Origin of the sequence: Corallococcus sp. RDP092CA (assembly GCF_041903675.1) — a bacterium.
Classification (GTDB): Bacteria; Myxococcota; Myxococcia; order Myxococcales; family Myxococcaceae; genus Corallococcus.
Map to the genome: position 1 here is coordinate 226,604 of NZ_JAYESI010000005.1, position 108,905 is coordinate 335,508.

General features: G+C 72.2%; 83 protein-coding genes, 1 pseudogene and 2 riboswitches. Of the genes and pseudogenes, 43 read left to right on the top strand and 41 right to left on the bottom strand.

Features of this window, described 5'->3' with window-relative positions; genetic code table 11:
* Positions 1 to 60 precede the first annotated feature (60 nt).
* The 3 genes from U8525_RS08470 to U8525_RS08480 all read left to right on the top strand — a co-directional run bounded on the left by U8525_RS08470 (position 61) and on the right by U8525_RS08480 (position 2,643).
* Positions 61 to 954, top strand: a complete 894-nt coding sequence (locus U8525_RS08470; protein WP_374263530.1) for an undecaprenyl-diphosphate phosphatase — start codon at positions 61 to 63, stop codon at positions 952 to 954.
* Between the two features lie 14 nt (positions 955 to 968).
* The gene (locus tag U8525_RS08475) at positions 969 to 1,592 is read left to right on the top strand and encodes a CoA pyrophosphatase (RefSeq protein WP_374263532.1); all 624 of its coding nucleotides are present in this window, start codon (positions 969 to 971) and stop codon (positions 1,590 to 1,592) included.
* 130 nt (positions 1,593 to 1,722) lie between these two features.
* On the top strand, positions 1,723 to 2,643 hold the full coding sequence (locus U8525_RS08480) for a methyltransferase (RefSeq protein WP_374263534.1): 921 nt from the start codon (positions 1,723 to 1,725) through the stop codon (positions 2,641 to 2,643).
* Positions 2,644 to 2,689: 46 nt separating this feature from the next.
* Here U8525_RS08480 and U8525_RS08485 read toward each other — a convergent pair whose 3' ends face one another.
* The 7 genes from U8525_RS08485 to U8525_RS08515 form a co-directional block, all read right to left on the bottom strand.
* A complete protein-coding gene (locus U8525_RS08485) occupies positions 2,690 to 3,934 on the bottom strand; it encodes a YhcG family protein (RefSeq protein ID WP_374263536.1) in 1,245 nt (414 codons plus the stop codon).
* 147 nt (positions 3,935 to 4,081) lie between these two features.
* Positions 4,082 to 4,636 carry a hypothetical protein gene (locus U8525_RS08490; RefSeq protein WP_374263538.1) on the bottom strand — a complete coding sequence of 185 codons (555 nt, stop codon included), beginning with the start codon at positions 4,634 to 4,636 and terminating at the stop codon, positions 4,082 to 4,084.
* Between the two features lie 42 nt (positions 4,637 to 4,678).
* Complete coding sequence (locus tag U8525_RS08495) at positions 4,679 to 7,123, bottom strand: hypothetical protein (protein ID WP_374263540.1); 2,445 nt, start codon at positions 7,121 to 7,123, stop codon at positions 4,679 to 4,681.
* Between the two features lie 151 nt (positions 7,124 to 7,274).
* Positions 7,275 to 8,630 (bottom strand): sigma-54-dependent transcriptional regulator, encoded by a 1,356-nt coding sequence (locus tag U8525_RS08500; RefSeq protein ID WP_374263542.1) that lies wholly within the window; start codon positions 8,628 to 8,630, stop codon positions 7,275 to 7,277.
* Positions 8,627 to 9,847: an ATP-binding protein gene (locus U8525_RS08505; RefSeq protein ID WP_374263544.1), complete on the bottom strand. Its 1,221-nt coding sequence runs from the start codon at positions 9,845 to 9,847 to the stop codon at positions 8,627 to 8,629. The genes U8525_RS08500 and U8525_RS08505 overlap by 4 nt, the downstream gene beginning before the upstream one ends.
* Positions 9,848 to 10,048: 201 nt before the next feature.
* Positions 10,049 to 11,521 (bottom strand): MBOAT family protein, encoded by a 1,473-nt coding sequence (locus tag U8525_RS08510; protein WP_374263546.1) that lies wholly within the window; start codon positions 11,519 to 11,521, stop codon positions 10,049 to 10,051.
* A gap of 3 nt (positions 11,522 to 11,524) precedes the next feature.
* Entirely contained in the window at positions 11,525 to 14,260 is a 2,736-nt protein-coding gene (locus tag U8525_RS08515; protein WP_374263548.1) for a GDSL-type esterase/lipase family protein, read from the bottom strand.
* 181 nt (positions 14,261 to 14,441) lie between these two features.
* On the opposite strand from U8525_RS08515, the gene U8525_RS08520 reads away from it, so the two are divergent.
* The 4 genes from U8525_RS08520 (at position 14,442) to U8525_RS08535 (ending at position 20,691) form a co-directional block, all read left to right on the top strand.
* Positions 14,442 to 15,503, top strand: a complete 1,062-nt coding sequence (locus U8525_RS08520; protein ID WP_374263550.1) for a mannose-1-phosphate guanylyltransferase — start codon at positions 14,442 to 14,444, stop codon at positions 15,501 to 15,503.
* A 220-nt stretch (positions 15,504 to 15,723) separates the two neighbouring features.
* Complete coding sequence (locus U8525_RS08525; protein ID WP_374263552.1) at positions 15,724 to 18,174, top strand: protein kinase; 2,451 nt, start codon at positions 15,724 to 15,726, stop codon at positions 18,172 to 18,174.
* A 168-nt stretch (positions 18,175 to 18,342) separates the two neighbouring features.
* Positions 18,343 to 19,713: a phosphomannomutase/phosphoglucomutase gene (locus tag U8525_RS08530; RefSeq protein ID WP_374263554.1), complete on the top strand. Its 1,371-nt coding sequence runs from the start codon at positions 18,343 to 18,345 to the stop codon at positions 19,711 to 19,713.
* Positions 19,714 to 19,758: 45 nt separating this feature from the next.
* Positions 19,759 to 20,691: an ROK family protein gene (locus U8525_RS08535; RefSeq protein WP_374263556.1), complete on the top strand. Its 933-nt coding sequence runs from the start codon at positions 19,759 to 19,761 to the stop codon at positions 20,689 to 20,691.
* Positions 20,692 to 20,732: 41 nt separating this feature from the next.
* Here the strand turns inward: U8525_RS08535 and U8525_RS08540 are convergent, their stop codons facing one another.
* Together U8525_RS08540 and U8525_RS08545 are read right to left on the bottom strand one after the other, a co-directional pair.
* On the bottom strand, positions 20,733 to 21,797 hold the full coding sequence (locus U8525_RS08540; RefSeq protein ID WP_374263558.1) for a WD40/YVTN/BNR-like repeat-containing protein: 1,065 nt from the start codon (positions 21,795 to 21,797) through the stop codon (positions 20,733 to 20,735).
* 61 nt (positions 21,798 to 21,858) lie between these two features.
* A complete protein-coding gene (locus U8525_RS08545) occupies positions 21,859 to 22,752 on the bottom strand; it encodes a DUF547 domain-containing protein (RefSeq protein WP_374263560.1) in 894 nt (297 codons plus the stop codon).
* Between the two features lie 155 nt (positions 22,753 to 22,907).
* On the opposite strand from U8525_RS08545, the gene U8525_RS08550 reads away from it, so the two are divergent.
* Entirely contained in the window at positions 22,908 to 23,909 is a 1,002-nt protein-coding gene (locus U8525_RS08550; RefSeq protein WP_374263562.1) for a Rieske 2Fe-2S domain-containing protein, read from the top strand.
* 49 nt (positions 23,910 to 23,958) lie between these two features.
* On the opposite strand, the gene U8525_RS08555 is transcribed toward U8525_RS08550, so the two are convergent.
* Positions 23,959 to 24,171, bottom strand: coding sequence for a hypothetical protein (locus U8525_RS08555; RefSeq protein WP_374263564.1), 213 nt, complete (start codon positions 24,169 to 24,171; stop codon positions 23,959 to 23,961).
* Between the two features lie 142 nt (positions 24,172 to 24,313).
* A complete protein-coding gene (locus tag U8525_RS08560; protein ID WP_374263566.1) occupies positions 24,314 to 25,711 on the bottom strand; it encodes a TolC family protein in 1,398 nt (465 codons plus the stop codon).
* Positions 25,712 to 25,913: 202 nt separating this feature from the next.
* On the opposite strand from U8525_RS08560, the gene U8525_RS08565 reads away from it, so the two are divergent.
* Entirely contained in the window at positions 25,914 to 26,402 is a 489-nt protein-coding gene (locus U8525_RS08565; RefSeq protein WP_374263568.1) for a MarR family winged helix-turn-helix transcriptional regulator, read from the top strand.
* Positions 26,403 to 26,442: 40 nt separating this feature from the next.
* On the opposite strand, the gene U8525_RS08570 is transcribed toward U8525_RS08565, so the two are convergent.
* The 4 genes from U8525_RS08570 to U8525_RS08585 form a co-directional block, all read right to left on the bottom strand.
* On the bottom strand, positions 26,443 to 27,243 hold the full coding sequence (locus U8525_RS08570) for an energy transducer TonB (RefSeq protein ID WP_374263570.1): 801 nt from the start codon (positions 27,241 to 27,243) through the stop codon (positions 26,443 to 26,445).
* Positions 27,244 to 27,258: 15 nt separating this feature from the next.
* Entirely contained in the window at positions 27,259 to 27,696 is a 438-nt protein-coding gene (locus tag U8525_RS08575; RefSeq protein WP_120589507.1) for a biopolymer transporter ExbD, read from the bottom strand.
* Between the two features lie 3 nt (positions 27,697 to 27,699).
* The gene (locus U8525_RS08580) at positions 27,700 to 28,392 is read right to left on the bottom strand and encodes a MotA/TolQ/ExbB proton channel family protein (protein WP_374263573.1); all 693 of its coding nucleotides are present in this window, start codon (positions 28,390 to 28,392) and stop codon (positions 27,700 to 27,702) included.
* 219 nt (positions 28,393 to 28,611) lie between these two features.
* Positions 28,612 to 29,604, bottom strand: a complete 993-nt coding sequence (locus tag U8525_RS08585) for an aldo/keto reductase family protein (RefSeq protein WP_374263576.1) — start codon at positions 29,602 to 29,604, stop codon at positions 28,612 to 28,614.
* A 158-nt stretch (positions 29,605 to 29,762) separates the two neighbouring features.
* Between U8525_RS08585 and U8525_RS08590 the strand changes: the two genes are divergently transcribed.
* The 9 genes from U8525_RS08590 (at position 29,763) to U8525_RS08630 (ending at position 43,713) form a co-directional block, all read left to right on the top strand.
* On the top strand, positions 29,763 to 31,289 hold the full coding sequence (locus tag U8525_RS08590; protein ID WP_374263578.1) for a hypothetical protein: 1,527 nt from the start codon (positions 29,763 to 29,765) through the stop codon (positions 31,287 to 31,289).
* An 18-nt stretch (positions 31,290 to 31,307) separates the two neighbouring features.
* On the top strand, positions 31,308 to 32,306 hold the full coding sequence (locus U8525_RS08595; RefSeq protein WP_374263580.1) for an AAA family ATPase: 999 nt from the start codon (positions 31,308 to 31,310) through the stop codon (positions 32,304 to 32,306).
* Entirely contained in the window at positions 32,299 to 34,059 is a 1,761-nt protein-coding gene (locus U8525_RS08600) for a hypothetical protein (protein WP_374263582.1), read from the top strand. Before U8525_RS08595 ends, U8525_RS08600 begins: the two co-directional genes overlap by 8 nt.
* Positions 34,056 to 35,042 (top strand): ABC transporter ATP-binding protein, encoded by a 987-nt coding sequence (locus tag U8525_RS08605; RefSeq protein ID WP_374263584.1) that lies wholly within the window; start codon positions 34,056 to 34,058, stop codon positions 35,040 to 35,042. Before U8525_RS08600 ends, U8525_RS08605 begins: the two co-directional genes overlap by 4 nt.
* Positions 35,039 to 36,562, top strand: coding sequence for an ABC transporter permease (locus U8525_RS08610; protein ID WP_374263586.1), 1,524 nt, complete (start codon positions 35,039 to 35,041; stop codon positions 36,560 to 36,562). The genes U8525_RS08605 and U8525_RS08610 overlap by 4 nt, the downstream gene beginning before the upstream one ends.
* A complete protein-coding gene (locus U8525_RS08615) occupies positions 36,559 to 37,419 on the top strand; it encodes a DUF58 domain-containing protein (RefSeq protein WP_374263588.1) in 861 nt (286 codons plus the stop codon). Before U8525_RS08610 ends, U8525_RS08615 begins: the two co-directional genes overlap by 4 nt.
* 82 nt (positions 37,420 to 37,501) lie before the next feature.
* Complete coding sequence (locus U8525_RS08620; RefSeq protein ID WP_374263590.1) at positions 37,502 to 39,235, top strand: BatA and WFA domain-containing protein; 1,734 nt, start codon at positions 37,502 to 37,504, stop codon at positions 39,233 to 39,235.
* Positions 39,232 to 41,982: a VWA domain-containing protein gene (locus tag U8525_RS08625; RefSeq protein ID WP_374263592.1), complete on the top strand. Its 2,751-nt coding sequence runs from the start codon at positions 39,232 to 39,234 to the stop codon at positions 41,980 to 41,982. Before U8525_RS08620 ends, U8525_RS08625 begins: the two co-directional genes overlap by 4 nt.
* A 48-nt stretch (positions 41,983 to 42,030) precedes the next feature.
* Positions 42,031 to 43,713 carry a hypothetical protein gene (locus U8525_RS08630; RefSeq protein ID WP_374263594.1) on the top strand — a complete coding sequence of 561 codons (1,683 nt, stop codon included), beginning with the start codon at positions 42,031 to 42,033 and terminating at the stop codon, positions 43,711 to 43,713.
* A gap of 144 nt (positions 43,714 to 43,857) precedes the next feature.
* Here U8525_RS08630 and U8525_RS08635 read toward each other — a convergent pair whose 3' ends face one another.
* The gene (locus tag U8525_RS08635) at positions 43,858 to 45,171 is read right to left on the bottom strand and encodes a hypothetical protein (protein ID WP_374263596.1); all 1,314 of its coding nucleotides are present in this window, start codon (positions 45,169 to 45,171) and stop codon (positions 43,858 to 43,860) included.
* A 128-nt stretch (positions 45,172 to 45,299) separates the two neighbouring features.
* Here U8525_RS08635 and U8525_RS08640 point away from each other — a divergent pair, with 128 nt between their 5' ends.
* A complete protein-coding gene (locus U8525_RS08640; RefSeq protein ID WP_374263598.1) occupies positions 45,300 to 46,349 on the top strand; it encodes a hypothetical protein in 1,050 nt (349 codons plus the stop codon).
* Between the two features lie 43 nt (positions 46,350 to 46,392).
* Here the strand turns inward: U8525_RS08640 and U8525_RS08645 are convergent, their stop codons facing one another.
* The gene (locus tag U8525_RS08645) at positions 46,393 to 51,132 is read right to left on the bottom strand and encodes a translocation/assembly module TamB domain-containing protein (protein ID WP_374263600.1); all 4,740 of its coding nucleotides are present in this window, start codon (positions 51,130 to 51,132) and stop codon (positions 46,393 to 46,395) included.
* Entirely contained in the window at positions 51,129 to 53,300 is a 2,172-nt protein-coding gene (locus U8525_RS08650; RefSeq protein WP_374263602.1) for an outer membrane protein assembly factor, read from the bottom strand. Before U8525_RS08650 ends, U8525_RS08645 begins: the two co-directional genes overlap by 4 nt.
* 166 nt (positions 53,301 to 53,466) lie before the next feature.
* Here U8525_RS08650 and U8525_RS08655 point away from each other — a divergent pair, with 166 nt between their 5' ends.
* On the top strand, positions 53,467 to 53,769 hold the full coding sequence (locus U8525_RS08655) for a hypothetical protein (protein WP_374263604.1): 303 nt from the start codon (positions 53,467 to 53,469) through the stop codon (positions 53,767 to 53,769).
* A gap of 72 nt (positions 53,770 to 53,841) precedes the next feature.
* Here U8525_RS08655 and U8525_RS08660 read toward each other — a convergent pair whose 3' ends face one another.
* Entirely contained in the window at positions 53,842 to 55,395 is a 1,554-nt protein-coding gene (locus U8525_RS08660) for a 4-alpha-glucanotransferase (RefSeq protein ID WP_374263606.1), read from the bottom strand.
* Positions 55,396 to 55,806: 411 nt separating this feature from the next.
* On the opposite strand from U8525_RS08660, the gene U8525_RS08665 reads away from it, so the two are divergent.
* Positions 55,807 to 56,658 carry a hypothetical protein gene (locus tag U8525_RS08665; RefSeq protein ID WP_374263608.1) on the top strand — a complete coding sequence of 284 codons (852 nt, stop codon included), beginning with the start codon at positions 55,807 to 55,809 and terminating at the stop codon, positions 56,656 to 56,658.
* A gap of 284 nt (positions 56,659 to 56,942) precedes the next feature.
* On the opposite strand, the gene U8525_RS08670 is transcribed toward U8525_RS08665, so the two are convergent.
* On the bottom strand, positions 56,943 to 57,722 hold the full coding sequence (locus U8525_RS08670; RefSeq protein ID WP_374263610.1) for an immunity 52 family protein: 780 nt from the start codon (positions 57,720 to 57,722) through the stop codon (positions 56,943 to 56,945).
* Entirely contained in the window at positions 57,670 to 59,289 is a 1,620-nt protein-coding gene (locus U8525_RS08675; protein WP_374263612.1) for a Tox-REase-5 domain-containing protein, read from the bottom strand. The genes U8525_RS08670 and U8525_RS08675 overlap by 53 nt, the downstream gene beginning before the upstream one ends.
* Before the next feature lie 161 nt (positions 59,290 to 59,450).
* On the opposite strand from U8525_RS08675, the gene U8525_RS08680 reads away from it, so the two are divergent.
* From U8525_RS08680 to U8525_RS08715, 8 genes and pseudogenes are all read left to right on the top strand, one after another.
* The gene (locus tag U8525_RS08680) at positions 59,451 to 59,804 is read left to right on the top strand and encodes a calmodulin (protein WP_374263614.1); all 354 of its coding nucleotides are present in this window, start codon (positions 59,451 to 59,453) and stop codon (positions 59,802 to 59,804) included.
* A 192-nt stretch (positions 59,805 to 59,996) separates the two neighbouring features.
* On the top strand, positions 59,997 to 60,581 hold the full coding sequence (locus U8525_RS08685) for a DNA-3-methyladenine glycosylase (RefSeq protein WP_374263616.1): 585 nt from the start codon (positions 59,997 to 59,999) through the stop codon (positions 60,579 to 60,581).
* 35 nt (positions 60,582 to 60,616) lie between these two features.
* A complete protein-coding gene (locus U8525_RS08690; protein WP_374263618.1) occupies positions 60,617 to 61,246 on the top strand; it encodes an RNA polymerase sigma factor in 630 nt (209 codons plus the stop codon).
* Positions 61,247 to 61,311: 65 nt separating this feature from the next.
* Positions 61,312 to 61,551: an anti-sigma factor gene (locus tag U8525_RS08695; protein WP_374263620.1), complete on the top strand. Its 240-nt coding sequence runs from the start codon at positions 61,312 to 61,314 to the stop codon at positions 61,549 to 61,551.
* Positions 61,548 to 62,618 (top strand): radical SAM protein, encoded by a 1,071-nt coding sequence (locus U8525_RS08700; protein ID WP_374263622.1) that lies wholly within the window; start codon positions 61,548 to 61,550, stop codon positions 62,616 to 62,618. The genes U8525_RS08695 and U8525_RS08700 overlap by 4 nt, the downstream gene beginning before the upstream one ends.
* Positions 62,619 to 62,844: 226 nt before the next feature.
* Positions 62,845 to 62,985, top strand: a pseudogene (locus tag U8525_RS08705) (SDR family oxidoreductase); the annotation flags it as partial.
* 121 nt (positions 62,986 to 63,106) lie between these two features.
* A complete protein-coding gene (locus U8525_RS08710; protein ID WP_374263624.1) occupies positions 63,107 to 63,730 on the top strand; it encodes a DedA family protein in 624 nt (207 codons plus the stop codon).
* A 93-nt stretch (positions 63,731 to 63,823) separates the two neighbouring features.
* Entirely contained in the window at positions 63,824 to 66,016 is a 2,193-nt protein-coding gene (locus U8525_RS08715) for a hypothetical protein (protein ID WP_374263626.1), read from the top strand.
* On the opposite strand, the gene U8525_RS08720 is transcribed toward U8525_RS08715, so the two are convergent.
* A complete protein-coding gene (locus U8525_RS08720; RefSeq protein ID WP_374263628.1) occupies positions 66,013 to 69,162 on the bottom strand; it encodes an ABC transporter substrate-binding protein in 3,150 nt (1,049 codons plus the stop codon). The two genes, U8525_RS08715 and U8525_RS08720, sit on opposite strands and share 4 nt — an antisense overlap.
* 64 nt (positions 69,163 to 69,226) lie before the next feature.
* On the opposite strand from U8525_RS08720, the gene U8525_RS08725 reads away from it, so the two are divergent.
* On the top strand, positions 69,227 to 70,270 hold the full coding sequence (locus tag U8525_RS08725; protein ID WP_374263630.1) for a lasso peptide biosynthesis protein: 1,044 nt from the start codon (positions 69,227 to 69,229) through the stop codon (positions 70,268 to 70,270).
* Here U8525_RS08725 and U8525_RS08730 read toward each other — a convergent pair.
* The gene (locus tag U8525_RS08730) at positions 70,254 to 71,279 is read right to left on the bottom strand and encodes an arginine N-succinyltransferase (protein ID WP_374263632.1); all 1,026 of its coding nucleotides are present in this window, start codon (positions 71,277 to 71,279) and stop codon (positions 70,254 to 70,256) included. The genes U8525_RS08725 and U8525_RS08730 overlap by 17 nt on opposite strands.
* Before the next feature lie 340 nt (positions 71,280 to 71,619).
* On the opposite strand from U8525_RS08730, the gene U8525_RS08735 reads away from it, so the two are divergent.
* On the top strand, positions 71,620 to 72,648 hold the full coding sequence (locus U8525_RS08735; RefSeq protein ID WP_374263634.1) for a heparin lyase I family protein: 1,029 nt from the start codon (positions 71,620 to 71,622) through the stop codon (positions 72,646 to 72,648).
* A 67-nt stretch (positions 72,649 to 72,715) separates the two neighbouring features.
* Here the strand turns inward: U8525_RS08735 and U8525_RS08740 are convergent, their stop codons facing one another.
* From U8525_RS08740 to U8525_RS08775, 8 genes are all read right to left on the bottom strand, one after another.
* Positions 72,716 to 73,045, bottom strand: coding sequence for a hypothetical protein (locus U8525_RS08740; RefSeq protein ID WP_374263636.1), 330 nt, complete (start codon positions 73,043 to 73,045; stop codon positions 72,716 to 72,718).
* Positions 73,042 to 74,241, bottom strand: a complete 1,200-nt coding sequence (locus tag U8525_RS08745; RefSeq protein ID WP_374263638.1) for an acetyl-CoA C-acyltransferase — start codon at positions 74,239 to 74,241, stop codon at positions 73,042 to 73,044. Before U8525_RS08745 ends, U8525_RS08740 begins: the two co-directional genes overlap by 4 nt.
* A gap of 30 nt (positions 74,242 to 74,271) precedes the next feature.
* Complete coding sequence (locus U8525_RS08750; protein WP_374263640.1) at positions 74,272 to 75,045, bottom strand: CoA-transferase subunit beta; 774 nt, start codon at positions 75,043 to 75,045, stop codon at positions 74,272 to 74,274.
* Positions 75,035 to 75,943: a CoA transferase subunit A gene (locus U8525_RS08755; RefSeq protein WP_374263642.1), complete on the bottom strand. Its 909-nt coding sequence runs from the start codon at positions 75,941 to 75,943 to the stop codon at positions 75,035 to 75,037. Before U8525_RS08755 ends, U8525_RS08750 begins: the two co-directional genes overlap by 11 nt.
* A gap of 1 nt (position 75,944) precedes the next feature.
* Entirely contained in the window at positions 75,945 to 77,297 is a 1,353-nt protein-coding gene (locus U8525_RS08760) for an acetyl ornithine aminotransferase family protein (RefSeq protein WP_374263644.1), read from the bottom strand.
* 13 nt (positions 77,298 to 77,310) lie between these two features.
* Positions 77,311 to 78,870, bottom strand: a complete 1,560-nt coding sequence (locus U8525_RS08765; protein ID WP_374263646.1) for an aldehyde dehydrogenase family protein — start codon at positions 78,868 to 78,870, stop codon at positions 77,311 to 77,313.
* Positions 78,867 to 80,213 (bottom strand): aspartate aminotransferase family protein, encoded by a 1,347-nt coding sequence (locus U8525_RS08770; protein ID WP_374263648.1) that lies wholly within the window; start codon positions 80,211 to 80,213, stop codon positions 78,867 to 78,869. The genes U8525_RS08765 and U8525_RS08770 overlap by 4 nt, the downstream gene beginning before the upstream one ends.
* Before the next feature lie 425 nt (positions 80,214 to 80,638).
* A riboswitch (cobalamin riboswitch) is annotated at positions 80,639 to 80,855 on the bottom strand.
* Positions 80,856 to 80,890: 35 nt separating this feature from the next.
* On the bottom strand, positions 80,891 to 81,301 hold the full coding sequence (locus U8525_RS08775; RefSeq protein WP_374263650.1) for an acyl-CoA thioesterase: 411 nt from the start codon (positions 81,299 to 81,301) through the stop codon (positions 80,891 to 80,893).
* Positions 81,302 to 81,464: 163 nt separating this feature from the next.
* Positions 81,465 to 81,705: riboswitch (cobalamin riboswitch) on the bottom strand.
* Between the two features lie 183 nt (positions 81,706 to 81,888).
* Between U8525_RS08775 and U8525_RS08780 the strand changes: the two genes are divergently transcribed.
* From U8525_RS08780 to U8525_RS08790, 3 genes are all read left to right on the top strand, one after another.
* Positions 81,889 to 83,175 (top strand): TIGR04013 family B12-binding domain/radical SAM domain-containing protein, encoded by a 1,287-nt coding sequence (locus U8525_RS08780; RefSeq protein ID WP_374263652.1) that lies wholly within the window; start codon positions 81,889 to 81,891, stop codon positions 83,173 to 83,175.
* Between the two features lie 26 nt (positions 83,176 to 83,201).
* Positions 83,202 to 83,537, top strand: a complete 336-nt coding sequence (locus U8525_RS08785; RefSeq protein ID WP_374263654.1) for a hypothetical protein — start codon at positions 83,202 to 83,204, stop codon at positions 83,535 to 83,537.
* A gap of 81 nt (positions 83,538 to 83,618) precedes the next feature.
* A complete protein-coding gene (locus U8525_RS08790) occupies positions 83,619 to 83,864 on the top strand; it encodes a hypothetical protein (RefSeq protein WP_374263656.1) in 246 nt (81 codons plus the stop codon).
* 57 nt (positions 83,865 to 83,921) lie between these two features.
* Here the strand turns inward: U8525_RS08790 and U8525_RS08795 are convergent, their stop codons facing one another.
* The 3 genes from U8525_RS08795 to aceB form a co-directional block, all read right to left on the bottom strand.
* Positions 83,922 to 84,335 carry a hypothetical protein gene (locus tag U8525_RS08795; RefSeq protein ID WP_374263658.1) on the bottom strand — a complete coding sequence of 138 codons (414 nt, stop codon included), beginning with the start codon at positions 84,333 to 84,335 and terminating at the stop codon, positions 83,922 to 83,924.
* 216 nt (positions 84,336 to 84,551) lie between these two features.
* Entirely contained in the window at positions 84,552 to 85,838 is a 1,287-nt protein-coding gene (gene aceA / locus U8525_RS08800; protein ID WP_374263660.1) for an isocitrate lyase, read from the bottom strand.
* Positions 85,839 to 85,902: 64 nt separating this feature from the next.
* Positions 85,903 to 87,525 carry a malate synthase A gene (aceB, locus tag U8525_RS08805; RefSeq protein ID WP_374263662.1) on the bottom strand — a complete coding sequence of 541 codons (1,623 nt, stop codon included), beginning with the start codon at positions 87,523 to 87,525 and terminating at the stop codon, positions 85,903 to 85,905.
* Between the two features lie 273 nt (positions 87,526 to 87,798).
* On the opposite strand from aceB, the gene U8525_RS08810 reads away from it, so the two are divergent.
* The 4 genes from U8525_RS08810 to U8525_RS08825 all read left to right on the top strand — a co-directional run bounded on the left by U8525_RS08810 (position 87,799) and on the right by U8525_RS08825 (position 90,981).
* Entirely contained in the window at positions 87,799 to 88,158 is a 360-nt protein-coding gene (locus tag U8525_RS08810; RefSeq protein ID WP_374263664.1) for a PspC domain-containing protein, read from the top strand.
* 162 nt (positions 88,159 to 88,320) lie between these two features.
* The gene (gene fumC / locus U8525_RS08815) at positions 88,321 to 89,718 is read left to right on the top strand and encodes a class II fumarate hydratase (RefSeq protein WP_374263666.1); all 1,398 of its coding nucleotides are present in this window, start codon (positions 88,321 to 88,323) and stop codon (positions 89,716 to 89,718) included.
* A 126-nt stretch (positions 89,719 to 89,844) separates the two neighbouring features.
* The gene (clpP, locus tag U8525_RS08820; RefSeq protein WP_374263668.1) at positions 89,845 to 90,444 is read left to right on the top strand and encodes an ATP-dependent Clp endopeptidase proteolytic subunit ClpP; all 600 of its coding nucleotides are present in this window, start codon (positions 89,845 to 89,847) and stop codon (positions 90,442 to 90,444) included.
* Positions 90,445 to 90,570: 126 nt separating this feature from the next.
* Positions 90,571 to 90,981: a hypothetical protein gene (locus tag U8525_RS08825; RefSeq protein ID WP_374263670.1), complete on the top strand. Its 411-nt coding sequence runs from the start codon at positions 90,571 to 90,573 to the stop codon at positions 90,979 to 90,981.
* Positions 90,982 to 90,984: 3 nt separating this feature from the next.
* On the opposite strand, the gene U8525_RS08830 is transcribed toward U8525_RS08825, so the two are convergent.
* The 5 genes from U8525_RS08830 to U8525_RS08850 all read right to left on the bottom strand — a co-directional run bounded on the left by U8525_RS08830 (position 90,985) and on the right by U8525_RS08850 (position 98,028).
* Positions 90,985 to 92,919: a bifunctional UDP-sugar hydrolase/5'-nucleotidase gene (locus tag U8525_RS08830; RefSeq protein ID WP_374263672.1), complete on the bottom strand. Its 1,935-nt coding sequence runs from the start codon at positions 92,917 to 92,919 to the stop codon at positions 90,985 to 90,987.
* 141 nt (positions 92,920 to 93,060) lie between these two features.
* Positions 93,061 to 93,510: a DUF3293 domain-containing protein gene (locus U8525_RS08835; protein ID WP_374263674.1), complete on the bottom strand. Its 450-nt coding sequence runs from the start codon at positions 93,508 to 93,510 to the stop codon at positions 93,061 to 93,063.
* Entirely contained in the window at positions 93,503 to 94,981 is a 1,479-nt protein-coding gene (locus U8525_RS08840; RefSeq protein ID WP_374263676.1) for an MBL fold metallo-hydrolase, read from the bottom strand. The genes U8525_RS08835 and U8525_RS08840 overlap by 8 nt, the downstream gene beginning before the upstream one ends.
* Positions 94,982 to 95,101: 120 nt before the next feature.
* Entirely contained in the window at positions 95,102 to 95,617 is a 516-nt protein-coding gene (locus U8525_RS08845) for an ester cyclase (RefSeq protein ID WP_374263678.1), read from the bottom strand.
* Positions 95,614 to 98,028 carry an acyl-CoA dehydrogenase gene (locus tag U8525_RS08850; RefSeq protein ID WP_374263680.1) on the bottom strand — a complete coding sequence of 805 codons (2,415 nt, stop codon included), beginning with the start codon at positions 98,026 to 98,028 and terminating at the stop codon, positions 95,614 to 95,616. The genes U8525_RS08845 and U8525_RS08850 overlap by 4 nt, the downstream gene beginning before the upstream one ends.
* 252 nt (positions 98,029 to 98,280) lie before the next feature.
* On the opposite strand from U8525_RS08850, the gene U8525_RS08855 reads away from it, so the two are divergent.
* On the top strand, positions 98,281 to 99,549 hold the full coding sequence (locus U8525_RS08855; RefSeq protein WP_374263683.1) for a phosphatidylserine/phosphatidylglycerophosphate/cardiolipin synthase family protein: 1,269 nt from the start codon (positions 98,281 to 98,283) through the stop codon (positions 99,547 to 99,549).
* Positions 99,550 to 99,552: 3 nt separating this feature from the next.
* Here U8525_RS08855 and nth read toward each other — a convergent pair whose 3' ends face one another.
* A complete protein-coding gene (gene nth / locus U8525_RS08860) occupies positions 99,553 to 100,323 on the bottom strand; it encodes an endonuclease III (RefSeq protein ID WP_374263685.1) in 771 nt (256 codons plus the stop codon).
* 469 nt (positions 100,324 to 100,792) lie between these two features.
* Here nth and U8525_RS08865 point away from each other — a divergent pair, with 469 nt between their 5' ends.
* Positions 100,793 to 100,978, top strand: a complete 186-nt coding sequence (locus U8525_RS08865; protein WP_374263687.1) for a hypothetical protein — start codon at positions 100,793 to 100,795, stop codon at positions 100,976 to 100,978.
* A 3-nt stretch (positions 100,979 to 100,981) separates the two neighbouring features.
* On the opposite strand, the gene U8525_RS08870 is transcribed toward U8525_RS08865, so the two are convergent.
* Positions 100,982 to 101,482, bottom strand: coding sequence for a GNAT family N-acetyltransferase (locus tag U8525_RS08870; RefSeq protein ID WP_374263689.1), 501 nt, complete (start codon positions 101,480 to 101,482; stop codon positions 100,982 to 100,984).
* 166 nt (positions 101,483 to 101,648) lie between these two features.
* Between U8525_RS08870 and U8525_RS08875 the strand changes: the two genes are divergently transcribed.
* The 3 genes from U8525_RS08875 (at position 101,649) to U8525_RS08885 (ending at position 108,782) form a co-directional block, all read left to right on the top strand.
* The gene (locus U8525_RS08875) at positions 101,649 to 107,381 is read left to right on the top strand and encodes a hypothetical protein (protein WP_374263691.1); all 5,733 of its coding nucleotides are present in this window, start codon (positions 101,649 to 101,651) and stop codon (positions 107,379 to 107,381) included.
* Positions 107,382 to 107,415: 34 nt separating this feature from the next.
* Positions 107,416 to 108,342: a CHAP domain-containing protein gene (locus tag U8525_RS08880; protein WP_374263693.1), complete on the top strand. Its 927-nt coding sequence runs from the start codon at positions 107,416 to 107,418 to the stop codon at positions 108,340 to 108,342.
* Positions 108,343 to 108,413: 71 nt separating this feature from the next.
* A complete protein-coding gene (locus U8525_RS08885; protein ID WP_374263695.1) occupies positions 108,414 to 108,782 on the top strand; it encodes a hypothetical protein in 369 nt (122 codons plus the stop codon).
* The last annotated feature ends 123 nt before the right edge of the window (positions 108,783 to 108,905 follow it).

A 108,905-nucleotide genomic window follows, 5' to 3' on the forward strand; every position in this document is an offset into this window, starting at 1 on the left:
GGAACCTTCGCCCTTGCGGGGCAGGGGGGCAGGGCATATCCCTGGCGGCCACGCCCCCTTATGAGCCTGCTCGAAGCCATCGTCCTGGGTCTGGTCCAGGGTCTCACGGAGTTCCTGCCCATCAGCTCCACCGCGCACCTGCGCATCGCGCCGGAGCTGTTCGGCTGGCCGGACCCGGGCGCGGCGTACTCGGCCATCATCCAACTGGGCACGGTGGCCGCGGTGCTCATCTACTTCCGCAAGGACATCGTCGCGCTGGTGAAGGCGTTCGTCGTGGGCCTGGTGAAGCGGGACCCGTTCGGCACGCTGGAGGCGCGGCTCGCGTGGTTCGTGGGCGTGGGCACGCTGCCCATCGGCATCTGCGGGCTGGCGTTCAAGAAGCTCATCGAGACGCAGTTCCGGTCGCTCTACATCATCGCGGGCAGCCTCATCGTGCTGGCGGTGGTGCTGTTCGTCGTGGAGAGGCGCGCGTCGCACCAGCGCACCGTGGCGGACATGACGTGGAAGGACGGCATCCTCATCGGCCTGTGGCAGGCGCTGGCGCTGGTGCCGGGCTCGTCGCGCTCCGGCACGACGCTCACGGGCGGCCTGTCGCTGGGGCTCAAGCGCGAGGACGCGGCGCGCTACTCGTTCCTGCTGTCCATCCCGGCGACGACGCTGGCGGGCATCTTCGAGCTGAAGCACCTGCTGGAGGCCACGGAGCGTCCGTCGACAATGGCGCTGGTGGTGGGGACGCTGGTGGCCTTCCTGTCGGGCATGGCGGCCATCGCGTGGCTGTTGAGCTTCTTGAAGCGGCGCACCACCTTGGTGTTCGTGGTGTACCGCATCGCGCTGGGGTTGCTGCTCCTGGGGCTGTTGCAGGCGAACATCCTCAAGCCGATGTCCGGCGTGGAGAACCTGGCGACGCCGGAGGCCCCGACGAAGCCGCCGGTGGAGAAGCAGATCACGGATTGAGGGAGGGAGAGGTCGTGCGTGTGCAGGCCCTGTTCGATGCGCTGGAGACGCGGCTGACGGCCAGGCCCGCGCAGACCTTCGAGTGGAAGGGCCGGGCGCTGCGGGAGGCCGCGGTGCTGGTGCCCCTGTTCGAGCGGGACGGCGTGCCCCACATGGTCTTCACCCGGCGGCCCGCCACCCTGCGCACGCACGCGGGGCAGTATGCGTACCCGGGCGGCGGCCAGGAGGCGCGGGACGTCACGCCGCTGGAGACGGCGCTGCGCGAGACGGAGGAGGAGCTGGGCATCTCGCGCGCCCACGTGCGCGTGCTGGGCCTGCTGGATGAGACGCCCACCACGTCCGCGTACCGCATCCGCCCCTACGTGGGGGTCATCCCGGGAGATGGGAGGTACGTGCCCAACCCGATGGAGGTGGACCTGGTGTTGGAGGTGCCGCTGGCGCGCCTGCTGGACCCCTCCATCCTCCGCGTGGAGCGGCACCTGTGGGAGGGGATCGAGCACGACGTGCACTTCTACACGCACGGGGAGCACGTCATCTGGGGGGCCACGGGGCGCATCCTGCGCAACTTCCTGCAGTTCGTGGTGGAGGTGCCGGGCGTCCAGGGGCTCCTGGACGCTCCCTCGCCTGCCGGGCGCTGAGCCTCGGGGGCCCGGGCAGTCGGACGGGCCGGGCGGGAGGATGCCTTGTCGCCTCCGAGGGGAGGTCCCACGTTGAGGGGCAGACCCTACGAAGGGACGCGACGTGGATGGTGGTGATGGGCACGGAGCCATGGAGGTGAGGGAGGCCGCGCTGGTGGCGCTGGGCGAGCTCCTGCGTGCCTCGGGGTATGCCTTCACGACGGTGACGCCGGAGACGCACCGGCGGGTGAACGCGCGGCCGGAGGCGAAGGTGGCGCATTCGGTCCGGGACGTGTTCGGGTGGAGTCGCCCCTTCGGGCCGGGCGTGCTGGAGCCCCGGATGGTGGAGTTGCTGGAGGCGTCGGGCGCGCTGGTGGATTGCGGGGACGGGACGCACCGGAGCCGGGTGCGGTTCTCCAGCCTGGGGCCGGGGCTGTATGTGCATTCGGCGTGGCCCACGTCGGACAGGGACGCGGTGTTCTTCGGGCCGGACACCTACCGGTTCTGCGCGTTGCTCCAGCGGGTGCCGGGCAGTTTCCAGCGCGCGGTGGACCTGGGGTGTGGCTCGGGGGCAGGCGGCCTTTCGGTGGCGGCGAGGAGCACGGAGGTCGTGCTCGCGGACTTGAATCCGGAGGCGCTGGTGTTCTCGCGGGTGAACGCGAGGCTGAACGGCGCGCAGGGCGTCCAGGTGGTGCACTCGGACCTGCTGCGGGACGTGTCCGGCCGGTTCGATTTGATCATGGCGAATCCGCCGTACCTGGCGGACGCGGACGGGCGCACGTACCGCGATGGTGGCGGCACGCACGGCACGGAGCTGTCGGTGCGCATCGTGCGTGAGGCCGTGGAGCGCCTGGAGCCGGGCGGCACGCTGGTGCTCTACACGGGCGCGCCGGTGGTGGAGGGTGAGGACCTCCTGCGCAGCGCGCTGGAGCCCGTGTGGCGGGGCGCGCCGTTCATGGAGGTGCGCTACGAGGAGCTGGACCCGGACGTGTTCGGCGAGGAGTTGGAGAAGCCGCCGTACGCGGGCGTGGAGCGCATCGCGCTGGTGGCGCTGATGGCGCTGCGGGGGTGAGGCGGGAACGCGAGCTTTCACGGAGCTGTCGCGGCCCCTGGGCTCATCAGCTCCTCCGCTTCAAGCGGCGCGACGGCTTCCCTGGCGGAACCTTCTTGGGATGACGTGGCCCCGTGATGGCCCTGGCGAGGCGGCGACGCGGAGATTCATCACGCACGTCGTGGTGGATTCCAGGTCCGGATGGCTCACCCAGTTCGGATTCGAGCTGTTCGATACTCGGGAGGCTGCTTTCGAGACGCACCGGCAAGGCTTGCACGAGCTGATATTCGGCCACCCCCATCGGCTTGTTCGTGTCGCGCAGGGCGTACTCGGCGATGACGCGGCTCTTGGTCTTGCAGAGGAGGATGCCGATGCTCGGTCCGTCGTGCTCGCCGCGCATCTTCGCGTCGACCGCGCTCAGGTAGAAGTTGAGCTTGCCCGCATGCTCAGGTTCGAACTCACGCGCTTTGAGTTCGACGACGACGTAGCAGCGGAGTCGCAGGTGGTAGAAGAGCAGGTCGAGGTAGAAATCCCGACCATCGACTTCCAGATGGACCTGGCGACCGACATACGCGAAGCCTGCGCCAAGCTCGAGCAGGAAGCGCGAGATGTGGGTGACGAGGGCGTCCTCAAGCTCCCGTTCACTTGCCTCAGCGCTGAGCGTGAGGAAATCGAAGCGGTATGGATCCTTCAGGCTCTCGCGCGCCAGATCCGACCGCGGTTCGGGCAATCGCTCCGCGAAATTGGTGACGGCCTTGCCTTCGCGCTCAAGCGTGCGTTGTTCGATGTGCAGTGCAAGGGCTGCACGTGACCAGCCATGCTCAATGGAGCGCGCGGCATACGCGAGGCGCTCCTGGGCGGACCTGAGCCGGGTGAGCAGGACCAGGTTGTGCCCCCAAGGCAATTGTCCAACAGGCTGTTGGACAATTGCAGCCTCGTCCGGCCAGGCCTCCGCGAAAGCCCGCATGTACATCAGGTTCGCGCGGGAAAAGCCCTTCATCTCCGGGAATGCGGCGCGCAAGTCCGTGGAGACGCGCCCCACGATGCCTGCCCCCCAACCGGCTCGCCGCTGACGGACGAGGATGTCACGGCCAATCCGCCAGTAGAGCGCGAGAAGCTCGCGGTTCACAGCCAGGGTCGCACGTTGCCGCGCGGTGTGGATGCGAGCCTTCACGTCGGCGAGCCATGCCGCGTAACCCGAGGGGGTGCGGTTGAGCGCGGCAGGTGCTGATGACAGTGCCTTCTCTGAACCCGTCTGCGTGCGAGGCGTGCTCGTGCGCTGGTGGCGACCGGACTTCGTCCGTGAGGTCATGGTCCTCCCTGGGGCTCGCCTATCGGGGCGAGGGCCTCGGCCATGGGTTTCAGGAGAACGCCGTCCGCGCCGGGCATTTCATGGGAGCACGTCAATCCATGGGACGGTACTGCATGACGGACGTGCCGGAAATGATGGCGTGCCCGCTCAGGGCTGACGGCCCACGTCGCAGCGGGCGGAGGCCTGGCGTGCGAGGTCTTCCGCCACGGAGCGCAGCAGGCTTCCCAGGACCGGCGTGCCGGAGGAGGACGCCTCTCCCTGGGTGAGCCAGCGCGCCATGCGCCCCAGGCTGGCGGCGGTCACCACCTGGAGCCGCACCTCCACCTGCACCACGAAGTGCTCATCCGCTTCGGGCTTCGCCTCCAGCGTCCACGCCACGCGCTCCAGCTCCAGCGTGTCCACGCCCCCGGGCAGCTCGCGCCCGTCCAGCAGGTAGCCGTCGCGGGTGAACGCGAGCACCTGCGTCACCCGCGCGCTGTCCAGGTGCGCGTCGAACCAGAAGGCCCGTCGCCTCCAGAGCGTCAGCTCCACCTCCAGCTTCCCCGCGAGCCCCAGCCGCACCAGCCTGTCCAGCTCCGGCGAGATGAAGGCGCGCGCCTCCGGCCGGACCATCACGCGCCTCCCCGAGAGCGTCGCGGTGCAGGCGGCGGAGGACTCCTCCGCCCTCGCTGTCGACGCGAGCAGGCACGCCGCGACGACCATCGCCGCGCCACGCCTGCCCTGTGTGCCGTGCCTTCCCATGGCTCAGAAGGTCCGGTTGAACAGCAGGCGCGCTTCGGGCGTGAGCCGGATCCGGTCGTCGATGCGCCACGCCGCGTCGAGGCGCACGCTGTCACCGAAGTGGAAGCTGGCGCCCATGCCCAGCCGCGGATCCGCCCACGCGGACGCGGCGTGCACGGAGCCCAGGTCCGCGAAGATGCCCAGGCCGTGCCAGCGGTACTCGGCGCTCGCGAGCACCGAGCTGTCACCGCCCCGCAGCTCCTTGAAGCCAAAGCCTCGCAGCGCGGTCCAGCCGCCCAGCGCCTCCTGCTTCTGGAGCGGCAGGTCGTGGCCCGTCGCGGCCCGCAGGCGCAGGCTCAGGCCCGTGTGCCAGTTCATCGGCAGGTCCATGGCGACGTCGCCCACCAGCTTCCAGAAGCGGGTCTCCGCTCCGTCCGCTCCGGGGCCCTCGCCGACCTCCATCGTCACGAAGCCGCGCAGCGCGGGCTCGCGCTTCTTGTTCGTGTGGCGCTCGAAGAGGGTCGTCTCCGGCGTGCGGAAGAGCGAGCCCACGCGCGTGCCGCGCTCCGCCGCCGCGCTGTACTCCAGCCGCACCACCGCCGAGCGGAAGCGCCCCTCGTTCACCGGCGCGTTCGGGAACGGCGGGTCGTCGTCGCGGAAGAGGCTGAGCGGCGGCGTGAACGACTGGAGCGAGCGCATCGTGTCGCCGCGCACCTCCACGCCCGCGAGCCACGACCGGGCCCAGCGCCAGGTGGCGAAGGCCGTGAAGCCCTGGCGGCGGAAGTAGTCCCGGTCCGGCCGGTTGATGAGGAACGAGTAGAGGTACGAGTCGAAGTCCCCCATCCGCCAGCGGTCCAGCGTGTCGATGAAGTCGTGCACCTGCGCGCCGAGCTCCTCGATGCCCAGCGCGGGCAGCTGCACCTTGGCGCCGCCCAGCAGGTTGACGCGGCGCTGGCGGCGCGTGCCTTCCGGGTCGTCCGGCAGGCGCTGTCCCCCCAGCCGCAGGGGAATGAAGAAGGCGCCCTCCAGCGTCGTGTGCACCCGGTCCCGGGAGTCGAAGAAGCGCAGGCTCGCCGAGAGCCCCGGGGCGAAGCCCGTCACCTGCGTGTGCACGGGCAACAGGTCCACGTCCAGGTCCGGAGGACGCGGGCGCACGTGCACGATCAGCCGGTTCCCCTCCAGCGTGAAGCCGTCGCTCCCGAGGTCGCCCCACCCGTGGAACATCCGGCTCCAGCCCAGCTCGAACTCCACGCGCTCGTGGCGCCGCGACCCGCGCTTCGCTTCCTCCTGCGTGCGGTAGCGCCGGGTGCCGTCAGGCTCGCGCTCCTCGACGATGCGCACGCGCGTGCGCTCGTCCTGGAGGTCCTCGCTGTCCACGGTCCGCAGGAAGGGCAGCCGTGACTCCAGCCGCTCCAGGGCGCGGCGGGCATCGCTGCGGAGGAAGACGTCACCGGGCTCCAGGCCCAGGGCGTCTCGCACGCGCACCGCCATCGCGTCGTCGACGCCTCGCACCTCCACGGACTCCAGCCGGCCCTCGTCCACCGTCACGACCAGGCGGCCATCGGGCGACAGCGTGGCGGACACCGTGGCCAGCAGATAGCCGTCGTCCTCGCGGAGGGCCTTGAGGACGCGCCCGAGCGCGGCGTCCAGGCCACCCAGCAGGATGCCGGGGCGGAAGGCCCCAGCCTCCCGTCGCGCCAGCCACCGCTTGGGAGGGCGAGGTGGCGGGCATGGGCTGACGACCCGCCACGTCCCGCGGCGCTTGTGGATGCGCAGGGTGGTGACGTCCTCGTCATCGTCCGCGTCGAGGTGATGCGAGGGGCGCTCGAACAGCGGGCCCCACAGCTCCTCGGGCCGGAGGTCCTGGAGGCCTGCGATCTCCAGCGACGTGATCGTGGGGTTCTCCTCCAGCGTCACTTCGAGCAGCGCCGGGCCGGAGTCGGTGACGCGGACGCGGGGCTCCACGCGGGCGAAGAGGCCGGTGCGCGCCAGGCGGTGCAGCAGGGTCTGGATGGCCGTGGCCGTCAGGGGGCGCGAGTCCTCCGCGGAAGGTGCGCCCACGAGCTTGCGGACCCGCGCGTCCGTGAGCCGCTGGAGCCCGCGAAGCTCCAGGCCCGTGGGGGTGAGCCCCTGGCCGTCGACCTCGACCTGCAAGGCCCCAAGCACCGTGGAGTCCGAGAGGTCGCCCTCGTCCTCGGTGAAGGGGTCCGGGCACGTCGAGTCGCTGGAGTCCTCCGAAGCGGCTTCGCCTTCCGCTGGAGGAGGCCGCGTGTCGGCGGCGGACGACGCGTTGGAAGCGCTCCCTTCTTGCGGGGTGCGAGGCGCGTCACCGACCGCGGGCGTGGAGGAGCGGCTGTCATCCGGTGCGGGATGAGCGGGAGTGTCCACGGCGGAGGTGCCGGCATCCGGTGCCGGTTGGCCCAGGGCCGCGAGCGAAACGAAGCAGAGCGCCAGTGCGAGACGGTTCATGAAGGGCGGCGGGAGCATGGTCCGTTCCAGGTGGGGCCTCACGGCAAGTGCCCGGAACGACGAAGGGTGAGCTGGCGGGTCGATGTCATGGACACATCCGGATGTGTCGGGCGGTTGTGGCCGTGACATCACCGGGCCTCGCTTCCGCGGCTCACGAGGCGACGGGCAGGCCCAGGGCCTTGATGCGCCGGTAGAGGTTGCCGCGATCCACCTGCAGGAGGCGCGCGGCCCCGGCGATGCTCTCGCCTTCCCGGAGCGCCGCGCGGATGAGGTCTCGCTCGAAGTCCTCCACGTGCTCGCGGTAGCTCTTGTCCCCCAGCGCCTTGCGCGGCGCGGGCACCGCGCCCGTGGGGGCCGCCACCGCGTCCGGTCCCAGCTCCAACGGACCGTCGCCTCGCAGCAGGTTCAGCCGTTCGATGACGTTGCGCAGCTCGCGCACGTTCCCGGGCCATGGATAGGCGCGGAGCGCGGCCTCCGCTCCCGGCGCGAGCACGAGCGGCGTCCGGGGTCCCGCGAGCTCCGCGGCGAAGACGCGCGCGAGGGGCAGCAAGTCCTCGGGGCGCTCGCGCAGCGGCGGCAGGTGCAGCGGCAGCACGTTGAGCCGGAAGAAGAGGTCCTGGCGGAAGCGGCCCTCCTTCACCGCCCGGCCCAGGTCCTGGTGCGTGGCCGCCAGGATGCGGACGTCCACGGGCACTGGCAGCGTGCCGCCCAGGCGCTCGACCTGACGTGTCTCCAGGACGCGCAGCAGCTTGGCCTGGAGCTCCAGCGGCATGTCTCCCAGCTCGTCCAGGAACAGCGTGCCCCCCTGCGCCTGCTCGAAGCGGCCCGCGCGCCGGGCCACCGCGCCGGAGAACGCGCCTCGCTCGTGGCCGAACAGCTCGCTCTCCAGCAGCGTCGCGGGGATGGCCGCGCAGTTGACCGCCACCAGGCGGCCCTTGCGCCCCGAGGCCTTGTGCAGCGCCTGCGCCACGCGCTCCTTGCCGGTGCCCGTCTCGCCGGTGATCAGCACCGCCGTCTCGCTGGGGCCCACGCGCGCGATGAGCTGGCGCAGGGACTCCATGGCCGGGCTGTCGCCCACCAGGTGCCCTGGCTGGGCCAGCGCGTCCAGCAGCCGCTCGCGCTCCTCGCGCAGGGCGCCCAGCGCCAGCGCGTTGTGGAGCGCCGTGAGGAGCCGCTCGGGGGAGGGCGGCTTCTCCACGAAGTCCGTGGCGCCCAGCTTCAGGGCCTGCACCGCTTCGGAAGGGGACGCCTCACCGGACAGCACCACCACCGGCACGGGCAGCGGCTTCGGCAGGCGCGCGAGCAGCTCCAGCCCGGTCTCTCCCGGCATGCGCAGGTCCAGCAGCATCAGCGCGGGCGGCGCGTCCGGCGCTTCGAGCAGGCGCGCGGCCTCCGCCGTGGAGCGGGCTTCGACAGTCGAGAAGCCTCCGTCTTGCAGCAGTCCCCGCACGGCCCTCAGCACACCGGGGTCGTCGTCGACGAGGAGGATGCGGGCTCCGGTCTTCATGCGGCCACCTGGGAAGCGTCGGAGGAGGGGGTTCGCGGCAGCACCACCTGCGCCCGGGTGCCCCCCTGCGCGCCCGGTTCCAGTCGCAAGGTCCCGCCGTGCTCGTGGGCGATCTTCTGCGCGATGGGCAGGCCCAGCCCGCTGCCGCCGGGCTTGGTGCTGAACAGGCCTCGGGTGAGGACGGGGCCCTCCAGCACGCCAGGGACCCCGCTGCCGCCGTCGCTCACGGTGACGTGCACGCGGCCATCTTCCGTGGCGTGCAGCGCCACGTGGACGGGTGGGGCGTGGGGGGGAGAGGCCTCGGTGGCGTTCTTCACCAGGTTGCCGAAGAGTCGGCGCAGGCCGTCGGGGTCCGCGCGCAGTGACACCTCCTCGCCGGGGTCCAGCACCACGGGGACGGGGGACGTGCCCGCGTACAGCGCGCACACCTCCGCGAGCAGTGGGCGCAGCGCGACATCCTGGAAGCGGGGAGCGGGCAGGCGCGCGAAGGTGGAGAAGCTCTGGGTCATGCGCATGAGCAGGTCCACCTCCTCCTGGAGGAGCGCCACGGCTTCGGCGAGGCGTGTGGGGTCGGGTGGGGCGCCGGCATCCTGCGGAGACAGACGCGCGAGCGACAGCCTCATTGCGGTCAGGGGGTTCTTCAGCTCGTGGGCGAGCGCCCGCGCCACGTCCTGCCACGCGGCGATCTGCTCGGCGGCCTTGAGGTGTTCGCGCTGCTCCTGCAGCTCCTGGCCCATGCGGTTGAACTGGCCCAGGAGGAACTGGAGCTCATCGCGAGCGGGCTCGGGGACGGGGAGGCGGACGGACAGGTCGCCTCGGGAGTAGGCCCGCATGCCGTCCAGCAGCGTGGCCATGGGGCGCGTGAGGACGCGGCCCAGGAGCACGGCGGACACCGCCAGCACGACGGCGGCGATCGCGCCCACCCCGGCGATGAACACGGGCACGCGGCGCACCAGGGCTCGCCGCGCCAGCTCCGCCTGCGCCAGGTTCAGCCGCGCCTCGTCGAGCGCGTCCGGAGGCAGGCCCCGGCGGGTCAGCTCATCGGAGACATTGTCGAGCACGGCCTCCACCGGAGTGATGGAGATGGAGAGCACGCGCTCCAGCACGCCCTGCGCGAGGGCGCCCAGCAACGCCAGCGGGATGAGACCCGCGAGCAGCATGACCGCCAGCAGTCGCCGGCGGAAGCGGAACGGAGGCGGGGGTGAAGCACGGCGCATGGTGTGCCGTTCATATACCCACCGCGGCTGGAGTTCCTGGGGAGGCCGAGGTGGTGGATGGTTCAAGGCGCCACGTTGAGGAGACGCCCCTGCTGAGACCCCACGCCGTGCTCGGGTTCGGCGTGTTCGAGCTGTACGCCGTCTCACCCGAGGGCAAGGTGTTGGCGCGGTATCCGCACATGCCCTGACGGAAGCACGTCCTCAGAACTGTAGATACACGTACGGCCGGGTCTCCAGCGTGGACAGCTGGCGGATGCCCAGGCCCAGCAGCACCAGCACCACGGCCCTCGCGGGCGCGGGCATCTTGAGGAACGCCAGCGCCGCCGTGTCGTAGAGCTTCATCGGCAGCGCGTGCGCAAGCACGGCGATGGCCAGCATGCTCCACACCAGCGGCCCCACGTTCGCCAGGCCCGGGATGCCCGACAGCATCCGCGCGTAGAACTCACCCGCGTGCGCCATGTCCGGCGCGCGGAACACCACGCGCGTCAACACCACCACCGTGAACGTGGCCAGCATCCCGAACGCCACGCGCACCGGGCCCGGCTCCTTCTCCTTGCCCTTGAACCACCACCAGCACCGCACCGCGCACAGCGCCACGCCGTGCACGCCGCCCCACACCGCGAAGCGCCAGTCCGCCCCGTGCCACAGGCCGCCCAGCACCATCACCATCATCAGGTTGAAGCACACCCGCGGCTTCGACCGCCGGTTGCCGCCCAGCGGGATGTACAGGTAGTCCCGCAGCCACGACGACAGGCTCATGTGCCAGCGGTTCCAGAACTCGAACAGGTTCTTCGCCAGGTACGGCCGCGCGAAGTTCTCCGGGAACTTGAACCCGAACAGCGACGCCACGCCGATCGCGATGTCCGAGTACCCCGAGAAGTCGTAGTACAGCTCCAGCGTGTACGCGACCGCCGCCACCGCGCACTCCGCCGACGAGTACGCGTGCGGAGTGCCGAACACCGGATCCACGATGCCGCTGCCCAGCACGTCCGCGATGACCAGCTTCTTCACCAGCCCCACCGCGATGCGGAACAGCGCCTTGTTCCCATCCTCCGACGACAGCGCGGGCACCTCGCGGAAGTGCGCCATCAGCTCCGACGCGCGGACAATCGGACCGCTCACCACGCGCGGGAAGAACAGCATGTAGAGCAGGTGCTCCACGAACGAGTGCTCGGCGCTCGCCTTCCCCTTGTAGACGTCCACCGTGTAGCTGATGGCCTGGAAGACGAAGAACGACAGGCCCACCGGCAACAGCAGGTGGAAGGGCTCCGGCCGCACCTCCACGCCCCACGGCCCCAGCAGCGACGCCGCCGTCTTGCGCAGCAGCTCCAGGTACTTGAAGCCCGCCAGCAGCCCCAGGTTGGAGACGATGGACAGCACCACCAGCAGCTTGCGCACGCCGGGCCGCTCCGTGCGGCCCATCCCCTTCACCAGCAGGTGGTCCACCGTCACGCCGGCCAGGAAGATGAACAGCGGCACCAGCTTCACGACCAGCTCGCCCGGCGGCATCCCGCCCACGAACGCGCTCAGCGGCACCTGGAGGAACGACACGTAGACCAGCAGGCTGCCCAACAGCAGCACCGCCATCCGAGGCCAGTAGTACCGGTGCACCGCCCAGTAGAGCGCGAACACCGCGATGACGAAGACGACGTACTGGAGGCTGTGGGACAGCACGGCTCAGGGCGCTCCCGCGGCGGAGGCCGTCGGCTCGCCGCCCTTCTTCGTGGACTCGTACGCCGCCATCAGGTCCTTCACGAACGCGTTCGCCAGCACCGCGTACCCCTGCGGCGTCAGGTGCACGCCGTCCGCGTGGCCCAGCGGCACCGGCTGCCGCTGCCAGCGCTGCATGGAGCGCTCTCCGCCCATCGCCGCGCGCGCGGACCAGTACGCACACCCGGCATCCCGCGCCACCTGCGGCAGCGTGTTCAGCACCTTCCCCAGCGAAGGCGCCTCGTCCCACCGCCCGCTCGCGTCCCGCTGGAGCCGGTCCGTGGACCCGATGACCAGGCACTCCGCGCCCGTCGCCTTGCGCATGCGCGCGATCAGCGCCGCGTAGTCCTGGCGCAGCCCGTTCGCGTCCAGCCCCGGCAGCTCCGCCTCGTTGGTGCCGTACCAGAACACCAGCAGGTCCGGCCGGCGCGCGGTGAGCTGCGCGTCCATCGCGGGCGCATCCATGTCCCGCGCCGTGAAGGCCGTGGCCCCGGGCAGCCCCAGCGCATCGTACACCAGCCCCGGCGTGTCGTACTCCAGCGACGCGCCCAGCACCGTCGCGCTCCCGCCCCCCTCCGGCACCTTCACCTGGACCGAGTGCGCCACGCCCGTCACCGGGAACGAGCGGATGCGCACCGTGGGCCGCGTCAGCGGCTCGGGCGGCGGCGCTTCCGGCGGGACCTCCTCGCCGTCCACCGTGATTTCAGGCGCCGCGGCCCCGGGCGCGTCCAGCGCGTACAGGTCCAGCCGGCCCTCGCGGTCCTTGTCCTCGGCGCAGCCTTCGCAGAAGGAGATGCCCAGGCTCGCGCCGGGCGCTCCCACCGCGCGGATGCCCGTGAGCCCCCAGATGCCGCCGGGCGTGGTCTTCGCGTCCTCCACCGTCCACGGGCCGTCCAGCGTGCGCGTCACGTGCGCCGCCTCCAGCCGGGGGGACGGCCTGCCCGCCGCGATGAAGCCCCGGCCCGCGTCGCCGAAGCGCTTCGTCAGCGCGTCGCGGACCGTATCGGAGAAGAAGTGCGCCGCCGTGTGGGACGCGCCCAGCTGCGCGATGCCCACGCGCAGCCTCGCGCCGGCCGCGCGGCGGGCCAGCGCCTCGAACGTGCGTCGCAGCGCCGGGGCCGCGTTCTGCAGCCCGGTGGGGTCCGCGCCCGGCACGCGCGGCGGGTGCGTGCGCGCGAAGGCGCGCTGCAGCGCCAGGTCGAACAGGTGGCCCAGCAGGTTGGAGCCGCGCACGCGCGGGTGCACCAGGTCCTCCAGCATCAGGCCGGACTCCAGCCACTTGAGCGCGGAGCCCTCGCCGCCCATCGCCGCCAGCGTGTCGTAGAAGGCGCAGCCGCCCGCGCGCGCCTCCTCGCGGAACACCTCCGCCACCTCCGCCGAGTGCCGGCGGGTGATCAGCTCGCCGCTCAGCGTGCGCACGCCCGCGTCGATGGGCGACATCACCAGGCACGCCGCGTCCGGCACCGCCGTGCGCACGCGCGACACCAGCTCCTTCATCTGCGAGCGGACCTCGCCCAGCGTGGTGCGCTCGCGCGAGAGGAAGAACGCCTCGTTGCCGCCCACCATCAGCACCACCAGCGACGGCTTGCGGTGCTTGAGCTGCGCGCGGAACGCCTGGGGCTGCGCGCGCAGGTACACCTCCGCCATGCCGCCCAGCAGGCCCACCGTGTCGTAGACGATGCCCGGCGTGCCCGACTCCACCGCCACGCCGTGCAGCTCCGTCTTGCCGCTCGCGGTGAGCGTCAGCGTCTTCGCGCCCTCCGGCAGCCTCAGCCGCGCGAAGGCGGCCTCCGCCTTGGAGCCGAACGCGCGCGTCTGGATGCGCTGCGTGTTCTTGCCGTCCACCGCCACCTGCACGGAGCCGTTGGCCGGCTGGGCCAGGAAGAACAGCTCCGCCTCGCGCGCGCCCTCCACCGAGTAGCGCGTGGTCTGCGCCGGGCCGCTCGTGGAGAAGGCCACGCCCGTCCAGCCCACGCGGTCCCTGGGCCAGTGCGTGTCCACCAGCCGCTCCATCTTCCAGCCGTCCGTGCTCGCCGTGCCCGCGCGCGTGGCGCGGCCGGCGCTCGCCAGCCGGTGGACGTAGAGGAAGCCCGGACCGCCCGAGCCGAAGCGCTCCTGGAGCCGGTCGCGCACCACGTCCGTGATGTAGTCGGAGGCGATCAGCGAGTCGCCCAGGTGCACCACCCGCACCGGCGCGCGCCGCGCGTCCGAGCGCAGGTCCCCCAGCGCCTTTATGAACGGCGCCAGGCCGTCCTCTTCGCACGAGCCGTCCGCGCGCGCCTTGCGGCAGTTGAGCTCGATGTCTACGTGCTTCGCGCCCATGCGCTCGCGCAGCGCCTCCAGCTCCAGCGCGGTCGTCAGCGTGGGGGCGCTCAGCTCCTCCAGGCCGATGCCGGGCACGGCCGGGGCCTCGCCCACCTGCGGGCCCGCCCGCGGATCCGTGTCGTTGGCGGCGGCGTCCGCCTCCGCGAGCGCCGCGGGGGGCGCGTCCGGCGCCAGGGTGTCCGAGGGCGGGCGCGGCGCCTTCACGCCGCGCAGGGACGCGGGCAGCACGAGCGCCGCCAGCTTGGGCCCGAGCGAACCTTCCTGACGGAGGCTGGGGAGGGGGCGAAACTTCTCCGGCAATGGCGCCAGGGACAACCCCACCGCCAGCAGCACGGTGAAGGCCAGCGTCCATCCGGTGGATGTGGGCTTGAGGCTCAACGCCGGGGCATGAGACTGGCTTTTCGAGGGCGGGTCAAAACTCTGCCCACATTGTCGCGCCCTGTCCCTCGGAGGGCAGGCGGCCGGGCCCCCTTCCGCCGCTGGCGCGACGCGCTATGGTGCGCCGCCGTGCGCGCCGGGGCCCCAGGCCAGGCGCGTCCCTAGGAGCTCGCACCCGCATATGGCCCTCTACCCCGTCATCATGGCCGGAGGCTCCGGCACCCGCTTCTGGCCGCTGTCGCGCCAGGCCCGTCCGAAGCAGTTCCTCCCGCTGGCCTCCAAGCAGCCGCTGCTCACCGACACCGCCCAGCGCCTCAAGGGCCTGGCCCCGGTGAAGAACACCTTCATCGTGTGCGGCCCCGTGCACGCGAAGACGGCCGCGAAGCTGGTGAAGGGGCTGCCCAAGGGCAACCTCCTGGTGGAGCCCGTGGCGCGCAACACCGCGCCCGCCATCGCGCTCGCCGCGCTCCAGGTGGCCGCGCGCGACCCCCAGGGCGTGCTCGCGGTGCTGCCGTCGGATCACCACGTGGCGGACGTGAAGGGCTTCCAGCGCGCGCTCGCGGAGGCCGCGCGCATCGCGGAGGGCGGCCACATCGTCACGCTGGGCATCAAGCCCGCGCGCCCGGAGACGGGCTACGGCTACATCCAGGTCGGCGACGCGCTGGAGGGCGGCGGCCGCCGCGTGAAGGCGTTCAAGGAGAAGCCCGACCTGAAGACGGCGCAGGCGTACCTGGCCGGCGGCGACTACCTGTGGAACGGCGGCATCTTCGTCTTCCGCGCGGACGTGATGCTGGAGGCCTTCCAGAAGCACATGCCGGAGATGCAGAAGGGCCTGGAGGCGCTCCAGAAGGCCGCGGGCAAGCGCACCTTCCCCGCCGTGCTCAAGCGCGTGTTCCCCAAGCTGCCCGCCATCTCCATCGACTACGGCGTGATGGAGAAGGCGGAGAACATCGCGGTGCTGGACGGCGACTTCGGCTGGTCCGACGTGGGCTCCTTCGCCGCCATCCCGGAGGTGCGCCCCGCGGACGCGCAGGGCAACGTCGTCTCCGGCGACGCGGTGCTGGTGGACTGCACGAACTGCGTGGTGCTGGCCGACAAGCGCACGCTGTCCGTCGTGGGCATGCACGACGTGGTGGTGGTGGACTCCGGTGACGCCGTGCTCGTGGTCCCCAAGGACAAGAGCCAGGACGTCCGCAAGGTCGTCGAGGCCCTCAAGGCCCGGAAGCGCACCCGGCTGCTGTAGGCCCGGAGGCGACCCCGGCGCCTGTTTCACCCCACACATTTCTTCCTGGGGCGCCCTGTCGTTTCTACAGGGCGCCCTGGTTTGTTTTGCGGGGTTTTCTGGCACTCGCGGGTATTGGAGCGTCGCGGGCCGGACGGAAGGGGGCCCCGGGCATGAGGCGCGCGGGTTGCAAGCCCGCCCCGGGTCCGCCCCATTTCCGGGGCGACAGGCGGGGATGGCGATGGGCTGCAAGCGCTGCGCGGGCGAACACCGGGATGGGGAGGCGTGCCCCATCGCCGCCCGGCCTCGGGTTCCGGGGGACTCGCTGGAGGGACAGCGGCACGGGCCGCTGCTCCTGAAGCGCCGGCTGGAAGTGGGGGCGGTGGCGTCGCTGTACCTGGCGGAGTACGTGCCCACGGGGCACCGCTTCGCGGTGAAGGTGCTGCACGCGCACCTGGCGGCCCGGCCCGCCGTGCGCGCGCGGTTCATCGCGGAGGCGCTGGCGCAGCGCAACGTCGTGCACCGCCACGTGGCGCGCGTGCTGGACGTGCGCCCCGGCCCCCAGGGCCTGCCCTGCGTGCTGATGGAGGCGCCGGAGGGCGAGTCGCTGAGCGCGCTGCCCCTGCCGCTGTCGCCAGCCGAGGTGGGCGAGGTGCTGGACCAGGCGCTCGCGGGGCTGGAGGCGGCGCACGCGCGGGGGCTGGTGCACGGGGACCTCACGCTGGATTCGATGTTCGTCACGCGCGACGCGAGGGGGGAGCGGCGCGTGCGGGTGTGCGACTTCGGCGCGGGCGCGGTGCGAGAGGCTGCGCTGTCGCCGGAGGAGCGCGCGCAGGGCGTGACGGTGGGCTCGCCCACGTTCATGTCGCCCGAGCAGTGCGCGGGGATGGACCGGAGCCCGCGCGCGGATGTCCACGCGATGGGCGTGGCGGGCTACCTGCTGGTGACGGGCCGGCTGCCGTTCGGGCTGGGGCGCTCCGCGGACGCGACGCTGTTCCCGCCGCATGCGCTCGACGCGAACGTGCCGCCCGCGCTGTCCACCGTGTTGCTGCGCGCGCTGGCCGCGAAGCCCGAGGACCGGTTCGAGAGCGCGTGGGCCTTCCGGGCCGCGCTCGCGGAGGCGCGGGGCCTGAAGGCGCCGGTGCGGAACGCGTCCGCGGACGCGCCCGAGGACGTCTCCGACGCGTTCGTGGAGGAGCAGCCCGTGACGGCTCGCGGCGACGGCGCCGGAGCTTCAACGGCGCGCGGCGCGGACGACTTCGACATCGTGGAGGACGTGCCGGAGTGGGGCATGGCCTCCACGTCCGTGGAGGACGCGGCGCTGCGCGCGACGGAGGGCGTGCCTTCCGGTGAGGGGGCCATGCGCGCGGACGTCGCCGCGTTCTGGGCCTCCGCCGTGGCGCTGCTGGGGACCGCCGAGCCGCTCGCGACCGGCGCGTCCCAGGCCGGCTCCTCGGGCTCCGCCGCCTCCGGTGCCATGCCGGGCGCGGGGGTGCCCATCCTCCTGGTGCAGCCCGCCGTGGGCCCCGCGTCCAGCGCGCCAGCCAGGACGATGAAGCTGGGCGTCGTCGACGTGAACGCGGTGGACGCCGCGGCGCCCGTCCTGCGGGTGGAGCTGGCCTCGCCCCTGGACGTCTCGCCGCGCCCGGCGGTGAGCCCCACGTCCACGCTGGGCGCCGCGGCCATCCCGTTCATGACCCTGGCGCCCGCGCTGGAGCCCGCGCCCCTTCCGCTGGTGGACGTGGCCGAGGACTCCGCGCCCGCCCCGCTGGTGAACGCCGGGGCGCCGCTGGAGGCCTCCGCGCCTCGCACGGACGCGCCCACGGACCTGCGCGTGCGCCTGGGCCTCACGCCGGGGGAGGCGCTCCAGCGCGTCGCCGTGAGCGACGTCGCCCCCGAGGGCCTCTTCGCCGAGTGCCACGGCGCGCTGCCCCCGCTCGCCGCGCGGCTGACGGTGGAGGTGTCCTTCCGGGGCGAGACGGCCCTGGGCGCCTGCGACGTCGTCCGCCACGTCACCTTCGACGAGGCGCGCGCCTGGAACGTGCCCGCCGGCGTCTTCGTCCACTTCTCCGACGAGTTCCCCGCCCTGGGCCGGCTCCTCTCCCGAGCCCTCCTGGAGGACGCGGAGCCCGCGCCCGACGCGGAGCTCGCCCGCATGCTGGCCCGCGCGGAGGCCGTCGCCCGGGACCCCTACCGCCTGCTGGGCGCGAAGTACGACGCGGACTTCAGCGACCTCCACCGCCGCGCCCAGGCCGCCCTGCGCCGCCTGCTCGCCTTCCAGCGCCGCCCGCTGCCCACCTCGCAGCGCCAGGCCCTGGAGGCCCTGCGCGTGCGCGTGCTGGCCGCGCGGCGGATGCTCGGCGAGCCGCTCTCCCGCGTGGGCTACGACGCCACCCGGGGCAACCTGGGGGGCCTGTCCCGCTGCGTGGCCGCGGGCGTCCCGGAGCCCACCCTGGAGGCCCTGCGCAGCGCCTTCCTGGCCGCCCGGCCGGAGGTGGAGAAGCAGGCGCGCGCCCTGTTCACCCAGGGACAGGCGTTGGAGGTCCAACGGGCCGTCCCCGCCGCGCTGGAGCGCTACGCGGAGGCCCTCAAGCTGGACCCGCTGAACACGTCCTGGCTGAAGCACTACCAGGCGCTGCTGCGGCGGGCGCCGGTGGGCGCCGGGGCCCAGGCGCCCGGGGCCATGGCCTGATGGGCGCCATCAGGTGCCCCCGGGGGTAGGTCCCGCCCCCTTCGGGGACCGTGCGTTCAACAGTCAGCCGGGTGCGTTCGGACGTGTGCAGCCCCCGGCTCCCCTCGTGTAGTGTCCGACGCCTTCCGCTACGCCCTCCCGGTTCTTGTCGAGGGTGGGGACACTGCCATGAACGCGCACATCTTCCGCGAGTACGACATTCGAGGTCTGGTGGACAAGGACCTCACCACCGAGGTGGTGGAGCTGCTGGGCCTGGGTCTGGGCACCATGATCCGCCGCAAGGGCGGCACCTCCATCGTGGTGGGCCGCGACTGCCGCGAGTCCTCCACGCGCTTCCGCGACGCGCTCGCGAAGGGCCTCACCACCACCGGCCTGGACGTCTACGACGTGGGCGTGGTGCCGACGCCGCTGACCTACTTCGCGGCGAACACGCTGCCCGTGGACGGCCTGGCGATGATCACCGGCAGCCACAACCCGAAGGAGTTCAACGGCTTCAAGATCGGCGCGGGCAAGACGACCTTCCACGGCCCGGAAATCAAGGAGCTGCGCCGGCTCATCGAGGCCCGGGACTTCGCGTCCTCCAACAAGCCCGGCAAGGTGACGCCCTTCGACATCATCACGCCCTACAACCACTTCATCCGCCAGACGGTGAAGGTGGGCCGCAAGGGGATGAAGATCGTCATCGACGCGGGCAACGGCACGGGCGGCGCCATCGCGGTGCCCCTGTTCGAGAGCATGGGCTTCGACGTGGTGCCCCTGTACTGCGAGATGGACGCGGACTTCCCCAACCACCACCCGGACCCCACGGTGGTGGAGAACCTCCAGGACCTCATCAAGAAGGTGAAGGAGGTCAAGGCGGAGGTGGGCATCGCGTACGACGGCGACAGCGACCGCATCGGCGTCATCGACGACCAGGGCAACGTGCTCTGGGGTGACCAGCTGATGGTGCTCTTCAGCCGCTACGTGCTGAAGGAGGCCCCGGGCGCGGCCATCATCGGCGAGGTGAAGTGCAGCTACACGATGTACGACGACATCGCGAAGCACGGCGGCAAGCCGGTGATGTGGAAGGCGGGCCACTCGCTCATCAAGTCGAAGATGAAGGAGGAGCACGCGGAGCTGGCCGGCGAGATGAGCGGCCACATCTTCTTCAAGCACCGCTACTTCGGCTTCGACGACGCGGTGTACGCGTCCGCGCGCCTGCTGGAGATCCTGACGCACGAGAAGCAGGCCATGTCGCAGCTGCTCTCCGACGTGCCGAAGACCTTCGCCAGCCCCGAGCTGCGCTTCGACACGACGGAGGAGAAGAAGTTCTCCATGGTGAAGCGCGCCACGGAGCTCTTGCGCGACGCGGGCCACAAGGTGGTGGACGTGGACGGCGTGCGCGTGACGTTCCCGGACGGCTGGGGGCTCATCCGCGCGTCGAACACGCAGCCCATCCTGGTGCTGCGCTACGAGGCCAGCACGGAGGCCCGCGTGAAGGAGATCCAGGCGCTCATCGAGAAGACGGTCGCCCAGGCGCAGAAGGACGTCGGCGCCTGAGCCGCCGGCGGTCCACGCGAAGCAGACGCACGTAAGGGAGGGAGCATGCCGACGCTGGGAATCGACCTGGGCGGGACGTTCGCCCGGGCCGCGGTGGTGGATGGGAAGGGTGTCATCCTCGCGAGCGCCAAGGTCGCGGTGCAGGACCGCAAGCCGCAGGGCGTGGTGGAGACCATCGCCCAGGCGGCGGAGGAGGCGGTCAAGAAGGGCGGGGTGAAGGTGGACGGCTGCGGCGTGGGCGCGGCCGGGCAGATCCACAAGGACACGGGCGTCATCTCCGTGGCGCCCAACCTGGGCTGGCGGGACGTGCCGCTGGCCCAGCTGCTCACGAAGCGGCTGGGCTACGACGTGAAGGTGGTGAACGACCTGTCCGCGGCGGCGTGGGGTGAATTGCACGCGGGCGCGGGCCGCGGGGCCCAGGACATCTACGTGGTGTTCGTGGGCTCCGGCGTGGGCAGCGCCATCGTCGCGGACGGGCGGCTGGTGCACGGCGGCGGCGGCGTGGCGGGCGAGCTGGGCCACATCAAGGTGGTGCCCGGCGGCCGGCTGTGCGGCTGCGGCGAGCACGGCTGCCTGGAGGCGTATGCGGGCGGCCACAACCTCATCGCGCAGACGAAGGAGCTGATGGCGTCGGGCGGCTCGCGCGTGCTGGAGCGGCTGACGAACGACGACGCGGACAGCATCACCCCGGTGACGCTGGAGACGGCGGCGGAGGCGGGGGACGCGAAGGCCCGGGAGATCCACGACCGCGCGGCGCACTTCCTGGCGCTCGCGGTGGCCAACCAGGTGACGGTGCTCAACCCGTCGCGGCTGGTGCTGGGCGGCGGCGTGCTGACGCACTGCCCGGGCATCAAGCGCCAGGTGCTGGACGGCGTGCAGCAGTGGTCATCCCGCGTGTCGCGCGAGGGCCTGCTCATCGCCGACGCGGAGCTGGGCGACGACAGCGGCCTCATCGGCGCGGCGCTGCTGGTGAAGTGAAGCCCCCGGCGCGGGGGCCTCTCCCCGCGCCACGCGGAGGGCTACGGGGGCTCCGGCTTCGGAGCCGGCGCCGCGTCCGTGAGGCGCAGCTTCGCGATGCGCCCCTCCTCGCCCACCGCCCAGGCGGTGTCCCGCGTGCGCGGCGGCGTGGACACGGCGTGGAAGCCCGCGCGGTCCAGCGGCTCCCACGTCCTGCCCGAGTCCTTCGACACGTCCGAGCCCGTGGGCCCCACGGCGATGAGCCACGGCTTCTTCTCGCGCGTGAGCGGCGCGACGCAGGAGCGGTAGCCCCCGAGCCCCTTCTCCGGCACGGTCCACCTGCGCCCGGCCCCGTCCAGCGTGAGCGCCGCGGTGCCCGTCTTCACCTCCGGCTGCTTGTAGTCGCCGCCCACCGCGATGCCCGCCATCGGGCTCCAGAAGTACAGCGAGAACACCCCCGCGCCCTCCCCCGTGGCCAGCGGCGTCGGGGCGACGCTCCACGTCTTGCCCCGGTCCGCCGAGTGCAGCACGCGCGCCACGGAGCCCCCCAGCCCGAACCAGACGTGGGACGTGCCATGGACGGCGATGCTCGTGCCGCTGGCCGCGAAGCCGGCCTCCCCCGCGAGCGCGGCGGGCAGCGCTCCTTCGGGCACGGGCTTCCACGTCGCGCCGCCGTCCTCGGTGGTGATGACGACGAAGTGCCCGTCCACGGGGTCGCTGAACGCGACGCCGTGCCGTTCGTCCCAGAAGGCCATGCCGTTGAAGAAGGCTCCAGGCCGGGTGTTGGTGAACTGGAGCGTCCAGTGCGCGCCCCCGTCCGTCGTCTTGTAGATGCGCGACCTGTCACCCGCGCCGATGGACAGCACATAGGCCGTGCGGTCGCTGAAGGCGTCCACGTCGCGGAAGTCCAACGCCTCCGCGTCCGGCACGGGGGCCCTTGTCCACGTCGCGCCGCCATCCGTGGTGCGCACGACGGTGCCCTTGTCGCCGCTGGCCCACGCCACGCGGCCGTCCACCGCGCTCACGCCGCGCAGGCGCACCGTCGTCCCGCTCGCCTGTGGCTCCCACTGCATGCCCGCGCTCCCCTGGGCCAGCCACGTCGCCAGCCACACCGCTCCCGTCGTCATGTCCAGGTGCCTCCCGCGTGTCCGTCCACGCGAGGCGGGACGCTAGCCGAGCTGGGCCCGGTCAGCGCCGCTCGGCGGGGTTCGCGGCGTCCGGCAGCGAGGTGTCCTCGGGGATGAAGGCGACGCGGCACCTGTCCAGGTCGGGGCCGCAGGCGCGGTCCAGGTCGCCGCGCGTGTCGCAGCCCGGGCGCTCCTCGCAGGCGTCCGGCAGGAAGGCCCAGACGAACTGGAGCACGTTGCCACCCCGGCCCTCCGGCAGCGCGGCGAGGAGGTCCGGCTTCCGCTCCTGGAACAGGCGCGCCAGGCGCACGGTCTTGTCCTCCAGCTTCACGTGCCGCGCGTCCCCCATGTACCGGCGGCTGGCGTCGTTGAGCTGCGCGTCCAGGAACTCCGGCTGGTAGGGCGCGCCGTCCAGCCGGGGCCCGCCGCGCGTCCCCTCGAAGAGGGCGAAGTGCACGCGCGGGTCCGCGTACTCGCCCAGGAGGATGCGCCGCTTCAGGGCATACAGCGTCAGCCGCTCGCCGCCCACCGGCCACGCGTGGGTCCAGTAGAAGCCGCCGAACCAGGACGCGCCCACGCCGTCCGGATAGCGCTCCACCAGCTGCATCAGCACCAGCGCGTTGTACGCGTTGAGCCAGTACGCCAGCCCGTCCTCGGGCGCGGGGAACAGCTCCGGCTGGCGGTGCGGCGACACCGCCGCGAGCGACGCGACGAAGCGCTCCAGCGCCGCGCGGTCGCGCGACAGGCCGTCGAAGTCCAGGTCCCCGCTGGGGCGCACGTGGCTCAGCGCCTGCGCGTAGTCCGCGTAGCCGAAGGGGCCGGCCGCCGGAGGCGCGGGCGCGGGCAGGGCGCCCCCCACGTACAGGCCCGCTCCCACGGCGAGCGCCACCAGCACGGCCAGGGGCGCCACGGTGAACCAGCGCGCGCGGCGGCGGGAAGGGATGGGAGCGCTCACGGCCCGGCAGTCTATGCCACCCGCCGGGCCCGCCTCCCACACCCTTCGGCTCCTCGTGAGCCCCACTCGCGAGCCCCGCCGGGGGCCGCAGCGACGGGCCGCTATACTGCCCGCGCATGGAGCCTACCCCCGACGTCGTCCGGCATTTCCATCCGGTGCTCCCCTCCCGTCAGCTCCGTCGCAAGCCCGTCCGCGTGGAGCTGGCGGGCCACGCCTACGCGCTCTTCCGGGACGCCTCCGGGAGGGCCGCGGCGCTGTCGGACGCGTGCCCGCACCGCTTCGCGCCGCTGTCGAAGGGCACCGTGACGAAGGAGGGCCAGCTCCAGTGCCCGTACCATGGCTGGCGCTTCGACGCGCGAGGGCACGGCGTCAACCCCAGCCAGCCGGAGCTGCGCCACTGCGAGGCGCGGAGCTTCCAGGTGGTGGAGCGCCACGGCTACCTCTGGCTCGCGCACGCGGACACGCCGGAGTCCGCGATGCCGGCGCTCGCCGGCGGCGACTACGTCTTCGGTGGGACGTTCTCCACGCTGTTCGAGGCGCCGCTGCACGTGGCGCTCGACAACTTCAGCGAGGACGAGCACACGCCCTTCGTCCACACCCGGCTGGGGTGGAGCGGCTCACAGGCGGGAGCGGTGGAGTTCGAGGCGCACAACCACGACGACCGCACGGAGGTGCACTACCGCGCCCCGCAGCGGCCCGCGCCCATCATGCGCCTGCTCGCGGTGGGCAAGGGAGACGTCTTCCACAATGACTGGGTGACGCGCTTCGACCCGGTGCGCAGCGCCTATACGATCCGCTGGACCGCGGCCTCGGGAGCGCCGCGCCCCTTCATCACGCAGGCGCACATCTTCTTCGTGCCGGAGACGGCGCGCACCACGCGCCTGCACGTCTTCTCCTTCCTGCGCACGGACGTGCCCGCGCTCCGGCCCTTCCTGCCGGTGGCGGCGAGGGCCGCGCTGGGCCTCACCTGGTGGGAGGTGCGCGACGACGCGCGCTTCATCCCCACCGTCGCGGACACGCCCTACAGCCACAAGGGCATGCGGCTGGACAAGTACGACAAGCCGCTCGTCCACCAGCGCAAGCTGCTGGAGCGCATCTACTACGCGCAGGCCCCTGAGCCGGCGCTGCCCCGGCTCCGCGACGCCACGGGCTCCTGAACGCGGGGGCCGCCGTGGCATCGCGAGGACCGGTGGGGCGCGGCGGCCGTCAGTGCATGGACGGCGCGGGCTCCTCGTAGGTGGGGATCGCCTCGCCGGTGCGCGCCTCGAAGGCGTTGCAGCCGCTGTCCCCGGAGACCACGAGCGCGAACTGCTTGAGGTGCGACTGGTTGCAGCTCTGCACGGCTTCGTCGCTCGGCTCGTCGCTGTTGCCAGCGAAGAAACGACAGTTCTTGCAGTTGCCCCAGGATGCGTCCGCCATGGTTCCCTCCTCGTGGAAACGGGGTCCAAGAGGAGGGTGGGGTCGGTGGCGGACCCCCACAATGAAACACCTGCCTCCCGCCTGGGAGGGCAGGGGACCCGGCGCCCAGGGGCGGGCGCCGGGAATCACACCTCACCGCGCGCTACTGCTCCTGCGCGGGCTGCTGCGGGGCCGGCTGCTCCTGCGCGGGCTGCGGCTGAGGGGCCGGCTGCTGGGCCGCGCCGGCGCCGGGCTGCTCGCCCAGGGCGGCCGCGTCCTTCTTCACCGAGCCGGACTCGAAGGAGCCCAGCGAGTTGAGCAGGCGCAGCGCGGCGAGCGAGGCCTGGAGGCGCTCGGACACGAAGCCCACCTCCGCGTTGGTGAGCGCGGTGTTGGCGTCCGCGACCTCCAGGTAGGTGGCGACGCCCGCCTTGAAGCTCACGTCCGTCAGGCGGTTGGACTCGCGCGCCAGCTCCAGGGCCTCCTCGGCCTTGGCGCGGTTGGCCAGCGCGTTCTCCAGGTCCAGCTTGGAGCGCCGCACCTCCTCCTTCACGCGGGCCTGCGCCAGCGCCTGGGTGACGGTGGCCTCGCGCACGCGCGACGACGCCTCGGAGAGGTTCGCCTCGCGCAGGCCGCCGTCGAACAGCGTCCAACTGGCGCCGAAGGTGATGGCCCAGGTCTCGTTGGAGCCCGTGAAGCCCGCCGCGTTCGCGATGCGGTAGGCGCCCGTGACGCCCAGCGTGGGCAGGTAGCTCAGGATGACGCCCGTCTTGTTGGTGCGGCTGAGCTTCACGCCCACCTCGGCGGCCTGCACGTCCGAGCGGTCCTGCAGCGCCTGGTTCACCAACTCGTCCGGCGACGCCTGCGCGGGCACCGTCGGCTCCGGCGGCGGGGCCAGGTCGAAGTCCGGCTCGCGCTGGATGAGCGTGCCCAGCGCCAGCTTCAGGCCCGCGAGCGCGTTCTTCGCGCGCACCAGGTCCTGCTCCGCGCGCGAGCGGTCCAGCTGGGCGCGCAGCAGCGCCACGCGCGTCACCGTGCCCGCGTCGAACCGCGCCTGGGTGTCCTTCTCACGCGCCTGGTTCAGCTCCAGGAGCCGCTCCTGCGCGCGCAGGGCCTCCTGCTGCGCCGCGGCGCCGTAGTACGCCTGCGCCACGCCGAAGAGCACCTGCCGGCGCGCCGTCTGCGTGTTGAGCTCCGCCAGCTTCACGGACTGGTAGGACGCCGCGATGCTGGCCCACAGCTGCGGCGCGATGATGGCCTGCCGCACCTCCGCCTGCGCACCCTTCTGGATGAGCGGCTGGATGGTGATGTCCACCGGCGCGATGGGGCCCGCGGGGATGACGGCCGCCACGTTGTTGCGCGTGATGGACGCGCCCACGCTGATGTTCGGCAGGTAGCCCGACCACGCCTTGCGCGTGGCGAGCGATGCCTGCTCGAAGCGCTCCTGCGCGACCTTCAAATCGAGGTTCTGCTGGCGGGCGGACTCCAGGGCCTCATCCAGCGTCAGTACGGGCGCCGCGGCCAGGGTGGCCGACAGGGACAGCGCCAGAAGGGTACTCATACCGCTCGACCTCCTCACCGTCCCGCGGGAGCGCGAGGCGGATCCGTCCTATGGACGACTGCGTTGCGTCCTCTACCCGACCTTGGCGCGGCGTTGAAGTAATCCGCACTGTCGGATGTTGGAATATGCGGAATGTAGTAGCGGTCAATGGTTGATGATGTCAATTGTTTATGTGCGTCCGATGAATTAACGTAAATTCACTATGAATGGCTTCAGCGACGGTCCTAGCGAGCAGGTGCTGCGCCAGCCGGTGGCCTCCCGTGGCCAGCCCGAGGGCGGGAGCGGACTGCCCGAGCAGGCGTGGGCGCTGCTGTACGAGATGCTGCACACCCATATGCGCAACTTCCCCGCGCTGGCGGCGGAGCTCGACCTCTCGCCCGTGCAGGCGCACGTGCTCAAGCAGCTGGGCGAGGGGCCGCTCGCGATGAGCACGCTCGCCCACTACCTGTCGTGCGACGCGTCCAACGTGACGGGGCTGGTGGACCGGCTGGAGGCGCGCGGGCTGGTGGAGCGCAAGAGCAGCGAGCAGGACCGGCGCGTGAAGATGCTGGTGCTGACGGAGGCGGGCGCGGAGCTGCGCGGGCGGCTGATGGAGCGGCTGAGCGCGCCGCCGCCCCTCATCGCCGCGATGCCGGACGAGGACCTGGCGGCGCTGCGCGACATCATGCGCCGCGCGCTGAAGACGCAGTAGCGCGGCGGGCCGGGCTCAGCGGAGCCCGGGCGTCCCCGCGTCAGTCCAGCAGGAAGGTGTACGAGTACTTCATCTCCGTGGCCACCGGCTCACCGCCCTTGATGGCGGGCTTGAAGCGGAAGCGGCGGATGGCGTCGCGCGCGGCCTCGTTGAGGCCGTAGCCGGGCCCGGAGATGACCTTCACGTTGCTCACCTTGCCCTCCGCGTCGATGGTGATGGACAGCGTGACGGTGCCCTCGATGCCCGCGCGGCGCGCCTCGTCCGGGTAGGGGATCTTCACCTCGGACGCGACCGAGGGCTCCGTGTCCACCTGGTACACGGGCACGTACCTGGGCGCGGAGTAGCCCTTCACGTCCTTGGGGTCCTTCGCGGGGCCGGTGGCCTTGCCGTAGGCGGTGTTGCCCACGGGCGCGGCGAAGGAGCCGGCGCTGGTGGTGGACGACATGGTCATGCCCACCACGAGCGGCGGCGGCTTCGCGGAGGGCTCCGGCGGCGGCGTGTCGTTGGGCGGCGGCGGGGCCTCCGTCGGGGGCGGGGGCTTGGGGGCCTCCGCGACCTTGATGGGCGGCGGCTTCACCTTCACCTTCGGGGGCGGCGGAGGCGGCGGCTTGGGCTCCTCCGGCTGCTCTTCCGGAGGCGGCGGGGGCGGCGGCTTCTGCACCTCCACCATGACCAGCTCCACCGGCTTCTGGGGGGCCGCGTGCGTGCGGCCCTCCAGGGTGGAGAGGAACCCGAAGGCCACCCCGTGCAGCGCGAGCGACACGAGGACGAACAAGAGCAGGAACCGCGTGGAGCGGTCGCGCTGGGGCAGGGGAGAGGGTTCGAGGACCGCCTGGCTCATCGTCGCGGGGCCTCGTCAGGGCGTGGCGGGCGCGGCCCGGGCGGGGGCGGCGTCCTTCTCGATGTTGAGGGCGAACTTCGCGATGCCCTGGCCCTTCACCACGTCGATGAGGCGCATCACGCGGCCGTAGGCGAGCGTCTGGTCCGCGCTGATGATGGCGCGCGTGTCCTTGTCCTTGGCCACGGCCTCCGTCACGCGGCGGGACAGGTCGGCCTCCGTCACCTCCGCGCCGTCGAAGTAGAGCTTGCCCTCCTTGTCGAGGACGACGTTCACCAGGCCCTGCACCGTCTCACCGCCGTTGGCGGCGCGGGGCAGGTCCACCTCCACCGTCTCGCGGACGATGAAGTTGGCGGTGACCATGAAGATGATGAGCAGCACCAGCACCACGTCCACCAGCGGGGTGACGTTGATGCCCGAGATCTCCTCGTCGCTGTCGTTCGCGCCGCCGGCCATGGGCTAGTTGCCTCCCGCGGCGCCCGGCTTGCGCGCCTTCATGGCGCCCACGAGCGCGTGGCCCAGGGCGGTGGTGCGGCTGGTGAGCGTCTTGAGCTGGCGGTTGAAGACGTTGAAGGCGACCACGGCGGGGATGGCGACGGCGAGGCCCACGGCGGTGGCGACGAGCGCCTCCGAGATGCCGGCCATCACCGTCTGCTGCATGGCGCCGCCCTTGGCGTTCATGGCGCCCAGGTCGTTGAAGGCCTTGATGATGCCGAGCACCGTGCCGAACAGGCCGATGAACGGGGCGTTGTTGCCCAGCGTGCCCAGGATGGACAGGCCGCGCTCGTACTGGGGGCGCTCGCGGGCGACGGTGGACGCGATGACCTGCTCCACGGTGTCGGGGCCCTGCGACGCGGAGCCCAGGGCCTCGCGGATGACGGCGGCCTCCATGCCCTTCTGGTTCTTCACCTCGCCGGCCACGGCGTCGAACTCGCCGCGCGCCAGGCGCACCGCCAGGGCCTCCGAGTTGGGCAGCCGGTGGCGCGAGAAGTAGACGGCGCGCTCCAGCATCACCGCGATGGAGACGATGGAGAGGGTCACGAGCAGCCAGAGGACCCACTCGGCGCTGCCCAGCGTCACCCCGAGCAGCTTGCTGCTCAACCATCCGAGTTCGGGTTGGGCCGCCTGGGCCAGGAGGAAGGAGGACGTCATGTGGGAAAAGCCCGGTTCAAGAGTGGGATCGCTCAACGCGCGGCGCAGTCTCTTGTTCCCCCCGACTCAAAAGTCAAATGGATCGGGGCCGGGTTCACCCGTCCGTCGCGCGATGGTGGACGGCCATGGGGGCAGGAGGGCGCGGATGTCGGATGGCCATCACCGGACCGGGCGGGGCGGGCATGGGAGCGCCTGCTCCGCCGGTGGATGAGAACACTCTCAGGGACGGCGGCTGGGGCTGCTGGTCTGCGCGGGGTCGCGCTCCACGACGGGGCCGAGGATGGCGTCGATGCGGCGCAGGAGCTCCGCGTCCAGCTTCACGCCGGTGGCCTTCACGTTGTCGAGCACCTGCTCCGGCCTGGTGGCGCCGATGATGGCGGAGGAGACGCTCTTGTTCTGGAGCACCCACGCGATGGAGAGCTGCGCCATGGACAGGCCGGCCTCCTGGGCCAGGGGCTTGAGCTGCTGGACGCGGGTGAGCACGTCGTCGGTCATGAAGCTGGTCATGAACTGCGCGCCCTGCGTGGCGGCGCGGGTGTCCGCGGGCGGGGGCTTGCCGGGGAGGTACTTGCCGCTGAGCACGCCCTTGGCCATGGGGGACCAGACGAGCTGCCCCAGGCCCTCGGCGTCGGAGGTGGGGATGACCTTGGACTCGATGACCCGCCAGAGCATGGAGTACTGGGGCTGGTTGGAGATGAAGGGCACGCGCAGCTCGCGGGCGAGCTTCGCGCCGGCGGAGATCTGCTCGGCGGTCCACTCGGAGACGCCGATGTAGAGGGCCTTGCCCTGGCGGACGAGGTCGGCGAAGGCGAGCAGGGTCTCCTCCAGGGGCGTCTCCGCGTCGAAGCGGTGGGCCTGGTAGAGGTCCACGTAGTCCGTCTGGAGGCGGCGCAGGGAGCCGTGGATGGACTCGAAGATGTGCTTGCGGGACAGGCCGCGGTCGTTCTGGCCGGGGCCGGTGGGCCAGTAGACCTTGGTGAACAGCTCGTAGCCTTCGCGGCGCTGGCCCTTGAGGGCGCGGCCGAGGACGGCCTCGGCCTTGGTGCCGGCGTAGACGTCGGCGGTGTCGAAGGTGGTGATGCCGGAGTCGAGCGCCGCCTTCACGCAGGCGACCGCGGCGTCCTCCTCCACCTGGGAGCCGTGGGTGAGCCAGTTGCCGAAAGAGATCTCACTGACCTTCAGGCCGCTGCGACCAAGGAATCGGAAGTTCATAGGGGGCGGCAGAGTAACCGCCGCCTTCGGGCGCTCGCCCGGGTTTCGCGGTTTCTCGACAGCTGGAGTCGCACGGACGACCGTCCACGGCGGGATTCGACCGTTCCCCGGCGTCGCTTGTGGACGGTGGGTCGGGTGTCCGACACTGCCTTCCACGCATGGCCGCCAGTGATGAACGCCGCTTCCAGTCCCTCGTGCTCGCGCCCATCCGGCGCGTGCAGCGGCGGCTCAACATCGTCGCCTGGGCCGGCGCGGGCATGGCCCCGCTCTGGGCCCTGGCCACCGCCTGCGTGCTGGCCCGGCTGCTCCTGCGCGACCTGGCGGTGTGGGCCCTGCCTCCGCTCCTCCTCGCGGGCCTGGGCTGGTGGCTCGTTCGCGCCCGGTCCCGGGGCGTGTCGCTGGAGTACGCGGCGGTGCTCGCGGACCGCTCCGCCAGGGCGGGGGGCCTGCTGCTCACGCGGCTGGAGCGCCCGGTTGGCGAGTGGGAGCTGAGCCTCAATCAGCTCGCCCAGCAGGTGACGCCTCCGGAGGTTCCGTGGCTCCGGCCCGCGGGCGAGCTCCTGGGGGCGCTCGCGTTCCTCGCCGTGGGGTTCCTCGTGCCGTTGCCGGCCCTGCGCGCTTCGAACATCAACGCCGCCGCCGCGACCCAGGTCGCCGCCGTGCAGGCCCAGGCGGAGGCCCTGGCTCGCGAGGAGCCCCTCGGCCCCGACGTCGAGGAGGAGCTGCGCCGACTGTCCGAGGAGGTCGCGCAGGGGCGCTTCGACTCCGCCGACTGGGAAGCCGCGGACGCGCTGGAGCAGCGGCTCGCCGAGCGCGCGTCCGAGGCCGCCGCCGAGCTCAACCGCGCGTCCGAGGCCGCCGCCGAGCTGGAGGACGCGCTCGCCGCGGCCGGTGGCGCCGAAGCCGCGACCCGTGAGCGTGAGTCGCTGGAGCAGGCCCTCATGGCGCTCGATGCCCGCGCCAGCGGGAGCCCGGAGGACTCCGCCGCCGGTGAGCAGGAAGCCCCCGCGTCCGAGCGGAGCTCACAGGGGCAGGGCGCGGACTCGCAGGGCGGTGGTGACGCGCAGCAGGGCTCGCGGGCGTCCTCCGACACAGAGGCCCGTGCCTCCGCTCGCGCCCAGGCCTCCGGCTCGCCGGATCAGATCGCCGACCTGCGCCGCACGCTCGAACGGCGCCAGCAGTCCCTGGCCCAGCGCTTCGGAGAAGAGAGCGCCTCGCGAGGGAACCGCGGCGCCCAGGCGCGGCGTTCCACCCGGCGGCAGCAGTCCGGGCAGGGGCAGCGGGGCCAGGGCCAGAAGGGACAGGGGCAAGGGCAGGGTGAAGGCGAAGGCGAAGAGGGCGACGGACAGGGACAGCAGGGCGGCCAGCACGCGAGCCGGCGCACGCGCCAGGGCGATGGCGCGGGCGTGGGCCGGGGCGGAGAGAGCCAGCCGCTCGTCTTTGGCGGCGAGGCGGAGATGAACCCGGAGCGGCTCGCCTTCCAGCCGCTGCCGGATGGACATGGCGGCGAGGCGGAGGAGCTGTGGGGCCTTCGCGCCGCGGATCCGCGGGCCCGGACGGGGCAGGCGGGGCCCGGCGGCTCGAAGGGCACGGGCGCGAAGGGCGACGCGACGGCGGGACCGACCTCCGGTCCGCTGCTGCCTCGCAACCGCGACCTGGTGAAGCGGTACTTCGGTGGTTCGTAGTCCAGAAGGGGAAACGACGTGGCAGCGGAGCTTCTGAGTCCCGCCGAAGCGCAGGGCGCGGCGGATGTGGCGTCCCGGCTCAAGGCCGGGCTCAACCAGGTGATGCTCGACCAGGAGGCGGTCGTCGAGCAGGTCGTGACGGCCGTGCTCGCTCGGGGCCACGTGCTCCTGGAGGGCCTGCCCGGCCTGGGCAAGACCGAGCTGTGCAAGGCCCTGGCGCGGCTGCTGTCGCTGCCCTTCCGCCGCATCCAGTTCACCCCCGACCTGCTGCCCGGCGACATCACCGGCACCTACGTGCTGGAGGGCGAGTCGCGCCGCGACTTCGTCTTCCGCGAAGGCCCCCTCTTCGCGAGCCTCGTCCTGGCGGACGAGATCAACCGCTCCAGCCCCAAGACGCAGTCCGCGCTGCTGGAGGCCATGCAGGAGCGGTCCGTGACCGTGCTGGGCCAGACGCGGCCCCTGCCCGACCCGTTCTTCGTGCTCGCCACGCAGAACCCCATCGAGCTCGAAGGCACGTACCCGCTGCCCGAGGCGCAGCTGGACCGCTTCCTCTTCCGCATCCTCGTGCCGCCCGTGGGCTCGAAGACGCTGCGCACCCTGCTCACCACGCGCGTGCGCGGCGCGCCTCCCGCGCAGGAGCCGGTGCTGGACGCCGCCGGGCTGTCGCGCCTGTTCGCCGCCGTGGACCGCGTGCACCTGCCCGGTCCGGTGGCGGACTTCATCGGCCGGCTGGTGGAGGCGTCCGACCCCCGCCAGGCCTCCGCGCCGGAGGCCGTGCGGCGCTTCGTGCGCTTCGGCGCGAGCCCTCGCGCGGCGCTGGCCCTGGCCGCCGCGGGCCGTGCGCGAGCGCTGCTCGATGGCCGGCCCAACGTGGGCTTCGACGACGTGGTGGCCGCGGCGCCCGCCGCCCTCAACCACCGCCTGGTGCTGGCCTACGAGGCGTCGCTGGAGAAGGTGTCCGCGCCGGACGTGGTGCGCGAGCTGCTCAAGGCCACCCCCGAGGTGCCCCGTGGCTAGCCGCGCGGCCTGGGCCCTCGCCGTGCTCCTGGGGGCCCTGCTCTGGACGGGCCTGCCGGGGCTCCCCGGCGAGACGGCGGCGCTCGCGACCAGCCCGGTGGCGGTGGAGGCGCGCGACAAGGAGCCGGAGGGCAGCGGCTACCGCGAGGTGGTGGAGACCGTGGAGCCCCTCCCCGACTCAGGGGACCTCAAGGCCTCCATGCGCGTCGTCACGCTGGTCCCCAGCCGGGGCTACACGCCCATCCAGGTGACGGTGCACAACACCGGCGGACAGCCGCGTCCGGTGCGCCTGTCCATCTCCGCGCAGGGACGCCGCACGGAGCGCTCGCTGGAGGTGGCGCCCCGGGAGCGCGCCGTCGCCTGGCTGCTGCTGCCCGCGGACCTGCAGGGCGGGACGCTCCAGATGGACTCGCCCGGGCTGGACACCGTCGCCGAGGGCTTCTACCTGGACGGCTACCGGGGCGCTCGCGTGATGGTGCTGGGGGACGTGAAGTCCTTCGAGGCGGCGACGGGGCTGGGCCGCGCTCCGGACACCACGGAGCCGCTCGTCGCCGCGCGCTTCCTGGAGCCGCGCACCGCGCCGCGAGAGCTGGCCGCCTACGCGGGCTACGACGCGGTGCTGGTGGCGGTGCCGCCGGACCAGGTGCCCGCCGACGTCTGGGCGGTGCTGGAGAGCTACGCGGTGAGCGGAGGCAAGCTGGTGCTGGACCAGCCTCCCGCGAACCCCCGCCTGCTCTTCCCGCTGCTCCAGGACGAGAAGGCGGAGCTGTCGAGCTACGGGTTCGGCTTCGTGCGCCAGTTCCACGAATGCCGGACGCGGACGCCGGGCTGCGGCTTCAGCCTCTGGGAGGACACGCAGCGGTCGCAGGCCGTGGTGACGCCCGCGGGCCCGCCGCCCCGGTGGGAGCGCCACGACCTGCTGAACGACGGACGGCTGCCGCTGCTCACCAGCGCCCGCGCGCCCGTGGGCCGCTTCATGCTGCTCATCTTCCTGTTCACGCTGGCGGTGGGGCCGGGCGGGTGGATGCTCGCCCGGCGCAAGGGGCCGCTGGCGGTGCTCATCGCCGTGCCCGCGCTGGCGGTCCTCACCAGCCTGGGCCTGGTGGCGTGGTCCGTGCTGGTGGACGGCTTCAGCGTGCACGCCGCGCGCTACAGCTTCACGCTGCTGGACCGCGAGCGCTCCCGCGCGGTGACGGTGGGCCTCAACGCCTGGTACGCGAACCTCGCGGAGGACGGCGCGCGCATGCCCGCCTCCAGCGTGCTGCTGGCCCCCGACGACCCGGAGGATCCGCCGCGCCTGCTGGACTGGACGAACGGGCTCGTCGTGAAGAACAGCTTCCTGCCCTCGCGCAGCTACCGCGAGTGGGGGGAGATCGCCGTGGTTCCCTCGCGCGCGCGGCTGACGGTGCGCAAGGCCGACGGCGGCGTGCGGGTGCAGAACGCGCTGGGCGCTCCGCTGAGGGGCGGCACGTTGAAGCTGGATGGCCACTTCTGGGCCCTGCCGGAGCTGGCGGACGGCGCGGAGGGGCTGGCCACGCCCCTGGACGCGGCCCCCGGGGAGCTGCTGGGCCTGGCGCACGAGCCGCTCTCGCGCTTCGGGGACGCGAGCGCGCCCCTGGTGCAGCCGCTGGAGAATGGGACGTTCGTGGCGCGGCTGGACGGGCGCGGCTTCACGCCCACGGCGGTGATGGACGTGGCGCTGGATGCCGGGCTGCACGTGGTGCGCGGTCAGGCCGAGGAGGCACGACGATGAGCCTGCTGGAGGTGAAGGGGCTGCGGCGCGACTACGGCGCGCTGCGCGCGGTGGACGACGTGTCGTTCACGCTGGAGGCCGGCAGCATCCTGGGCTTCATCGGCCCCAACGGCGCGGGCAAGAGCACCACGCTGCGCATCCTGGCCACGCTGGACGTGCCCACCGCGGGCTCGGTGCTGCTGGACGGCACGTCGCTGGTGGACGCGCCGGACCGGGCCCGGCCGCTCCTGGGCTACATGCCGGACCGCTACGGCACCTACGACGACGTCACCGTGAGGGAGTTCCTGGACTTCTTCGCGCGCGCGTACGGGCTGAAGGGCGCGCAGCGCAAGCAGCGGGTGGACTCGGTGATGGAGTTCACGGGGCTGGGGCCGCTGGCGGAGAGGCTCACCACGGAGCTGTCCAAGGGCATGCGCCAGCGCGTGGCCCTGGGGCGCACGCTGCTGCACGACCCGCGGCTGCTGCTGCTGGACGAGCCGGCGGACGGGCTGGATCCGCGGGCGCGCATCGAGCTGCGCGAGCTGCTCCGCGCGCTGGCGGACCAGGGCAAGTCGGTCATCATCTCCAGCCACATCCTCACGGAGCTGGCGGAGATCTGCGACAGCTGCGTCATCATCGAGCAGGGGCGCCTGCTGGCGCAGGGCCGGGTGGAGGACGTGCTGCGCCAGAGCGCGGGCCCGGCCCGGACGACGGAGCTGATGGTGCGGCTGGCGGCGCAGGGGGACGCGGGCGAGGCGCTGTGGGCGCGCACGGAGCGCACGCTGCTGGAGCAGCCGCGCGTGAAGGACGTGGCGCGCGACGGCGGCGCGCTGCGCGTGCGGCTGGAGCTGGACGCGGACGCGGGGCCGGCGCAGGCGGAGGTGGCCGCGGCGGCGCTGCTCGCGGCGCTGGTGTCGCAGGGGCTGCCGGTGTGCGCGTTCAGCCCGCGCGAGCGCAACCTGGAGGACGCGTTCATGACGGTGACGAAGGGGAGGGTGTCATGAGCACGCAAGCGAGCCCCGCGTCGGGCGCGGCCGAGTCCGCCCCCTCGCCGGAGGTCCCCGCCATGACGTCCGAGCGCTGGGAGAAGTGGAGCGACCGGCTCAACCCGCTGGTGGTGAAGGAGGTGCGGCAGGGGCTGCGCACCCGCGTCTTCTGGGTGAGCTTCGGGCTGTTGCTCGCGGCGTGCCTGGTGCTGTCGCTCATCGCGTTCGTGAACACGCACGACAGCGCGTACACGCGCGAAGGCGGCGCGTACTTCTTCTCCTTCTTCATCTGCCTGGCGCTGGTGCTCTTCGGCGTCATCCCCTTCAACGCGTACCGGTCGCTGGCGCGCGAGCGCGAGGACGAGACGTGGTCGCTGCTCCTGCTCACGGGGCTGGGCCCCCGGCGCATCCTGCGCGGCAAGGTGGCGTCCTTCCTGGTGCAGGCGGTGCTGTACGCGTCGGCGGTGGGGCCGTTCCTGCTGTTCAGCTACTTCCTCAACGGCATCTCCCTGCCCACCATCCTGCTGGTGCTGCTCTACGGCGCGACGTGGATGGTGTTCCTCACGCTCGTGTCGGTGTGCGCGGCGACGCTGGCGGACAGCCGGATGGGGCGGTCCGCGGTGCGGCTCGGGCTGGTGGGCGCGCTGCTGCTGTCGCTCTTCCAGACGCTGACGCTCACCTACGTGGTGACGCAGGAGCGCGGCTCCGGGTTCTCGTTCGACCGGGAGTTCTTCTGGGGGCTGGCCGCGGTGCTCTGGGTGCTCGTGTCGAACGGGTGGCTGGTGTTCGAGGCGGCGGTGTCGCGGCTGTCGCTGGTGACGGAGGACTACACGCGCCATCCCCGGCGGGCGCTGGTGGCGCAGGTGGTGCTGACGTTCGCGGGGATGACGGTGATGTGGTGGTTCCTGGACCGCAAGGACGACATCCCCTCGGTGATGGGCATCCTGGGCGGGCTGCACCTCATCTTCGCCTGTCTCTTCATGGCGACGGACGTGGACGGGCTGGCGCGGCCGCTGCGCGCGGGCACGCGGGCCTGGTCGCTGCTCAAGCCCGGGGCGCTGCGCGGGTTCCGGCTGTCGGTGCTGCTGCTGCTGGGGTGGGCGCTCGGCTGCTCGGTGTTGGTGTGGCAGTCGCGGGGCCCGACCGGGGGCATGCGGCTGATGCTGTCGATTGGGTCGTTGGCCCTCTACGGGGTGCTGTACCTGTCGGTGGCGGTGCTGCTGGGGCGGATGTCGCGCTCGGGGCGGTTCGCGTCGCCGGTGTCGGTGCGGCTGCTCTTCGTGCTGGTGGGGGTCGTGGGGGCGGGCGTGCCGCCGCTGCTGTCGGTGTTCCTGGGCATGGATGGGCGGGACGAGCTGCTCAACCTGCTCAACCCGGTGCTGGGGCCGCTGAACTTCGGCCGCTACGAATACAGCGACCCCAGCGGCCTCAAGATGCCGCCGGAGCTGCTCCTGTGCGTGGCGCTGGTGGCGCTCCTGGCGGCGTTCACCGCGGACCGGGTGCTGGCGGCGCGCGAGCGGCGGGTCCATCAGCAGTGAGCGCGTCGCTGGATGAGGCGGAGGTGGCGCGGCTCGCGCCGGGGCTGACCCTGGCGCTGCCGCGCGTGCCGCAGCGCGGGCGGGTGGGCGAGGTGCGCGCCACGTCCGCGGGCAGCGCGATGGAGCTGCACGACTTCCGCGCGTACCAGCCGGGGGACGACCTGCGGCAGTTGGACTGGAACGCGGTGGCGCGCACGGGCGAGCTGGTGTTGCGCGTGCGGCAGGACGAGGTGTCGCCGCGCGTGGAGGTGGTGCTGGACGGCTCGCGCAGCATGGGGCTGTCGCCGCGCAAGGCGGCGGGGGCTCGCGCGGTGGCGCTGCTGACGGTGGAGGTGGGCGGGCGGCAGGGGCTGACGCCGACGCTGCTGTGGGGCGGGGCGAGGTCGGAGCGGGTGCAGGGGCCGGCGTGCCGCGCGGCGCTGCGCGGCGCGGAGTTCGAGGCGCGGGACGACCTGGCGTCCGCGCTGGGGCGGCTGCCGCCGCTGCGGCCGTGTGGCCTGCGGGTGGTGGTGAGCGACTTCCTCTTCGAGACGGACCTGGAGGCGCTGTGCGCCCGGCTGTCGCGCGGGGCGTCGGCGCTGTTCCTGGTGCAGGTGCTGGACGCGGAGGACTTGAACCCCTCGGGCGGCGAGGGCGCGCGGTTGGTGGACGCGGAGAGCGGCGCGGCGCTGGAGGAGCTGCTGACGGACAGCGTGCTGGCCGCCTATGCCCGCCGCTTCGAGGCGCATCAGCGCGCGCTGCGGAGCGCGGCGGTGCGGGCGCGGGGGACGTTGCTCACCGTCGACGCGACGGCGGGGCTGCGAGCGCAGGTGGCGGGACCGCTGCGCTCGCTGTTCGTCGCGGGAGGCGGGGCGTGAATGGCATGGAGAGTGGGACGTCGAGCGCCGGCGTGCGTAGGGGCGGACGCACTCGCGCGTGGTGTGCCGGGGGAGGCGGGGCGTGAGCTTCGGGCTTCCCTGGGGGCTCTTGGCGCTGGGCGCGCTGGTGCCGTTGGTCGCGGCGTACTTCCTGCGCCGGCGGCAGAAGCCGGTGGTGGTGAGCGCGCTGTTCCTGTGGCGCACGCCGCGTCCTCGCGCGGAGGGCGGGCCCCGGTGGGAGCGCTTCACGCGTGAGGCGTCGCTGCTGCTGGAGGCGCTCGCAGTGCTGGCCGCGGCGCTGTACCTGGCGGACGTGCGCCTGGGCGAGACGGCTCGCCGCCGTCACCTGGTGCTCGTCGTGGACGGCAGCCTGTCCATGTCCGCGCGGACTCCGGACGGCGGGACGGTGCTGGAGCGTGTGCGCGCCGAGGCCGCGAAGCGCGTGGAGGCGGAGCGCGCGACGCACGTCACGGTGCTCGCGAGCGGCGTCACGCCGCAGGTCATCGCCGGCCCGGAGGCAGCGCCCTCGCGTGCCCTGGGCGCGCTGGAGTCCTTCGAGGCCCGTGGACCGGACCACGACGTCACGGCGTCGCTCCTGTGGGCGCAGGAGCTGGCCGGCCCGGGCAGGCGCGTGCACTTCCTGACCGACGCGCCGCCCGCGCAGGACGCGACCGTGCCGCCCTCCGTGCGCTGGACGGCGCTGGGCCACTCCCAGGGCAACGTGGCGCTGGTCTCCGCGCAGCGGCGCGACGAAGGTGGCCTGGCCACGGTGACGCTGCGGGTCGCGCGCTTCGGCGCGGGGCCTTCGGAGATCGAGGCGCGCGTGCGTGCGGCACCCGGTCCGGGCGCGCGCGAAGGCACCGAGCGCACGGAGCGCATCGCGTTGCCGGAAGAGGGCGCCGCGACCGTGCGCCTCACGTTCCGCGAGGCCGGCGACGTGGAGGTGTCCCTGCCGGACGACGCGCTGCCCGAGGACGGCCACGTGCGCCTGCCCCCGTCTCCCGTGACGCCGGTGTCCGTGGGGCTCACGGAGGGCCTGTCGCCCGCGTCGAAGCAGGCGCTGGAGCGCTTCCTGGCGGTGTCGCCCGACGTGGCGCGTGGCCCGCCCGTCCCAGGCGCGCCGGTGCTGTCCGTGGGCCCCGCTCGCGCGGAGGCCCGCGTGACGCTGGGCGCGGAAGGAGCGCTGCGCACCTTCGTGGGGCCGTTCTTCACGGAGAAGGGCAGCGCGCTGATGGACGACGTGCAGCTCGCGGGCGTGCGGTGGACGGCGGGCGCGAATCCCCCGGGCCGTCCGTTGATGACCGCGGGCGACGCGGTGCTCGTGTCGGAGGAGGAGGGGGGGCGGCTGCACCTCAACGTGGACCTGGCGCGCTCCAACCTCCAGCGCACCCCCGCCTGGCCCGTGCTGCTGGGCAACGTGGTGCGTGAGGCGCGGCGGCTCCGCGAGGGCTTCCCCCGGCGCCAGCTCAACCTGGGCGAAGCGCTCCCGGTGGTGACGGAGGCCGGCGCGCGCTACGCGCTGAAGGGCCCTACGGGCCGCAGGCCCGTGTTCGGCGCGGGCGCGCTGAGCCTGCCCGCGCCCACGAGCCCCGGCCGCTACGTGCTGGAGCGCGAGGGCCGCGACGTGGACTCGCTGGAGGTGCTGGCGCTGGACGCGCGCGAGTCGGACCTGCGCGGCCGGGGCGGCGCAGACGTGGCGGCGAAGGAGGCGGGCGAGGACTCGGAGGGGACCGGCGCCCATGAGCGCGCCCGCTGGCCCCTGGTGGTGCTGCTGGCCGCGCTGCTGGCGGACTTCCACGTCACGAGGAAGGCATGACCTTCACGCTTCCCCAGGCGTGGCTGCTGCTGTTGCCGCTGGGCCTCTTCCTGTGGCGCTACGGCCGGAGGCCCGGCCCGCCCATGGCGCTGCGGTGGGCGCTGCTGGTGCTCGGCGTGGGCGCGCTGTCCGGACCGGAGCTGCGGCTGGCGAACGCGGGCAGCGACGTGGCCGTGGTGGTGGACCGCTCGCGCTCCATGCCGCTGGACGTGGACCGCGTGGCCCTGGAGCTCATCTCCCTGGTGGAGTCCCAGCGCCGGCCCGGCGACCGCGTGGGGGTCATCACCTTCGGCCGCGAGGCCCGGGTGGAGGCCCCGCTGTCGGAGGTGGGCCGGTTCGGCGGCTTCACGCGGCCGGTGGACGCGGAGGCGTCGGACCTGTCGGCCGCGCTGGACGCGGCGGGCGCGCTCATTCCCCCCGAGCGCACGGGCCGGGTGCTGGTGGTGTCCGACGGCCGGGCCACGGGCGCGGACGCGCGGGGCGCGACGCGGCGGCTGGCGGCGCGGGGCATCGCGGTGGACTACCGACAGGTGTCCCGCCCGGAGCCCGCGCTGGACGTGGCCGTCATGTCCCTGGACGTGCCCGCCACCGTCACCGTGCGCGAGCCCTTCCAGTTCTCCGCGGTGGTGCGGGCCACCTCCGCCGTCACCGGCACCGTGCGCCTGGAGCGCGACGGGCGGGTGCTGGTGAGGGGGCCGTATGCCTTCAAGCCCGGGCCCAACCTGCTGCCGCTGCGCGACCTGCTGGAGGCGCCGGGGCTCGTGCACTACCGGCTCACGGTGGAGGTGCCGGGCGACGGCGTCCCGGAGAACGACGTGGGCGTGGGCGTGCTGCGCGTGGAGGGGCCGCCGCGCGTGCTGCTGCTCACCGCGCAGCCCTCCGGCACGCTGGCGAAGGCGCTGGCGGCGACGGGCATGGCGCTGGAGGTGAGGGCGCCGTTCCCCCTGTCGCTGGAGGCGCTCGACGGGGTGGGCGTGGTGGTGCTGGAGAACGTGGACGCGAACGCGCTGGGCGAGACGGGCCTGAACGTGCTGGCGGACTACGTGGACCAGGCGGGCGGCGGGCTGGTGATGACGGGAGGGCGGTCGAGCTTCGGCGAGGGCGGCTACCGGCGCTCCCCCCTGGAGCCGCTGCTGCCCGTGTCGCTGGAGATGCGCGAGGAGCAGCGGCGCGCGTCGGTGGCGATGAGCGTGCTCATGGATTCGAGCTGCTCCATGGGCATCCAGGTGCCGGACGGGCGCACGAAGATGGAGCTGGCCGCGGAGGGCGTCATGGCGGCGCTCACGCTGCTCAACGCGAGCGACGAAGCCTCCGTGCACATGGTGGACACGGAGCCGCATGAGATCTTCCCCCTGAGCCCGGTGAGCGAGGGGCTGCCGTTCGACAAGGTGGCGCGGGGCTTCAGCGGCGGCGGCGGCATCTACGTGGGCAAGGCCCTGCGCGCGGGCCGCAAGGAGATCCTCCGCAGCGACAAGCCCACGCGGCACGTGGTGCTGTTCTCCGACGCGGCGGACTCTGAGGAGCCGGACGACTACCAGGCGACGCTGGCGTCGCTGCGCGCGGCCCAGGTGACGGTGTCCGTCATCGGCCTGGGCAAGCCCACGGATCCGGACGCGGACCTGCTGCGTGAGGTGGCCCGGCGCGGCGAGGGGCGCATCTACTTCGCGGAGGACGCCATGAGCCTGCCGCGCATCTTCAGCCAGGAGACGCTCGCGGTGGCGAGGGCCACGTTCGTGGACGCGCCCGCGTCGCTGGAGGCCGCGCCGGACCTGCCGCTGCTGGGGCCCTTGCCGACGACGGGGCTGCCGCAGGTGGGCGGCTACAACCTCACGTACCTGAAGCCCCGGGCGAACGTGGCGCTGCGCACGCTGGACACCAACGCCGCGCCGGTGCTGGCGCTGTGGCCGCATGGCGCGGGACGCACGGTGGCGCTCACGGCGGAGGTGGACGGCAAGTACACGGGCGAGCTGCGCGAGTGGGGCGCGCTGCGGGCGACGTTGGAGGCGGTGGTGCGCTGGTCGATGGGGCCGGCGACGTCGAAGGAGGAGGCGGTGGCGCGCTCGGAGCGCCAGGGAAACCTGCTGCGCGTGACGCTGGACCTGCCGCCGGGTGAGCCGATGCCGGGCGCGCTGCCCACGGCGGTGCTGCTGTCGGGAGACGGCAGCTCCAGCGTGGAGAAGCCGCTGCACTGGGAGGACGAGGACCGGCTGGTGGTCGAGTACCCGCTGACGGGCAGCGGCACCTGGCACCCGGTGGTGAAGTGGGGGGGACGCGTGCTGAGGGCGCCACCGGTGGCGCTGCCGTACGCGCCGGAGTTCGAGCCGGGCAGCCCGAAGGAGGGCCTGAAGCTCCTGCGCGCCCTGGCGGCGGTGGGCGGAGGCCAGGAGCGGCTGTCGATGACCGGCCTGTTCGCGGAGGCCCCGGAGTCGGAGGGCCGCGTGGCGCTGGCGCCGTGGCTGGTCGCGCTCGCGCTGGCGGCGATGCTGGCGGAGGTGGCGGTGCGCCGCTTCCTCTCCGCGCCGCGCGTGCGTGCCCCCCGTGCGCGGCCCGTGAAGGAGGTCCTCACGCGAGGCCCCACGGCCGCGCCGCGCGGGGACGCGACGCCCGCGAGTCCACCCAGGCCTGCGCCTGAGGCGCCAGCCGAGCAGAGGCCCGAGCCGCCGAAGCCGCCCGCTGGAGTGGACTCCGCGCTGGAGGCGGCGCGTGCGCGGGCACGACGTCGAACGGGTCGCCAGGGTCACGACTGAAGGGAAGGGGCCTGAAGCCGGGCGGGGTTTCGCGGTATGACGTCGCCGATGACGGAGTCCCGGGCCTGGCGGTGGGGGCTGGGTGTCGTCCTGGGCGTGCTCGCGCTCCAGGCCGCGCGCCTCGCGCTGCACAAGGCGTTCAGCATCGACGAGTTCCAGTACGCCCACGCCGCGTGGCTCCTGGCCCACGGTCAGGTGCCGTACCGCGACTTCTTCGAGGTGCACTTCCCCCTCGTGTACCAATTGCTGGCGCCGCTGTTCTGGCTGCTCGGGGATGATCCGCGCAACGTGCTCGCCCTCCGCGCGGCGATGCTCGCGCCGCTCGCGGGGACGTGCGTCTCCGTGTTCCTGCTCAACCGGCGGGAGGGACGCAGCGCCGCGCTCCTGGCCCCGGTCTTGTTGCTCTGCTCGCCGGGCTTCCTGCACTTCGCCACCGAGGTGCGCCCGGATGCCCTCACCGCCGCGCTCTTCCTGGGCGCGCTCGCGGCGCTGGCCGTGCAACCCGGCTCCGCCCGTTCGTCGTTCCTGGCGGGGGCTCTGCTCGTCGCCTCCGCCTGGGGCTCCCAGAAAGCAATCTTCTTCGGTGGGCTCGTCACCGCGGTGCTCCTGGTGGACCTCCTGCTTCGTCGGGGCGCTCCTCCCGCGCTCGTCGCCGCGCCTCGCGCCTTCTTCGTGGGCATCGCCTCCGCGACGGGCGTGGTGGCCGCGTACCTCACGGTGACGGGCTCATGGAGCGCCTGGTGGCGGTGGTGCTTCGTCTGGGCCTCGGAGCATCAGCGCCACTACCCAGGCTTCTCGTGGCGCGAATACCTGGTGCCTGCCCTGGGGGAGCAGCCCGCGTTCTTCCTCCTCGCCGCCGTGGGCCTCGTCGCCACGTGCCGGCGGCTGCCGAGGCATTCGCGCACGCCCGACCTGCTCTTGGTCGTGGCCGTGCCCGCGACGTTCGGCGCCTATGCGCTCCAGCGCGCTCCGTTCCCCTACAGCCTCCTGCCCTTCATGGCCGTGCTCGCGCCGTTCGCCGCGCGCGGCGTGCTCTGGGTGCTCACGACGCTCCGCGCTCCTGTCGGGCGCACCGTGGGGCTGGCCGGACTGTGCGGTCTGCTCGCTGTTCAGGTCGCGCAGGTGGAGCTGCTCCTGGACGGAGGTGGCAATGCGCGGCAGCGCGAGGTGCTCGCTCGCATCGCGGCGCTCACGGGGCCGGAGGACGTCGTCTACGACAACTCCGGCGGCTCCGTGAGCCGGCCGCACGCGCACTTCTACTTCTACACGGATGCGTATCTGCGCGGTTCGCTGGCGGGCCTGTTGTCCGACGAGATGCCGCGGGTGCTCGTGGAGCGGGGCTGCGTGCTGCGCGTGGATGACCTGCGCACCTCCGGCCTTCCTGTGGCGCTGCGCCGCTTCCTCGACGCGCACTACCAGCCCCATGACGGGGACCTGTACCTGTGGGGGCAGCGCTACCGCGTGCCCGGGGACTCCGGAGTCCTGGAGGACCACTTCCTCGCGGTGAGGACCGACCGCTACTTCGTCCAGCCCGCGAGCGCGCTCGACACCGGCGCGCTGTTCATCGATGGCGAGCGCGTCACCACGCCTGTGCTTACCCTGTCCCGAGGCGAGCACTCGCTCCGCTATGAAGGGCGCGCGGACGCCTTCCAGCTCCTGTGGCTTCCCCGCGATTCGAAGCGCTGGACGCCACGGCCCGGGGCCCCGTCCGTGTACTCGCGCCTGTTCTGACCACACACCAAGAGCAGGCGAGCCTCCCGCCCTTCACGGGGCGCAAGTTGGAGGAGGGTCACGGAGTGCGGCAGTCGCTCGTTCGAGCCAGCGCTGCCGCGCTCCCGCGCGCGGATGACCCTGGGAGCCGCTGGACGGAGCGGCTCAGCTCTTCACGCACGCGGCCTGGCCGCCCGCGTCCTTGTAGTCCTTCACGCGCTTCACCAGGTTGCCGCCGTCCGTCTCCGGCGTGGTCTGCTCGTTGTTGCCCGCGCCGAAGAGCATGCCCACGCCGCCCGCGGCGGCCACCTCCCCCGGGTGGGTGAGGAAGTAGTCCACGCGGTTGTCGCGCCACTGCGTGCCGCGGTTCGGCAGGCTCATGTTGCCCACCGGCAGCTGCCACCAGATGTGCGGCTTGTTCATCCGCGCGGTCACGGCCTTGGCCCAGGTGAACGCCTGGTGGAAGTGCGGCAGCGTGTGGTTCTCCGGATCCCACCAGACCGCGCTGCCCGTCGTCTTCTCGTACCAGCCCGCGTCGCGGTCGGACGCCTCCACCGTGACGAAGTCCGTGTCACCCGCGCCCACGGAGAGGAGGAAGTCCGCGACCTTGTTCGCCTCGCCCGCCACGTCGAAGGACGCGTCCGTGTTGCCCGACACGTCCGTCTTCGTCGCCCACGCGCTCGCGTGCAGGCCCACCTTCGCGTTGGGCGCGTACTTGCGCACCATGGCGATCATGCACCTGCCCAGGCCCGCGGCGTTGTTCTCCTGGCTGCCGCAGTCCGTGGGGTTCGCCGCCTTCACCGCCACCGGCGTGGACTGCGCCTTGCCGTCCTTGGGGAAGAACTGGAGGTAGGCCCACATGTCCGGCTCGATTTGCAGCAGCACCTTCTCCTGGCCCACCTGCTTCAGCAGGAACCGCCAGTCCGCCAGGTAGCGCCCCAGGAACGCCGCGTCGTTGAGCGCCTTCAGCTGCTCCTCGCCCTCGGTGTAGCCGCTGGCCTGGAACGCCTCGTAGTAGGTGATGAAGGGGAGCTGCCCGTTCGCCTGCGCGGCCCGGATGAAGTCGCGCACGTAGGCGCCGGGTGGATCCTGGTCGTACTGCCAGCAGCCCCACCACCCGCAGCCGACGCTGTTGGAGCACGACACGCCGTCGGACGTGCACCCGGACGCGCACGAGCTGCACGCGTCCTTCGAGTCGAACAGGCCCGCCGCGATGTAGAGGTAGCGCACGTCGAAGGGCGCGGCCTTCGCGGTGTCGTCCTCCATCTGCGCGCCCACCAGCACCGTGCTCTTGCCCAGCGTGGCGAGGAACGTCGCGCCCAGGCACTCCGAGCCGTCGCCCGGCGTCACCCCGGGCCCGTCCGTGCCCGGCCCGGGCTCTCCACCGGGTTCACTCGAATCCGAACAGCCCGCCACGGCCAGCAGGCCCGCGGCGAGGAACGGCCAGCACTTCCGACGAAACAGGGCAGGGGTCCGCATGATGTCCAGAACTCTACTCCGCCCCGCTTCCTCCCCGCTGAGGGCTTAATCACAGGTTCCAGGAAGGTCTTGAGTCATGCTCACCCCACCGGCTAACAGCCGGGCTCCCTTCCCCCGAGGTGTGCGAGATGAAGCTTCAATGGTGTGTGCTGTTGGTACCGGCGCTGCTGGCGTCCGGCTGCGGTCCCCTGGATGAGCGCCCCGCCGAGCCCGTCATCGACGAGCTGACCGGGCAGGTGCTCCAGGAGGCGACGACGAAGTACGACATGCACCGCCTGCTGGAGGACTCGGACGTCACGGGTGGGGCGGGCATCACGCCGGCCCAGGTGCAGGCGTTCCTCCAGCAGCAGGGCTCGTACCTGGCGGGCTACACGGACCCGGCCTACGGCAAGACGGCGGCGACGCTCATCGTGGAGCGCTCACGCGCGTCCAACATCAGCCCGCTCTACATGCTGGCGCGCATCCAGGGGGAGTCCAGCCTCATCCAGAGCGGCACGTCCACCAACCTGAGCAAGGCCACGGGCTGTGGCTGTCCGGACGGCAGCGGCTGTGACGCGCAATACGTGGGCTTCGGCAAGCAGGTGGAGTGCGCGGCGAAGAAGATGCGCGGCTACCTCGCCGACCTGGAGGCGGGCCGCGCCACCCTCTCCGGCTGGAAGGTGGGGGTGACCAAGGCCACGTCGGACCCGTGCACGGTGACGCCGGTGAACAACGCCACCGCGGCGCTCTACACGTACACGCCCTGGGTGGGCGCGTACGCCGTCCAGTGCGGCCGCGCCACGGTGGGCGGCTCGTCGCTGATGGCGTCCATCTACAACCGCTACAAGACGGCCTACGCGTGGACGCTCACCACCGAGGAGGGCTGCTACTCCGGCACGGTGGACGCCACGGTGCCGGAGGGCTCGTGCGTGCAGAGCGCGTCGGACGCGCTGTGGCGGCAGTGCTCGCAGGGCGTCTTCATTGGCGGCACCGCCGCGAAGCCGTCCCACTGCAATGTGTCCTTCCCCTACTGCGCCTCCGCGCGCCTGGGCCGGAGCGTGGCCGTGCGCACCTGCGTGCAGGTGAGCGGCGCGCTCTGGCAGCAGTGCGGCGCGGAGGGGACGTGGCGGGACGCGCCGGGCGCGGGCTCCACGGGCGTGGGCCCCCTGGGCGCCTGCTCCGCGACGTACTCGCTGTAGGGCGGCACCGCCGCCCGGATGGAGGCGCATCACGTCCGGGCGGTCAGTACTCCTTGGTCCAGATGAGGTCCAGGCCGCCGGAGCGCGCGTCGCCGTACATGCCCTCCAGGCTCCAGCGCGGGCTGAAGAGGTACTGGAAGCGCACGGCGTTGGCGTTCTCGCCCCGCTGGAGGTTGGCGCCCACGCGGCCGGTGTAGCCCACGTAGATTTTATCCGTCACGTAAGTGCCCACCTCCAGCTTGGTGCCGGAGATGCCGCTGTCGCCCGCCTCGATGGAGAGCACGTCCAGGGGCAGCTTGGAGGCGATGGCCTTGCGCGCCTCGTTGGCGACGAACGAGCCCACCACCGACGCGGCCTGCGCGCCCGCGTTCATGGACGCGCCGGAGCCGCGCTCCAGCGTGCGCCGGCCGGTGGCGAGCAGCGTGTAGATCTCCGACTCCGGCAGGGCCGGGTCGCTCGTCGTCTTCAGCGTCACCTCCTTGCCCTGGCCGCGCACGGTGACGAAGACGGTGACGCCCGCGTTCTCGTTGCGGTGCTCGGCGGTGACGTTGATGTACGGCGCCATCACCGGGCCTGTGAAGCGCACCTGGCTGTCGCGCTGCACGTCGAAGCGGCGGCCCAGCACGTCCACGCGGCCGAGCAGCACCATCACCTCGCCGAACATGCGCGCCTCGTTGGCGTACTCGACGCGGAAGCCCTCGGACAGGCCCAGCTGCACGTTGAGGTCCGTGCCGCGCACCCACAGGTTGCGGGGCGCGTTGATGTTCACCCAGAACTGGCGCTGCGGCGCCTCCTCCTCCTCGCCGTCCTCCGCCAGCGCCTCCGCCTCCGCCTCGGACGTGGGGCCGCCCGCGCCGCCGCTGCCCGGGGTGGACCCCGGGTTGCCGGGCATGCCGGGCGAGTCCGGCGCGTCGCGCGGGTTCTGCGCCTTCGGCGACGTGGCCACCTGCGTGGGCGCCTTCTCCTTCTTCTTGCGCTTGTCCACCGGCACGCCGTTGCGGACCATCACCACGTCCTCGGGGCGCTCCAGGGGCTGGAGGTCCTTGCGCTTGGCCTCCGGCAGCTCGACGTGCGCCTCCGGGATGGACAGGTCGCTGATGTTCACCAGCCGCTCGCTGAGGCTGCCCTTCATGGACAGGTTCAGCGACAGCAGGGCCATCAGCTGGTCCTCCACCACGATGGGCAGGTTCTTGGTGTTGCCCTTGCCCTCCAGGACGAACTCGCCGCTCTTGCCCTGGCGGTTCGCGGTGGCCGTCAGCTCCAGCGTGCCGTTGCCGGACTTCGCGGTGAGCTGCTTGAGGTCGATGCGCTCCTGCGACGCGAGCAGCTTGAGCTGGATGTCGTGGTACTCGCCGAGGCCCATCAGCCCCAGCCGGCCGTCCTTCCACGCGAGGTCGCCCTTGAAGGTGGGCGCGCCCACGGTGCCGCCCAGGTTCGCGTCCGCCTGCATGAGGCCGCCCAGCGAGCGCACGTACGGGGAGATGCCGGAGAGGAACGTCGGGTCGAAGCGGCGCGCGCGCAGCGACAGCTCCACGGGCGCCCGCTCCACCTTCTTCGCCGGCCCCTGCGCGGCCCGGAACGCGGGCAGCGACAGGTCCAGGGTCATGGTGCCGCCCAGGAGCAGCGACCCGCCGCCGGGCGCGGTGAGCATCGCGTCGAAGAGGGACTTCGCCTCCGAGTAGGAGTAGTGCAGCCGCGCCTGGCCCAGCGCCGTCTGCGCGACGCCCAGGCCCTGCATGCCCGCGTTCACCTCCAGCTCCGGCGCCTCCGGCGTGCCGCGCGCCACCAGCTCCATGGACAGCACGCCCTGCGGTCCGCGGTTGCCCTGCGCCGGCTGCGCCGCCATGCCGGGGAGCTCATTCAAGGGCACCGGGCCCACGCGCCCCTTCATGCGGAAGGGCACGCGGCTGACCACCTCGCGCTCCTGGAGCGCGGCCAGCGGCGCCAGCACGCGCGCCTCCAGCGTGGCCAGCGGCCCGTTGGGGCGCTGCACGTCCAGGGTCAGCTTCACGTCCTTGTCGCCCGCCAGCGCCAGCGCGGTGCCGTTGAGGGGCGGCAGGCCGTTGGCGGTGACGCCCCGGGCCTGTAGCTCCACGCGGCCCTGCGGCGAGAGCGCGGCGCCGTTCACGTCCGCCTTCAGCGTCACCGTGCCGTCCGGCTTGTCCACGCCCTCGGCGCCCTGGAGCAGCTTCAGCGGCAGCTCCGCGACCAGCGCCTCCAGGTGCAGCGGCGCCTCCAGCGCCTGCGCCGGCGTGGGGGGCCTCGCGATGACGCCGCCCAGCGTGAAGGGCGTCTTCACCAGCACCCAGGCCTGCGGCGCCACGCCCTTCACGTCCAGCCGGGCGCCCAGCGTCGCGTCGTCCGCGTCGGAGCTCGCGCTCAGCTCGAAGCCCAGCGCCTGCGCGAAGAGGGCCTCCGGCCGGCCGGGATGGCGCAGGTCCGCGCCCACCACCTTCAGGTCCAGCCGAGGGTCCTTCGCGGAGCCGTCCACCACCAGCGTGCCCGTGATCTGCCCCGTGGGCCCGGGCGGCTGGTTCGCGAGCTTCAGCGCCTCCGCGACGTCCAGCTTCTCCAGGCTCACGGTCAGGGACAGCGGCTCGTTGCGCCGGCGCAGCACGCCCTGCACGGGCACGTCGAACCTCGAGGACACGCGCGCCGCGCTCAGCTCCGCGCCCAGCGTGCCGGTGGCGCGGTCCTTCACGTACCGCGCCTTCACCTGGAGCCCCAGGCCCTCGTAGCCGCGAGCGCGGCCCTCCGCGAGGGTGAGGTCCACGTCCGCGTCCGGCCGCGCCATGCGCCCCTTCGCCGCGACGTGGCCGGACAGCGTGCCGCCCAGCCCCAGGTCCTCCGGCACCGCGATGCGCGGCAGCCTGGACAGATCCAGGGCCCCCAGGTCGATGCGCGCGTCCACGCGCTCGCCGTCCTTCACCGCGGCGATCTTCAAGGTCTGCGGCCCCGACGCGAGCGACAGCGGCGGCTCCACCGCGATGCGCCCGCCGCCGAAGGCCAGGTGCGTGGGCCACTGGAGCGTCCAGGTGGTCTCCGGCCAGGACAGCGAGACGCCGCGCAGGGCGAGCCCCTCGTTGTCCGCGTCCACCGTGCCCTCCACGCCCAGCGCGAGCTTCGCGTCGCCGTCCACGCGCACGCTCGCCTTCAGCTCGCGCCTGTCGTCGGTGGTGAGCGCCAGGGACAGGTCGCGGAACGTCCGGCCCCCGGTCTTCAGCTCGCTCACCAGCACGGTGGCGTCCGTGGTGAGCGGGTGGGTGACGTCCGGCACGCTCGCCTTGAGCGACAGGTCCTGGATGGCGAGGTCGCCGTAGCTCAGCGCGACGAAGTTGCCGTCCGCCTTCACGCCCGGAGACCGCGGCGGCCCCTGCACCTGGAGCTCCAGCGAGCCGCTGCCGGACATGGGCGGCACGGTGCCGCCGGGCAGCAGCTTGTCGAGCGCCTGGGACAGGAGCTTCAGGTTGCCCGCGGACAGGCTGCCGCGCGCCTCCAGCGCCTTGGAGGTGCCTTCGCCGGACGCGATGAGCGCCGCGCCCGGCATCACCACGCGCAGGTTGCCCACCTGGTAGCGGCCATCCTTCGCGCGGGCCTTCAGCTCGATGGGGCCCACGGACTGGCCCCGGAACTCGGACGGCGTCACCGTGAGGGTCACGTCGCCGTCCAGCGTCTCCACGCTGTCGCCCCCGCCGTGCGCGACGAGGTCCGCGGCGATGCGGGTGGGGAGGCCGCCCTCCATCAGCTCCGCGAGGTTGACCCCGCGCGCCTTCACGGTGGTCTCCGAGGTGCGGAGCGTCTTGAGGTTCACGTCGCCGTCGAGCTCCAGCGTAGCCCTGCCCGCGGAGGCGCCCACGTCCGCCTTCGCGAGGTCTCCGTCCAGGGACGCGCTGCCCTTCGCCTCGATGGGCACCACCAGCGGGTACGCGGGCACGAAGGCCTTCACTGGCGCGGGCGGCACGGCCAGCCGGCGCAGCTCCACGGTCGCGGCCGTCTCCCCCGTCTGCCTCGCCCCCAGGTCCGCCTCGATGCCCGCGAGCCCCAGCTGCGCGTCCACCTGGCGCACCACGTCCTTGCCCTGGCCCTTGAGGACCAGGCGCACCGGGCCCGTGAGCGGACGGGTGAGCCCGCCCGTGGCCTGGAGGTCCGCGGCGAAGTCCATGTCCGCCAGCGCGTAGTGGCCCTGGCCCTTCGCGCCGAGCTCCTCCAGCCGCACCTGCCGCTCGCCGCCGTCCGGCAGCTCCTGCTGGAAGTCCACGTAGCCGTGGCTCAGCTCGAAGTCCTCGAGGTGGATGCGCAGGGCGCTCTGGCTCTCGGTGGGGGGCTCCTCGGGCTTGGGCTGCCGGGGCTCCAGCGCGCGCATCAGGTTGAGGCCGCGCTCGTCCTGCACCAGGTACAGGCGGGGCGCCTCGATGCGCACCTTCGTCAGGTCCACTCGCTGCCCCAGGAGCGGGGACAGGTTCAGCCGCGCCTCCACGCGGGCGATCTCCGCCGCCAGGTCGCCCTCCGGGGTGTAGAGCTTGATGCCGGTGAGGACCGCGCCGTTGAGGTCCAGGTCGAACCCGCCCAGCTCCAGCCGGCCGGCGAGCTGCTTGTTCGCCAGCTCCACGCCGAGGCGGGCGAGGCGTGCGGAGCCGCTGGCGCTGGTGGCGTACACGAGCGCGCCGGCCACCAGCAGGACGAGGAGTCCCAGGAGGCCGAGCAGGCCCCACAGCAGCCGCCGTCCCCAGCGCTTGCGCCGGGGGGGCGGGGCGGTGGGAGCGGGGGTCGTGGGGATGCTCAAAACGCCTCTCCGATGGAGATATGGACCGCGCAGAGCCCTTCCGGGGCGCCCGCGTAGGCTGCATCAGCGGACGTCGAGGCCTTGTCGAACTTGCGCCCGAAGCCCAGGCATCCACCAGAAGACGGATAGATGTACCCGGGATCGCTGACGGGCAATCCCCGCCCGATGTTCAAGCGCCTGGCGATGTCCAGCCGGATGGGGCCCACCACGGTCAGGTAGCGCAGGCCGGCGCCCACCGCGTGGTAGTGCTCGGGACCGAACAGCTTGGGGGCGTTCTTGCCGAACAGCGCCTCCGTGCCCACGAGGCCGGAGTCGTAGAAGACGGCGAGCATCAGGCTGTCCGTGAGCAGGTAGCGCAGCTCCACGGAGCTCTCGAAGAGGCTGTTGCCGCCCACGGGCACGGTGTCCCAGGAATCCAGGATGGGGTTGCCGTTCGCGTCCAGCAGGACGTTCCCGTCGTCGTCCTTCTTGTAGGTGGGCGCGAGCGGCGTCATGGGGGACAACCGCTGGCCGTTGAAGCCCCGCATCGCGGTGGCGCCGCCGGAGAAGAAGCGGGTGACGATGGAGCTCTGGCCGCCGCCCGCCGGGTCCAGCGTGCCCGCGCGCACCTTCACCGCGAGCGTCAGGTCCTTCTTCTCGCCGATGGAGTAGTAGTAGCGCAGGTCCGGCAGCAGGCGGACGTAGGTGTACTGCCCGAAGAAGGGGGGGCCGCCCTTCTGGATGGAGAAGCCCACGTAGTAGCCAGCGCGCGGCTCGGTGCGGTCGTCGCGCCGGTCCCAGGCGAACGCCAGCTCCAGGAAGCTCAGCGCCTGGTCACAGGTCTCCTCCGTGTTCCTGCAGCCCAGGGTGATGGGCGGGACGCTCTCGTCCAGGCTCACCTGCCCCGTCAGCCGGTAGAGCTGGAGGTTGTACGAGGGGAAGACGGAGAAGGACGGGTGGGGCGTCCAGATGACGCCGGTCTTCAGGTAGCCGCCGTAGAACTTGTAGGCCTGCTGGAGGCCCCGCTCGGCGGTGACGGAGGCCTGCAGGGCCAGGTCGCGGAAGAGGAAGCGCGGCTGCTCGAACTCCGTGGTGAAGCTGAAGACGGGCTCGTGCTGGTTGCCCTGCTCGTTCCGGAGCGTCGCCAGCACGCTGGGGATGAACGCGTAGCCCAGGCGTCCGCGCAGCGTGAGCCGGCGCAGGCCGCCGCGGAAGTTGCGGTGGGTCCACTCGCCCAGGACGCGGCCCTCCTGCCGCGCGGCGTCCACGCCGATACCGCCGCCCAGCCGCAGCGAGCGGAAGGGGGACTCGCGCACGTCCACCACCACCGGCACCGTGGCGTTCTGCCGATCCGGCGCGCCCCGGTTCACCTTCACCGCGCCGAAGACGCCCATGCGGAAGACGCGCGCCTGCGCCTCCGCCAGCGCCGCCTCGCTGAAGAAGGCACCCTTGTGCACGGCACCCTGCGCCTGCTCGATGATGCGGCGGGGGGGCACCTGGGGGTTGGCGTCCGTGGCGATGAAGATGTTGCCGAAGCGGTAGCGCAGGCCCGGGGCGATCTGCAGGTCCACCACGGCCTGCTGCGTGGCCACGTCCACGCGCACCTCGCCGCCCACCTCGGCCTCCGCGTACCCCAGGTCCTTGAGCCGCTGCAGCACCAGGTCCTTGGTGGCCGCCCACGTCTCCTCGCGGAACACGTCGCCGGGCTTCATGGGCAGCTCTTCCATGAGGCGCTCCCGCTCGCGCGGCGAGGGCTGATCCGGCCCCTGGCTCAGGGACTCCAGGCCGTGCGGCTCGATGCGGTCGATGACGGTGGGCGCGCCCTCGTTGACCACCACCCTGAGGCGCACGGCGTCGTCGCCCTCGGGGAGGACTTCGTTGGACTCCACCTGCGCCTGGTAGAAGCCCTCCGCCTGGTAGAAGCGCTCGATGCGGCGCAGGTCCGCCTGCCACGCGTTGGTGTCGAAGTAGTGCGCCTTGCCGAAGGGCCAGAACGCGTACCAGGGCGTGGAGGACGTGAGGATGCGGTCCTTGATGTCCCCTGCCTTCACCTGCTTCGTCCCCTCGATGTCCAGGGACTTCACCTTCGGGCCGGTGGGCGGGTTGGAGGTGGTGGCGCACGCCGTCAACAACACGGCCAGCGCGAGGGGCACGGCGGAGCGGAATCGGAGGAGTCGGACGTCGGCCACGTCACGTTTCTTACCGGAACGCCAGCCCCTGACGCGTTTCGCAATGTTTCTTTGTGCGGCGAGTGTCGCATTCCACGACCTCGGGGACGGGGTCAATGTCCGCCAGGTCCCGGGCCCCGCCGTCGCGCGTGCAACCCGGCCCGGGGTGCGTCAGATTCGGGGCCCTATGGTCCGGCGAATCGTGACGTTGCTGTCGGCCTCGCTGGTGCTCGCCACCGGCTGCGGCGTGAGCGAAGACGAAGTCGTGCAGCTCAAGGAGGGGGAGAGCCTCGCCGACACGCCCTACTGCGGCTCGCTCGGGTGCGCGGATCCGTTCCGCTTCTGCGCGGAGCTGTTCCTGGAGTTCGGCCGCTCGCCGCCCCTGTGCGTCGTGGAGAACATCTGCGACCGGCTGGAGTGCGCGAAGGCGGGCCGCCGCTGCGCCGTGTTCGACGGCTTCCCAGGCCAGGTGAAGTGCATCGAGGACTGAGCGCCGTGGGCCGCGGGGCCGCGCCCGGGCGGGCGCTGGGTCCAGCGGCCCCGGGGCGGAGGGCCCTCCGCTTCAGCGGCGCGACGAGGCGGTGAGCCACGCCAGGCGCTCGGCGGCCTCCTTCGTCTGGGCTTCCATGAGCAGCGCGTCCGTGTCCTGCGCGATGCGGTAGGCCCAGTTGGCGTCGCCCATGGTGCCGGGCAGGTTGATGCGGTCGCGCGTGCCCAGCACGTCCTGCCACGGCAGCACGCACAGGTCCGAGCCCGCGTTGAGCGCGGCGGCCAGCGTGGCGCGGTGGATGTCCGGGGTGAACTCGCGCGTCACCGCCACGCCCTGGAGCTCCGGCCACGCGCGCGCGGCGTTGTGGCGCTCGTCGTCGCGGGCCTGCTCCCACCACTCCGCCTGCGGCTCCGTGTCGTGCGTGCCGGTGGTGACCAGCGACACGGCGGGGAAGTGGTGCGGGTCGCGGTAGGTGTCGCCGTCGCGCTCCCAGCGCAGCACCCGGTAGCCGGGTAGCTTCAGGTCCGCGAGGATCTGACGCACGAACGGGGGGATCACGCCCAGGTCCTCGGCGACGATGCCCGCGCCCTCCGACAGCAGCCGGAAGTGCTTCTCACCCTGGCGGCGCCAGGTGGGCTCGTCTCCGGGGACGAAGTAGCCGGTGGGGTTCCCCTCGTCGCGGATCCACTGGCGGAAGTAGCCCACCGCGTGGTCCACGCGGCGCAGGTCGTAGTAGCTGGCCGCCTTGGCCGCGCGCTTCTTCAGCCACGCGTAGTCGTCCTTCTCCATGGCGGCGAAGTCGAAGTAGGGCAGGCCCCAGTCCTGGCCCGTGGCGGAGAAGTCGTCCGGCGGCACGCCCAGGCGCGCGTCGCGGCGCAGGATGTCCGGGTGGGCCCAGCAGTCGGAGCTGTCCTGCCCGATGATGAAGGGCTCGTCACCGCACAGGAGCACGTCCTTCGCCTTCGCCTGCGCGCGGACCCGGTTCCACTGTCCTTCCGCGAGCCACTGGAGCCACGCGTGGTAGCGCACGCGGCGCTCCAGGCCCTCCTGCTGGATGGCGAGCAGCGCCGCCGGCTGGCGGGTGCGCAGCCCTTCGGGCCACTGCCACCAGGGACGGCGGTCCTCCTTCTCGCTGATGGCGGTGAAGAGGGCGTAGCTCTCCAGCCACTCGCCCTGGGCCTCGCGCCACTTCTGGAACTCCTGCGCGCGCGGGGTGCGCGGGGTCCACTCGTGCTGCTCGAAGTGGTCGAACGCGCGCGCGAACGCGGCGTCCTTCAGCGGGAACACCAGGTCGTAGCGCACGCGCGGCGCGGCGCGGGCCTCCGTCAGCTGCTGCTGCTGCGTGTCGCTGAGCGCGCCCTCGCCGCCGGTGGCCTGGAACTCCGGCACCTGGCTCAGGTCGATGAAGAGCGGGTTCAGGCCGAACGCGGAGCGCGTGGCGTACGGGCTGGGGTCGCCGGGCGCGGTGGGGAGCAGGGGCAGCACCATCAGCAGGCGCTGCCGCGCGGCCTTCATCCAGGAGAACAGGCCCTCCAGGGCGCCGAAGTCGCCAATGCCGAAGTCGGTCCGCGAGCGCAGGGAGAAGAGGGGGAGCAGGAGACCGGAGAGCCGGCCAGGAGTGGACATGGTGTGGCGCAATCTGCCCCAGCCCCGGGCCCGTGTGAACTGCCGTCGCTCGGGTGTTCACCCATGCCTGCTTGTCGGGCTCGTGGAGGTTGGCTGGTGAAAGTTGGACGGGGCGCGGTGCCCTCGCCGGCGGAGGGGGAAGTCCAGGTCGACCTCGGCGGCGGCGGCCCCCAGGCAGGACCCTCCTGTCCGCCCCGGTCGTTGGCACTCCCACACAAGGGGGCTGGCAAGGACCTCTCTTCGGAATGGGGCGCGACCGTCGACCCAGGGGGTTCGGTTGAGCCGTGCTCCAGTGCATGCTCTAGCTATTTGGCGCGGTCCTGACGGAAATTCGCGGACCTGTAACATCGCATCCTCGAAGCGTCGGGCGGATGTTCTGCGACTCGACGATTCAAGACCTGGCGCGTCACGATGGAAGCCAAACGACTCGAAGCGCTCATGCGCCAACCCCTGCATGTCGCGGCGCTCGGGCTCGTTGGGGGCGAGCCTGTCACCGCTCGGGCCAACTATGTGCGCCTCGAGGTGCGGGATGAGCGTGGTCGGCTCCGCTTCGAGCACGACACCTGGCGGACCGGAGATGCGCTCATGCTCCAGATGGGCTTCGCGGGCGAGCACCTGGTGACGGTGTTCGGCGACCTGTTCGCCCACCAGGTGCGTGTCTGGGACCTGGGACGCCCTGGCGCGGCGTCTCGAGTCGAGGGGGCCTGGGACGAGGAGGGGGACGTCCTGCTGTGGGCAGACCCCGCGAGCCCGCGTGCGCTCGTGCGCCAGGGCCAGGACGTCAGGAGGTTGGATGCGGCCGTGCCTGCCTTGACGCGCGCGACGCCGCTCGCGGTGGATGCCGACTCCGTTGCATACGACGCAACACACCACCGGCTCGCGCTCGGTGAGGGGTTCGACCCAGCGCGGCTCCTGCTGTGTGATTCCGAGGGACAGGTCCTGCGGACCTGCTCGCTCGGGGCGGGTGCCGTGGATGCGCTGCTGTTCTCGGGAGACGGTCGCTTCCTGGCGGTCCAGCAGGTCGGGCGAACCATCGCCGTGCACGACGTGGAGACGCTCGATGCGCGGTGGCAGAGCCCGAGCAAGCGGAGCCTCGCGGCATCCCCCTGTGGGCGATGGATGGCGCTCGATGGGGCGCTGGTCGACTTGCGCGCGTTCGAGGCCGTGTCCCTGCCACCCGCAGGCGGCGCCTTGTTCGACCTCCGACGGGGCGAGCTCCTCCTCGCCGACCTCGAGCGCACCTGGCGCGTCCCTCTGCCGTGAACCCTGGAGGACTGTCCGCTGGGGCCCGGCCAAAGGCGAACGGCGCTCCCCTCTCCCGCGGCGACAGGTGGAGCGCCAGCTTCGTCTGCTTCAACGTGGCGGTGGGGCTGGAGGAGTAGGGGATCGCCAGCGAGGACAAGAGTTTAGCCGCGAGGAACCGTCCGTGGCTGTTCGTGAACGGACGCTCGATGGCGTTACCCTGGCGTTACGTCTAACCCGCTTCGTGGCTCTACTGGCTGGCGTGGGGCGCCTCTTCCCAAGCCCACGGACCACTCCGGGCAAGGTTAAGGCGATTTCAGAAGCCCTGCCCGGTCCAACAACCCGCGCACCCTCTCGGCCAGCGCCACATGCTCCGGGTTGTTGACCGTGAAGCGCTCGGGAGTCAGGACGATGAGCATGCCCTTGTCCTCCACGGGTTCAATGCGCACTGGGGTCGGGAGAGGAGGCACCGTGCCTCGACGGGCTGACAGATAAGTGACCCAGCCGACGTGCGGAGCCCCTTTGGCGCGGCGGGGCTTCCCCAAGTCCCGGTGTTGCTCCGAAATCGCCACGCCCCAATCTGGTTCCCAAGCCGCAGCCATTTTGCCCATGAGAGCAGCCAGCGCAGATGCTGTTACGAGCCTGTCCTGGCTTGGGCCTTTGCTCGGCAACGTGAAGACGCAGCGGTTAACTCCCCCTTCAGAGTACGCTCCGCAGCGGATGAGGAAGCCGCTGACTTCGTAGTCATCACTTGCTCCATTCCAGCCACCAACGCTGAAACCAAGATCTTCAAAGACCCGATCCTTACCCTGCCGGACAAACAACTCCAATTCGGCAGGGTCGGGACGAAGCGGTTTCTTCAAAGCATCCTTGCGAGACTTTCCCTGCTGGTACCAACTCGCCAAGGATGGATCCACACTGGGGAGTCCAGCAAGTAGGGCGCCCATTCGTCGGGCACATTCCTCGGGCGACTCTCGCCTGGGTCCCCAGTAGGCTCCTGCGTAGTAACTCTCGCTCACGGTCCACCGCTTCTCATGGAAGAGGCAGGGTGAAGACAACTTCAACCCCCTCAACCTCGTTGGCATCCAGCAGTTTCCGGATGGCGTTGGCTGTTTTCTCTTCCGCGACATGCCACCGGATAGGCGTGCCCCCTGCCGCCCTGAGCTGTCGCTCGGCCTGATCGAGGAGGCCCTTCGCACCTGAGCTCTTGAACCAAAATTTCGGATCCAAGTTGTCGAGGAACTTGTTCGCATAGCCCGGCCCCTTGGCCTCCAGCAGTACCCCATCCTTGAACCCATCGAACTTCACGCCTCCGCTGTTCGGGCCCACGCCACCGACCCAGTAAGCCTCATCCGCTGAATGTCCCGTGATTTGCTCCTGGTAGCGCCGGGCACGCGCGGACATCGACTCGTTCGCGGGGCCCCACTGCCCAGGCCCCTGGGAAGGCGCTCCTCCCTTCGAGGCGGTGTTGGCCCGCTGAAGGATGATGGCCGCCCCGGGCCCTCCACTCAACACCGACGCCGCGTGCCCTGCTGGCACCGCGACCCGCTCTAGCGCCAGCGCGCCCTTCGCTGACAGCGAGAGCACCGGCACCGTAGCCTCCGCTCCCACCGCCAGTCCCTTCAGGGAGCGTGTCGTCGTCGAGGCCGCGCCCCAGGTGGCGAACACGCTCGTCGCCAGCCGCGCCACTTCGCGAATCTGCTCGCCCTGCGTCATGAACTGGAAGCGCTCCCAGTACGCGGGGGACGACGCGATGAGGGCCGCCACGCTGGCCGGCAGGTTGCGCAGCCCCGCGATGCTGTCCACGGGGCGGGACAGGAGTTGGCCCAGCGCGTGGTACAGCTCCACGAAGGCGTCCTCGGCCCCGTCCAGCGAGCGGTTGATGACGTCCGCGTCGTCGTACACCTCCGCCAGAGGCCGCCAGTCCGAAGCCTGGAGCCGCGCGTCCACGGCGCGGAAGACGCCGCCCTTGCCGCTGTAGAAGCGGCCCAACTCGAAGCCGTGCGCTCGGAAGGCGCCGTCCTTCCACTCGACGGGCGCCACCTTCTGCTGGGTGCGCCCATCGAGGGCCCACGCGAGGTAGCCGTCTGGCCGGAGGACGGCCACCTGCTCGCGGCTGAAACGCTTCACCCGGCGCAGCAGCTCCTCGCGCGAGACTTCGCCCCCCTCCAGCACCTCGCGCAGCAGGAAGCCCGCAGCCATGCGCGGCGGGAAGGTGCCCAGCGTCACGGGCTTCTGCATGAGCCGGCCCAGCACCTCCACCGCATCGTCCTGGGTGAAGGGGTTGTGCCGGAGGGGCAGCTCGTCCAGGTCGTCCAGGCCCGCGAGCACCAGCAACTTCTCGAAGGCGTCCACCTCCAGGAGGCCCATCTGCACCACCAGTCGCGTCCGCTCGCCCTGGCTGGTGGTGATGAGGGCCGTCCCTGCCGGCACGCGCGTGGGGCGGCGGCGGTGGGTGCGCTCGTCCTCGTCGTCGTCTTCCTCGGCGGACGGCGCTGCGCGTGCGGAGCCCCTTCCGTCCGCAGGGCTTGAGTACGAGGGCACAGCCCCGGCGCGTTGCTGGAGGGTGCCCCGGCTTGCGGGCCCCACCAATCCCACGCACCCGGTGGAGAGGAGGGCCACGCTCAACAGCGGCCACATGCTAGCGCGCATTGTCCACCCCCAGGCCCGATGAACGCAGCCTCCGCGCGTGGCGTTGGAGTGGGCTGAAGCCAGCCCATTGCTCAATTCCACACACGCTCCTCAACCTTCGAGCCAGTTTGCGGATGAGGTCCAGCCCATTACTACGGGCCGCCACCCAAAGGAGCCTCGACATGGCAGACCCTGTTCGCTTTGCATTCACGCAGCCCAGCTCGCCGGGCACGGAGTTCATCATCGAGCTGAGCGACGAGGCGACCATCGCCCACGCGCGCCGCATTCTCTCGGGGGAGGAGAAGAACGAGATCCACGTCCACGGGCGCATCATCAAGAGGACCGTCCCCTACAATCCGAAGTTCTCGTTCCACATCGACCCCGCGACCATCCGCTTCTTCCAGGTGGCCATCGAGGTGTGCGACGCCAACATGGTCTACGTCGAGGACCACCTGGATGAGGCTGGCGGCGCGTTCCTGCCTGGCAACCACTGGTGCCCTTGGGATTCGCGACTGACGCGCGAACTGAAGGCGTGAGCGAGCCGAGCCGCGCCGCGCCGCAAAGCCCTGCCGGTGCGCTCTCCTGGAACGCACCGGATTGTGGAGACACCAGGTCGGCCGCGATCCAGCCGCTTGCTTCCGCATCAACGCTCGCCGGGCCCGCCGTCGGCTCTGGGACGATCGAGGAGGGTTGACGGGTCCCCCCATGAGGGAGGAAGGACCACCCTCGTGAACCCGCTTCCCCTGTCCTTCTACGCCCGGCCCACCCTCGAGGTGGCGCGCGACCTCCTCGGAACCCTGCTGGTGGTGGACGGCGTCCGGGGCCGGCGGGTGGGCCGCATCGTGGAGGTGGAAGCCTACCTGGGCGAGCACGACCTGGCGTGTCACTCGTCCAAGGGCCGCACGCCGCGCACGGAGGTGATGTTCGGGCCGGCGGGGCGCTCGTACGTCTACCTCATCTACGGGATGCACCACTGCTTCAACGTCGTCACGGACGCGCCCGGGGTGGCGGCGGCGGTGCTGGTGCGAGGCGTGGAGCCGGTGGAGGGCATCCCGCCCGGCGAGCGGACGGACGGGCCCGGAAGGCTGTGCCGCGTGCTGGGGCTGAACCTGAACCACAACGGGCTCTCGCTGGATGGCGCGGGGCTGCACCTCTTGCCAGGGACGCCGGTGCCGGACGCGCGGGTGGAGCGCGGGCCTCGCATTGGCGTGGAATACGCCGGGGCGTGGGCCGCTGAACCCTTCCGGCTGTGGGATCGCGACAGTGGACACGTCAGCCGCTTCGTGTCCCGGCGGCCCCGCCGTCGGCCTTGACGCGGAACCCTCCGGCTGGTTGGGTGGGAAACGCCATGTCCCAAGAGGCTCCCCAGGAAGAAGACCGGCAGGAAGAAGACCGGCGGCTCCTGACGCGGGCCCAGGGTGGCGACGTGTCCGCCTTCGAGGCCCTCGTGGGCCTGTACCAGGACCGGGTGTACGGCCTGGCGCTGCGGATGACGCGCTCGGAGGCGGACGCGGCGGAGATCACCCAGGACACCTTCCTGTCCGCCTACCAGCACCTGAAGGACTTCCGCGGCGAGGCGGCCTTCGGGTCCTGGGTGCACCGCATCGCGGCCAACCATGCCCTCATGCGCCTGCGGCACCGCCGGGTGGCCCAGGCGGCCGAGGCGGAGCTCCAGGCGCCTGAGTTCACGGAGCGGGGCACCCTGGCGGACTACCCCGTCACCGACTGGAGCCGGGACGCCGAGGAGAAGGCGCTGGACGCGGAACTGGGCCAGGCCATCCAGCAGGCGGCTGACCGCCTGCCGGAGGGCTACCGGGAAGTCTTCCTCTTGAAAGACGTGGACGGCCTCAGCTACGAACAGATCGCAGAAGTGACCGGGGACTCCATCCCCGCCATCAAGAGCCGCCTGCACCGGGCACGGCTCGCGCTGCGAGAGGCCATCGACCTGTTCTACAACCGGGACAATCGCGGGGTGTGAAACCCCCAGGGCGCCTCGGCATCTTCGAACTGGAACGAGGGGAGCCGCAGCCAGCCGAGGTTCGGATGTATACGTGCAAAGATTCCATCAACCTCCTGCTCGAGTTCCTCGAGGGTGACATGCCCGAGGAGGAGGCGCGGCGGCTGCGGGAGCACCTGTCGGGCTGCAAGCCCTGCGAGGAGTTCCTCAGCACCTATCGGGCGACTCCAGGCCTGTGCAAGCGCGCCATGGCGTTGAAGATGCCCCGGGAAGTGTCGGCCAAGCTGACGGAATACCTGCGCTCGAAGATCAAGTCCTGCTCGTGAACCTGAAACAACTGTCGCTGCCAGAGCTGGAAGCGGCGCTCGCACCGGCCCAGCCGTCCGCGACCGCGGTGCGCAAGGTGTTCGCGGGCGTCTTCGCCCACGCCCGTCCCACGGTGGACGCCATCGCGCAGGCGCCCCAGGTGCCGCGCCGTGTCGCGGACCTGCTGCGCGCCCAGGCCCAGCTGCCCTCCCTCAAGATCGTCGAGCGGCGGCAGGCCGAGGACGGCTTCGTGAAGTACCTCTTCGAGTCGCCGCTGGGCGGCCGCATCGAGGCGGTGCGCATCCCCATCTTCGACGAGAAGTACGTCGTCTGTGTGTCCAGCCAGGTGGGCTGTGCGCTGGCGTGCGACTTCTGCATGACGGGCAAGCTGGGCTTCCAGCGCAACCTCCAGACCTGGGAGATCCTGGACCAGGTGATGCAGGTGCGCGCGGAGGCGGACCGGCGCGTGGGCGGCGTGGTGTTCATGGGGATGGGCGAGCCGCTGCTCAACTACAAGGAGACCATCCGCGCGGCGCAGATCCTGTCGCACCCGGCCGGGTTCTCCATCTCCGGCACGGCCATCACGTTCTCCACGGCGGGGCACGTGCCCGCCATTCGCCGCTACACGCGCGAAGGGCACCCGTTCCGCCTGGCGTTCAGCGTGACGAGCGCCATCCCGGAGAAGCGCGCGAAGGTGCTCCCGATTGAAAAGACGCACCCGCTGCCGGAGCTGATCCAAGCCATCCGCGAGTACAGCGAGGCGCGGCGCGAGCGGGTGATGATCGCCTACGTGGCCATCCAGGGCTTCAACCTGGAGCGCGAGGACGCGGAGGCGCTGAAGGCGGCGTTCGAGGGCATCCCCATCAAGGTGGACCTCATCGACGTGACGGACCCCACCGGCAAGTACCTGCCGCCCACGGCGGAGGAGCTGAGCGCGTTCCGCGACCACCTCCAGATTCTCAAGGCGCCCATCGCGCGGCGCTATTCGGGCGGCAAGGAGATTGGCGCCGCGTGCGGCACGCTGGCGGCGAGCCAGTACGGCGGCACGGTGCTGCCGACGCCCGCGGCCTCACCCCGCGAGGCCTGAAGCGCCGGCCCGCCGACCTGGGCCGAGTGCCCGGCTGCGCGCGGCGTTCGTGATTCGACGGCAAGAACCGGAGCGCGGGCCCTGGGCTCGCGGCGCTACGAGGACCGTGCGCCGCGGCGATGGCCCCCGCGGTCGCGACCTCATGAACGGGCCGGGTGTGTGAGCGCGTTCCTGTCGACGAAGGGCGGGGCTCCTCGGGCTCACGCGCACCGTCGCGGCCGAGTCCGCGGCGGCGCGGCTGCATGCGCTCCAGCGCATCGCCAGCCCGGAGGAGAGCGCCAGCGCGGCCGTGTTCCTCGCCAGCGGCGAGGCGTCCTTCGTCACGGGGAGCGTCCTCACGGCGGATGGAGGGGGCTCGTTCGGCTGAGGGAGGCCCGGCCCGCGCGTGTTCACCCGCGCGCGGGCGGTGGGGGATGTGGGTTCCCTCGGGAGGGGAGACGACTTAAGTCTCGCGCGGAGGGCTTCCGGGCCTGGAGGGCACCGCGCGGATGTGGATCGAGCACGTCGACAAGCTGATTGGGATGCTGGGGCCGTTCGGGTACCTGGTGCTCGGAGTGGCGGCGATGCTGGAGTACGTGGTGCCGCCATTTCCCGGGGACACCATCGTGCTCATGGGCGGCGTCTACGCCGTGCGCGGGGTGAAGCCCTGGTGGCTGGTGCTCGCGGTGGTGACGGCGGGCAGCGTGGTGGGCGCGCTCATCAACTACCTGGTGGGCCAGTGGCTGGCGAAGCGCTTCGAGGCGCAGCCGGGGCGCTCCTTCTTCGGGCTCACGCACGCGCGGCTGGAGCAGGTGCAGGCGCGGATGCGGCACGCGGGGCCGTGGCTGCTGCTGGTGAACCGGTTCCTGCCCGGCATCCGGGGCGTCATCTTCATCGCGGCGGGGGCGGCGCGGGTGCCGCGCTTCAACGCGCTGGTGCTGGGCGCGGTGTCCGCGCTGGCGCACAGCGGGCTCATCCTGGCGCTGGGCATGGCGGTGGGCGGCAACCTGGAGCGGCTGACGGTGCTGGTGACGCGCTACCAGTACGCGGTCATCGGGCTGCTCGTGGTGGCGGCGGTGGGGTTCGGCGTGCGGGCGCTGACGCGGCGGCGTGAGTCGGCCGTGGAACCGTAGCGGGCCCGGGCGGGCAGGAAAATGTGCGGGGACGACCCGTCAGGGTGGGGCGCACGTTGCGCCGGCCCGGGGTGGCGCGGTTGAGTCGGGGCCATGCTCCGCGCCCGTGCTCGCTGGTGGTGGCTCCTGTTGCTCGTCCTGGTGGGCGGGTGTCGCTGTGGCGACAGCCCCAACGTGGGCGGTGCGAGCGCCAGCTTCCGGCCGCAGCAAGAGGTGGTGGACTTCGGCCGGGTGCTGGAGGGCACCCAGGTGCGCCGCTCGCTGACGCTGGTGGCCACCGGCCGCGCGGGCGTCACGGTGGACGCGGTGACGGACGCGCCCTTCTTCGTCGTCGTGTCGCAGGTTGTCGTGGGGGGCAGCGGCACGGGCACGGTGGACATCCTGTTCTCCGCGGGCAGCACGCCGGTGGAGGGAGAGCTGACGCTCACCGCGGGGCGCACCACGGCGAAGGTGAGGCTCACCGGCGTGGGCGTGCGCCCGCTGGCGTGCATCCCGCGGGCCGAGTGCCACGACTCGCGCTTCGACCTGGACTCCGGCCAGTGCATCGAGTCTCCGCTGGAGGACGGCGCGTCGTGCATCCCCAGCAGCCGCTGCCAGGAGAACGGCCGCTGCCAGGCGGGGGCCTGCGTGGGGCAGCCGCGCACGTGCGATGACGACAACCCGTGCACGGTGGACAGCTGCTCGCCGACGCAGGGCTGCGTGACGGAGGCCGTCGCGTGCCCGGTGCCGGGCAACCCCTGCAAGGTGGGCGTGTGCGACCGCAACGCGGGTTGCAAGGAGGTGGACGTGGCGGACTTCAGCCCGTGCGGCGCGGTGAGCTGCACGGCGGCGCGGGTCTGCTTCAGCGGCGCGTGCCGGACGGTGACGCCGCCGGACGGCTTCGTGTGCGCGCAGGCCACGCCGTGCCAGGACGAGGGCAGGTGCAGCGCGGGCGAGTGCGTGCGTCCGGACGCGGGAGACCTGGAGTCCGTCTTCAGCGCGGAGCTGGGCGGAGCGCCCGTCGCGGAGGACGGTGGGCCGGTGCTGCTCGCGGACGACGGCACGGTCTACGCGTCGGTGTGCGGCGAGGACGCGGGCTGCTGGCTCGCCGCGTACACGGAGAGCGGGCTGCTGCGCTACGCGTCGCCCTATGCGGACGGGGGCGCGAGGACGCTGCTCGCGGCATCGGACGCGGGCGTGGTGGTGCTGGCGCCGGAAGCCCTGGAGGCCTACGCGCCCCGGGGCGCGGGTGAGCTGCGCTGGCGCACGTCGCTGGCGTCCTCCGACGCGGAGCGGGACGGAGGGACGCCGGAGGAAGTGGCTCGCACGGGAGCGGGCAGGGTGGCGCTCACGAAGGAGGGGGAGGTGCTGGCGCACGTCACGTGGAGCGCGGACGCGGGCACGGAGCCGCCGCGCTCGCGCCTGGTGGTGCTGAGCGCGAGCGCGGGCGCGCCGCTGGCGATGGGGCCGGAGGCGGACGGCGGCGGAGCGGCGAGGCTCGCCGTGGATGACGCGCGCGGCGCGTACCTCTACACGCCGTGGGATGGGCGGCTGGCGTTCACGGCGTGGGCCCGGCCTGACGCGAACACGGACGGAGGCGCACTCCTGGCGCTCCCGCCCTTCGGCGCGGCGAGCGAAGACGGAGGCATCGCCTCCCTGAGCCTCGAGCCGCTCGGGGCCGGTGTGCCCGAGGGCGCGCCGTCACTGGCGCTCGCGTCGGGACGGCTGCTCGTGGGCACGCGGGCCGCGGTGGACGCGGATGGCGGCGTGCTCGGCGCGCTGGATTGGGACGCGGGCACGCGCACGCTGTCTCCCCTGGCCGAGCCCGTCCTCATGTCCCCTGGAGGTCAGGTCGGTCACGCGCTCGCGCTCGCGTGCGACCACGCGGACGGCGCGCCCTGTGTCGACGCGGAGCTGCGCACCGTGCTGCGCTCCTTCAGCACCGACGACGGCCGCGCCCTCTCGGAGGTGGACGTGCTGCCTTCGCCGGTGCTGCCCGGCGCCTTCCACGAGGCCGCGCTGCTGGAGCTGAACACGGTGGGGGTGCTCGCGGACGCGGCGCTGCCGGGCGGCGAGCGTCAGGCGTGGCTGGAGTGGATCTCCTCCGGCAACAAGCTCAGCCAGTGCTCCCTGCCGGGCCGCGTGGAGGTGGCGGGCGCGGTGTTCGCGGGCGAGCACCTGCACGTGGCCCTGCGCCGCGACGGCGTCTGGAGGCTGGAGTCCTATCCCGTCGGTGGGCGCGCCGAGGCCCGGGGCTGGCCCCAGCGCGGCGCCAGCCCCGCCGGGACGCGCCGGGCCCTGCCCTAGCTGCCCGCGGCCGGGTCCACCCAGAGGTCCTCGAAGCGGACCTGCGGCGGCGTCTGGTGCAGCCGCAGGTTCTGCACGGACGCCGCCGCCACCGCGTGCGTGCGGTCGTGGTACAGCGGGATGAGCGGGCAGTCCTCGCGCGCCAGCAGCTCCGCGCGCCGGTACAGCTGCGAGCGCAGCTCCGGGTCGATGGACACGCGCGCCTCGGCGGTGAGCCGGTCCAGCTCCGCGTTGCGGTAGCCCAGCGGGTACACCGTCTGCGCGCTGGAGTTGAGCAGGAAGTGCAGGAACGCGTCGGGGTCCGGGAAGTCCGCCAGCCACAGCGTGCGGAACGCCGGGACCTTCCCCTCGCGCAGGCGCGGCAGGTACTCCTCCGCGGGCATCTGCTCGTGCCGCAGCTCCAGCAGCCCCGCCTGGATGAGCGGCCGGAAGAGCACCGCGTCCTCGGCGGACGTGTCGCGGCCCACCGGGTGGTGCAGGGTGAGCTGCAACCGCCTCACGCCCGCCTCGCGCAGCAGCCGCTCCGCCAGCGTCACGTCCGGCGCCGGCGTGGGCCCCAGCTCCTGGGCCCCGTCCAGCAGCTCCGGCGGCGTGAAGGTGCGCGCCACGCGCGCGCCCGGGTGGAACTGCGCCACCACGGCCGGGATGTCCATGCCCGCGCGCAGCGCCCGCCGCACGCGCACGTCGTTGTAGGGCGCCTCGTTCAGGTTGAGCCCCAGGAACGCCGTGGATGGCGTGGTGCTGGTCACCACCTGGTGCGCGTCCAGCCCCTTGGCCTCCGTGTGCTCCACGTGCAGGAAGGACACGAGGTCCACCTGCCCGTCCAGCAGCTGCCGCACCGCCTGCGGCCGCGTCTCCGAGAGGACGAACTCCAGCCGGTCCAGCAGCGGCAGCCCGGCGCGCCAGTAGCTGGCGTTGCGCTCCAGCACCATCCGGTCCGCCTGCATGCCCACGACGCGGAACGGCCCCGTGCCCACCAGCTTCCCCGCGCTGTCCAGCCGCGCCACGGCCGTGGCGGTCAGCGCCATCAGCTGGAGGAAGAAGACCTTGGGCTCGCGCAGGCGGATCTCCAGCGTGCCCTCGTCCAGCGCCTCGATGCCCGTCACCTCGCGCGCCATGCCGCTGGAGTACTCGCGCGCGCCCTCCACGTCCTCCAGCAGGCTGCGGTCCGGCGAGCGCAGCGCCGGGTCCATCAGCCGCTCCAGGTGGCGCTTCACGTCCAGCGCCGTGAGCAGCGTGCCGTCGTGGAAGGTGACGCCCTTGCGCAGGTAGAAGCGGTAGCGGCGCGCGGACGGATCCGCGTCCCAGCGCTCGGCCAGGTCGGGCACCAGCATGCCGTCCTCCAGCCGCACCAGGCAGGAGAAGAGGCACGCCGTCAGCTCCGCCAGCTGGTTCTCCACGCTGAACAGCGGATCCACCGTCTGGCGCGCGCGCAGCGAGCCCGCCTGGTGCAACCCCACCCGCAGCGTGCCGCCCACGCGGGCCCGGGGCAGCTGGAAGCGGAACACCTCCGCCTCCAGGCTCGTCGTCTCGTGGCTCAGCTGGTCCACCGTGCGGTCCAGCCCGTCGCCGATGCGGATGACCCGGCGCGCGTCCTCGCGCACCTGCGCGACCTCCTCCCGGATGGACGCGTCGCCCCGGGTGAGCACCTGGTGCGCGGAGCGCAGCTCCTCGATGGCGGCGCTCAGGCGCATCACCGCCTCGGAGAGGTCGCGGCCGGTGCGCGCCTGGGCCTCGGCCTTCTGGCCGGCGCTCTGGCCCACGCGCGACATCTCTTGAATCTGGCGCACCAGGTCCCGCGCGTTGCCGGACTGCTCGATGGCCATGCGCGTGATGTCCTCCACGCGCTGGGCCACGCGCTTGCTGGCCTCCACCACGGTGGCGCCCTGCGCCTCCAGCCGCTGCGTCTCCATCACCGTGGCCTCCACGGCGGCGAAGGTGCGCTGGGTGATGGAGCGGATCTCGCTCAGGGCCTCGGCGGCGCGGTCTCCCAGCGCCACGCCCGCGGTGGCCTGCTCGCGGCCCTCCTGCACCAGCGCCACGGCGGTCTCCACCGCGTCGCGGATGCCGGTGACCATGGTGCCAATCTCGCGCGTGGAGCGCGTGGTGCGCTCGGCGAGGCTGCGGATCTCGTTGGCCACCACGCCGAAGGGGCGGCCGTGCTCGCCGGCCTGCGCGGCGATGATGGCGGCGTTGAGGGCCAGGAGGTTCGTCTGGTCGGCGATCTCCTGGATGACGTCCACGATGCGGCCGATCTCCAGCGACCGCGTGCCGAGCATCTCCATCAGCTCGGCCGCCTTGCGCACCGTCTCCTCCACCCGGTACATGCCCTGCACGCTGTCGTTCACCAGCGCCTCGCCGCGCTGGGCGGTCGTGGTGACGGCGATGGCCATGCTGTTGGTCTCCGTGGCGCGGCGGCGCACGGCGTCGATGCCGCCCTCCACCAGCGCGACGAAGTCCTCCGCCTCCGACGCGAAGCGGCCCAGCTCGTCGCCCGACGCGGCGATGTGCGTGAGCCGCTCCGTCATCGCCTGGGTGAGGCCGCTGGTGCGCTGGCTGAAGTCGTTGACGGTCTCCAGGCCGTCCACCACCTGGTGCAGCCGCTCGGTCATCTCCAGCAGGGCGCCCGTCGTCTCGTGCGCGAAGGTCTCGATGTGCTGCACGCGCTTGATGGCCACCTGGAGGCTGGCGCCGTTGCCGCCCACGGCGCTGAGCGTGCGCTCCACGGCGCCGCCCTGGCGGCGCGCGGCCTCCAGCAGCATGCGGGCCTGCTCGCTCACGCCGTTGCCGGTGCGGTGCAGGTTGCTCGTCACGCGCTGCACCTGGGACAGGGCCCGGCGCAGGGACAGGATGAGGCGGCGCAGGTCCTCCTGGCCCTCGAAGCCGGTGTGGATGGGCGTGGTGAGGTCGCCCTCGGCCAGCCGGGACATCAGGTCGCGCCGCTCGCGCCGCCGCACCGCCGCGAAGCGGAACCACGCCAGGTAGCTGCCCGTCAGCCAGAGGAACGGCACGCCCAGCAGCAGCACCGCCCACCCGGTCGTGTCGTCCGGCTTGCCCGTCACCCACCACAGCACGAAGCCCAGGATGAGCGCGGAGACCAGGGCCGCCGCCAGCCCGAACGAGAAGAGGTACCGTTTGGCGCCCATGGACGGGGTGAAGCTAACCCGCCTTCTCGCGCCGGTCCTCAATTCGACGCATGCTTCATGAGACATGAAGGCCCTCTTCGCCATCGCCATGCTGGCGCTCCCGGGAATCCCCGCCAGCACGGGCGCCGAGGCCGCCAGGGCCGCGGGCTCGGCGCGGTTCGTCTTCGCGTGGCGCGGCGTGCCGGTGGGGACGGTGGGCCTGTCCCTGGAGGCGGGGCGCTTCACGTACACCAGCCGGCACCTGCACGTGCGCGATGGCCAGGCGGGCGAGCGCGTGCGCGAGGTGACGCTGCCCGTGGACGCCGCGGGCCGGGTGGCGGGCGGGGACGCGGTGCCCCAGGCGCTGTGGCTGTGGCGGGGCCCACCGCCCGAGGGGTGCGTGAAGGGCCGTGAGGAGCTGTCCGGCCAGGAGGGCCCCCACTGCGTCACGGCCCGCGACGCCACGAGCGCCGAGGGCACGATGCTGGGGGCCCGCTTCCGCGCGCGCTACGACGGGCAGGGGCGGCTCCAGGCGCTGGAGGTGGGCGACTCCCGCTTCACCCGGGCGGCCCCCGGCGAGCGGCTGCGGCCGCCGCCGGAGCTCTTCGCGGACGGCCTGCCCGTGGAGGGCGGCGCCGGGGGCGCGCTGCGGCTGAGGCCGCGCCAGGACGCGCCCGCCTTCACCGTCCCCGCGCGCCTGCCGGACATGACGGAGTGGACGCCGGCCGAGGCGCGGGCCCTGTCCGCGAAGGTGCACGCGGCCTTCCCGGAGAAGGGGCCCACGGCGGCGGACTGGCGCGCGGGAGGGGAGGGCGAGGCCGGAGGCTGCCTGGCGCACGCCCTGCGCTACGCCTCCCTGGCGCGCGCGAGAGGCCAGCGGGTGGGGCTCGTCCACGGGCTGCTCGCGGTGGACGGCGGCCCCGCCCGGCCGCACGCCTGGGTGCGGGTGGCGCTGAAGGGCGGCGGGACGCTGGACCTGGACCCCACGTCCCTGGACCCCGTGCGTCCGGACACGCACCTGCCCCTGGCGCTGGTGCCGCCCGAGGGCCCCGCGCTGGAGGCCGGGGAGCGCTGGCTGTCGCTGCTGCGCGGGGACTTCCTCGTGGTGCGCGCTACTCGAACGGAATGACGGACAGCTTCGTGCCGGACTTCACTTCCAGGATCTCCTTGGCGCGCGCGGGCAGGTGGATGACGGTGTTGTCCAGCCGGGCCTGGCAGCGCACGGCGCGGAAGCGGTTGCGGCCGGCGTCGCGCTCGGCGGCCACCAGCACGTCATCGCCCTCCAGCTCGAAGTCCTCGTCCGCCAGCTTCATCGTGCGGTAGCGGCGCACCAGGGAGATGTCCGCCGTGTCCGCCTCGAAGTGCGGGCCGCCGTCGAACGGGTCGATGCGCTCCACGTACCGGAAGCCCACCCGCTCCAGCATCCGCTGCACGCCGCGCGTGGCCGGGCCCACCTCGCCCAGCACCTTCTGCACGCGGTCCGGGAACAGCGACGCGTAGATGTCCGACGCGGGGAACAGCTCCTTGATGAACTCCTTGTTCTGGCGGCTCAGCCGGTCCGCCTCCAGGTAGGTGAGGCCGGTGAACTTCTTGCCGCAGGCCTCCCACAGCAGGCTGCGCCCGTCCGGGAGCAGCGGGGGCAGGAGCTCCGCCAGCACGCGCGGCCGGAACAGCCGCCGGTGCATGGCGATGAAGAGGAAGCGCACGAAGGACAGCTGCTTGCCGGGCTTGTCCGGCGTCGCGCGGTAGGGCGGGTCCACCACCAGGCCGCCAATCTCCGTGGGGCCCTCGTAGTTGTACGCGATGGACAGCACCTTGTGCCGCAGGTGCCGCTCCAGCGAGGCGGAGTAGTGCTCGCGCTCGCTCACCTCGTAGTAGATGTGCGGCGCCTCGAACGTCCCGTGCTGGGCGATGATCATCGACGTGCCGATGATGAGGCTGTTGCGCATGTCCTCCAGCACGAAGAGGTACTCGCGCTCGAACGGGTCCTTCACCTTGCCGGCGAAGCTCTTCACCGACTTGTCGATGATGGCCTCGAGCGTCTCCTCGTTGTTCGGCAGGTTGACCGTGTTCAGCACCGCGGCAAGACGCTTCAGGCCGGGCAAATCGGTTTTCTGGACGTCTCGCAACACGAGCATGGGGCACACTGATGGGCGCCCCGGGAAGGGAGCGCCGGAAGGGCCCGTGACCTTACACCACGCCCCCGTCCCGTCAGCCCCCTGGATGCTCCCCTGTCAATGACGCGTTGCGTTCAGGACACCGCTCCCCCGCCCGCCCGGTGGGTGGGGGTGGCTCACGCCCGCCGTGAAACATGTCTCAATCCGGGTGAGGGCCTGTCTGGTTGGTCGCTGTGTTGTCAGGCGACTTGGAATGAGTTTGGGGGGGAATGAAGCCAGGGAATGGTTTGGGATAATGTTTGTCAACGCTTTGCCGTCAAAGCACCAGGCGCTCCCCCTTCCCCTCCCCCAAGGATTCACATTGAAAGCACTGCACCTCTGGCTCGCGGCCTGTCTGTTCCCGAGCCTCGCTGCGGCGGAAATCGTCTGGCGGGGCGATTTCGAGACGGGAAACCGCTCCCAGTACAGCTCGGAACAGATGGTGAGCTCGGACCGGCTCCAGGTGGTGACGAGCCCGGTGGCCGAAGGCAAATACGCGCTGAAGGCCACGGTGAAGCAGGGCGATGATCCCATCAACTCCAGCGGCAACCGCAACGAGCTGGTGTACCTGAGCAACGAGAAGGTGGGCTCGGAGTACTGGTACCGCTGGAAGGTGATGTTCGCGAACGACTTCCCCAGCGTGGACGCGTGGCAGCTCTTCACGCAGTGGCACCACGACGGGTGCTGCGGCTCTCCGCCGGTGGAGTTCTTCGTGAAGGGCGAGCTCATCCGCCTGACGCTGAACGACAGCGGCACGGTGTGGAGCACGCCGCTCAAGCGCGGCGCGTGGCAGGAGTTCATCTTCCACGTGAAGTGGTCCCCGGACGCGGCCGTGGGCTACGTGGAGCTGTGGCTCAACGGCACGCAGGTGCTGAAGAAGACCCAGGCCAAGACGATGTTCTCCGGTCAGAACAACTACCTGAAGCTGGGCCTGTACCGGGACGACACCATCAAGCCGGTGGGCGTCGTCTACCACGACGGCTTCATCCAGGCGACGAGCCGCGCGGACGTGTTCCCGGTGGTGCAGCCGGAGCCGGACCCCGAGGTGGACGCGGGCACGCCGGTGGACGCGGGCACCCCCGTGGACGCGGGCTCGCCGCAGGAGCCGGACCCGGTGGTGGACGCGGGCAGCCCGGTGGATCCGGAGCCGGTGGTGGATGCGGGCTCGCCGCAGGAGCCGGACCCGGTGGTGGACGCGGGCACGGGGACGGGCGTGAAGCCGGCGCCGCTGGACCAGGGCGAGGTCGACGAGACCTTCCGCGGCGGCTGCTCCGCGAGCGGCGGGTCGCTGGCCGCGTTCTCGCTGCTGGGGCTGCTGGGCCTGGCGCGGGCGCGCCGCCGCCGGAGCTGAAGGCCGGTGAAGGACCCTCCCGCTCCGGTGTGGCCGGGGCGGGAGGAGGGTGGAAGGCGCGCGCGCCTCAGCGCTCCAGGCGGGGCAGGAGCCTCACCGCGTCCGGCCGGTCTCCGACGAGCAGCCGCGTCGCATCCCAGCTCCACACGCCCGCGGTCTCGCGGGGAGGCGCGCCCCCGAAGGTGGGCAGCTCCGCCCAGGGCAGGCCCTCCAGCCCGTGTCCCCAGCGCTGGAGCACCGCGGCCAGGTCCTCCAGGCTTCGCAGGGGACCGGCCTCGCTGGCGCCGTCGTGGAAGGTCGCGCGGTAGCGCCAGCCGGGGCCGTGCGGCAAGGCGGGCTCGAAGGTGATGCGCAGCGCGACCGCCAGTGACCGGGGCTCGTGCGGGCGCGGGCTCATCGTTCCACCGTCATCGCCAGCCCCTGGCCCACGCCGACGCACAGCGTGGCCAGGCCGCGCCGCGCGCCCCGCCGCTCCAGCTCGTGGACCAGGGTGGTCACGATGCGCGCCCCGCTCGCGCCCAGCGGGTGCCCCAGGGCGATGGCGCCGCCATTCACGTTCACCCGCTCCGGCGGCAGCGCCAGGTCCCGCATGCACGCGAGCGCCTGCGCCGCGAAGGCCTCGTTCAGCTCCACCAGGTCCAGGGCGTCCGCCGTCCAGCCCGCGCGCTCCAGCGCCTTGCGCGTCGCCGGCACGGGGCCCACCCCCATGAGGCGCGGATCCACGCCCGCGCTCGCGCTGCTCACGAAGCGCGCCAGCGGCGTCTTGCCGGTGGCCTTCAGCGCCCGCTCGCTCATCAGGAGCACCGCGGACGCGCCGTCGTTGAGCGTGGACGCGTTGCCCGCCGTCACGCTCCCTCCGTCGCGGAAGGCGGCGCGCAGCGTGGCCAGCCGCGCGAGCGACGTGTCCGCGCGGGGACCTTCATCCTCCGTCACCCGCAGGGGCGGCCCCTTGCGTTGGGGCACCTCCACCGGGACCAGCTCGTTCGCGAAGCGGCCCGCCGCGCGCGCGGCCAGCGCCTTCTGGTGCGACGCCAGCGCGAAGGCGTCCTGCGCCTCGCGCGCGATGCCCCACCTCGCGGCCACGTTCTCCGCCGTCTCCCCCATCTGCTCCAGCGGGAAGCGCTCCGCCAGCCGGGGGTTCGGGTAGCGCCAGCCGAGCGCCGTGTCCCAGGCCTCCACCTTCCCGGACGGGAAGCCCTCCTCCGGCTTCGGCATGGACCACGGCGCGCGCGTCATGGACTCCACGCCCCCCGCGAGCACCACGTCCGCTTCTCCCAGGCGGATCATCCGGCACCCCTGGATGACGGCCTCCAGGCCGCTGGCGCACAGGCGGTTGACGGTGACGCCCGGCACCTCCTGGGGCAGCCCCGCGAGCAGCAGCGCCATGCGCGCCACGTTGCGGTTGTCCTCGCCCGCCTGGTTCGCGCAGCCCAGGAACACCTCGTCCACGCGCGCTACGTCCAGGCCCTGCCGCGCCACCAGGGCGGCGAGCACGTGCGCGGCCAGGTCGTCCGGCCGCACGGCCTGGAGCGCGCCCCGGTAGCGCCCGATGGGCGTTCGCACCGCATCGACGATGAAGGCTTCCGACGACATGACCCTTGGCTCCGTGTGGGACGGCGGGATTCAGAGATACAGGCGCTTCGGATCCAGCTTCTCGCGCAAGAGGTGCAGCACCGCCGCGTCCGGGGATGCGCCCGTCGTCAGCGAGGGGGCCACCCGGAGCGGCCAGCCGCAGGCCGCCTTCACCTGCTCCACCGTCACGCCCTCGTACACCTCCGTGAGCACGGCCTCGCCCGTTTCGTCGAAGGTGAGGACGCCCAGGTCGGTGATGATGCGGGTGGGCCCGCCCCCGGGCATGCCCAGCGCCTTGCGGGTGCGGCCGTTCATCCGGTGGCCCGGACTGGTGATGAAGTCGCACCGCTCCACGAACGTGCGCGGGCTCATCCGCATGATGATGAGCAGCCGCCGCGCGTGGACGGCGATCTCGCACGCGCCGCCGCTGCCGGGCAGGCGCACCTTCGGGTTCGCGTAGTCGCCGATGACGGTGGTGTTGAGGTTCCCCCAGCGGTCCACCTGCGCGCCGCCCAGGAAGCCCACCTCGATGTGCCCCCGCTGGAGCAGGGACTGGAAGATGTCCGCCTGCCCCACCACCGCGAGCGAGTCCGTCACCAGCGACGGGTCGCCGATGGACACCGGCAGCCGCTCCGGCACGGCGCCCACCGCGCCGGACTCGTAGATCATGAACAGGCCCGGGGCGTGCGTGGCCCGCGCCAGGTTGCACGCGAGGTTCGGCAGCCCGATGCCCACGAACACCACGTCCCCGTCGCGCAGCTCGCGCGCGGCGCGGAGGGCCATGCGCTCGCTGGCGGTGGCGCCCAGCGCCGCGTCAGTACCCATAGTCCACCCCCGCGCACGGCCGGGGCTTCGCCCGCAGCCGGTCCAAGAGCCCCGCCTCCAGCCGCTCCAGGTAGCCGCGCCGGTCCTTCACGCCGTGGACGAAGGCCTCCAGGTAGTCCTGGTACGTCTTCGGCTGGCGCGAGATGTCCTCCCACTTCACGTAGAAGTCGTTGTCCCGGTCGTGGAAGCCCTGCACGAAGCTGGGGTGGCAGCCCCAGGGCTCGTGCACCACGTGGCTGACGAGGATGCCGGGCACCACCGTGCGGTTCGGATCCGCGCGGATGACCTCCGTGGGGACGATCTCCTCCGCCACCACGACGACCCGCTTCGCCGCGAAGGCCGCCTCCTTCTGGGAGCCCAGCAGGCCCCACACCTGCGCGTTGCCCTCCGGGTCCGCGCGCTGGCAGTGGAGGATGGTGACGTCCGGGTGCAGCGCGGGCACCGTGGCCAGCTCCCGCTCCGTGTACGGGCAGCGCACCGTGCGGATGTTCGCGTTCACCCGCGCGATGTCGCCGCCGTAGTAGTTGTCGAGCGGCCAGAACGGCAGCCCCGCGGCCGCGGCCTGGAGGCGCGACAGCAGCCCGAAGTGCGAGTACTCCTCCAGCTCCAGCCGCTCCGCGCAGCCGGCCTCGCTGCGCCGCCGGAGCGCGTGCAGGCTGCCCACGCCCGGGTTGCCGGCCCAGCTGAACACCAGCCGCTTCACGCAGCCGGCCTCGATGAGCTGGTCATAGACGAGGTCCGGCGTGAGCCGGATGGCGGTGAGGTTCCGCCGGCCCTGGCGGATGAGCTCATGCCCCGCCGCGAAGCAGATGAGGTGGGTGAACCCGTCGATGACGATTGCGTCGCCATCGTGCACGGAGGCCGCGATGGCCTCCTTCATCGAGCAGCGCTTGTCCATGTCAGCTCGCCTTCAGGCCATGGCGCGCGTCCAGCTCCTGGAGGCACGCGCCCAGGATGCCCAGCATCACGTCCACCTCGTGCCGTCCCACCACCAGCGGGGGGGCGAAGCGGATGGTGGACTTGCCGCACGACAGCAGCAGCAGGCCCTTCTGGAACGCGAGCTGCTCCAGGTCCGCGACATACGCGGACGCGGGCTCGCGGGTGCCGGGCTGCACGAACTCCGCGCCCACCATCAACCCCACGCCGCGCACGTCGCCGATGACGGGGTGCCCGCGCTGGAGCGCCCGGAGTCCGGAGGCCAGGTGCTCGCCCACTTCGCGCACGCTGCCCAGCAGGCCCTCCACCACGTCCAGCGTGGCGAGCGCGGCGGCGCAGCACACCGGGTTGCCGCCGTAGGTGCTGCCGTGCGAGCCGCGCGGCCAGGTCATCACGGATTCCCGCGCGATGATGGCCCCCAGCGGCATGCCGGACGCGATGCCCTTGGCGGACAGCACGATGTCCGGCATCACCCCGAAGTGCTCCGCCGCGAACATGTGGCCCGTGCGGCCGATGCCGGACTGCACCTCGTCGAACACCAGCAGGATGCCGTGCGCGTCGCACAGCCGGCGCAGCTCCTGGAGGAAGCCCGTGGGCGGCACCACGTAGCCGCCCTCGCCCAGGATGGGCTCCACGAAGATGGCGGCCACCTCGCGGGGGTCCACGTGGTTGACGAACCAGTCCGTCTCCAGGAGGCGCACCGGGTTGCACGCGTCGCCGCACGCGCCAGGCTCGCAGCCGTTCCCGCAGCGGTACGGGTTGGCGTAGGGGATGTGCAGCACGCCCGGCAGCAGCGGGCCGAAGAAGGCGCGCTGGGCCACCTTGGAGGAGTTGAGGGAGATGGCGCCATAGGTGCGGCCGTGGAAGCCGCCCTTGAAGGCGATGATTGTCTGCCGGCGCGTGTGGTGCCGCGCCAGCTTGAGCGCGCCCTCCACCGCCTCCGTGCCGGAGTTGGTGAGGAAGACCTTCTTCGGGCCCATCTGGGGCAGGCAGCCCGCGAGCCGCTCGCACAGGCGCGAGAAGCCGTCGTAGTAGAAGTCCGTGCCGCAGATGTGGAGGAAGCGGCCCGCGGCCTCCTGGATGGCCTTCACCACGTGCGGGTGGGCGTGCCCCGTGGACGCCACGGCGATGCCCGCCATGAAGTCCAGGAAGCGGTTGCCGTCCACGTCGTACACCCAGGGGCCTTCGCCCCGCTCCACCACCAGGGGGTATTCCTTGATGTACGAGGGCGACGTGTATCGCCGGTCCACGTCGATGATGGCGCGGGCGTTGGGCCCCGGGGGGACGACCTTCACTTCGGGATAGAGCGGGTGCATGAGGGCTTCCAGGTCAACCCATCCGGGTCTGGGACTGCTCGCGCATGAACTGCGAGACGTAATAGGGACCGCAGCCGCCCTTGCCGGTGGAGCCGCTGCCCTTCCAGCCGCAGAAGGGCTGCACGCCGGGCCACGCGCCCGTCGTCGCGCCCGTGCGGCGGTTGGCGTAGAGCACGCCCGCCTCCGCGCGGGCCATGAACGCCTCCACCGTGTCCGGGGCCGCGCTGAAGATGCCGGCGGTGAGGCCGTAGGCGCTGTCGTTGGTCAGCGCAATCGCCTCGTCCAGCGAGCGGAAGGCGGCCACGCCGACGAAGGGCAGGAACAGCTCCTCGCGCATCAGCCGGTGCGCGTGGGGCAGCTCCACCACCGTGGGCGCCACGAAGTGGCCATGCGCCAGCGCCGCGTCCAGGGCCGGCCTGTCGCCGCCCGCGTGCACGGTGCCGTCGCGCCGCGCCTCCGCCACCGCCTGCTCGAAGCGCCGGACGGAGGCCGCGTTGATGACCGGGCCCATGAAGACGGACGCGAGCGCGGGGTCCCCCACCACCGTGTCGCGGGCCTTTCGGGCCAGCCGCTCGACGAAGTCCTGGCGCACGTCCTCGTGCACGTAGATGCGCGACAGCGCGCTGCACTTCTGGCCGGACATGCCGAACGCGGAGCGGTGGCAGCCCTCCACCGCCGCCTCCAGGTCCGCGTCCTGGCAGACGATGGCCGCGTTCTTGCCCCCCAGCTCCAGCAGCGCGGGCCGCACGTGCTGCTCGGTGAGGACGCGGAACAGCTCCATGCCCACCCGGGTGCTGCCGGTGAAGGCCACGCCGTCCACCGCGGGGTGGCGCACGAGCGCGGAGCCCAGGCCTTCCCCCTCGCCATGCACCACCTGGAGCACGCCGCCCGGCAGGCCCGCGTCCCGCAGCGCCTGGAAGAGGCCCTCGGCGCAGCCGGGGGCGTCCTCGCTGGGCTTGAGGATGACCGCGTTGCCGCCCAGCAGCGCGCCCGCGCTCATCCCGGCGGCCAGCGCGAGCGGGAAGTTGAACGGGGAGATGACGACGAAGACGCCGTAGGGACGCAGCACGCTGCGCGTGTCCTCGCGGGGGGACAGGCGCGCCATGGGCAGGTGGAAGCCGCGCGCGGACTCCACCTGGCCGGCGTAGTAGCGCAGCAGGTCCGCGGACTCCTCCACGTCGCCCAGCGCCTCCAGCCGGTTCTTGCCCACCTCCAGCGTCATCCCCGCGGCCAGCTCCCACCGGCGCTCGGAGATGAGGTCCGCGGCGCGGCGCAGGATGCGGACGCGCTCCTCCCACGCGGTGGCGCCCCACGCGCGCTGGGCCTCCTTGGCCGCGAGCACCACGCGCCCCACCTCGCCGGGCGCGGTGCGGTGGAAGCGGCCCACCACCTCCGACGGCCGCGAGGGATTGCGGCTGTCCAGCAGGTCGCCGCTCGCGTGCGCCTTGCCGGCGATCCACGACGGGTGCTCCGCGCCCAGGCGGGCGCGCACCGTGGCGAGCGCCGCGTCGAAGCGCGCGTGCAGCTCCGTCAGGTCCGCGTCCAACACCGAATAGGTGATGCGAAAGGTCATGACCGCTCCAGGAAACGGGTCAGGCCCCGGGCGAGCAGGTCCACCAGCTCGTCCACCTGGGGCTCGGTGATGATCAGCGGCGGGCCCACCATCAGCAGGTCGCCGTTCGTCCCGTCGGCGTGGCCGGTGTTGGGCCAGAGGACGAGCCCCCGCGAGAACAGCTCCGCGAGCAGCCCCTCCACCACCTTGCGCGTGCGCGGGAAGGGCCGCTTCGTGGCCTTGTCCTCCACCAGCTCCACGCCCGCCATCAGCCCCACGCCCTGCACGGAGCCCACGTGGGGCAGGGGCAGGAGGACCTCGCGCAGGCGGCGTTGCAGGTGGGCGCCCACGCGCGCGGCGTGCGCCACCAGGTCGTGCCGCTCGTAGTAGTCCAGCACCGCCACGCCCGCGGCCGTCATGCACGGGGCCTGGAGGTACGTCTGCGCGTGCATGAAGCCGCCGGAGCCCTGGCGCAGCTCCTCCAGGTGGTCCTCGCGCACCAGCACCGCGCTCAGCGGGGCGTAGCCGCCGCTCAGGCCCTTGCCCAGCACCAGCAGGTCCGGCGTGAGCCCCACCTGGTCGCTCGCGAAGAAGCGCCCGGTGCGCCCGCAGCCGCACATCACCTCGTCGGCGATGACCAGGATGCCGTGGCGGCGGCAGATGGCGGAGACCTGCTCGAAGTACCCGGGCGGCGGCACGGCCGCGCCCGCCGACGAGCCGATGACCGGCTCCGCGACGAACGCCGCGACGGTGTCCGGCCCCACGCGCTGGAGCGTCTCCTCCAGCAGCCGCGCGTAGTGCGCGGCGCCGTCCCGCGCGTAGTCCTCCAGGCCGCAGCGGTAGGGGTAGGGCGCGGGCGTGGTGACGACCTCCGACAGCAGGGGGCCGAAGAACGTCTGGTAGTGCGGCCGTCCGGACATGGACAGCGCGTAGAGCGTGTTGCCGTGGTAGCCGGGCACGCGGGTGATGACGCGCGTGCGCTGGGGCTGGCCCCGCTCCACGCACAGCTGCCGCGCGAACTTCACGGCCGCCTCGATGGCCTCCGACCCCGAGCCGAGGAAGGCCGCCCGCCTCAGCCCCGCGGGCGCGTGCGCGCACAGGCGCGCGGCCAGCGCCTCGGTCACCTCCGTCGTGAAGTGGGTGCCGTTGACGTACGCGACCTGAAGCAGCTGCGCATGGATGCGGTCCGCCACCTCGCGGTTGCCGTGGCCCACGCTGGCCACCAGCGCGCCCGCCGAGCCGTCCAGGTAGCGGCGGCCCTGGGCGTCGTACAGGTAGACGCCCTCGCCGTGGGTGACGACGGGGAACTCGCGCGACAGGTTGCGCAGGAGCACGTTCCCGTCGGGGTAGCGGATGGCGTTCAAAGGCAGACGGCTCCCCTGGCGGCGCGCGCGGGACGCGGCCACGGTGGATGAAAGGAATTGCGTCGCGAAACGGAGGACGTCGTCAGCGGCGCCGCACCCGGGGGCTGGCGCGCCGTGTCTGGCTCCCGTGTCCTGTCACTGCCTCGCGCCGTCTCCGCGGTGTTCCACGCATCGTCGTCCGTCCTCACGGGCGACCCGCGTCGCCCGGCCAATGGCCCGCGAAGGTGGAGGGAGGGGTGTCCAGGCGCGACGCCGCGCACCCGGGCCGCGTGAGGGCCCGAAGACACCGACCCCCACCCCCGCGGGTGGCTGGAGACAGGAGGGATGAGGAGGGAACGTGCCGGGCAAAGTCCTGTGGAAACAAGGCCTTGCGCGGACCTTCCCGCCCTCCCTCGGGGCTCCAGGTCGAACCGTCCGTGGATGTCTCCCACGACACGGATGCGGGCAGGTCTTCGGGCTCGTGAGCGCGTCCGGCACCGGGGTGCCGGAGTTCCTACTGGCCGTCACTTCCCAGCGCCCACGTGGGCGCCAGTGTCATGGACGGCGGTCGTTCTCACCTACCGCTGCGGGGCAGCCCCGGCTTCGGACCGGGTTCCCTTTTCAGCCTGGGCAAACCCAGGCACCAGCATGGCGTCGTCTATACGCCCGGCTTGTTTCAGGTGTCAAGGCAATGTCTGTCATGTCTGGTTCTCCGGCGCGAGCGGCGGCACGGCGGTGGGACGGCGCTCCGCGTCGAGCGCGACGAGGATGAAGCGTCCGCGCGTGCACAGCTGTCGTGCGCCGGACAGGAGGTCTTCGGCGAACAGCTCCACGTCCACGGTGAGGGAGGTGCGGCCGGTGGCGACGACGCGGCCCACCAGCTCCACCAGCTGGCCCTGGCGCACGGGGGTGTGGAAGTCCACGCGTTCGCTGGACGCGGTGACGACGGTGCGCCGCGCGTAGCGGCTGGCGGTGATGAACGCGGACATGTCCATCAAGCGCAGCGCCTGTCCGCCGAAGAGGGTGCCGTAGTGGTTGGTCTGATCCGGGAAGACCATGTCCACCATGCGGGTCTCCGTGGCGGACGGGGGGAGGGAAGGGGACGTCATGAGGAGGGACTCCAGGCCCGAGCGGCCGTGCGCGCCGCGTGCGGAAGGGACACCGGGACACACGGCTCCCGGGCCCGGGGCACGGGCGGTGGCGGACGCGTGGACCGCGAAGGGTTGCCGGACCTTCCCGCGAGGGCCCGGGGTACCGCCCTGGAGGAGACGATTCTCCGCAGGGGCCGGCGGCAGGTTTTCGGACTCGTGGGCGTGCTTCCGGAGCGCGCTTCCCGTTCAGGAGGCCGCGTCCGTGGCGCCTACTGGCCGTCGCTTCCCAGTCCGACTGCCGGACCAGTGCGTCTGACGGCGTTCGTTCCCACTCACCGCTGCGGGGCAGCTCCGGATTCCCACCGGATTCCCTTGCTAAACCTCGCGGACTCCCGCGAGGCACCGTCGGCGGGGCGCACGTTAGACGCGAGCGCTGCCTCCGCCAAGCATCAAGGCCGGGGCCGCAGGTTACGGATGGAAGGCGCCCGCGCTTCCGTGCGAGGAGGCTCGGCATGACTGCTCACCGAGGGTTGGGGGGCCGTGCCCGCGCGCCGGGCAGGCGTGCCCCGCCGGGCGCGGGCCCTGTGGCATCATCCCCGGCAGCCATGTCGCAGACGCCTCGCAAGGTCTCGCTCGTCCTGAGCTACCAGTACCCCGGCAAGTACGCCTTCACCGTGCTCGCCGGCGCCGTGGAGGCGGACCCCGCGCTCGCGGACGTGTCGCTGCACTTCCCTCGCAGCCGCGAGGCCCTGCTGGACACCCTGCGCGCGCGCGTGGACGCGGGCGACACCGTCGTCGCCGCGTGGTCCTTCTACTCCGCCAGCTTCGGCCCCTCCGTGGAGGAGCTCACGTGGGTGCGCGAGCGGCTGGAGGGCCGCGACGTCCTCTGCATCGCGGGCGGCGTGCACGCCACCGCGGAGACGCTCCAGACGCTCCAGGCCGGCTTCGACCTCGTCGCCGTGGGCGAGGGCGAGCACACCCTGCGCGCCATCCTCGCCCGCGTCCTCAAGGGCGAGGACCCGCGCGCCACGCACGGCACCGCGCACCTCGAGGACGGCAAGCTCGTGCAGCGCGGCCACGGCGAGGGCGTGCGCCTGGACGACTTCCCGCCGTTCGCCGTGAAGCACGTGAAGTACGGCGCCATCGAGATCACCCGCGGCTGCATCTACGCGTGCCGCTTCTGCCAGACGCCCTTCATGTCCAAGGCGCGCTTCCGGCACCGCACCATCGCCAACATCGCCCACTGGGCCCGCGAGCTGCGCCGCATGGGTCGGCGCGACCTGCGCTTCATCACCCCCACGTCCCTGTCCTACGGCACCGCCGACGAGACCGTGAACCTGGCCGCCGTGGAGGCGCTGCTCGTCGCCGTGACGGAGGCCATGGCCCCGGACGGGCGCGTCTACTACGGCACCTTCCCCTCGGAGGTGCGCCCGGAGCACGTCACGCCGGAGGCCCTGGCGCTGCTCAAGCGCTACGTGGCCAACGACAACCTCATCATCGGCGGCCAGTCCGGCTCCGAACGCATCCTCCAGGCCACCCGGCGCGGCCACGACGTGGAGACCGTGGTGCGCGCCGCCCGGCTCGCGGTGGAGGGCGGCTTCGTGCCCAACGTGGACTTCATCCTGGGCCTGCCGGGGGAAGAGCCCGCGGACGTGGACGCCACCCTGGACCTCATGCAGCGCCTGTCCGACCTGGGCGCCCGCGTGCACGGCCACACCTTCATGCCGCTGCCCGGCACGCCGTTCCGCGACGCGCCCCCCGGGCGCCTGGACGCGCGCACCCGGCAGCGGCTGGACTTCCTCGCGTCCCAGGGCCGCCTGTATGGCCACTGGAAGGCCCAGGGCGTGCTCGCGGAGGCCATCGCCTCCCGCAGACAGCCGCGCGCCCGCTAGCCGCACCCGTTACACTGCCCCGCGCGATGGCTGAACAGACGCCTTACTGGCTCCTCATCTCCGTGCTCTTCAGCTCCCAGCCCCTCACCCCGGCGCTGGCCATGACGCTGCACGAGGCCGCCTACGAGCTGTACACGCGCGGCGAGGGCTCGCGCGAGGTGGCTGGCGATCTGCTCTCCGGCCGCGTGAACAACCTGCGCAAGGACGTGTCCCTGGGCGGCATCGCCGGGCCCGCCTTCGAGGCCGAGATCGAGACCGAGCGCGGCTCCGGCGTCGTCCGCTTCGTCCTCACCCGCCAGGGCCTGGAGATGATGAAGGCCCAGCCCCCCGCCGCGCCCGCCAGGCCGAAGTACCTCAACTGAGGAAGCGTCCCCCCGGCCGCCCGGCCGCTCCCGGCGCGGCGCCCCGTCACCACCTTGAGGGCTCAAGGGAGGAATGACGGCATGGACCCCAAGGACGAATACCTCAAGAAGAGCGCCGGCATCCCGCTGGACCCCCGCAAGCAGAAGGACCCGGACGAGCACGGCGACCAGGTGCCCGCCGAGGGCCGCGCCGAGGAGCTCAACGACGTCACCGGGCAGAACGGCGGGCAGCGCACCGACGTGGATCAGCCGTGGAACGACACGCGGCACCGGCACGCCGGCATCCGCGACAAGTACAGCGACGACAGCGACAAGAAAAAGCCCTGAGGTCTCCCCCAGGGCTCACGTGAAGTCAGGGGATGCAGAACGGCCGGAGGCGCGGGGCTACTCGCGCTCCAGGTCCAGCTTCATGCCACCCATGTGCAGGATGGACTGGGACATGGACACCGCGGACATGGTGGCCAGCTCCTCCAGCGCCTGCAGCTCCTCGCTCTTGGGCTCCGCGCCCGCCTGCGACGTCGCGGCCTGCTGCTGCTGGGCCTGGTTGCCCGAGACGTTCACCGGCGTGGAGGTGGCGCCCGCGGTGTAGGTGCCCAGCAGCGAGCCGTGCGGCGCGGCCCCCAGCTGCGCCAGCGCCGACGACACCACCGAGCCGCCCGTCAGCTGCGCGCCCGCCTTCGGCTGCTGCGCGGTCGCGCCCGACAGCAGCGAGCCGAAGCGGCTGCCCGCCACGGAGGAGGTCGTGTTCGTCGTGGCAGGCTGCACCCGCGGACCGGAGAGGGACGTGATGCGGTTCATGGCGGCTCCCGTCAAAAAAAGGCCCCGGTCAACCGAGCGGCACTCCCGAAGGCGCGCCTGTGGGGCTTCAAGTTCGTTCTCCCCATTATCGCCCCGGCCTCCGGGAAGTTGCCTCTTTCGCCTCGCGAACGGCGAAGGCCGCGGAATCCCGGGGAATTTTCCCCTGGACGCCGCGGCCTCGCCCCCCTCACCGACCCTCGGGATGATCCGCCCGGCCTAGAACTGGTGGGCCTCGGTGGACTCGTGCAGGGCCAGGGTGCTGGCGCTGCCGCCGGAGATCACCTCGGCGACCTGGTCGAAGTAGCCGGTGCCCACCTCGCGCTGGTGACGCGTGGCGGTGTAGCCGTGCTTCTCCGCGCCGAACTCGGACTGCTGCATCTCGCTGTAGGCCGCCATGCCGCGGTCCTTGTACTGACGGGCCAGCTCGTACATGGAGAAGTTCAGCGCGTGGAAGCCCGCCAGGGTGACGAACTGGAACTTGTAGCCCATGGCGCCCAGCTCGCGCTGGAACTTCGCGATGGTGCTGTCGTCCAGGTTCTTCTTCCAGTTGAAGGACGGCGAGCAGTTGTACGCGAGCATCTTGTTGGGGAACTGCTTGCGGATGCCCTCGGCGAAGGCCCTGGCCTGCGCGAGGTCCGGGGTGCTGGTCTCGCACCACACCAGGTCCGCGTACGGGGCGTAGGCCAGGCCGCGCGCGATGGCGCACTCCAGGCCGCCCTTGATGCGGTAGAAGCCCTCGCCCGTGCGGCCCGCCGCCTTGTCGATGAAGGCGTGGTCGTACTCGTCCGCGTCGCTCATGAGGAGCTTGGCGCTGTCCGCGTCCGTGCGGGCGACGAGCAGCGTGGGCACGCCCATCACGTCCGCCGCCAGGCGCGCCGCCGTCAGCGTGCGCACGAAGTGGCTGGTGGGCACCAGCACCTTGCCGCCCATGTGGCCGCACTTCTTCTCGCTGGCCAGCTGGTCCTCGAAGTGCACGCCCGCGGCGCCCGCTTCGATCATGCCCTTCATCAGCTCGTAGGCGTTGAGCGGCCCGCCGAAGCCGGCCTCCGCGTCCGCGATGATGGGCGCGAACCAGTAGCGGTCCTTGCGGCCCTCCGCGTGGTCGATCTGGTCCGCGCGGCGCAGGGCGTTGTTGATCTTCTTCACCACGGAGGGGACGGAGTCCGCCGGGTAGAGGCTCTGGTCCGGGTACATCTGGCCGGCGGAGTTCGCGTCCGCGGCGACCTGCCAGCCGGACAGGTAGATGGCCTTGAGGCCCGCGCGCACCATCTGCACGGCCTGGTTGCCGGTGAGGGCGCCCAGCGCGTTGATGTAGTCCTCCGTGTGGAGCAGCTCCCAGAGGCGCCTGGCGCCCATCTCCGCCAGGGTGTGGCTCACGCGGATGGAGCCGCGCAGCTTCTCCACGTCCTTGTCGGAGTAGTTGCGCTTGATCCCCTCGAAGCGCTGCGCATGGAGCTTCGCGTGGGGGGAGGCATCGGAAGTGGTCGGCGTCGCGTCGTACATGCCAGGACTCCTCGGGCTTGCGGTGAAGGGTGGAAGAGACTTCGGTGAAGCGGGTTGGGCGGCGTCAGGACTGCGGATCGAGGGCCTCGTAGGCCGGCAGGGTGAGGAAGTCCTCGAAGGCGGGCGCGGTGGAGAGCTGCTCGAAGAGCTCGCGGGACTTCTCCATGTGCGCCTGGCCGTAGCGCTCGGTGGCGCCCTCGCGGTCCATGCGCGCCATCTCCTCCGCGAGCAGCGTGCGGAACAGCTCCGGCGTCACCTTGCGGCCGTCCTCCAGCGTGGCGCCGTGGTGGATCCACTGCCACACCTGGGCGCGCGAGATTTCGGCCGTGGCCGCGTCCTCCATCAGGTTGTAGAGGGGCACGCAGCCCAGGCCGCCCAGCCACGCGGCGGTGTACTGGATGCCCACGCGGATGTTGTGGCGCAGGCCCTCCTCCGTGCGCGTGCCGGAGGGCACCTGGAGCAGGTCCGCCTCCGTGACGCGCACGTCCTCGCGCTTGTTGGCCACCTGGTTGGGGCCCTTCATCCGCGCGTCGAAGATCTCCTTCGCCACGGGGACGAGGCCCGGGTGCGCGACCCAGGTGCCGTCGTGGCCGTTGCTCACCTCGCGCAGCTTGTCCGCGCGGACCTTGGCCAGCACCGCGTCGTTGGCGGCCGCGTCCCCCTTGATGGGGATGAAGGCGGCCATGCCGCCCATGGCGTGCGCGCCCCGTCGGTGGCAGGTCTGGATGAGCAGCTGCGAGTAGGCGTCGAGGAAGCCCTTGTCCATGGTCACCTGCCCGCGGTCGGGCAGCACCACGGACGCGTCGGACTGGAGCGTCTTGATGAAGCTGAAGATGTAGTCCCAGCGGCCGCAGTTGAGGCCGGCCGAGTGCTCGCGCAGCTCGTAGAGGATCTCATCCATCTCGAACGCGGCGGGCAGCGTCTCGATGAGGACCGTGGCCTTGATGGTGCCGCGCGGGATGTCGAGCTCGCTCTGGGCCAGGTGGAACACGTCGTTCCACAGCCGGGCCTCCAGGTGGCTCTGCATCTTGGGCAGGTAGAAGTAGGGGCCCGTGCCGCGCTTCAGCTGCTCGCGCGCGTTGTGGAAGAAGAACAGGCCGAAGTCGAAGAGCGAGCCGGAGAGGGGCTTGCCGTCGATGCGCACGTGCCGCTCCGGCAGGTGCCAGCCGCGCGGGCGCACGAAGAGGACGGCGTGCTTGTCGTTGAGCGCGTACCGCTTCCCGTTCTCCGCCGTGAAGGAGATGGTCTTCCGCACGGCGTCGCGCAGGTTCAGCTGGCCGCGCACCACGTTGTCCCAGGTGGGGCTGTTGGCGTCCTCGAAGTCCGCCATGAAGACGCTGGCGCCGGAGTTGAGCGCGTTGATGATCATCTTCCGGTCCACCGGGCCGGTGATCTCCACGCGCCGGTCCTGCAGCTCCGCGGGCACCGGAGACACGGTCCAGTCGCCCCTCCGGAGGTCCGCCGTCTCCGGGAGGAAGTGAGGGCGTTCGCCCTTGCGCCAGGCCTGCGCCACCTTCTTGCGGTTCTCCAACAGTGCTTCCCGGCGTTCACCGAAGGTGCGGGCCAGCTTCGCCACGAAGGCCATGGCCTCCTGCGTCAGCACCTCCGCGTAATCCGGGTTCCAGGGCCCCTCCACGGTCACGCCGGGGCCGAAGGCGGGGGGCTTCTGGGAGGTGCGCGCGTCCATGTCGGCTCCTGACGAGATGCGTTGTAAAAGCGGCTCAACGGGCTGAAAGATGTCTCTACCCTCATGGGATGTGAAGCCTTGGTGAATTAGAAGCTGCTTGCCTGTAAGGCTGTCAACATCACCGGGATTAAATCTGTAAATCCACTGACGCGGCAGGACATAAGCCCCCGGAATCACGGCGCCGGAGGGGGCTGCAATCGCGGGCGATGGGCTCCGTAGGTAGGGATGAGACCCCCATCGTGCCAAGCGGGGGCCTGACTGGGAGGTCACCTCATGGACGTCACGACGCGGTGCAGGGCCTGTTCGGGGGAGCTGTCCGGGGAGGCGCCGCGCTGCCCGCACTGCCGCGCGCGCACGGTGCCGCTGCACCGGGGTGAGGGGCGGGCGCTCCTGGGCGTCTGCGGGGCGCTCGCGCGCGAGCTGGGCGTGGAGGTCTCGCTGGTGCGGGTGGCGTTCGTGCTGATGCTGTTCGCGTCCGCGGGGATGGGCGCGGCGCTCTACCTGTTGCTCTGGGCGTTCATCCCGGCGAAGCCCTACGGCCGGGCCCCGCTGCAGGGGACGCTGGACTGGGTGTCCAAGGTCGCGAACACGCCGGTGGACGAGGACACGCCCCGCTGGGAGAAGCGCGTCTGAGCGTCGCTCCGGGGTGGCCGCCGGCCTTCAGAGGCCGCTGGGGCCGGTGAGGGGCGGCGGAGCGTTGGAGATCTGGCATCCGCCCTTCACTCAGGCCTGCCGTGGCGACGCGGCGGTGTTAATCGCGCCGGGACATCGTCCCTGGCCTGGAGACACCCCACCGTGAGCACGAAGAACGTTCGCATCGAGAAGGACACCTTTGGCCCCATCGAAGTCCCCGCCGACCGGCTCTGGGGCGCGCAGACGCAGCGCAGCCGCCAGAACTTCGCCATCTCCTCGGAGCGCATGCCCCTGGCGCTCGTCCACGCCCTGGTGCTGGTGAAGAAGGCCGCCGCGCGGGTGAACCAGGAGAACGGCTCCCTCTCCCAGGAGAAGGCCCAGGCCATCGTGAAGGCCGCGGATGAGGTCCTCGCCGGCCAGCACGACGAGGAGTTCCCGCTGCTGGTGTGGCAGACGGGCAGCGGCACCCAGACGAACATGAACTGCAACGAGGTGCTGGCCAACCGCGCCTCGGAGCTCCTGGGCGGCGAGCGCGGCGAGGGCCGCAAGGTCCACGCCAACGACGACGTCAACAAGGGCCAGAGCTCCAACGACGTGTTCCCCACCGCGATGAACGTGGCCGCCGTGGAGGCCGTGGTGAAGCACGTGCTGCCGGAGCTTCAAGCCCTGCGCGACGTGCTCGCCCAGAAGTCCCAGGCCTTCCAGGCCATCGTGAAGATCGGCCGCACGCACCTGCAGGACGCGACGCCGCTCACCCTGGGCCAGGAGTTCAGCGGCTACGTGGCGCAGCTGGACCGCGCGAAGGGCCACATCGAGGCGGCGCTGCCGCACATGCTGGAGCTGGCCCTGGGCGGCACCGCCGTGGGCACGGGCCTCAACGCGCCCCCGGGCTACGCCGAGCGCGTGGCGGCCGAGATCGCGACGCTCACCGGCCACCCCTTCGTCACCGCGCCCAACAAGTTCGAGGCGCTGGCCGCCAACGACGCGCTGGTGCAGGGCCACGGCGCGCTCAAGGGCCTGGCGGCGGTGCTGTTCAAGGTGGCCAATGACATCCGGTGGCTGTCGTCCGGGCCGCGCTCGGGCATTGGCGAGATCAACATCCCGGAGAACGAGCCGGGCAGCTCCATCATGCCGGGCAAGGTGAACCCCACCCAGAGCGAGGCGCTCACCATGCTGTCCGCCCAGGTGATGGGCAACGACGTGGCCATCTCCCTGGGTGGCGCGTCCGGCAACTTCGAGCTCAACGTCTTCAAGCCGCTCATCATCCAGAACTTCCTGCAGAGCTGCCGCCTGCTCGCGGACGGCATGCGCAGCTTCCGGTTGAACTGCGCGGTGGGCATCGAGCCCAACCTCCCGCGCCTCCAGGAGAACCTCCAGCGCAGCCTGATGCTCGTCACCGCGCTCAACCCGCACATCGGCTACGACAACGCGGCGAAGATCGCCAAGACGGCCCACAAGCAGGGCAAGACGCTGAAGGAGGTGGCGGTGGAGCTGGGGCTCGTCACCGCCGAGCAGTTCGACCAGTGGGTGCGCCCGGAGAAGATGACCGGGAACCTGTAGGCCCGCCTCCGACCCAGGGGGGCCGCGCGGAGCGGCCCCCTCCGCCCCGCGCAAGCGTGGGACAGCGCACGCTCCAGCAAGAAGGGGGGAGCGCGCGGAAGGGGGGACGATTAGGGTACGGGGGCCATGAACGTCCCCTTCGTCATTGAGACCACGCACCGCGGCGAGCGGGCGTACGACCTCTACAGCCGTCTGCTCAAGGACCGCATCATCCTCCTGGGCACGCCCATCAACGACGATGTGGCCAACCTCATCGTCGCCCAGCTGCTGTTCCTGGAGTCCGAGGACCCGGACAAGGGCATCAACCTCTACATCAACTCGCCCGGTGGCTCCGTCACGGCGGCGCTCGCGATGTATGACACGATGCAGTACGTCAAGTGCCCGGTGTCCACCATCTGCATCGGGCAGGCGGCCTCCGCGGGCGCGCTGCTGCTCCTGGCGGGCTCCAAGGGCAAGCGCTACGCCCTGCCCAACAGCCGCATCATGATCCACCAGCCGCTGGGCGGCGCGCAGGGCCAGGCGACGGACATCGACATCCAGGCCAAGGAGATCCTCCGGCTGCGCACGTACCTCAACGGCCTGTTCGTGAAGCACACGGGCCACACCATCGAGCGCATCGAGAAGGACACCGAGCGCGACTACTTCATGAGCGCCGAGGAGGCCCGGCAGTACGGCCTCATCGACGAGGTCGTGGAGCGCGCCGCGGGCGTGCCGACGCCCAAGTAGCTTTCATTCCAGCGGGGACCGGAGGAGCAGGCCCCGCGCCGCCGCTCCGGGCGGGCATGCGACGGGTGACGGCTTCGCAAGCCGCCCCGGGGTGCAGCTTGACGGGGGCGTGCCCAATGTTCGGGCATGGTTCCCCGCCTCCTCGCCGCCGCGCTGCTGCCTGCCTTCCTGGCAGGTGTGGGTTGTGCCACCGGCGCCACGGGCCGCCCGCCCGTGCCGCCCAGCTCCCAGTCCGTGCAGGAGGAGCTGGGCGAGCGCGACGTCATCGAGGCGGGCGCGGAGTACGCGCGGCAGAACGCCATCGTGCTGGCGGACAGCGGCGACAGCGAGGCGGTGCGGATCCGCCCCAACTACTGGCGGATCCGCTTCGCGCTCCCTCAAGAGGGCTCCGGGAAGTTCCTGGAGCTGGACTTCGATGAGCTGACGCAGCGGGTGACGGGGGCGCGGCGCCTGGACATCACGCCCCCTCCCATCACCAACAGCGCCTTGCGGCCCAGCACCGCGAGCCCCGTGACAGGGGGCTCGGACGGCCGCTGATGGCTACGGCAGCCGGGTGATGCGGTCCAGCGTCGGGGCCGACAGCGGCGAGGCCTCCGAGCTGTGCGCGGCGAGGTACGCCTCCAGCGCGTCCGAGTCCACCGCGCCGCCCAGCGGGTTCGTGCCCTCCGTCAGGACGCTGAAGCCGTCGCCGCCGGGGGCGAGGAAGCTGTTCACGGTCACGCGGTAGGTGGCGGCCGGGTCCACGGTCGTCCCGTTGAGCTGGATGCTGGCGGGGTCCACCTTGGCGCCCGCGGGCGCGGACGCGCTGAACGCGTAGGTGAAGCCCGCGGACGGGTGGAGGATGCGGGCGGTGGTGGCGTCGGGCCACTGCTGCTCCAGCAGGCGCTCGAGCTGCGCGCCCGTCAGCGTCAGGGTGACCAGGCTGTTGCCGAAGGGCTGCACGGTGAAGGACTCGCCGTAGGTGACGGCGCCCTTGTCGCTGGGGTCGGCGGGGTCGCGCACCAGGTCCGCGCGCACGCCGCCCGGGTTCATGAAGGCAATCTGGGCGCCGCCCAGGTTCGCGGGCCGGGTGGCCTCCAACTGCGCGTCCGCGATGACGAAGCCCATGGTGGACTGGCCGGTGGGGTCCGTCTGGAGGTTTCCGCGCGTGAGCGTCTGGTCGATCCACCCGATGACGCGGTTCTCCAGCGGCGCGCTGATGCCCTTGTAGCGGGTGATGAGCTCCGTGACCTCCGGGTCGGGCGTCACCGTGCGGGTGACGATGACGTTCTGGGCCCGCGCCTTCACGACCTGGCCCGTGGTGGCGTCCAGCGTCAGGTCGATGTCCGTGACGAGCCGGCCCACCGACGCGGCGCTGGTGACCAGCTTGCCGCTCAGCGTGCAGTTGTAGGCGTTGTGCGTGTGGCCGCTGACGATGACGCTCACGGCCGGGTCCAGCCGCGCCGCGATGTCCACGATGGCGCCGGTGATGCCCTTGCACTCGTCGTAGAGCGAGTCGGCGGCGGGGACGCCGCCCTCGTGCACGATGACGACGAGGGCGTTCACGCCCTGCGACTTCAGCTCCGGGACGAGCGCGTTGACCGTCTCCACCTCGTCCTTGAACTCCAGGCCCCGGATGCCCGTGGGGGTGACGATGTCGGGCGTGCCCTCCAGGGTCATGCCGATGAAGGCCACCTTCACGCCCTCGAAGGCGCGCACGTCGTAGCGTGGGAAGAGGGTGCTGTCGGCGCCGGTGGCGACGTTGGCCGCGAGGAACTTGAACTTCGCGCCGGAGAAGCCGGTGCCGTCCTGGCAGCCGTCCACCGGGTGGCAGCCACCGGACTGCATGCGCAGCAGCTCCGTGCCGCCCTCGTCGAACTCGTGGTTGCCCACGGCGCTCAGGTCCAGGCCGATGTCGTTCATGGCCTCGATGGTGGGCTCGTCGTGGAAGAGCGCGGAGAGCAGCGGCGTGGCGCCGATGAGGTCACCGGCGGACACCACGATGGAGTTCGGGTTCTTCGCGCGCAGGTCCGCGATGTAGCGGGCGAGGTACACGGCGCCGCCCGCGTTCACGCGGCTGCTGGTGTCCACGCCGCCGTCCGGCAGCAGCGCCTGGGCAATCTGTCCGCCGCTGCCGGCCGCGGGCTCCAACTGCCCGTGGAAGTCGTTGAAGGCGATGATCTTCAGGGCGACGGTGCTACCGCCGTCCCCGGCGCCCGCGTCCTCCGTGCCCGTGCCGGCGTCGTTGTCGCCGGTGCCCGCGTCGTCGTCGCCGGGCGGGGGCTGGAGGGTGACGGCCTTGCAGACGTGGTCCACGCAGGTCCAGCCCTGGCCTTCCGGCGCGGAGTGCTGCTCCTGGCAGTCGAAGGCGTTGGTGCACTCGTCGCTGCCGCAGCCGCCGTGGACCGCGAGCAGCAGGCCGGTGACGAAGGCTCCGGCGAGGAGGAAGACGCTGGGGCGCGCGACTTCACGCGCGCGGGGGACGGGAGGCTGCATCGAGACGGCTCCTGGGACTGGGACGCGATGGGCACGACGTGGCCGGAGACCCTGGCATCGTCTGATGGCGCGGGTGTGAGGGCCGGGTTCCGAATGGGTGTCGGCCCGGTGGATGTGACCTGCCCGATACCCGTCGCGGGCTCAGGCGCCGACGGGCTCCCGGCACATCACCAGCTCCGCGCCGCCGCCCACGGTGCCCCAGAGCACGGCCTCCTGGTCGAACAGGCGGCCGATGCGCAGGGCCTCGTCGCGGGACAGGCCGGGGACGAAGAGGCTCTCCTCGAACCAGCGCCGGTCCTCCGCCACGCCCACCGCGGACACGGCCACGTGGCCCCGACCTCCGAGCAGCGCGAGCAGGCGTTGCTGGAGGCGCGCGTTGGCGCGGGGCGGGCGCGGGTGCGCGTGGGGATTCCACGCGGTGACGAAGGCCCAGGTGCTGAAGCCGTGCGCGCTGAGCGCCGCGTCGAGCGCCGGGTGCGCCGCGCCCACGCGCAGCACGTGCTTGCGGTCTCCGACGAGCGGGTGCGGGCGCACGACGTAGCCCGTGGCCTCGAAGGCCGCGTGCAGCGTGGCGCGCCGCGCGTCACTCATCCGGAGTCGCGACCGCCGGTCCCGCGCCTTGCGGAGGCGAGACCGGGGTGTCCGCCGCTGGCGGGGCTGGCGGAGCCGCGACCTTCGTCCCCGTGCCTTGCGGCGCCGACGGAGGGGTCGCGCCCGGCGGCGCGGCTTGTGGCTTCGCGGTCTGCGTGCCCGGGCCCGGCGGGCTCACGGTCGCGGGGGCTGGCCGCAGCGGCAGCGCCGGGTGCCCTTCCCGCAGCTCGGGCGGAACCTGGCTGGCCACGATGGGCGCCTCCTCCGCCGTCTTCCACGGGCGCTCCGGCCACCATTGTTCGATGGGCGGCGGCGCCAGCGCGAGGAGGTCCTGCCCGGGCCTCGGCGCGGCGATGCCCACGCCGTCGTGCTTCGCGGCCACCAGCGAGCGCTCGATGGGCTCCGTCCAGGCGTGGTACGCCAGCGTCACCAGGCCCCAGTGCACCGGCAGCATCAGCCGGCCCTGCACCAGCCGGTGGGCCAGCACCGCCTGCTCCGGCCCCAGGTGCCAGTCCGGCCAGCCCGCGCCGTACTGGCCCGCTTCGATCATCGTCAAATCGAACGGCCCCAGCTTCGCGCCAATCTCCTCCATGGCGGGGAACAGGCCCGTGTCGCCGGAGTAGTAGACGCGGTGCTGGGGCCCCACCAGCGCCCAGCCCGCCCACAGCGTCCTGTTCTGTTGCAGGAACCGGCCCGACGCATGGCGCGCGGGCGTGCACACGATGTCCAGCCCCTTCACCTTCGTGCGCTCCCACCAGTCCAGCTCCACGATGCGGTTGGCCGGCACGCCCCAGTACTCCAGGTGCGCGCCCACGCCCAGCGGCACCACGAACGTGGTGTCCCAGTCCTTCATCGCCTCGATGGTGGCGAAGTCCAGGTGGTCGTAGTGGTCGTGCGAGATCACCACCGCGTCGATGGGCGGCAGCGCGTCCAGCGCGATGGGCGCCGGGTACCAGCGCTTGGGGCCAATCCACCCGAGCGGCGACGTGCGCTCGCCCCACACGGGGTCCGTGAGCACGCGGTGCCCGTCCACCTCCACCAGCGTGGACGAGTGCCCCATCCAGGTGACGCGCAGCCCGTCCTCGGGCGGCGTCGCGAAGCGCTTCGGGTCGATGCGGTCCACCACCACCGGCATCCGGGGCGAGCTGTCCGGGCTCGAATGGAACAGGTCCGACAGCGTCCGCTCCCAGTTGTTCTGGATGGGCTGCGGGTTCTCGAACCCGCCGTCCTGCCACTGCGGCGAGCGCACCATCCGCGCCAGCCGCGCCCCTTCCGCCCCCTTGCCGAACGCGCGCCACCCGTCGATGACGACCACCAGCAAGAAGGCGCCGAGCAAGAGCAGGCCCCACCCGCACAGGCGCAGCAGCCTGCCGCCCAGCGAGGGCCGCTGGGCATGGGAGGGAAAGGCCGTGCGGAAGGCCTTCTGGCGGGCCTTGTCCGCGGCCCGCGAGCGTCCGGCGTTGATCCCCATCCCCGGACCCTGATGGGTCCGGTGTCCCAGTGTCAATGGGGAGACGTCCCGCGACGCCCCGGTTTTCCCTGACTCCAGCGGCGTCGAGCCCGACCCGTGGCCGTTTCGCGCGCGGCGGGGTCAGGACTCCGGCGGGACGACCTTGAATCCGCGCTGGAGCAGCGGGGCCAGCCGGTCCGTGAGGTCCCACGCCTCCACCAGCCGGCCGTCGCGCAGCCGGTAGAGCGAGTCCCCATGGAACGTGAGCGGCTGGGCGCCGCCGTCCGCGGTGGGCGGGCCCTGGGGGGCCGTGCCCGTCGCGCGCCAGCGCACCATCACCCAGTCGCCCTCCGCCATCACGTGGAGCAGCTCGAACCGCAGGTCGGGGAAGAGGGTGAACCCCTGCTCCGCCTGCGTGCGCACCACCTCCGGGCCGCGCAGGTCCTGGGGCGCGCCCTCGGAGCGGTCCACGAAGTCGGGCGCGACGTACTCCGGGAGGCGCTCCAGGCGCTTCTGGTTGTAGATCTCCTCGGTGAACAGGCGGGTGCGCTCCTTGTTGGCCGCACCCACCTGCCGGGCCCGCTCCGCCGGAGACACCGCCGCGCAACCGGTCAGTCCCACGAGCCCCAGCACCACCCACGACACACAGGTCCTCATGACGCGCGGGAATCTGCCGGGCCCGCCCTGGCGCTGTCAGCGGCCGCGTCGTCGAACCGTTCACCGCCGGGCGCCAGCCGCCCCAGCCCGATGGGCGCCGCCAGGCACGTGTCGGGGATCCCGAACGCGTCCACCAGCCCCACGGCGTCCGGCCGCAGCTCCTCGCACAGCTTCACGCGCTCCTTGCGGATGGCCTGGGCCTTGGGGGCCGTGAGCCAGCCGTGCTCCAGGAACCAGCCGCTGGCGGACTCGATGCAGGACAGGCCGAAGAGGTCCGCCATGAGCCCCAGCACCGGCTTGAGGGACTCGTCCTTCACCGCCGCCACGCCGCGCAGGAACTGCTCCAGCACGATGCGCTCCACGCTCGCGTGCGCCAGGGCCAGGAGGTGCGCCTGCACCTGGTTGAAGGCGGCGAAGGCCTCCACGCCCGCGGTGAGGCGCTTGCGGATGCGCTTGGACACCGACGCGAGCAGGGCCTCCTCGCGGAAGCGCAGGGCGCGCAGCTGGAAGTCGCTGTCGCGCAGGTGGTCCGAGTCCGTGCGCCGGCCGGCGATGGGGTTTCTATCCGTGAGCACCGTGGTGGCCTGGTCCACGAGGAGGCGCAGGACGGCGAAGACGCGGTCGTCCTCGAAGCGCTGGCGGTAGCCCGTGAGCAGGCCCTTGGCCACCAACTGCATGAGCACGGTGTTGTCGCCCTCGAAGGTGGTGAACACGTCCGTGTCCGCCTTGAGCGACGCGAGCCGGTTCGCGGTGAGGTAGCCCTGGCCGCCGCACGCCTCGCGGCACTCTTGAAGGGTGGCGGTGGCGTTCCACGACGCGTAGGCCTTGAGGCCCGCGGCCAGCGCCTCCACCTCGCGCGCGTCGTCCTCCGTGCGGTGGACGTAGCGGTCCACCAGGTACTCCAGCGCGAAGTCCACCGCGTACGCCTTGGCCACGAGCGGCAGCAGCCGCAGCTGGTGCACCTGGTGGTCCAGCAGGCGCACCTCGGGTGCGCCCTGGGGGCCGAACTGGCGGCGCAGGTCGCCGTAGCGCACGGCGATGGTCAGCGCGCTCTTGGTCGCGCTCAGGGACGCGCACGCCACGCTCACGCGGCCCGCCACCAGCGCGCCCAGCATGGTGAAGAAGCGCTTGGAGTCGCCGGTGATGGAGGAGGTGTACTCGCCGGCCTCCGTCACCTGCCCGTAGCGGTCGAGCAGGTTCTCGCGCGGCACGCGCACGTGGTCGAACCACAGCCGGCCGTTGTCCATGCCGTTGAGGCCCATCTTCTCGCCGCAGTCCTCGATGCGGATGCCCGGCAGGACCCTGCCGTGCTCATCGCGCAGCGGGACGAGCAGCGCGTGCACGCCCAGCCGCTCCCCGTCCACCTCCAGCTGCGCGAACACGGTGGCGATGCGCGCGTGGCGGGCGGCGTTGCCGATCCACTCCTTGCGAGCGGTCTCCGACGGCGTGTGGAGGATGAACTCGCGCGTGGCCGCGTCGTAGCGGGCCACCGTCTCGCAGTCGCGGACGTTGGAGCCGTGGCCCAGCTCGCTCATCGCGAAGCAGCCGGGCAGCTCCAGCGTGGCCACCCCGGGCAGGTACTGCTGGTGGTGCCGCTTCGTGCCGAGGAACAGGATGCTGGAGCCGAACAGGCCGAAGTGCACGCCCGCCTTGATGACGAGGCTCAGGTCGAAGAAGGCCATCGTCTCGAAGGCGGCGATGAAGGCGCCCAGGTCCCCGCCGCCCTCGCGCCCCTTGGGGTAGGCGAGCAGGCCCAGGCCGTCATGGGCCAGGTGCTTGAGCCAGTCGAAGACCTGCTCGCGGTAGGCGGTGGTGGTGAGCCCTTCCTTGTAGCGGAAGTCCGCGTCCTCCAGCCAGCCGCGCACCTGCTGGCGGACGTTGGCGTAGGTGCGGTCCAGCACGGCCGTCATCGCCGCGGGGTCGAACGAGGCCGTGTGCGAGCGGGGCTCCGCCCGCGGGACGCGCGACGCCCTGGGCACCAGCGAGCGCACCGCTTCCTTTCCATCCACGCCCAGGGTGGCCTCGATGGAGGCGAGGGCCCTGGCCAGCTCCACCGGGGAGATGCTCAGGGGCGCCTCACCCGCGAGCGCCTGGGCCAGCTGCACGCCCAGCTCCGCCAGGTTCTGCTGCTGGCTGCTGGCCAGCTGCTCCGCGGTGGCGCGGATGTGCTCGCGCACGATGGCGAGCTCGCGGGGCGGCGGCGGACGCAGCGGATCCACCCAGAGGGCCAGGACGGAGCTGGACTTGAGGTCCAGCCAGGGCTGGGAGCGGGCGGCGGCGCCCAGGGCCCGGAGCTCGTCGCCGGTCAGCTCGCCGTCCGTCCAGGCGATGTAGAGCATGGGGACCAGCGGCGCGAGGCTGGACAGGGCCAGGAGCTCCCGGGCGGAGGGGCGGGAAGGGGCGTCGAGCATGCGGGTCTCTCCAGGCGACGGAACGAAAAGACGGCAGTGTCATCACCCGGGCCCGGCACGGCAACGGTGGAATCCGGTCCTGTTCACCGCGTGGACGTCAGCCCCTCGGGGGCAAGCGGTCCCACGGGAGGGCCCCCGTCGGTTTTCGTTGAACGAAGGGGGGCTCGGGGGGAGCGGTAGGTCGCGTTCACGGCGCCGGCAGGCGGGCGGGCGGTGGCTGCCGCAGCCCGGCGTTCCTAGCTTGTGGGTGCCATGAGCGAGCTGATGGACGAGCTGCTGCCCCAGCCGGGAGCCCACGGGTTCGACGGCGGCGACGAGACGCGCAAGCACGAGATGCAGGGGCCGTTCGAGCTGCCACCGGGGCCGGAGGGCTTCTCCTTCGCGCTCTACCAGTCCACGGGCGTGGGGCTGTCGCCGGGGCACCGGATGCACCTGCTGGAGAACAGCCAGGTCTTCGACCGGATGTTGGAGGACATCCGCGCGGCGAGGCACAGCGTGCACATGCTCGTCTACATCTGGCGGCCGTGTGAGCTGTCGGACCGGTTCGTGGAGGCGCTGACGGAGCGCTCGCGCGCGGGCGTGCAGTGCCGCGTGGTGGTGGACCCCGTGGGCAGCGAGGAGACGTCGGGGGACAAGGACTTCGACCAGCAGATTGAAGGCCGGCTGACGGACGCGGGCGTGGAGGTGCATTACTACCGGCTGCTCGCGGGCAAGGTGCTGGGACGGCTGCTCGGCCGGTCGCACCAGAAGCTGGTCGTGGTGGACGGGCGCATCGCGTACACGGGCGGCTTCGGCATCTGGAAGGTGTGGGAGTGGGAGGGGCTGAAGCAGGACAACTGGCGGGACACGCACCTCCGCGTGGAGGGGCCGGAGGTGCGGCGCATCCAGGTGACGTTCGCCAAGCATTGGCAGGAGTCCGGCGGAGGCCTGCTGCCGCGCGAGTGCTTCCCGGAGCTGGAGGCGGGCGGCGGCGGGTGCGCGGCGTTCATCGACAGCTCCGGGCGGTTGGGCATCACCGAGGCGGAGCGGATGGTGCGGCTGGTGGTGGCGGCGGCGACGAAGCGGCTGTGGATCTCCAACGCGTACTTCACGCCGCCCAACGACATCCTGGAGCAGCTGGAGGTGAAGGTCCGGCGGGGCGTGGACGTGCGGGTGATGGGGCCGGGGCCGCATCACGACGTGCCGGTGGTGCGCGCGTCGCAGCGGTCCACGTATGAGCGATTGCTGGGGGCGGGCGTGCGCATCTGGGAGTACCAGCCGGCGATGCTGCACTCGAAGACGCTGCTGGTGGACGACTGGCTGTGCGTCGTGGGCTCCACGAACCTGGACTCGCTGTCGCTCAACAAGTTGAGCGAAGGGTCGCTGGTGTTCGAGGACCGGGAGATCGCCGCGAAGCTGGAGGCGTGCTGGGAGAAGGACGCGAGGCACGCGAAGGAGATCTCGCTGGAGAACGGCGGCCGGACGAACCCGTGGCGTCGGTTCGCTCGGAGGGCCACGCAGTGGGCGGGGCACGACCGGTAGGCTTCAGCGGTGGGAGGTGACGCCCACCTGTCGGCAGTAGGGGAGGACGGGGCAGGTGGAGCACCTGGGCCGCGCGCCGGTGCACACGTGCTTGCCGAAGGGGACGAGGAGCCGGTTGAGCTCCACCCAGTAGGGGCGGGGGAGGACGGCTTCGAGCGCGGCGAGGGTGCGCTCCGGGGTGGAGGCGTTCACGTAGCCCCAGCGGTTGGTGACGCGGTGGACGTGGATGTCCACGCTGATGGCCTCATGGCCGCAGGCGATGCCGAGCGCCAGGTGCGCGCACTTGGGGCCCACGCCCTTGAAGGACTGGAGCACGTCCGGATCCGCGGGGAGCTGGCCGTGGAGCTCATCGCGTGTGCGCACGGCGATGGCGTGGACCTGGTGGGCCTTGCCTTCGTGGAAGGTGACGGGGCGGATGAGCGCGTCGATCTCGGCGGGCGTGAGTCGCGCGAGGGCCTCGGGCGTGTGGGCGCGGCTGAGGAGCCGGAGGGCCGCGGGGAGGCTGACCTCATCGAGCGTGCGGATGGAGAGGATGCACGCGATGAGCTGTTCGAAGAGGGAGCCATGGCCCTTCGCGGCCAGCTCGAACATGGCCGCGTCGGCGAAGGCGCGGACCTCGTGGCGCACGCGGCGGAGGACCTCTTCGATGTCGAACGGGAGCTTGTCCAGGGTCGTGTGCGGGAGCGCGGCGTGCGAGGTGCGGGCACTCCGGGCGAGAGGCGCCCGCCGTGGACCTGTCGCCGTCGTGGACCGGGACTGCTTCTTGACCGCCATGCGGGCCTCCTGACCTGGGAAGTTGGGCCCGGAGGGAGTGACTGGCCGGGCGCACTTGCCGGGCCGGTGGGCGGGCGGTCAGGCTTGCTGGGGGATGCGGCAACGCTCCTGCTCAATCGTGTGGAGTCTCCTGGCACTGCTGCTCGCCTGCGCGAGCCCCAGGCTCTATTTCCTGAGCAGCGAGCTGCCTCAGCTGGAGAACGACTCAAGGCTGATTGGCGCTCCTGGTCCCTGGGCTCATCCGGATGTCCCGGTGGTCTACGCGGACATGGGCGCTGTCCCTGGCGACCTGGTGCTACCCGCTCCTGAAATGGAACTTCGAGGGGAAGGTCTCTCTCTGGAGAGAATCGGAGCGAAGATGGCAGTTGGAGGCCCGTTGCGAGCCTTCACCTCCCAGCAGCCTCAGCTCTACCCCTCCACCTCCGAAGTGCTACCCCGATGACGCGGATCCGTAATCTCTCCTGGAGAGGTGCCACGTGCTGAATCGCTGGACGTGGTGGTGGGCCTGGAGGAAGGCGTCTACTTCGTCCGGGTCGACCGGCGGCTCGACCGATGCGGATGGCCCGCGGGGAGCCAGCTGGAGCTCGACCGGTTCGAACTGTACGCCGTGTCGCCCGAGGGCAAGCTCCTCGCGCGGCGCACGTTCATGCCGTAGCGGTCAGGCGGACCGGGTCAGGTTCAGGGCGTACCAGCGGTCGCAGCCGAAGTGGCCGGTGCGGCCCATGGGGGCGCTCAGCGGTTCGAAGCCGACCTTGAGGTAGAGCTTCTGGGCCTGGTCCATGCCCGCCAGCGTCTCCAGGTAGCACTGCCGGAAGCCGGCGCTTCGCGCGAACTCCAGACAGTGTCTCAACAAGCGCTCGCCCAGGCCGTGGCCCCGGGCCTGGGGGAGGAAGTACATCTTTCGCAGCTCGCAGACGTCCGGCGCTCCCCCGTCCAGCGGCGCGATGCCCGCGCCTCCCACCACCTGACCCTCATGCTCCACGACGTAATACACGTGCCGGGGCCGGCTGTAGGCCGCGCTCATCGCGTCCACCTCCGGGTCGTGGATCGCGAACCCCGGACCGTCCGCTCCGAACTCCGGCATCACCGCGCGGATGACCGCCGCCACCGCCGCGTCGTCCCGGGCCTCGATGGGCCTCAACGTCCGTTCCGTGCTCATGGCGCGCACCGTCCCATGACTCCAGCCCGCCGGCCAGCCGCGCCGGGTGTGCACCTGTGCAGCGCCCTGCACAACCGCCACGCGCCCGACGCACCTCCCCAGGTTTCAATCCCGCGCCCTTCCAGGGCATCCTTCGTGGCACGGTCGTTGTAGAGGGGGAAGTCCCATGTACTGTCCTGACTGCCGACAAGAACGCCTGGGGAGCGCGGCCCAGTGCGTCGTCTGTGGCAATCGTCTCGCCGCTCGCGCGCGCTCCGCCATCGAGGCCGAGCTCGCGCACGTCCACTTCCTCCTGGATGAGGTGCGTCGCTGGGACCCCGGCGAGGTGCCGCCCCACGTCGGCCGCCGCCTCGCCGAGCGCTACGAGCGACAGGCCCGCGTCCTTCTCTCCGTCCTCACCGAGACGCCCATCGAGGCGCTGACCTCCGCGCCCGTCGAGCCCCCGCAGGACGCCGTGGTGGCTCCCTCGATGGGAGAGGGCGCCGTTGCCCTCGGTCTCGTGACGCTTCCCTCCGGGGATGCCGCTTCCACCGAGGTCCCGGTTGCGCAAGCCGTGGCCTCCGACGCCGCAGAGGACCTCGTCCCCGCCGCGCACATCGCCGATGCCTCCACCACGGAGGCGCCCGCTGAGCCCGTTGCCGCTGCTGACGCCGCTGCCGTCGCGCAGGTCGCTGCCACTACCTACGTTGCCGCTGCTGACGCCGCTGCCGTCGCGCAGGTCGCTGCCACCACCCACGTTGCCGCAGCTGACGCCGCTGTCCCCGACGCCGCCGCGATCCCCAACGCCGCGGGCGCCACGTTCCACTTCAACTCGCTCGACCTCATCGCGTGCCTCGGCATCGCGTCCCTGTCGGATGGCTCGGCGGCTCGCCGGCTGAACACCTCGCGTGCGCCCGCTGCCTCCCGCGCGCAGGACGCGAACGCATCGCGCGCCTCCGCGGCCCGCCGGCTGCCTCCGAACCCGGCCGAACCGTTCATGGAGCCGCCCGCTCCGAACAGCCGCACCGCCCGACTCATCGAGAAGACCTCCTCGTGGAGCAGCGTGTGGCGGCCGTTCCTCTACGAGAGCATCGCGTGGTTCATCGGCGCGTTCCTCATCCTCTCCGGCACGCTCTACTTCGTCTTTGAGTCCTGGGACGGGATGACGTCCGTCACCCGCTCGCTCACCGTCTTCCTGATGACCGTGGGCTACTCCGTCGGCTTCTCCGTGTGGGGTGGCGTCCTCGCCCGTCGCGACTCCCTGCGCAAGCCGGGTCACATCCTCGGCCTCATCGGCGCCGCCGTGGCCCCGCTCGGTGGCGTCGCGCTGGGCCCCCTGGGCTTCGGTGAGGCCCTCCAACTCGACGGCGTGCGCCCCGTGCTGCTCGTGCCGCTGCTCTTCGTCTGGGCCGGCGCCGCCGCCTGGCTCGCTCGCAAGCCCACCGAGTTCTTCGACGCGCCCTCCCGCCCGTTCATCCAGCTGGGCCTCGTTGGCGCCACGCTCATCATGGGCCTGGCTCCCCTGGCCGCGCGCATGGGCGCCCCGGCGGTGTGGCTCAACGCCCTGCCGTGCGTCCTCTTCTTCCTGCTGTCGAGCAAGGCCCCCACCACGCCTCGCAAGAGCAGGGTGCTCGCCTTCGCGCTCGCCGCGCCGCTGTACCTCACCGCGCTGTTCGCCATCCGCCTGCACCTGGGGCTGAGCGCCGCGGGCGTCTCCGTCCCTCCTGGGACCTACGCGCCGTTCGCCGCCTTCCTGCTCGCCACCTGCCTGCGCTTCCGCACGCTCGACGTGAAGCGCGCAGCGGATCCGCTCGCGGTCGTCACCATCGCGCTCCAGGTGGCCTGCCTCGCGGGCGCCATCGTCGGCACCAGGCCCGCCTTCTTCTTCACCGCCGCCATCTTCACCGGCACGCTCGTGTCGCTGTCTCGCGGCCCCGTGAGCCGGCTGCCGTGGCTCTACCCGGCGTATGCGGGCGCCTACTTCAGCTATGCGTCCAGCGCGCAGTTGATCCCGCACGCCCTCACCCTGCTCATCAACGCCATCAAGACGCGCATGGGCTACCCGCCCGCGGCGCCGCTGCCCTTCCAGTACGGCGCGCTGACGGCGCTTCCCTTCGTGCTCGCGGGGCTGGTGCTCGCGTTCTTCTGCCAGAAGCGCGGCGAGCGCACCGGGGACGCGCGCTCCCTGGGGATCGCGGACGTGCTGCTGCGCGCCACCACCTGGGCCGCGCCCGCGTTCGCGCTCTACTCACACCTGGGGCCCGACTCGCGGCCCTCCTTCACCGCCACGCTCGCCCTGGCCGTGATGTCCCTGGGCGCGGGCCTGCTGTTCAAGCGCTTCCCGCTGTCCGCGGTGGGCTCGGTGCTCTTCGGCGTGCTGCCCTTCAGCGCCCTCCGCGTCTACGGCGCGGGCCCCGCGTCCGTCGTGGCGGGCGTCCTGGCGCTGGGCCTGGCGGGGGTCGCCTGGCGCCTCGTGGACGAGCGCACGCGGCGCTTCGTCTCCGCTGTCGCCGGCGTCATCGCGACGTGCGGATTCGCCATCGCGCTCGGAACGTCTCCCGTCGCCGCGCCCGTCGTGGGCATGACGCTGGGGAGCGCGGGCGTCCTGCTGGCCGCCCTCCGGCTGCGCGACGAGCGCTTCCTGGCCTACGGTGCCTTCCTCGCGGGCGCCATCCTGCCGAAGCTCGCCGGGGCCCACTCCACGCAGGCGCTGCTCGCGGCGATGGTGGGCGGCTCGCTGGCGCTGGCGCTCCTGGGCGAGCGCGGCGGCCTGCTCAAGCGCTTCGGCGTGCCGGGCCTCCTGTACGCGGTGCTCGCGGTGCTGTGGGGCCTGGTCGACCGGACCTTCATGGGGCCCGTGCTGCTCACCGCCGCCGCGACGGTGGCGGTGGCCTCCCGCACCTTCCCGGGCGTGCGGCCGCTCGCGGTCGTGCTCGTGGGCTTCGCGCTCCTGCCGGACGTGCCGCGCCTCTACACCGCGTGGGGGATGTCGCCGGGGCTGTCGCTGGCGCTGCTCATCGCGGGCTCGCTCCTGGGCTCCGTCGTCGCCGCTCGCAAGGGCCGCGGCGGGAGCACCACCGCCGCGGGCATCCTCGCGCTCGTCCTGCCGCTGGTGCCGGTGGTCCTGGCCCGCTCCAGTGACCGCTCCCTGTTCCTGCTGGGCGCGGCGTTGGCGGCGCTCTTCACCGCCCGCACGCTGCCCGTGACGCTGGGGCTGACGCTGGCCACCCTCGAGGCCACCGTCGCGGTGCACACGGCCGGCCCGCTGGCCCTGCTGGGGCTCGCCGCGTTCTTCAGCATCCTGGCGCTCCTGGACGACGTGCCCGCCGTGAAGCGCATCGCCACGGGCTGCGCGTCCTTCCGCGTGGCCTCCACGCTGTGCGCGATGGCGGTGATGGTGGACTCCGCCATGTCCTGGCACGGGCACGTGGGGAGCGGCGCCGTCCCGCTCGCGCTCATCGGGCCCGCGCTGCTGCCGCTGCTGTGGACGCGCTCGCTGCGCCAGCCCTTCGCCGCGGCGCTGATGGTGCTCTACGGCGTGCTGACGCTGACGGCCTGGAGTTCGCCGCCCCCGTGGATCGCGCTGCTGCCGCTCTTCCCGCTGCTCGTGGTCCGCGCCGTGGAGCACGTGCCCGCCGTGGCCTCGCTGCTCCTGCTCTCGCGCGAGGAGGGCCCGCGCCACGAGCTGTCCAAGTGGATGCAGGTGGCGGTCGCGAGCCTGGGCGTATTGGTGCTGGTGTTCCCGGAGCAGGCGCTGGGGCAGCGCACGGCCCTCTGCTGCGCCATCGCGCTGGTGCCCATGACGGGCCCGCGGCCCTCCATCCGCGTCATCGTCGCGTCCCTGTTGCTGCTGTTCATCCCGGACGCGCGGCCCTGGGCCACCGGCCTGCTGCTGGCCCTGGCGCTGGCGGAGCACCACGCGCCCCGGTCCCTGGCCGCCTTCTTCTGCGGCCCGCGCGACATGGCGCTGCGCGCGTGCGCCACGGGCTCGGCCCTGGGCGTGGCGGCGATCTCCACGCTGGTGTCGCCGACGCCGAGCGCGCTGGCCGTGCTGGGCGCGGTGCTGCTGATGTCTGCGTTCCTGCTGTCGCAGCGCTGGCTGCTCACGGCGGCGGTGGCGGCGTTCGCGCTGGCGCCGCTGGGCCAGACGGCGGACCTGCCGGTGGGGGTGTGGCGTCCGGAGGGGGCGCTGCTCGTCGCGGCCGTGGGCCTGGCCTCCGCGCTGCTCTCCGCGCTGTGCCAGTCCGGCGCCGTGCAGCGCGCGCTCACGAACCTCACCTCGCGCCTGACGCCCGGCATCGAGGGCACGTGGAGCGAGCCGCTGTGGGCCGGCGGCGCCGGCACGGTGGCGCTGCTCGTGGGCCTGCGGTGGGTGGACGCGGGGCCGGGCGCGCTGCCCCTGCCGGTGGCGCTGGTCGCGGGCGCCGCGTCGCTCACGCTGATGGCGACGCGCGAGCGCTGGATGATGAACGGCGCCACGGCGCTGCTCGGCCTGGTGCTGGTCGCCGCCGTGCCGCCGCTGTGGGCGCCGGCGGTGGTGGCGGGCACGGGCCTGCTGCTGGCCGTCGCGGGCTTCGCGCTGGACAGGCGCGGCGTGGAGGTGGGCGCGGCCCTGCACCATGGCGGCGCGGTGCTGGCGCTGCTGTCGCTCGCGGGCCTGCGCTCGCTCACGCATCCGGGCATGCCGCTGTGCGTGTGCTTCACGTGGGCCACGGCGTGGGTGGTGGTGCTGCGCCGCCGCGACCGCGAGTGGCTGGGGTGGCTGGCGTCCCTCTTCGCCGTGCACGCCTTCATCCTCTCCTACGCCGCGACGCACTCCACCGGCCGGGGCGCGGAGTTCATCCTCCCGTACTTCGGCGCGGCGACGTCGCTGCTCGCCACGCTGGTGCTGTCCGTGGCGGGCAAGGCGGTGCGCGGGCGCATGGGGCGCGCGTTCTCCATCATCGCGCTCACGGAGGTGCTGCTCGCGGTGCTGGCGGTGCGCCTGCCGGGCGGCGCGGCGCGCGAGGCGTGGGTGGCGTGCGGCGGGCTCGGCGTCCTGCTGTTCGCCCTGGTGCGCCACGCGGCGCGCGAGGAGGACGAGGCCGCCGCGTGGCTCGCGCAGGCGGCCGTGGCGATGGGCTACTTCTGCGCGCGCTTCATCGGCCTGGGCGCGAGCCCCGACGCCGCGGACAGCCTGGTCTCCATCCTCGGTGGCGCGGCCTTCACCGGCCTGTACCTCTTCGTGCGGCGCGAGGGCGCGGGCCGCCAGGCGTTCCGCCGTCCCGCGGTGGCGGGCGCGTGGCTCTTCCCGCTGGCGGGCCTGCTGACGGTGCCGTGGAGCCAGCCGTTCGTGGCGGTGGCGCTGCTCGTGGGCTACGCGGCGCACTTCGCGGCGCTCGGGGCGCTGACGCAGCGGAAGGGGCTCGCGTCGCTGATGTCCGTCGCGGCCTTCAACACGGCGCTGTACTTCGTCTGGCTGGGCACCGGCTCCGGCGAGCCGCAGTACTACGCCATCCCCGCGGGCCTCTCCCTGCTCCTGCTCCTGCGCGTCTTCCGCCGGAGCCTGCCGCGGGATGCCTACGCGCAGCTGCGCGCCCTGGCGGTGACGGGCATCTACGTGGCGGGCGCGTGGAAGCCCCTGCTCTTCAACGACGGCGGGGCGATGCTCCTGTGCGTGTTCCTCTGCCTGGTGGGCGTGGGGGCGGGCATCGCGCTACGGATCCGTTCCTACGTGTACCTGGGCTCGGCGTTCCTGGTGACGGCGGTGGCCGCCAACCTGGTGCGCTTCGGCATGCGCGACCACCGCGTGGGCGCCGCGTTCCTGTCGCTGCTGGGCTTGATGGTGGTGGGATTCATGGTGACCCTCAGCGCCCACCGGGCTACCCTGCTCCAGAAGTACGCCCGGGTGCGCGACCTGCTCGCGACCTGGGAGGGATGATCCCTGTTTTGAAGTAAAACGATTCCAGGGTTGAATGCGCCCGCTTTCACCCCCGGAGGACTGGTTGCTGCTGCGCTGTTCGTCGCTCGTCGCCCTGCTGTCGCTGGGCTGCCTGGTGGGTTGTGCGCATGTCCCGGACGCCGCGCCCCGCGTGGCGGTGGAGGTTCCGGGCTCGGCGGCCCGTATGTCGTCCCCGGTTGGAGCACCCAGCGTCGCGCCGGTGGGCGCGGAGGGCGCACTTGGGGTGAAGGCCGAAGCACCCCCACCGCTGGCCTTCGTGACGCCAGAGGGCAGCGAGGGGCTGGCGGCACTGCTGGACGCGGAGCCGCACGCGGTGCCGGAGGAGGCGGGCGTCATCGCGGCGGCGCTGGAGGCCGCGGCGCTCCTCACCGGGCCCACGCAGGGACCGGGCGGCTTCTGGGACGAGCTGCTGCCGCCGCCGTCGAAGCTGGCGCGCGGCATCGTGGCGCGCGCGGCGCAGCTGGTGGGCTCGCGGCGGTTGGACCGCTCGGTGCCCAATGATTGTTCGGGGCTGGTGCGGCTGGCGTACCTGCAGGCCGGCATCGACCTGGTGGCGCACGGCTTCCTCGCGGGCGAGAACGCGGTGACGGGCATCTTCCGCCGCGCGCAGGCCGCCGGCGCGGTGCACCGGTTGAACCCGCGCCCGGGCGACCTGGCGTTCTTCAAGGAGACCTACGACCGCAACCGCGACGGCAAGCGCAACGACGGCATGACGCACATCGCGGTCGTGGAGTCCGTGGCGCCGGATGGCACCGTGACGTTCATCCACCGGGGCGGCAAGGGCGTGGCGCGCAGCCGCATGAACCTGGCGTTCCCCACGGTGCACCGGCTGAGCTCCGGCGCGCTGCTCAATGATTTCATCCGACCGGCGAGCAAGGGGATGCGCGCGTACCTCGCGGGTGAGCTGTTCGTCGCGTTCGCCTCGCCTGGAGGTTTGTAGTCTCACCGCAGTCGCAAAGGCATACGGAGCGCGGGTTTGAATCCCCGCGCGGGTGTGGCGTCATTCCGCGCATGAGACTGCCCCTGCTCCTGGGATGCCTGTTGTTGTCGTCCGGATGCATCGTGGCGGAGACGCGTCCTTCGCGGCCGCCTCCAAGGCCGCCGCCGCACCGGGTGGCGATGCGCTACGACGAAGCCGTGCGCCGCGGGTTCGACCAGTGCCGCTCTCGCGGCTACCGCTGTGAGTTGCAGGACGCGCGCCTCACCGGCAACAACGTGTGGAAGGTGCGGATGCGCGTGGATGGCCGGGGCGAGAAGGGCCACCTGTTCCTGGACTACGACGCGTTCTCGCGCGACCTCATCAGCGTGAACGACAAGGTCCGCGACGACTGGTACGGCCCGGGGCGCGGCAGGAAGGGCCACGCGCACCGGGACGACTGAGATGCCGTGAGTCTCAGTCAACCGTTTGCGCATGGGGAGGGGTTCGGGGAGGGGGCTGTCGGCAGCAGCGGGGTGAAGGGCTTGCGACGCTTGGCGACGGAGTAGACGGCGGCCAGCAGCTTG

Excerpts from the sequence above, each read along its gene's own strand:
- U8525_RS08470 (WP_374263530.1), top strand. The coding sequence starts at position 61 with ATGAGCCTGCTCGAAGCCATCGTCCTGGGTCTGGTCCAGGGTCTCACG.
- U8525_RS08480 (WP_374263534.1), top strand. The coding sequence starts at position 1,723 with ATGGAGGTGAGGGAGGCCGCGCTGGTGGCGCTGGGCGAGCTCCTGCGT.
- U8525_RS08485 (WP_374263536.1), bottom strand. The coding sequence starts at position 3,934 with ATGACCTCACGGACGAAGTCCGGTCGCCACCAGCGCACGAGCACGCCT.
- U8525_RS08490 (WP_374263538.1), bottom strand. The coding sequence starts at position 4,636 with ATGGTCGTCGCGGCGTGCCTGCTCGCGTCGACAGCGAGGGCGGAGGAG.
- U8525_RS08495 (WP_374263540.1), bottom strand. The coding sequence starts at position 7,123 with ATGAACCGTCTCGCACTGGCGCTCTGCTTCGTTTCGCTCGCGGCCCTG.
- U8525_RS08500 (WP_374263542.1), bottom strand. The coding sequence starts at position 8,630 with ATGAAGACCGGAGCCCGCATCCTCCTCGTCGACGACGACCCCGGTGTG.
- U8525_RS08505 (WP_374263544.1), bottom strand. The coding sequence starts at position 9,847 with ATGCGCCGTGCTTCACCCCCGCCTCCGTTCCGCTTCCGCCGGCGACTG.
- U8525_RS08520 (WP_374263550.1), top strand. The coding sequence starts at position 14,442 with ATGGCCCTCTACCCCGTCATCATGGCCGGAGGCTCCGGCACCCGCTTC.
- U8525_RS08525 (WP_374263552.1), top strand. The coding sequence starts at position 15,724 with ATGGGCTGCAAGCGCTGCGCGGGCGAACACCGGGATGGGGAGGCGTGC.
- U8525_RS08530 (WP_374263554.1), top strand. The coding sequence starts at position 18,343 with ATGAACGCGCACATCTTCCGCGAGTACGACATTCGAGGTCTGGTGGAC.
- U8525_RS08535 (WP_374263556.1), top strand. The coding sequence starts at position 19,759 with ATGCCGACGCTGGGAATCGACCTGGGCGGGACGTTCGCCCGGGCCGCG.
- U8525_RS08540 (WP_374263558.1), bottom strand. The coding sequence starts at position 21,797 with ATGACGACGGGAGCGGTGTGGCTGGCGACGTGGCTGGCCCAGGGGAGC.
- U8525_RS08555 (WP_374263564.1), bottom strand. The coding sequence starts at position 24,171 with ATGGCGGACGCATCCTGGGGCAACTGCAAGAACTGTCGTTTCTTCGCT.
- U8525_RS08560 (WP_374263566.1), bottom strand. The coding sequence starts at position 25,711 with ATGAGTACCCTTCTGGCGCTGTCCCTGTCGGCCACCCTGGCCGCGGCG.
- U8525_RS08565 (WP_374263568.1), top strand. The coding sequence starts at position 25,914 with ATGAATGGCTTCAGCGACGGTCCTAGCGAGCAGGTGCTGCGCCAGCCG.
- U8525_RS08570 (WP_374263570.1), bottom strand. The coding sequence starts at position 27,243 with ATGAGCCAGGCGGTCCTCGAACCCTCTCCCCTGCCCCAGCGCGACCGC.
- U8525_RS08575 (WP_120589507.1), bottom strand. The coding sequence starts at position 27,696 with ATGGCCGGCGGCGCGAACGACAGCGACGAGGAGATCTCGGGCATCAAC.
- U8525_RS08580 (WP_374263573.1), bottom strand. The coding sequence starts at position 28,392 with ATGACGTCCTCCTTCCTCCTGGCCCAGGCGGCCCAACCCGAACTCGGA.
- U8525_RS08585 (WP_374263576.1), bottom strand. The coding sequence starts at position 29,604 with ATGAACTTCCGATTCCTTGGTCGCAGCGGCCTGAAGGTCAGTGAGATC.
- U8525_RS08590 (WP_374263578.1), top strand. The coding sequence starts at position 29,763 with ATGGCCGCCAGTGATGAACGCCGCTTCCAGTCCCTCGTGCTCGCGCCC.
- U8525_RS08605 (WP_374263584.1), top strand. The coding sequence starts at position 34,056 with ATGAGCCTGCTGGAGGTGAAGGGGCTGCGGCGCGACTACGGCGCGCTG.
- U8525_RS08610 (WP_374263586.1), top strand. The coding sequence starts at position 35,039 with ATGAGCACGCAAGCGAGCCCCGCGTCGGGCGCGGCCGAGTCCGCCCCC.
- U8525_RS08625 (WP_374263592.1), top strand. The coding sequence starts at position 39,232 with ATGACCTTCACGCTTCCCCAGGCGTGGCTGCTGCTGTTGCCGCTGGGC.
- U8525_RS08630 (WP_374263594.1), top strand. The coding sequence starts at position 42,031 with ATGACGGAGTCCCGGGCCTGGCGGTGGGGGCTGGGTGTCGTCCTGGGC.
- U8525_RS08635 (WP_374263596.1), bottom strand. The coding sequence starts at position 45,171 with ATGCGGACCCCTGCCCTGTTTCGTCGGAAGTGCTGGCCGTTCCTCGCC.
- U8525_RS08640 (WP_374263598.1), top strand. The coding sequence starts at position 45,300 with ATGAAGCTTCAATGGTGTGTGCTGTTGGTACCGGCGCTGCTGGCGTCC.
- U8525_RS08655 (WP_374263604.1), top strand. The coding sequence starts at position 53,467 with ATGGTCCGGCGAATCGTGACGTTGCTGTCGGCCTCGCTGGTGCTCGCC.
- U8525_RS08660 (WP_374263606.1), bottom strand. The coding sequence starts at position 55,395 with ATGTCCACTCCTGGCCGGCTCTCCGGTCTCCTGCTCCCCCTCTTCTCC.
- U8525_RS08665 (WP_374263608.1), top strand. The coding sequence starts at position 55,807 with ATGGAAGCCAAACGACTCGAAGCGCTCATGCGCCAACCCCTGCATGTC.
- U8525_RS08670 (WP_374263610.1), bottom strand. The coding sequence starts at position 57,722 with ATGCCAACGAGGTTGAGGGGGTTGAAGTTGTCTTCACCCTGCCTCTTC.
- U8525_RS08675 (WP_374263612.1), bottom strand. The coding sequence starts at position 59,289 with ATGCGCGCTAGCATGTGGCCGCTGTTGAGCGTGGCCCTCCTCTCCACC.
- U8525_RS08680 (WP_374263614.1), top strand. The coding sequence starts at position 59,451 with ATGGCAGACCCTGTTCGCTTTGCATTCACGCAGCCCAGCTCGCCGGGC.
- U8525_RS08690 (WP_374263618.1), top strand. The coding sequence starts at position 60,617 with ATGTCCCAAGAGGCTCCCCAGGAAGAAGACCGGCAGGAAGAAGACCGG.
- U8525_RS08695 (WP_374263620.1), top strand. The coding sequence starts at position 61,312 with ATGTATACGTGCAAAGATTCCATCAACCTCCTGCTCGAGTTCCTCGAG.
- U8525_RS08710 (WP_374263624.1), top strand. The coding sequence starts at position 63,107 with ATGTGGATCGAGCACGTCGACAAGCTGATTGGGATGCTGGGGCCGTTC.
- U8525_RS08715 (WP_374263626.1), top strand. The coding sequence starts at position 63,824 with ATGCTCCGCGCCCGTGCTCGCTGGTGGTGGCTCCTGTTGCTCGTCCTG.
- U8525_RS08720 (WP_374263628.1), bottom strand. The coding sequence starts at position 69,162 with ATGGGCGCCAAACGGTACCTCTTCTCGTTCGGGCTGGCGGCGGCCCTG.
- U8525_RS08725 (WP_374263630.1), top strand. The coding sequence starts at position 69,227 with ATGAAGGCCCTCTTCGCCATCGCCATGCTGGCGCTCCCGGGAATCCCC.
- U8525_RS08730 (WP_374263632.1), bottom strand. The coding sequence starts at position 71,279 with ATGCTCGTGTTGCGAGACGTCCAGAAAACCGATTTGCCCGGCCTGAAG.
- U8525_RS08740 (WP_374263636.1), bottom strand. The coding sequence starts at position 73,045 with ATGAGCCCGCGCCCGCACGAGCCCCGGTCACTGGCGGTCGCGCTGCGC.
- U8525_RS08745 (WP_374263638.1), bottom strand. The coding sequence starts at position 74,241 with ATGTCGTCGGAAGCCTTCATCGTCGATGCGGTGCGAACGCCCATCGGG.
- U8525_RS08750 (WP_374263640.1), bottom strand. The coding sequence starts at position 75,045 with ATGGGTACTGACGCGGCGCTGGGCGCCACCGCCAGCGAGCGCATGGCC.
- U8525_RS08755 (WP_374263642.1), bottom strand. The coding sequence starts at position 75,943 with ATGGACAAGCGCTGCTCGATGAAGGAGGCCATCGCGGCCTCCGTGCAC.
- U8525_RS08760 (WP_374263644.1), bottom strand. The coding sequence starts at position 77,297 with ATGCACCCGCTCTATCCCGAAGTGAAGGTCGTCCCCCCGGGGCCCAAC.
- U8525_RS08765 (WP_374263646.1), bottom strand. The coding sequence starts at position 78,870 with ATGACCTTTCGCATCACCTATTCGGTGTTGGACGCGGACCTGACGGAG.
- U8525_RS08775 (WP_374263650.1), bottom strand. The coding sequence starts at position 81,301 with ATGACGTCCCCTTCCCTCCCCCCGTCCGCCACGGAGACCCGCATGGTG.
- U8525_RS08780 (WP_374263652.1), top strand. The coding sequence starts at position 81,889 with ATGTCGCAGACGCCTCGCAAGGTCTCGCTCGTCCTGAGCTACCAGTAC.
- U8525_RS08785 (WP_374263654.1), top strand. The coding sequence starts at position 83,202 with ATGGCTGAACAGACGCCTTACTGGCTCCTCATCTCCGTGCTCTTCAGC.
- U8525_RS08790 (WP_374263656.1), top strand. The coding sequence starts at position 83,619 with ATGGACCCCAAGGACGAATACCTCAAGAAGAGCGCCGGCATCCCGCTG.
- U8525_RS08795 (WP_374263658.1), bottom strand. The coding sequence starts at position 84,335 with ATGAACCGCATCACGTCCCTCTCCGGTCCGCGGGTGCAGCCTGCCACG.
- aceA (WP_374263660.1), bottom strand. The coding sequence starts at position 85,838 with ATGTACGACGCGACGCCGACCACTTCCGATGCCTCCCCCCACGCGAAG.
- aceB (WP_374263662.1), bottom strand. The coding sequence starts at position 87,525 with ATGGACGCGCGCACCTCCCAGAAGCCCCCCGCCTTCGGCCCCGGCGTG.
- U8525_RS08810 (WP_374263664.1), top strand. The coding sequence starts at position 87,799 with ATGGACGTCACGACGCGGTGCAGGGCCTGTTCGGGGGAGCTGTCCGGG.
- clpP (WP_374263668.1), top strand. The coding sequence starts at position 89,845 with ATGAACGTCCCCTTCGTCATTGAGACCACGCACCGCGGCGAGCGGGCG.
- U8525_RS08825 (WP_374263670.1), top strand. The coding sequence starts at position 90,571 with ATGGTTCCCCGCCTCCTCGCCGCCGCGCTGCTGCCTGCCTTCCTGGCA.
- U8525_RS08830 (WP_374263672.1), bottom strand. The coding sequence starts at position 92,919 with ATGCAGCCTCCCGTCCCCCGCGCGCGTGAAGTCGCGCGCCCCAGCGTC.
- U8525_RS08835 (WP_374263674.1), bottom strand. The coding sequence starts at position 93,510 with ATGAGTGACGCGCGGCGCGCCACGCTGCACGCGGCCTTCGAGGCCACG.
- U8525_RS08840 (WP_374263676.1), bottom strand. The coding sequence starts at position 94,981 with ATGGGGATCAACGCCGGACGCTCGCGGGCCGCGGACAAGGCCCGCCAG.
- U8525_RS08845 (WP_374263678.1), bottom strand. The coding sequence starts at position 95,617 with ATGAGGACCTGTGTGTCGTGGGTGGTGCTGGGGCTCGTGGGACTGACC.
- U8525_RS08850 (WP_374263680.1), bottom strand. The coding sequence starts at position 98,028 with ATGCTCGACGCCCCTTCCCGCCCCTCCGCCCGGGAGCTCCTGGCCCTG.
- U8525_RS08855 (WP_374263683.1), top strand. The coding sequence starts at position 98,281 with ATGAGCGAGCTGATGGACGAGCTGCTGCCCCAGCCGGGAGCCCACGGG.
- nth (WP_374263685.1), bottom strand. The coding sequence starts at position 100,323 with ATGGCGGTCAAGAAGCAGTCCCGGTCCACGACGGCGACAGGTCCACGG.
- U8525_RS08870 (WP_374263689.1), bottom strand. The coding sequence starts at position 101,482 with ATGAGCACGGAACGGACGTTGAGGCCCATCGAGGCCCGGGACGACGCG.
- U8525_RS08875 (WP_374263691.1), top strand. The coding sequence starts at position 101,649 with ATGTACTGTCCTGACTGCCGACAAGAACGCCTGGGGAGCGCGGCCCAG.
- U8525_RS08880 (WP_374263693.1), top strand. The coding sequence starts at position 107,416 with ATGCGCCCGCTTTCACCCCCGGAGGACTGGTTGCTGCTGCGCTGTTCG.
- U8525_RS08885 (WP_374263695.1), top strand. The coding sequence starts at position 108,414 with ATGAGACTGCCCCTGCTCCTGGGATGCCTGTTGTTGTCGTCCGGATGC.